The 115,343-nt window shown below is 35.8% G+C and carries 118 protein-coding genes, 1 pseudogene and 2 riboswitches (1 of these 121 only partly in view); of the genes and pseudogenes, 87 read left to right on the top strand and 32 right to left on the bottom strand.

The genetic code is table 11. From position 1 onward, the window contains the following. From TX86_RS21170 to TX86_RS21080, 19 genes are all read left to right on the top strand, one after another. Positions 1-739 carry the 3' portion of a transporter substrate-binding domain-containing protein gene (locus TX86_RS21170; RefSeq protein ID WP_042351962.1) on the top strand. The gene continues 125 nt to the left of window position 1, outside the view, so only the last 739 of its 864 coding nucleotides appear in the window; its start codon lies beyond the left edge, outside the window; the stop codon is at positions 737-739. Positions 740-802: 63 nt separating this feature from the next. Then, the gene (locus tag TX86_RS21165; RefSeq protein WP_042351960.1) at positions 803-1,519 is read left to right on the top strand and encodes an amino acid ABC transporter permease; all 717 of its coding nucleotides are present in this window, start codon (positions 803-805) and stop codon (positions 1,517-1,519) included. A 52-nt stretch (positions 1,520-1,571) separates the two neighbouring features. Continuing rightward, a complete protein-coding gene (locus TX86_RS21160) occupies positions 1,572-2,306 on the top strand; it encodes an amino acid ABC transporter ATP-binding protein (protein WP_042351958.1) in 735 nt (244 codons plus the stop codon). Positions 2,307-2,501: 195 nt separating this feature from the next. Then, entirely contained in the window at positions 2,502-2,927 is a 426-nt protein-coding gene (locus TX86_RS21155) for a MarR family winged helix-turn-helix transcriptional regulator (protein ID WP_081707792.1), read from the top strand. Positions 2,928-3,011: 84 nt separating this feature from the next. Continuing rightward, the gene (locus TX86_RS21150; protein ID WP_042351954.1) at positions 3,012-3,950 is read left to right on the top strand and encodes a ring-cleaving dioxygenase; all 939 of its coding nucleotides are present in this window, start codon (positions 3,012-3,014) and stop codon (positions 3,948-3,950) included. 20 nt (positions 3,951-3,970) lie between these two features. Next, positions 3,971-4,579, top strand: a complete 609-nt coding sequence (locus TX86_RS21145) for a flavin reductase family protein (protein ID WP_042351952.1) — start codon at positions 3,971-3,973, stop codon at positions 4,577-4,579. Positions 4,580-4,597: 18 nt separating this feature from the next. After that, positions 4,598-5,203: an alpha/beta hydrolase gene (locus TX86_RS21140; protein WP_042351949.1), complete on the top strand. Its 606-nt coding sequence runs from the start codon at positions 4,598-4,600 to the stop codon at positions 5,201-5,203. Between the two features lie 68 nt (positions 5,204-5,271). Beyond that, positions 5,272-5,937: an NAD(P)H:quinone oxidoreductase gene (gene wrbA, locus TX86_RS21135; protein ID WP_042351948.1), complete on the top strand. Its 666-nt coding sequence runs from the start codon at positions 5,272-5,274 to the stop codon at positions 5,935-5,937. Positions 5,938-6,210: 273 nt separating this feature from the next. Continuing rightward, on the top strand, positions 6,211-6,504 hold the full coding sequence (locus TX86_RS21130; RefSeq protein ID WP_042351947.1) for a nucleotide pyrophosphohydrolase: 294 nt from the start codon (positions 6,211-6,213) through the stop codon (positions 6,502-6,504). 147 nt (positions 6,505-6,651) lie between these two features. Further along, on the top strand, positions 6,652-7,380 hold the full coding sequence (pssA, locus tag TX86_RS21125) for a CDP-diacylglycerol--serine O-phosphatidyltransferase (RefSeq protein WP_042351945.1): 729 nt from the start codon (positions 6,652-6,654) through the stop codon (positions 7,378-7,380). Positions 7,381-7,486: 106 nt separating this feature from the next. After that, a complete protein-coding gene (locus TX86_RS21120) occupies positions 7,487-7,738 on the top strand; it encodes a hypothetical protein (RefSeq protein WP_042351944.1) in 252 nt (83 codons plus the stop codon). A gap of 146 nt (positions 7,739-7,884) precedes the next feature. Beyond that, a complete protein-coding gene (locus tag TX86_RS21115) occupies positions 7,885-8,253 on the top strand; it encodes an HIRAN domain-containing protein (RefSeq protein ID WP_042351942.1) in 369 nt (122 codons plus the stop codon). Next, positions 8,217-8,438, top strand: a complete 222-nt coding sequence (locus TX86_RS21110; RefSeq protein WP_042351939.1) for a YdbC family protein — start codon at positions 8,217-8,219, stop codon at positions 8,436-8,438. Before TX86_RS21115 ends, TX86_RS21110 begins: the two co-directional genes overlap by 37 nt. A 1,316-nt stretch (positions 8,439-9,754) precedes the next feature. Beyond that, positions 9,755-9,829, top strand: a complete 75-nt coding sequence (locus TX86_RS27090) for an SEC-C metal-binding domain-containing protein (protein WP_369126216.1) — start codon at positions 9,755-9,757, stop codon at positions 9,827-9,829. Positions 9,830-10,225: 396 nt separating this feature from the next. Next, complete coding sequence (locus tag TX86_RS21100) at positions 10,226-10,816, top strand: TetR/AcrR family transcriptional regulator (RefSeq protein ID WP_042351937.1); 591 nt, start codon at positions 10,226-10,228, stop codon at positions 10,814-10,816. A gap of 76 nt (positions 10,817-10,892) precedes the next feature. Then, entirely contained in the window at positions 10,893-11,228 is a 336-nt protein-coding gene (locus TX86_RS21095) for a DMT family transporter (RefSeq protein ID WP_042351935.1), read from the top strand. Continuing rightward, entirely contained in the window at positions 11,228-11,542 is a 315-nt protein-coding gene (locus TX86_RS21090) for a DMT family transporter (protein WP_042351934.1), read from the top strand. The genes TX86_RS21095 and TX86_RS21090 overlap by 1 nt, the downstream gene beginning before the upstream one ends. A gap of 223 nt (positions 11,543-11,765) precedes the next feature. After that, the gene (locus TX86_RS21085; protein ID WP_052343814.1) at positions 11,766-12,578 is read left to right on the top strand and encodes a 5'-methylthioadenosine/adenosylhomocysteine nucleosidase; all 813 of its coding nucleotides are present in this window, start codon (positions 11,766-11,768) and stop codon (positions 12,576-12,578) included. Between the two features lie 154 nt (positions 12,579-12,732). Beyond that, the gene (locus TX86_RS21080; protein ID WP_042351932.1) at positions 12,733-13,344 is read left to right on the top strand and encodes a histidine phosphatase family protein; all 612 of its coding nucleotides are present in this window, start codon (positions 12,733-12,735) and stop codon (positions 13,342-13,344) included. A gap of 259 nt (positions 13,345-13,603) precedes the next feature. Here the strand turns inward: TX86_RS21080 and TX86_RS21075 are convergent, their stop codons facing one another. The 7 genes from TX86_RS21075 to TX86_RS21045 all read right to left on the bottom strand — a co-directional run bounded on the left by TX86_RS21075 (position 13,604) and on the right by TX86_RS21045 (position 19,225). Beyond that, complete coding sequence (locus tag TX86_RS21075) at positions 13,604-14,218, bottom strand: ABC transporter ATP-binding protein (protein ID WP_042351931.1); 615 nt, start codon at positions 14,216-14,218, stop codon at positions 13,604-13,606. Between the two features lie 2 nt (positions 14,219-14,220). Further along, entirely contained in the window at positions 14,221-14,988 is a 768-nt protein-coding gene (locus TX86_RS21070) for an ATP-binding cassette domain-containing protein (protein ID WP_052343812.1), read from the bottom strand. A gap of 11 nt (positions 14,989-14,999) precedes the next feature. Beyond that, complete coding sequence (locus tag TX86_RS21065) at positions 15,000-15,824, bottom strand: ABC transporter permease (protein ID WP_042351930.1); 825 nt, start codon at positions 15,822-15,824, stop codon at positions 15,000-15,002. Then, a complete protein-coding gene (locus TX86_RS21060; RefSeq protein WP_230203700.1) occupies positions 15,808-16,797 on the bottom strand; it encodes an ABC transporter permease in 990 nt (329 codons plus the stop codon). Before TX86_RS21060 ends, TX86_RS21065 begins: the two co-directional genes overlap by 17 nt. Further along, positions 16,797-18,368, bottom strand: coding sequence for an ABC transporter substrate-binding protein (locus TX86_RS21055; protein ID WP_042351926.1), 1,572 nt, complete (start codon positions 18,366-18,368; stop codon positions 16,797-16,799). Before TX86_RS21055 ends, TX86_RS21060 begins: the two co-directional genes overlap by 1 nt. 247 nt (positions 18,369-18,615) lie before the next feature. Next, on the bottom strand, positions 18,616-18,807 hold the full coding sequence (locus TX86_RS21050; protein ID WP_042351925.1) for a CooT family nickel-binding protein: 192 nt from the start codon (positions 18,805-18,807) through the stop codon (positions 18,616-18,618). Beyond that, a complete protein-coding gene (locus TX86_RS21045; protein WP_042351923.1) occupies positions 18,800-19,225 on the bottom strand; it encodes a DUF3842 family protein in 426 nt (141 codons plus the stop codon). The genes TX86_RS21050 and TX86_RS21045 overlap by 8 nt, the downstream gene beginning before the upstream one ends. A 309-nt stretch (positions 19,226-19,534) precedes the next feature. On the opposite strand from TX86_RS21045, the gene TX86_RS21040 reads away from it, so the two are divergent. From TX86_RS21040 to TX86_RS20980, 13 genes are all read left to right on the top strand, one after another. Next, positions 19,535-20,608, top strand: a complete 1,074-nt coding sequence (locus tag TX86_RS21040) for a hydrogenase small subunit (protein ID WP_042352068.1) — start codon at positions 19,535-19,537, stop codon at positions 20,606-20,608. Further along, the gene (locus tag TX86_RS21035) at positions 20,605-22,326 is read left to right on the top strand and encodes a nickel-dependent hydrogenase large subunit (protein WP_042351922.1); all 1,722 of its coding nucleotides are present in this window, start codon (positions 20,605-20,607) and stop codon (positions 22,324-22,326) included. Before TX86_RS21040 ends, TX86_RS21035 begins: the two co-directional genes overlap by 4 nt. Before the next feature lie 12 nt (positions 22,327-22,338). Further along, a complete protein-coding gene (gene cybH / locus TX86_RS21030; protein WP_042351921.1) occupies positions 22,339-23,103 on the top strand; it encodes a Ni/Fe-hydrogenase, b-type cytochrome subunit in 765 nt (254 codons plus the stop codon). Beyond that, the gene (locus TX86_RS21025) at positions 23,093-23,584 is read left to right on the top strand and encodes a HyaD/HybD family hydrogenase maturation endopeptidase (protein WP_042351920.1); all 492 of its coding nucleotides are present in this window, start codon (positions 23,093-23,095) and stop codon (positions 23,582-23,584) included. The genes cybH and TX86_RS21025 overlap by 11 nt, the downstream gene beginning before the upstream one ends. Continuing rightward, entirely contained in the window at positions 23,581-24,015 is a 435-nt protein-coding gene (locus tag TX86_RS21020; RefSeq protein WP_042351919.1) for a hypothetical protein, read from the top strand. The genes TX86_RS21025 and TX86_RS21020 overlap by 4 nt, the downstream gene beginning before the upstream one ends. 18 nt (positions 24,016-24,033) lie before the next feature. After that, positions 24,034-24,393, top strand: coding sequence for a hydrogenase maturation nickel metallochaperone HypA/HybF (locus TX86_RS21015; RefSeq protein ID WP_042351917.1), 360 nt, complete (start codon positions 24,034-24,036; stop codon positions 24,391-24,393). Beyond that, the gene (gene hypB / locus TX86_RS21010; protein ID WP_042351916.1) at positions 24,390-25,049 is read left to right on the top strand and encodes a hydrogenase nickel incorporation protein HypB; all 660 of its coding nucleotides are present in this window, start codon (positions 24,390-24,392) and stop codon (positions 25,047-25,049) included. The genes TX86_RS21015 and hypB overlap by 4 nt, the downstream gene beginning before the upstream one ends. After that, positions 25,034-27,322, top strand: coding sequence for a carbamoyltransferase HypF (gene hypF, locus TX86_RS21005; protein WP_042351915.1), 2,289 nt, complete (start codon positions 25,034-25,036; stop codon positions 27,320-27,322). The genes hypB and hypF overlap by 16 nt, the downstream gene beginning before the upstream one ends. Continuing rightward, positions 27,313-27,549 carry a HypC/HybG/HupF family hydrogenase formation chaperone gene (locus TX86_RS21000; protein ID WP_042351913.1) on the top strand — a complete coding sequence of 79 codons (237 nt, stop codon included), beginning with the start codon at positions 27,313-27,315 and terminating at the stop codon, positions 27,547-27,549. The genes hypF and TX86_RS21000 overlap by 10 nt, the downstream gene beginning before the upstream one ends. Then, positions 27,521-28,633, top strand: coding sequence for a hydrogenase formation protein HypD (gene hypD, locus TX86_RS20995; protein ID WP_042351911.1), 1,113 nt, complete (start codon positions 27,521-27,523; stop codon positions 28,631-28,633). Before TX86_RS21000 ends, hypD begins: the two co-directional genes overlap by 29 nt. Continuing rightward, positions 28,633-29,628 (top strand): hydrogenase expression/formation protein HypE, encoded by a 996-nt coding sequence (gene hypE / locus TX86_RS20990; RefSeq protein ID WP_042351909.1) that lies wholly within the window; start codon positions 28,633-28,635, stop codon positions 29,626-29,628. The genes hypD and hypE overlap by 1 nt, the downstream gene beginning before the upstream one ends. A 262-nt stretch (positions 29,629-29,890) precedes the next feature. Beyond that, positions 29,891-30,922 carry a DUF2804 domain-containing protein gene (locus tag TX86_RS20985; protein WP_042351907.1) on the top strand — a complete coding sequence of 344 codons (1,032 nt, stop codon included), beginning with the start codon at positions 29,891-29,893 and terminating at the stop codon, positions 30,920-30,922. Positions 30,923-31,214: 292 nt separating this feature from the next. Then, positions 31,215-31,628, top strand: coding sequence for a YbaN family protein (locus tag TX86_RS20980; protein ID WP_052343810.1), 414 nt, complete (start codon positions 31,215-31,217; stop codon positions 31,626-31,628). An 82-nt stretch (positions 31,629-31,710) separates the two neighbouring features. Here TX86_RS20980 and TX86_RS20975 read toward each other — a convergent pair whose 3' ends face one another. Next, on the bottom strand, positions 31,711-32,721 hold the full coding sequence (locus tag TX86_RS20975) for an LLM class flavin-dependent oxidoreductase (protein WP_042351906.1): 1,011 nt from the start codon (positions 32,719-32,721) through the stop codon (positions 31,711-31,713). A gap of 160 nt (positions 32,722-32,881) precedes the next feature. Further along, entirely contained in the window at positions 32,882-34,264 is a 1,383-nt protein-coding gene (gene gdhA / locus TX86_RS20970) for an NADP-specific glutamate dehydrogenase (protein WP_042351904.1), read from the bottom strand. A 625-nt stretch (positions 34,265-34,889) separates the two neighbouring features. Between gdhA and TX86_RS20965 the strand changes: the two genes are divergently transcribed. From TX86_RS20965 to thiE, 9 genes are all read left to right on the top strand, one after another. Further along, on the top strand, positions 34,890-35,252 hold the full coding sequence (locus tag TX86_RS20965; RefSeq protein WP_042351902.1) for a YccF domain-containing protein: 363 nt from the start codon (positions 34,890-34,892) through the stop codon (positions 35,250-35,252). Positions 35,253-35,574: 322 nt separating this feature from the next. Further along, the gene (locus TX86_RS20960) at positions 35,575-35,919 is read left to right on the top strand and encodes a PadR family transcriptional regulator (RefSeq protein ID WP_042351900.1); all 345 of its coding nucleotides are present in this window, start codon (positions 35,575-35,577) and stop codon (positions 35,917-35,919) included. Then, the gene (locus TX86_RS20955) at positions 35,912-36,463 is read left to right on the top strand and encodes a DUF2812 domain-containing protein (RefSeq protein WP_052343809.1); all 552 of its coding nucleotides are present in this window, start codon (positions 35,912-35,914) and stop codon (positions 36,461-36,463) included. Before TX86_RS20960 ends, TX86_RS20955 begins: the two co-directional genes overlap by 8 nt. 194 nt (positions 36,464-36,657) lie before the next feature. Further along, on the top strand, positions 36,658-37,425 hold the full coding sequence (locus TX86_RS20950) for a glutamine amidotransferase (RefSeq protein WP_042351899.1): 768 nt from the start codon (positions 36,658-36,660) through the stop codon (positions 37,423-37,425). 20 nt (positions 37,426-37,445) lie between these two features. After that, positions 37,446-37,898 carry a GNAT family N-acetyltransferase gene (locus TX86_RS20945; RefSeq protein ID WP_268258267.1) on the top strand — a complete coding sequence of 151 codons (453 nt, stop codon included), beginning with the start codon at positions 37,446-37,448 and terminating at the stop codon, positions 37,896-37,898. A gap of 88 nt (positions 37,899-37,986) precedes the next feature. After that, a riboswitch (TPP riboswitch) is annotated at positions 37,987-38,091 on the top strand. A gap of 125 nt (positions 38,092-38,216) precedes the next feature. Next, positions 38,217-39,035 carry a bifunctional hydroxymethylpyrimidine kinase/phosphomethylpyrimidine kinase gene (thiD, locus tag TX86_RS20940; protein ID WP_042351897.1) on the top strand — a complete coding sequence of 273 codons (819 nt, stop codon included), beginning with the start codon at positions 38,217-38,219 and terminating at the stop codon, positions 39,033-39,035. Next, the gene (thiM, locus tag TX86_RS20935; RefSeq protein WP_042351895.1) at positions 39,022-39,822 is read left to right on the top strand and encodes a hydroxyethylthiazole kinase; all 801 of its coding nucleotides are present in this window, start codon (positions 39,022-39,024) and stop codon (positions 39,820-39,822) included. The genes thiD and thiM overlap by 14 nt, the downstream gene beginning before the upstream one ends. Beyond that, a complete protein-coding gene (gene tenA, locus TX86_RS20930; protein ID WP_042351894.1) occupies positions 39,819-40,490 on the top strand; it encodes a thiaminase II in 672 nt (223 codons plus the stop codon). Before thiM ends, tenA begins: the two co-directional genes overlap by 4 nt. Before the next feature lie 12 nt (positions 40,491-40,502). After that, positions 40,503-41,123, top strand: a complete 621-nt coding sequence (gene thiE, locus TX86_RS20925) for a thiamine phosphate synthase (RefSeq protein WP_042351892.1) — start codon at positions 40,503-40,505, stop codon at positions 41,121-41,123. A gap of 68 nt (positions 41,124-41,191) precedes the next feature. On the opposite strand, the gene TX86_RS20920 is transcribed toward thiE, so the two are convergent. Continuing rightward, positions 41,192-42,214 (bottom strand): FecCD family ABC transporter permease, encoded by a 1,023-nt coding sequence (locus TX86_RS20920; RefSeq protein WP_042351890.1) that lies wholly within the window; start codon positions 42,212-42,214, stop codon positions 41,192-41,194. Positions 42,215-42,216: 2 nt separating this feature from the next. After that, a complete protein-coding gene (locus tag TX86_RS20915) occupies positions 42,217-43,263 on the bottom strand; it encodes a FecCD family ABC transporter permease (protein ID WP_042351889.1) in 1,047 nt (348 codons plus the stop codon). A gap of 135 nt (positions 43,264-43,398) precedes the next feature. Here TX86_RS20915 and TX86_RS20910 point away from each other — a divergent pair, with 135 nt between their 5' ends. The 8 genes from TX86_RS20910 (at position 43,399) to TX86_RS20875 (ending at position 53,259) form a co-directional block, all read left to right on the top strand. After that, positions 43,399-44,406, top strand: a complete 1,008-nt coding sequence (locus TX86_RS20910; protein WP_042351887.1) for an ABC transporter substrate-binding protein — start codon at positions 43,399-43,401, stop codon at positions 44,404-44,406. 132 nt (positions 44,407-44,538) lie between these two features. After that, the gene (locus tag TX86_RS20905) at positions 44,539-45,213 is read left to right on the top strand and encodes a response regulator transcription factor (protein WP_081707794.1); all 675 of its coding nucleotides are present in this window, start codon (positions 44,539-44,541) and stop codon (positions 45,211-45,213) included. Positions 45,214-45,248: 35 nt separating this feature from the next. Continuing rightward, positions 45,249-46,226: a sensor histidine kinase gene (locus TX86_RS20900; protein WP_230203699.1), complete on the top strand. Its 978-nt coding sequence runs from the start codon at positions 45,249-45,251 to the stop codon at positions 46,224-46,226. Between the two features lie 130 nt (positions 46,227-46,356). Further along, positions 46,357-47,124 (top strand): ABC transporter ATP-binding protein, encoded by a 768-nt coding sequence (locus tag TX86_RS20895; RefSeq protein ID WP_042351884.1) that lies wholly within the window; start codon positions 46,357-46,359, stop codon positions 47,122-47,124. Continuing rightward, a complete protein-coding gene (locus tag TX86_RS20890; RefSeq protein ID WP_042351883.1) occupies positions 47,114-49,123 on the top strand; it encodes an ABC transporter permease in 2,010 nt (669 codons plus the stop codon). Before TX86_RS20895 ends, TX86_RS20890 begins: the two co-directional genes overlap by 11 nt. 156 nt (positions 49,124-49,279) lie before the next feature. Next, complete coding sequence (locus tag TX86_RS20885; protein ID WP_042351881.1) at positions 49,280-50,278, top strand: YeiH family protein; 999 nt, start codon at positions 49,280-49,282, stop codon at positions 50,276-50,278. 214 nt (positions 50,279-50,492) lie between these two features. Further along, positions 50,493-51,260 carry an ABC transporter ATP-binding protein gene (locus tag TX86_RS20880; RefSeq protein ID WP_042351879.1) on the top strand — a complete coding sequence of 256 codons (768 nt, stop codon included), beginning with the start codon at positions 50,493-50,495 and terminating at the stop codon, positions 51,258-51,260. After that, positions 51,250-53,259: an FtsX-like permease family protein gene (locus TX86_RS20875; RefSeq protein ID WP_042351877.1), complete on the top strand. Its 2,010-nt coding sequence runs from the start codon at positions 51,250-51,252 to the stop codon at positions 53,257-53,259. Before TX86_RS20880 ends, TX86_RS20875 begins: the two co-directional genes overlap by 11 nt. 173 nt (positions 53,260-53,432) lie before the next feature. On the opposite strand, the gene TX86_RS20870 is transcribed toward TX86_RS20875, so the two are convergent. Beyond that, entirely contained in the window at positions 53,433-54,635 is a 1,203-nt protein-coding gene (locus TX86_RS20870) for an FtsW/RodA/SpoVE family cell cycle protein (RefSeq protein ID WP_042351876.1), read from the bottom strand. 326 nt (positions 54,636-54,961) lie between these two features. Here TX86_RS20870 and TX86_RS20865 point away from each other — a divergent pair, with 326 nt between their 5' ends. The 3 genes from TX86_RS20865 to TX86_RS20855 are packed head-to-tail and all read left to right on the top strand — an operon-like array spanning position 54,962 to position 57,502. Next, entirely contained in the window at positions 54,962-55,747 is a 786-nt protein-coding gene (locus tag TX86_RS20865) for an ABC transporter ATP-binding protein (RefSeq protein ID WP_230203698.1), read from the top strand. Positions 55,748-55,773: 26 nt separating this feature from the next. Further along, positions 55,774-56,733 carry an ABC transporter substrate-binding protein gene (locus TX86_RS20860; RefSeq protein WP_042351873.1) on the top strand — a complete coding sequence of 320 codons (960 nt, stop codon included), beginning with the start codon at positions 55,774-55,776 and terminating at the stop codon, positions 56,731-56,733. A 4-nt stretch (positions 56,734-56,737) separates the two neighbouring features. Next, the gene (locus tag TX86_RS20855; protein WP_042352062.1) at positions 56,738-57,502 is read left to right on the top strand and encodes an ABC transporter permease; all 765 of its coding nucleotides are present in this window, start codon (positions 56,738-56,740) and stop codon (positions 57,500-57,502) included. A 39-nt stretch (positions 57,503-57,541) separates the two neighbouring features. Here TX86_RS20855 and TX86_RS20850 read toward each other — a convergent pair whose 3' ends face one another. Next, positions 57,542-57,973 (bottom strand): winged helix-turn-helix transcriptional regulator, encoded by a 432-nt coding sequence (locus TX86_RS20850; protein ID WP_042351872.1) that lies wholly within the window; start codon positions 57,971-57,973, stop codon positions 57,542-57,544. Positions 57,974-58,142: 169 nt separating this feature from the next. Between TX86_RS20850 and TX86_RS20845 the strand changes: the two genes are divergently transcribed. The 5 genes from TX86_RS20845 to TX86_RS20830 all read left to right on the top strand — a co-directional run bounded on the left by TX86_RS20845 (position 58,143) and on the right by TX86_RS20830 (position 60,969). Next, entirely contained in the window at positions 58,143-58,676 is a 534-nt protein-coding gene (locus TX86_RS20845) for a DUF4242 domain-containing protein (protein ID WP_042351871.1), read from the top strand. A gap of 62 nt (positions 58,677-58,738) precedes the next feature. Beyond that, positions 58,739-59,785: an acyl-CoA dehydrogenase family protein gene (locus tag TX86_RS20840; RefSeq protein ID WP_042351870.1), complete on the top strand. Its 1,047-nt coding sequence runs from the start codon at positions 58,739-58,741 to the stop codon at positions 59,783-59,785. 142 nt (positions 59,786-59,927) lie between these two features. After that, positions 59,928-60,101 carry a hypothetical protein gene (locus tag TX86_RS26830; protein ID WP_154663188.1) on the top strand — a complete coding sequence of 58 codons (174 nt, stop codon included), beginning with the start codon at positions 59,928-59,930 and terminating at the stop codon, positions 60,099-60,101. Between the two features lie 217 nt (positions 60,102-60,318). Then, complete coding sequence (locus tag TX86_RS20835; RefSeq protein WP_042351869.1) at positions 60,319-60,711, top strand: SET domain-containing protein; 393 nt, start codon at positions 60,319-60,321, stop codon at positions 60,709-60,711. Between the two features lie 27 nt (positions 60,712-60,738). Beyond that, complete coding sequence (locus tag TX86_RS20830) at positions 60,739-60,969, top strand: helix-turn-helix domain-containing protein (RefSeq protein WP_042351867.1); 231 nt, start codon at positions 60,739-60,741, stop codon at positions 60,967-60,969. Positions 60,970-61,023: 54 nt separating this feature from the next. Here the strand turns inward: TX86_RS20830 and TX86_RS20825 are convergent, their stop codons facing one another. After that, the gene (locus TX86_RS20825) at positions 61,024-61,635 is read right to left on the bottom strand and encodes a LysE/ArgO family amino acid transporter (RefSeq protein ID WP_042351866.1); all 612 of its coding nucleotides are present in this window, start codon (positions 61,633-61,635) and stop codon (positions 61,024-61,026) included. Positions 61,636-61,768: 133 nt separating this feature from the next. On the opposite strand from TX86_RS20825, the pseudogene TX86_RS20820 reads away from it, so the two are divergent. Beyond that, a pseudogene (locus TX86_RS20820) lies at positions 61,769-63,217 on the top strand (aminotransferase-like domain-containing protein). 34 nt (positions 63,218-63,251) lie between these two features. On the opposite strand, the gene TX86_RS20815 reads toward TX86_RS20820, so the two are convergent. From TX86_RS20815 to TX86_RS20800, 5 genes are all read right to left on the bottom strand, one after another. Beyond that, positions 63,252-64,427, bottom strand: a complete 1,176-nt coding sequence (locus tag TX86_RS20815) for a M20 metallopeptidase family protein (protein ID WP_042351865.1) — start codon at positions 64,425-64,427, stop codon at positions 63,252-63,254. Positions 64,428-64,439: 12 nt separating this feature from the next. Continuing rightward, entirely contained in the window at positions 64,440-65,615 is a 1,176-nt protein-coding gene (locus TX86_RS20810) for a M20 family metallopeptidase (protein WP_042351864.1), read from the bottom strand. A 128-nt stretch (positions 65,616-65,743) separates the two neighbouring features. Further along, positions 65,744-66,514, bottom strand: coding sequence for a nuclease-related domain-containing protein (locus TX86_RS20805; RefSeq protein ID WP_195892937.1), 771 nt, complete (start codon positions 66,512-66,514; stop codon positions 65,744-65,746). A 15-nt stretch (positions 66,515-66,529) separates the two neighbouring features. Then, positions 66,530-66,712, bottom strand: coding sequence for a hypothetical protein (locus tag TX86_RS25940; protein ID WP_052343803.1), 183 nt, complete (start codon positions 66,710-66,712; stop codon positions 66,530-66,532). A 449-nt stretch (positions 66,713-67,161) separates the two neighbouring features. Beyond that, on the bottom strand, positions 67,162-68,490 hold the full coding sequence (locus TX86_RS20800; protein WP_042351863.1) for an FAD-binding oxidoreductase: 1,329 nt from the start codon (positions 68,488-68,490) through the stop codon (positions 67,162-67,164). Between the two features lie 147 nt (positions 68,491-68,637). Between TX86_RS20800 and TX86_RS20795 the strand changes: the two genes are divergently transcribed. After that, positions 68,638-69,201, top strand: coding sequence for a nitroreductase family protein (locus TX86_RS20795; RefSeq protein ID WP_042351861.1), 564 nt, complete (start codon positions 68,638-68,640; stop codon positions 69,199-69,201). 107 nt (positions 69,202-69,308) lie between these two features. Here the strand turns inward: TX86_RS20795 and TX86_RS20790 are convergent, their stop codons facing one another. Beyond that, positions 69,309-70,046, bottom strand: a complete 738-nt coding sequence (locus TX86_RS20790) for a L,D-transpeptidase family protein (protein ID WP_052343801.1) — start codon at positions 70,044-70,046, stop codon at positions 69,309-69,311. 487 nt (positions 70,047-70,533) lie between these two features. On the opposite strand from TX86_RS20790, the gene TX86_RS20785 reads away from it, so the two are divergent. From TX86_RS20785 to TX86_RS20765, 5 genes are all read left to right on the top strand, one after another. Next, the gene (locus TX86_RS20785; RefSeq protein WP_042351859.1) at positions 70,534-71,355 is read left to right on the top strand and encodes a basic amino acid ABC transporter substrate-binding protein; all 822 of its coding nucleotides are present in this window, start codon (positions 70,534-70,536) and stop codon (positions 71,353-71,355) included. A 93-nt stretch (positions 71,356-71,448) separates the two neighbouring features. Continuing rightward, a complete protein-coding gene (locus tag TX86_RS20780) occupies positions 71,449-72,105 on the top strand; it encodes an amino acid ABC transporter permease (protein WP_042351857.1) in 657 nt (218 codons plus the stop codon). After that, positions 72,102-72,824, top strand: coding sequence for an amino acid ABC transporter ATP-binding protein (locus tag TX86_RS20775; RefSeq protein ID WP_042351855.1), 723 nt, complete (start codon positions 72,102-72,104; stop codon positions 72,822-72,824). Before TX86_RS20780 ends, TX86_RS20775 begins: the two co-directional genes overlap by 4 nt. Before the next feature lie 284 nt (positions 72,825-73,108). Next, a complete protein-coding gene (gene yunB, locus TX86_RS20770; RefSeq protein WP_042351853.1) occupies positions 73,109-73,870 on the top strand; it encodes a sporulation protein YunB in 762 nt (253 codons plus the stop codon). A gap of 133 nt (positions 73,871-74,003) precedes the next feature. Next, positions 74,004-75,368 (top strand): aspartate kinase, encoded by a 1,365-nt coding sequence (locus TX86_RS20765; protein ID WP_042351852.1) that lies wholly within the window; start codon positions 74,004-74,006, stop codon positions 75,366-75,368. Between the two features lie 39 nt (positions 75,369-75,407). Here the strand turns inward: TX86_RS20765 and TX86_RS20760 are convergent, their stop codons facing one another. Both TX86_RS20760 and cls read right to left on the bottom strand, forming a co-directional pair. Then, a complete protein-coding gene (locus TX86_RS20760; RefSeq protein WP_042351851.1) occupies positions 75,408-75,644 on the bottom strand; it encodes a hypothetical protein in 237 nt (78 codons plus the stop codon). Between the two features lie 200 nt (positions 75,645-75,844). Further along, complete coding sequence (gene cls / locus TX86_RS20755; protein WP_042351848.1) at positions 75,845-77,296, bottom strand: cardiolipin synthase; 1,452 nt, start codon at positions 77,294-77,296, stop codon at positions 75,845-75,847. A gap of 208 nt (positions 77,297-77,504) precedes the next feature. On the opposite strand from cls, the gene TX86_RS20750 reads away from it, so the two are divergent. The 3 genes from TX86_RS20750 (at position 77,505) to TX86_RS20740 (ending at position 81,969) form a co-directional block, all read left to right on the top strand. Next, positions 77,505-79,247 (top strand): ABC transporter ATP-binding protein, encoded by a 1,743-nt coding sequence (locus TX86_RS20750; protein WP_230203697.1) that lies wholly within the window; start codon positions 77,505-77,507, stop codon positions 79,245-79,247. Further along, positions 79,225-81,051, top strand: coding sequence for an ABC transporter ATP-binding protein (locus TX86_RS20745; protein WP_042351845.1), 1,827 nt, complete (start codon positions 79,225-79,227; stop codon positions 81,049-81,051). Before TX86_RS20750 ends, TX86_RS20745 begins: the two co-directional genes overlap by 23 nt. A gap of 591 nt (positions 81,052-81,642) precedes the next feature. Beyond that, positions 81,643-81,969 carry a hypothetical protein gene (locus tag TX86_RS20740; RefSeq protein ID WP_154663187.1) on the top strand — a complete coding sequence of 109 codons (327 nt, stop codon included), beginning with the start codon at positions 81,643-81,645 and terminating at the stop codon, positions 81,967-81,969. A gap of 114 nt (positions 81,970-82,083) precedes the next feature. Here TX86_RS20740 and brnQ read toward each other — a convergent pair whose 3' ends face one another. Further along, positions 82,084-83,403 (bottom strand): branched-chain amino acid transport system II carrier protein, encoded by a 1,320-nt coding sequence (gene brnQ / locus TX86_RS20735; protein WP_042351842.1) that lies wholly within the window; start codon positions 83,401-83,403, stop codon positions 82,084-82,086. Positions 83,404-83,673: 270 nt separating this feature from the next. Between brnQ and putP the strand changes: the two genes are divergently transcribed. The 4 genes from putP (at position 83,674) to TX86_RS20715 (ending at position 90,020) form a co-directional block, all read left to right on the top strand. Next, entirely contained in the window at positions 83,674-85,137 is a 1,464-nt protein-coding gene (putP, locus tag TX86_RS20730) for a sodium/proline symporter PutP (RefSeq protein WP_042351840.1), read from the top strand. Positions 85,138-85,350: 213 nt separating this feature from the next. Continuing rightward, positions 85,351-86,547, top strand: coding sequence for a DEAD/DEAH box helicase (locus TX86_RS20725; protein WP_042351839.1), 1,197 nt, complete (start codon positions 85,351-85,353; stop codon positions 86,545-86,547). A 127-nt stretch (positions 86,548-86,674) separates the two neighbouring features. Further along, positions 86,675-87,859: a methionine gamma-lyase gene (gene megL, locus TX86_RS20720; protein WP_042351838.1), complete on the top strand. Its 1,185-nt coding sequence runs from the start codon at positions 86,675-86,677 to the stop codon at positions 87,857-87,859. Positions 87,860-88,277: 418 nt separating this feature from the next. Further along, complete coding sequence (locus TX86_RS20715; RefSeq protein ID WP_042351835.1) at positions 88,278-90,020, top strand: methyl-accepting chemotaxis protein; 1,743 nt, start codon at positions 88,278-88,280, stop codon at positions 90,018-90,020. A 245-nt stretch (positions 90,021-90,265) separates the two neighbouring features. Here the strand turns inward: TX86_RS20715 and TX86_RS20710 are convergent, their stop codons facing one another. Together TX86_RS20710 and TX86_RS20705 are read right to left on the bottom strand one after the other, a co-directional pair. After that, positions 90,266-90,538 carry an acylphosphatase gene (locus TX86_RS20710; protein WP_042351834.1) on the bottom strand — a complete coding sequence of 91 codons (273 nt, stop codon included), beginning with the start codon at positions 90,536-90,538 and terminating at the stop codon, positions 90,266-90,268. Positions 90,539-90,621: 83 nt separating this feature from the next. Further along, positions 90,622-90,900, bottom strand: a complete 279-nt coding sequence (locus TX86_RS20705) for an acylphosphatase (RefSeq protein WP_195892936.1) — start codon at positions 90,898-90,900, stop codon at positions 90,622-90,624. A gap of 154 nt (positions 90,901-91,054) precedes the next feature. On the opposite strand from TX86_RS20705, the gene fabG reads away from it, so the two are divergent. Then, positions 91,055-91,795 (top strand): 3-oxoacyl-ACP reductase FabG, encoded by a 741-nt coding sequence (fabG, locus tag TX86_RS20700; RefSeq protein ID WP_042351831.1) that lies wholly within the window; start codon positions 91,055-91,057, stop codon positions 91,793-91,795. 107 nt (positions 91,796-91,902) lie between these two features. On the opposite strand, the gene TX86_RS20695 is transcribed toward fabG, so the two are convergent. Next, positions 91,903-92,451 carry a thioredoxin family protein gene (locus TX86_RS20695; RefSeq protein ID WP_042351830.1) on the bottom strand — a complete coding sequence of 183 codons (549 nt, stop codon included), beginning with the start codon at positions 92,449-92,451 and terminating at the stop codon, positions 91,903-91,905. A 288-nt stretch (positions 92,452-92,739) separates the two neighbouring features. After that, positions 92,740-92,849: riboswitch (TPP riboswitch) on the top strand. Between the two features lie 120 nt (positions 92,850-92,969). On the opposite strand from TX86_RS20695, the gene TX86_RS20690 reads away from it, so the two are divergent. The 7 genes from TX86_RS20690 (at position 92,970) to TX86_RS20660 (ending at position 99,392) form a co-directional block, all read left to right on the top strand. Next, the gene (locus tag TX86_RS20690; RefSeq protein WP_042351828.1) at positions 92,970-93,962 is read left to right on the top strand and encodes an ABC transporter substrate-binding protein; all 993 of its coding nucleotides are present in this window, start codon (positions 92,970-92,972) and stop codon (positions 93,960-93,962) included. 12 nt (positions 93,963-93,974) lie between these two features. Continuing rightward, positions 93,975-94,256 carry a thiamine-binding protein gene (locus tag TX86_RS20685; protein WP_042351827.1) on the top strand — a complete coding sequence of 94 codons (282 nt, stop codon included), beginning with the start codon at positions 93,975-93,977 and terminating at the stop codon, positions 94,254-94,256. Beyond that, positions 94,256-95,041 (top strand): ABC transporter permease, encoded by a 786-nt coding sequence (locus tag TX86_RS20680; protein WP_042351825.1) that lies wholly within the window; start codon positions 94,256-94,258, stop codon positions 95,039-95,041. Before TX86_RS20685 ends, TX86_RS20680 begins: the two co-directional genes overlap by 1 nt. After that, positions 95,022-95,756: an ATP-binding cassette domain-containing protein gene (locus TX86_RS20675; protein ID WP_042351824.1), complete on the top strand. Its 735-nt coding sequence runs from the start codon at positions 95,022-95,024 to the stop codon at positions 95,754-95,756. Before TX86_RS20680 ends, TX86_RS20675 begins: the two co-directional genes overlap by 20 nt. Positions 95,757-95,758: 2 nt before the next feature. Next, a complete protein-coding gene (locus TX86_RS20670; protein WP_042351822.1) occupies positions 95,759-96,523 on the top strand; it encodes a TatD family hydrolase in 765 nt (254 codons plus the stop codon). A gap of 132 nt (positions 96,524-96,655) precedes the next feature. Continuing rightward, on the top strand, positions 96,656-97,528 hold the full coding sequence (locus TX86_RS20665) for a DMT family transporter (RefSeq protein WP_042351820.1): 873 nt from the start codon (positions 96,656-96,658) through the stop codon (positions 97,526-97,528). A gap of 214 nt (positions 97,529-97,742) precedes the next feature. After that, positions 97,743-99,392: a CoA-disulfide reductase gene (locus tag TX86_RS20660; protein ID WP_042351819.1), complete on the top strand. Its 1,650-nt coding sequence runs from the start codon at positions 97,743-97,745 to the stop codon at positions 99,390-99,392. An 81-nt stretch (positions 99,393-99,473) separates the two neighbouring features. On the opposite strand, the gene pflA is transcribed toward TX86_RS20660, so the two are convergent. Both pflA and pflB read right to left on the bottom strand, forming a co-directional pair. After that, entirely contained in the window at positions 99,474-100,226 is a 753-nt protein-coding gene (gene pflA, locus TX86_RS20655) for a pyruvate formate-lyase-activating protein (protein WP_042351816.1), read from the bottom strand. A 421-nt stretch (positions 100,227-100,647) separates the two neighbouring features. Beyond that, positions 100,648-102,873, bottom strand: coding sequence for a formate C-acetyltransferase (gene pflB / locus TX86_RS20650; protein WP_042351814.1), 2,226 nt, complete (start codon positions 102,871-102,873; stop codon positions 100,648-100,650). Between the two features lie 555 nt (positions 102,874-103,428). Between pflB and TX86_RS20645 the strand changes: the two genes are divergently transcribed. The 3 genes from TX86_RS20645 (at position 103,429) to motB (ending at position 106,111) form a co-directional block, all read left to right on the top strand. Then, positions 103,429-104,379, top strand: a complete 951-nt coding sequence (locus TX86_RS20645; protein ID WP_042351813.1) for an L-lactate dehydrogenase — start codon at positions 103,429-103,431, stop codon at positions 104,377-104,379. A gap of 180 nt (positions 104,380-104,559) precedes the next feature. Then, positions 104,560-105,351: a flagellar motor stator protein MotA gene (gene motA / locus TX86_RS20640; RefSeq protein WP_042351811.1), complete on the top strand. Its 792-nt coding sequence runs from the start codon at positions 104,560-104,562 to the stop codon at positions 105,349-105,351. Then, positions 105,344-106,111 carry a flagellar motor protein MotB gene (gene motB / locus TX86_RS20635; protein WP_042351810.1) on the top strand — a complete coding sequence of 256 codons (768 nt, stop codon included), beginning with the start codon at positions 105,344-105,346 and terminating at the stop codon, positions 106,109-106,111. The genes motA and motB overlap by 8 nt, the downstream gene beginning before the upstream one ends. A 503-nt stretch (positions 106,112-106,614) precedes the next feature. On the opposite strand, the gene TX86_RS20630 is transcribed toward motB, so the two are convergent. Both TX86_RS20630 and TX86_RS20625 read right to left on the bottom strand, forming a co-directional pair. After that, positions 106,615-107,016: a thiol-disulfide oxidoreductase DCC family protein gene (locus TX86_RS20630; RefSeq protein ID WP_042351809.1), complete on the bottom strand. Its 402-nt coding sequence runs from the start codon at positions 107,014-107,016 to the stop codon at positions 106,615-106,617. Positions 107,017-107,208: 192 nt separating this feature from the next. Then, complete coding sequence (locus TX86_RS20625; RefSeq protein ID WP_042351806.1) at positions 107,209-107,430, bottom strand: DUF1128 domain-containing protein; 222 nt, start codon at positions 107,428-107,430, stop codon at positions 107,209-107,211. Positions 107,431-107,589: 159 nt separating this feature from the next. On the opposite strand from TX86_RS20625, the gene TX86_RS20620 reads away from it, so the two are divergent. From TX86_RS20620 to TX86_RS20610, 3 genes are read left to right on the top strand one after another with little or no spacing between them, the layout of a single operon-like run. Continuing rightward, a complete protein-coding gene (locus TX86_RS20620) occupies positions 107,590-108,060 on the top strand; it encodes a low molecular weight protein-tyrosine-phosphatase (RefSeq protein WP_042351805.1) in 471 nt (156 codons plus the stop codon). A gap of 21 nt (positions 108,061-108,081) precedes the next feature. After that, positions 108,082-108,444, top strand: coding sequence for a hypothetical protein (locus TX86_RS20615; RefSeq protein ID WP_042351804.1), 363 nt, complete (start codon positions 108,082-108,084; stop codon positions 108,442-108,444). A 25-nt stretch (positions 108,445-108,469) separates the two neighbouring features. Next, the gene (locus TX86_RS20610) at positions 108,470-109,300 is read left to right on the top strand and encodes a YihY/virulence factor BrkB family protein (protein WP_042351802.1); all 831 of its coding nucleotides are present in this window, start codon (positions 108,470-108,472) and stop codon (positions 109,298-109,300) included. Between the two features lie 249 nt (positions 109,301-109,549). Here the strand turns inward: TX86_RS20610 and TX86_RS20605 are convergent, their stop codons facing one another. Together TX86_RS20605 and TX86_RS20595 are read right to left on the bottom strand one after the other, a co-directional pair. After that, the gene (locus TX86_RS20605) at positions 109,550-111,484 is read right to left on the bottom strand and encodes a heavy metal translocating P-type ATPase (protein ID WP_042351800.1); all 1,935 of its coding nucleotides are present in this window, start codon (positions 111,482-111,484) and stop codon (positions 109,550-109,552) included. A gap of 185 nt (positions 111,485-111,669) precedes the next feature. Continuing rightward, complete coding sequence (locus tag TX86_RS20595; protein ID WP_042351797.1) at positions 111,670-112,845, bottom strand: MFS transporter; 1,176 nt, start codon at positions 112,843-112,845, stop codon at positions 111,670-111,672. A 166-nt stretch (positions 112,846-113,011) separates the two neighbouring features. Between TX86_RS20595 and cax the strand changes: the two genes are divergently transcribed. Further along, complete coding sequence (gene cax / locus TX86_RS20590) at positions 113,012-114,073, top strand: calcium/proton exchanger (RefSeq protein WP_042351795.1); 1,062 nt, start codon at positions 113,012-113,014, stop codon at positions 114,071-114,073. 445 nt (positions 114,074-114,518) lie between these two features. After that, positions 114,519-115,331, top strand: a complete 813-nt coding sequence (locus tag TX86_RS20585; RefSeq protein ID WP_042351794.1) for a YfkD famly protein — start codon at positions 114,519-114,521, stop codon at positions 115,329-115,331. Positions 115,332-115,343: the final 12 nt, after the last annotated feature.

The raw sequence follows: 115,343 nt of genomic DNA, 5'->3' as shown, positions 1-115,343 counted from the left end.
GACTTTCAAAGTAGGTTTAGAAGCTGGATATGCTCCATTTAACTGGTCTCAAAATGATGATTCAAATGGTGCTGTGAAAATTGACGGCAGTGGAGAGTATGCAGGTGGCTATGATGTAGAGATTGCTAAAAAAATTGCAGATGGCTTAGGTAAAGAGTTAGTTATTGTTAAAACAGAATGGGATGGATTAATACCAGCTTTACAATCAAATAAGATTGATGCAGTTATTGCAGGTATGTCACCAACAGATAAGAGAAAAAAATCCATTTATTTTTCAGATAATTATTACAAGTCTGACTTAGTTATGGTTGTAAAAAATGGTGGAAAATATGTAAATGCAAAATCTATTCAAGATTTTAAAGGTGCAAAAATCACAGCTCAATTAAATACATTCCATTATTCCGTTATTGATCAAATTAAAGATGTAGAGAAGAAGCCAGCTATGGATAACTTCCCTGCTATGCGTGTAGCACTAGAATCAGGAATCATTGATGGCTATGTTTCAGAACGCCCAGAAGGTGTAAGTGCACAAGCTGCGAACAAGAAATTTAAAATGGTAGAGTTTGATAAAAAGTCCAAATTCAAAACAAGCGATGATGATACTGCAATTGCTGTAGGTGTTAAGAAAGATAGCGACTTGACGAAAAAAATCAATGAAATTCTAGCAGGTATTTCAGAAGATGAGCGTATGAGCATTATGGATTCTGCAATTGAAAATCAACCAGCAGCGAAGAATTAAGTATATTAAACCGAGTGTATTCTGTTTACATTCGGTTTTATTGTACATTATAGGGGGATAAACGTGACTTTTGAGTGGTTAGAACAGATAGTTTTAGAAAACTGGCCGATGTTCATTAGAGGGGCTGGTGTAACGCTATTAATTGCAACAATTGGTACGATTTTTGGAGCAGTTATTGGTTTATTGGCAGGGATAGTACGAACTGTTCCAATGCCAGAAAGAGGAGCTAAAAGATTTGGCTTGAAATTCATCAATGTAATCCTTTCAATCTACATTGAGTTCTTCCGCGGTACACCAATGATTGTACAGGCAATGGTGATTTATTATGGTCCAGCTCTTTTATTTGATATACAAATGAATCCTTTAATAGCGGGTATGGCTGTTGTATCTATTAATACGGGTGCATATATGGCGGAAATTGTCCGTGGTGGAATCCTTTCAGTCGACAAAGGGCAGTTTGAAGCAGCTCAGGCGATAGGAATGAGCCATATTCAAACAATGATGAATGTCGTTTTACCACAAGTTATTCGTAATATATTACCGGCAACTGGTAATCAGTATTTGATTAATATTAAAGATACTTCTGTCTTAAATGTAATATCTGTAACTGAATTATTCTTTGTGTCTAAATCTATTGCGGGTAATAATTTCAGATACTTCGAAACATTCTTTGTTGCATCGATGATTTATTTCGTTTTGACATTTACCATAACATTAATATTACGTTATATCGAAAAGAAATTAGATGGTCCGGAAAATTATAAAATGAACAGTAATTAATTAGATGAATAGTAGGTAAACTGAGGATTTATATGGGCGGGTGAAAAAAAGGTTGGAAAAGGTTATTGAAATTCAACATGTAAGCAAACATTTTGGCACACATGAAGTGTTGAAGGATATTAATTTTTCGGTAAATAAAGGAGAAGTTGTTTGTATTATCGGTTCTTCAGGTTCTGGAAAATCAACTCTTCTTCGCTGTGTGAACTTGCTAGAGAAGCCAAGTGGTGGCAAAATTATTTATCATAATGAAAATATACTAGATGAAAAGCATAATATTCTGGAGTATCGTACAAAGCTAGGTATGGTGTTTCAGCAATTTAATTTATTCAATAATCATGATGTATTAAAAAACTGTGTGGTTGGACAAATTAAAGTATTGAAGCGTTCAAAAGAAGAAGCTGAGAAAACGGCGATGAAGTATTTGAAGATAGTTGGAATGGACAAATATATTCATGCAAAACCGAGTCAATTATCTGGGGGACAAAAGCAACGAGTAGCTATTGCGAGAGCGCTTTCTATGGAGCCGGATGTATTACTATTTGATGAGCCAACGTCAGCACTTGACCCTGAAATGGTTGGGGAAGTGTTAAAGGTTATGAAAGAGCTCGCTCAAACAGGGCTTACAATGCTGATTGTAACGCATGAAATGGATTTTGCTCGTGAAGTATCGGATCGTGTGGTCTTTATGGACAAAGGAGTTATTGCAGAAGAAGGAAGTCCAGAGCAAATTTTTAATAATCCAAAGCAAGAGCGTACAAAAGAGTTTTTAAAGCGTACTTTAAAATAATTTAAGCGGGAGGCACTCCAAAAATTGTTGCAAATCACTTTTTGGAGTGCCTTTTCAACTGTAATAATAAAAAAAGTGTTAGTGAAACTGTTTGACATTTCATTTTAGTTCAGTTATTATTATCTCATATTCGAGATAAATTAATTTTAAATAAACATGTTCGAGATAATAAATGAAGTAAAGGGTGTATTAACGATGGAAACGAATTTATCCTTAAAGGCATTAGTCGTATTAATGCGCGCTTCACAATCTGTGCAAGATAAAGTGAAACAAGATATGGGGAAGTATGGGGTGAATCCAACTGAGTTTGCAGTGCTGGAACTTCTCTTTCATAAAGGCGATCAACCAATTCAACATATCGGTAAGAAAATTTTATTAGCTAGCAGTAGCATTACGTATGTGGTTGATAAGTTGGAATCGAAAGGTTTTGTTGAACGAAAAGCATGTCCAACTGACCGACGTGTAACATATGCCGCTATCACTGAAAATGGTAAAGAGTTTATTCAAGAAGCTTTTCCAAAGCATGAAGCAACGATTGAAGATATCTTTGCAAACTTAACAAATGAAGAATTAGAGACTACGATTGAATTACTTAAAAAAATTGGCCTTCCGAAGAGCTAATTTTTTTATAACAATATATCTCGAATTAGAGATATACGAAATGAAAATACGATAAAGTGGAATTACATTTAAGGGGAGATAAACATGGGTAAACAAACTATGGGTATTCATCATATAACAGCAATTGTTGGCCATCCTCAGGAAAACGTAGATTTCTACGCAGGGGTTTTAGGATTACGTTTAGTAAAAAAGACGGTTAACTTTGACGATCCAGGGACATATCATCTGTATTTTGGAAATGAAGGTGGGGCGCCTGGAACAATAATTACGTTCTTTCCATGGGCTAATGCTCATCAAGGTAAGCTTGGGAGTGGTCAAGTAGGTGTAACTTCATATGTTGTACCAGTTGGGGCTATGTCATTCTGGGAAGAAAGACTAACAAAGTTCAATATCGAGTTTGCCAAAATGGAGCGTTTTGGTGAGCAATACTTAACTTTTGTAGATCCACATGGACTGTTACTAGAAATCGTGGAAAGAGAAGATGGAGATAAGAATACATGGAGATTTGGTGACGTATCTCCAAATGTGGCTATTAAAGGGTTTGGTGGTGCCACTCTATTATCTTCAAAACCAGAAAGTACAGCTAAGTTGCTAGAGAATGTTATGGGGCTTGAAAAGGTTGGGCAAGAAGGCGATTTTCTTCGACTGCGCTCGATTGGAGACATTGGCAATGTGATTGATATTAAATTATCTGTCGTAGAAAGAGGGCAAATGGGAGTAGGTACAGTTCATCATATTGCGTGGCGTGCAAAAGATGATGCTGATCAATTAGATTGGAAGCAACATGTGAGTCAGCATGGTTATGGCGTTACACCTGTACGAGATCGAAGCTATTTCAATGCCATCTATTTTAGAGAGCATGGTGAAATACTGTTTGAAATAGCAACTGACCCTCCAGGATTTGCGCATGATGAATCACACGAGACAATGGGGCAAAATTTAATGCTACCACCTCAGTATGAAGTTCATCGTGGTCAACTGGAAGATGTTCTAATACCTTTACAAGTAAGAGATATTGACTAAGTTGATAAGGAGCGAGTCATATGATTTCGATTGATCCGAATGATTTAAGCGAAAGAGAAAACTATAAGTTTTTAATAGGAAGTATCATTCCAAGACCGATTGCTTTTGTCACAACTGTTGCTAGCGATGGAACGCTAAATGCAGCTCCGTTTAGCTTTTTCAATATTGTTTCATCTAATCCGCCTCTAATTTCGATTTCTGTTCAAAGGAAAAATGGAAAGCGAAAAGATACTGCTAGAAATATCGTAGAAACAAAAGAATTTGTTGTTCATGTGGTGGATGAGGCAATTGTACATCAAGTAAATGAAACGGCAGCAATGCTTCCTGCTAATGAAAGTGAAATAGCATTAACGAATTTAACTGTTATACCTAGTACGAAGGTTGCAACTCCCGGGATAAAAGAAGCAAAGGTTCGACTGGAATGTGTTTTAGAAAGAGTAATTGAATTAGGTGGAGATCATCATAATGGCTGCGATTTACTGATTGGTAAAGTGGTTCATTATCATATAGCTGAAGGTCTTTATAATCAAGGTCGAATTGAACATGAGGGATTAGGAGCGGTGAGCCGTTTAGCTGGTAGTAATTATGCAAAAATAGGTGAGGTCTTTTCCATTGAAAGACCTGAATAACAATAGGGGGAACTAGTTGTGAAGCATATTTTTAAACGTGGTAAAAGTAACGAGAAACCAACTTTACTTTTACTTCATGGAACAGGTGGAAACGAGCATGATTTGCTAGCATTAGCTGATTTAGTAGATGGGGATGCTTCAGTATTAAGTGTACGAGGAGAAGTGTTGGAAAATGGAATGCCACGTTTCTTCCGTCGCTTGGCAGAAGGGATTTTTGATGAGGAAGATTTAATTTATCGCACGCAACAATTGAATGCATTTCTTGATGAAGCAGCGAAGGAATATGATTTTGATCGTTCTAATATTATCGCCATTGGTTATTCAAATGGAGCTAATATTGCAGCAAGTCTTATGTTTCATTATGGTGATGCATTAAAGGGAGCAATCTTACATCATCCAATGGTTCCTAGACGTGGTATCGAGTTACCTAACTTAGACGGTGCATCTGTCTTTATTGCAGCTGGTAAGAATGATCCAATTTGTCCTGCTGCAGAGTCAGAGGAATTATTCACAACATTGGAGAAAGCAGGAGCCGATGTAACGATTCATTGGGAATATTATGGGCATTCGTTAACACGTTCAGAGGTAGAAGAAGCAACTACTTGGTATAGTAAGAAGTTTTAAAAAGAAAAAATGTCACTAGTCTTTAGAGAAAGGTGATTTAGTCAATATAAATCAAAGGGTGAAACAACATGGGGTTATTCGATAAATTATTCAAAAAAACAAGTGATGAGGAGATTGAAAAGATGGAAAGTGTAAAATTAGCGGTAGTTTATTATAGTTCAGGCGGTACGAACTACAAGATGGCGAAAATGGCTGAAGAAGGAGCAAAAGCAATTGGGGCAGAAGTAAAAGTACTAAAGGTGCCAGAAACAGCTCCACAAGCAGCAATTGATTCTAATCCAGCTTGGAAAGCACATATTGCAGCAACTGCAGATGTTCCAGAGGTAACTTTAGCTGATTTAGAATGGGCAGATGCCATTATTTTCTCTGTGCCAACACGTTTTGGTAACATGCCAGGTCAAATGAAGAACTTCATTGATACAACTGGTGGTCTTTGGTTCCACGGAAAATTAGCAAACAAAGTAGTAAGTGCAATGAGTTCAGCACAAAATGCTCACGGTGGTCAAGAAGCGACTATTCTATCTCTATACACTTCAATGTATCATTGGGGTGCAATCGTAGCAGCGCCTGGTTATACAGATCCAGTTATATTTGGTTCTGGAGGTAACCCTTACGGAACAAGTGTAACAGTAGATCAAAATGGTGAAATGGTAGAGGATATTGAAGCGTCAGTACAGCATCAAGCGAAACGTACAGTAACAATTGCTGAAGCCATTAAAAAAGCAAATCAATAAGACACAAAAAAAGCCTTGGACTACAAGGCTTTTTTGTGTCTTATTTTATTAACCAACGAAGTAATTAAAGGAAATGTCTTTTTTTTACTAAAAATCAGGAACCTGATGTATTCTTGTTCGTAATAATAGTAAGTTGTCCTTTATTAATTCGTTTCTATATATAAATCAATGAAGCCTTTCGTCATACTATGCAGATGCATGTTTTTAATAACTTTTGAAAAAAACAATCTAAAATAGGTACAATAGATGTATTCGATTAAAGGAGACCTTTTTATGAAAAACATTCAAGATAAAATTTTAGCCTTCCGTGATGAAAGAGGATGGAAACCATATCATGATGAGAAAGATTTAGCGATTTCCATTTCATTAGAAGCAAATGAGCTATTGGAGAATTTTCAGTGGAAAAGCAGTGAAGAAGCTATTGCAGCTACTAAGCAAAATATAAAAGAAGAAATGGCGGATGTGTTAATATATTTAGTTCAGTTAGCGGATAAATTGGAGATTGATCTGGAGAAAGAAGTGGAAGCTAAGTTAATTAAAAATGCAGTAAAGTATCCTGTACGATAATTCGATCTTATGGACTACATTGATTTTTCTATGATGAATAGTGTAGTCTTTGTATAGAAGTTAGCTGCAATCATGAATGAAAACATGATAAGGGGACTGAGAAGTGGATATAATATATCAATATAATCTTTATGAAAGAAGAAATTTATGAAAAGACATATACCTAATTTATTTACTTTTGGAAATTTATTTTGTGGTTTTTTATCGCTACATTTTACGGTTAATGGTGAAATAGCGAATGCGACAATCCTTATTTTTATCGCGATTATGCTTGATGCGGTTGATGGTAGAATTGCACGTATTCTTGGAGTTTCAAACGATTTAGGGAAGCAGCTAGATTCTTTAGCTGATGTTGTTTCCTTCGGTGTTGCACCGGCCTATATGGTTGCACTTACATATTTTGATGATTGGGGAGTTTGGGGTGTTGCTCTTACTGCGCTATTCCCGTTATGCGGTGCGTTTCGTTTAGCAAGGTTTAATCTTACGAAAACAGAGGAATCGATGGAATATTTCACTGGAATACCAATTACAATGGCTGGTGGGGTAGTTACTTTCTTCATACTATTAAACCATTATATTAATCCAGTCGTGTTTATGATTCTGTTTTATGTATTAGCCTACTTGATGGTTAGTAAAATTAAAATACCAAGCTTAAAAGATGTAAAGCTTCCCAAGAATGGAATTATAACTAGTATTTTTATGATTTATATGTTCATCCTTTTATGGAGAGCCGATTTTAAACATGTACCGATTCTTTTTTATGTATCTTTAGCTGTTTATTTAGCATTTATTATTTTGCGCTTTATCAAGGAAAAAGAGCCAAATCCAAATAAACGAAAAAAGAAAAAACGAAAACGTCCAGCTAAAAAGAAGTAATATATTGAATTAACTAGAAGAATAATTGAAAAAACATGAAGAGTAGCTATAGAGGCTACTCTTTTCTTGTATATAAAAGTATTGTAAGAATTAGGGAGGGGTTATTTTGTTATACGATGTAGCTAAATTATTATTTGAGCAAGTGAAGGATGCTTTTGAACAGAATGAAGATGTAACACCTTATATTTATTTTGAGAATGATACTTTTCATTTATCGCTGGAAGATGATTACTTAATGGGCGGTAAAGCCATTATTTTTTATCCGCACGATTTAATGGATGTTGTTAATCAAATAAATCGTCAAAAAGCTATTACTATGATTCAAGACAAAATAGAGCGTTATTATCAGTTGAACTAAAAACAAGCGTGTTCATTTACTTGAACACGCTTGTTTTTAGTTCTAATCAGAATGCGAGTAAAAGGATAATCATTTTTTGTATAGGCTTTGCGTTATAATTTATATAGAAGGAAAATTAAAAACGATATAATGGGGAGAGAATCGATATGGATGAGAAATTTATTTCAATTGTCGGTCTTAATCATTACTTTGGGGTAGAAATATTTAATGTCGGTCAAATTCTTAAGCTTAAGAAAGATTACAACAATAAATACGATGGTGAAGCAATTCAAGTAGAAATTGAAAATATAGGTGGTAAAGTCGGTTATGTCGCTAATAGTTATAAAACCGTAGCTAAAGGGACACGTAGTGCTGGTGGGATTTATGATGATTTTGGGGAATACTGTTATTGTCAAGTGGCGTTTATAGTTGATCAGACAGTGATTGCGAAAGTCCTACCAATACAAACCGAAACGAAAATAAGTATGGAGGTTTTGGCATGGCAGATATTAAATATGAAATCAAGCAACAGATAGGAACATTATCACAATCACCAAAAGGGTGGAATAAGGAATTAAATCTAATTAGTTGGAATGGCAAATCTGCAAAATATGATTTGCGAGATTGGGCACCTAACCACGAGAAGATGGGTAAAGGTGTAACATTAACAACTGAAGACTTGAAGGCTTTACGTGAATTGCTCAATGGTATGGAATTGTAGATGTAATATGGTATTTTATGTTACAAAAATATACAAAAAAGAGTAGTATGAGATGAGATCTTTGCTACTCTTTTCTGTATATTTCAAATGAAATGAAATAAGTTGCTAAAAGTGTTAAAATATACTTTATGTGATTAGATTGTCTAGATTCTAACTATGTCAATGTGGTAAAAAGGAATGAATGAAGTATTGATTCTTTTTTTATTCATCGATAAAATGGTTGATGCTAGAAGAAATTGTTATCGGAATATAAGAGTTACTAGCGAATAGTAGTTGTTCGCTTTTTATATTAGGAGGAAAAGAAAGTAATGAATGTTGAAGTAGTGGACGAATATAAGTTAGAGACATTATTGAATGCGTTAAACATGGAGCAGTTAAAAAATATTCGTCGTAATTTAGAATTGAAGAATATGAGTTCCTTACGTAAGAAAGAGCTTGTAGTGGCATTAAATGAGCATATACCTCAGTCTGTAGCTACTAAAGCAGAATTGATGGATGTGGATCAGTACGCAGCTATTCTACGCCTTATGTCGAAAAGCGGTATTGTTGAAATGGAACAGTTAGATATGGAAGATGTGTTTTATTTAAGTAGTGTGGGCTATATTCACCCAGCAGTACAAGAAGACCAACAAATTCTTGTTATGCCTCAAGAAGTAATGGCTCAATTCTTTAAGCTAGAGCCAGTTCAATTAAAGGAATTGGTGAATAAAAACCAAAAAATCACGAATCTGTTGTTTGGCATGATTCGATATTACGGAATGGTAGACTTGGCTACTGCGCAAGCAATGGTTGAGAAGCATTTAGGTGAAGAGCTTGATGCGAAATGGTTCGTTGAATATGTTAATCACTTAGTACAGTATTATAATTCATTCAAAATCAGTGGCGATTATTTAGTTGATGATTTAATTGAGGATGAAGAAGGCTTACAAAAATTACAATCTGAGAAAACTGAACTTAATTACTACCCAATTCCAGAAGAATTAATGTATACCATGAATCGACATGAGCTTTATACACGAACACAACAAGTTCAAGAATTAATACAATACATTAATAGTAAGTATGATGTAACTGCAGATACGATGGATGAAATAATTGGTGAATGCATGTTTATGGTTCAATCTGGTGAGCCTTTAGCAGAGGTTGTAGGATTGTTCGGTAAATATTTACCATTCGAAAACGTAGAAGATTTACAACGTTTCATTCCATTTGTTGTTAATGTTATGAATCATACAAGATTATGGTCATTAAAAGGGTATACACCTAATGAATTATCACCTAAACCAACGGCAGTAGTAGCAGATCATAAACCAACGATGAAGAAAGTTGGAAGAAATGAACCTTGTCCATGTGGTAGTGGGAAAAAATATAAAAAGTGCTGTGGGAAATAGGAAAAGCGCAAGCGCCCGTTTTGCGAAATCTACTAGTCGCGGGGTGCTGGAGCTAGACACAGTACAAATTTATATATATTCTTATCTTTTAAGAAAAACCGTCACCAGTTCTTTTTAATTAACGAATATACTTCTTCGAATAACTACTAATTAAAAAGAAGGCACACGGCAGATATAAGACGAGCCGTTCTTGAAAACCCGTTTTTGGTTTTCAAAATGGATGGGCTTATGACAGAGTGTGCCAGGTGTAAGGTTTGACAAAGAATAAACGTTGTTAACAGCAAAAATGGGTGACGTTTGTCGCTCGTTTTTTTTGACAAAAGAGAAAAAAACAGATAGAATAAAAGAATAATGACCGCGGGTCATTTTTGCGAATGTAAGGTGGGTTATTAGTAAATGGCGAAAAAAGGTGATAAGTACGAACGAATTCTACAAGCTGCTCATAAAGTCATTTCAGAAAAAGGATTTGATAAAACAGCAGTCTCGGATATTGTAAGTGAGGCTCAAGTAGCAAAGGGAACATTTTATCTTTATTTTGATTCTAAAGCGGCACTTGTACCAGCCCTTACCGAGTCTTTATTACAAAAAACAATGGTAGAAATTCAAAATCAATATGACAACTTAGAAAATAAAACATTTGAGAAACTTATTAAAACAATTATTGATGTACAGTTTAAGTATACGAATATGTATAAAAACATCATTCTATTATCATATTCTAGATTTGCCTATGAGAAGTTTTTTAGTAAATGGGAATTGATTTATGGCCCATATTATAATTGGCTAGATGCACAGCTTAGACAAGGGCAGATAGAAGGTTATATTTTGGAACAGATTGACCCACGTCACGCTTCTCAAATTATTATTAATTTAATTGATCAGGCAGCAGAACGATATTACTTTCAAGATCAAAAGCAGGATTCAATTGACTATTATAAAAATGAAGTAGCACAATTTATTTATAGAGCGATTGGGTTGAAGAGGTAGATAAGACTGTTTTATCTACTTTTTATTATTAGACATCAAGACTGACGGTCAGTCATCAAACATGGAGAGTGAAAATATGGGTTGGGTATTAGTGTTGATTGCAGGAGCGCTAGAGGTAATTTGGGCATCTAGCTTAAAGGTTGTGTCAACGCCAATGGAATGGATTATCTTAATTTCCATAATTGCAATTAGCTTCGTGCTATTAATTATTTCATATAAACGAATTCCAGTAGCAGTTGCATACAGTGTTTTCGTTGGAATAGGTACAATCGGAACATACATTATTAGTGTGTTATCTGGACAAGAATTTTCTTTAATTCAAGGTGTAGCCGTATTAGGGCTATTAGCTGGTATTATTGGATTAAAAATGTCAACGGATGATAAACCGAAGAATGAAAGGAGTCATTCATAATGGCATGGTTATTTTTAATACTAGCAGGACTAGAAGAAGTTGTCGCTACATTTGCGATGAAATATATTGATGGATGGAAGCGTAAAACACCAATTGCTGTTGTTGTGATTGGGTTTGTATTTTCCATTTCCATGCTAACATATTCAATGAAAGAAATTCCCCCAGGTGTTGCATATGCAGTCTGGGCAGGAGTAGGAGCAATTGGAATTACTGCTTTAGGCGTTATTTGGTTTAAAGAAAAACTAAATAGAGGGCAGATTATATCTTTAGCTATATTAATTTTAAGTGTTATAACCTTGAAAATAACTACGTGAAAAAAGTGCAGAGCTTTATGGCTCTGTGCTTTTTTGTTGTTAGGAAATAAATAGTGTTTTGCAGAATAATTGAAGGGGGGTACTGAAAAAAAGAATTAAAAACGAACGTTATAGGTGTTTTTATTCTTAAATATTCGTTTTTAGTGTTGACAGACCACGAATTATATTAATATAATAAGTTCTGTTGAAAGAACCTATTACACGAACGAAGGAGATTTACTACATGAAGAAGATTTTAGTCATCATGATGGCTTTATTTGCAATTTTAACAGGATGTTCATCTAATGAGAAAGCAAAAGAAGAAGCACCAGAAAAGAAAGAACAAGTACAACCAATTGGTATTATTGGGGCTATGGATTCTGAAGTGAAGACATTAAAGTCGAAGCTTGAAAATGTTAAAGTAACGAAGAAAGCTGGATTAGAGTTCCATGCTGGTGAATTAAACGGTAAATCAGTGGTTATTGTTCAATCAGGTGTTGGTAAAGTAAATGCGGCACTATGTACACAAATTTTAATTGACGATTTTAATGTAAGTACATTAATTAACAGCGGAGTAGCTGGTGGATTATATAGCGAATTAAAAGTTGGCGATGTAGTTGTTTCAAATCGTGCTGTAGAGCATGACATGGATATTACAGCGTTCGGTCACAAAAAAGGATACATCTCAGACATGTCTGAGAATGGTGAACCAACTTATTTCGAAACAGACAAAGAGTTAGCTGAAAAAACTCAAAAAGTTGCAAATGAAGTTTTAAAAGATAACAAAGCATATATCGGAACAATTGCTTCTGGTGATATCTTTGTAAGTAATGCTGATCTTAAAGCAGAGTTGATTAAAGATCACGATGCATATGCTGCTGAGATGGAAGGCGCAGCTATCGCACACGTTGCAAGCGTAAATAACGTACCAGTTATAATCATTCGTTCAATCTCTGATTTAGCGAACGGTGAAGCGGATGTAACATACGAAGAGTTCGAAATTAAGGCTGCAGAAAACTCAGCTGAAATTGTTATGAACTTAGTAAAACAACTGTAAATCACTTCATATTTGAGAATAATATTGATATGAAACTATAGAAGAGACTGCTCGTTTATATGAGTGGTCTCTTTTGTTATGTATACACATAACATGATACGATGACAGTAAGGCAAGTTACTTTAAGTTTGAACGTTATTAAGGGGGAAATGGTTTGTTAAGATTATATGTAACAAGGCACGGGGAGACTGTTTGGAATACGCAGAGAAGATTACAAGGGTGGAAAGATTCACCGTTGACGGAAAAGGGTATTCATCATGCTAAGCTGTTAGGAAATAGGTTACAAGATGTCGAATTTCAAGCGGTTTATTCAAGTCCAAGCAACCGTACGGTTACAACGACTGAATGTATTCTTGAAAATAGAACACAATCAATTATGACGGACGATTCCTTAAGAGAAATACATATGGGGCATTGGGAAGGGCAAACAGAAGACGAATTAGATGAGCACGATGTTGCTATGTATCAATCTTTCTTCTATGCGCCGCATCGCTTTGAAGCAACTACTGGTGAAAGCTTTACTGATGTAGAGAATCGAGTTGTGCAAATACTGAATCGTATCACATCTGAAAATGATGAGGGTAATATATTAGTCGTTACGCATACAGTTATTATTAAAATATTATTGAAATATGTAAAGAATATTCCACTTGAGAATCTGTGGGAGCCACCATATATACACGATACTAGTTTAACAGTTTTAGAGATAGATAATGGTCAAATGAACTTTGTGATGGAAGGCGATATTTCGCATCGTGAGCAGTGAAATAGTAAGGTATGCAGGTTGTCTATTACTATAAACATGTCATTCAACAATAATCTCATTTAGATTAACTAGATATAATGCTAGAAAAGCTCAACCTCATAAGATGGGCTTTTTCTTTTGACTGAAACGCAGTTTTAATTGGAACCCCAAAAATGAATTTACTTTTTAATAAATAATTCTATTATAAATAACCTGTAACGCCAATCGCTTAATGATGGTCGTTACAGGTTATTTATAATGTTTAGAAGTGGGGACTTGTCTATAGTTCACTTACTCGAATAATACGATCACAAACCTTTGTAGCTAATGCTTCATTATGAGTAATGGCCAATATACCTAGATTTCGTTCTTCTTTTATTTGAAGTAGTAATTGCCAAATTTGTGCTTGGGTTATAGCATCAAGCATAGCGGATATTTCATCAGCTATTAGGTACTGAGTTTTTACATTTAATGCACGAGCGATACAGAAACGCTGGAGCTCTCCACCGGATAGTTCAATTGGATAACGATTTAGCCATTCTTGTTTAATACCGACTAAATCAAGTGTTGCTTGATTTAGCTTTGGGTCCATTCCAGTTTCCTTTAATGCCTCACCCATTTTCATTCTTTCATCAAATGCTAACTGTGGATGTTGACCAATCAATTGTACATTACAAAAGCCCTTCATTTTAATTGGCTCACTATTTACAGTAATGATTCCTTTTGAAGGAACTTCATAACCTGCTAATAAACGACCAATCGTTGTTTTACCTGCTCCGCTTGGACCTAATAAGCCAACACATTCACCAGCTGCAATTTCAATATTTATTTCTTCTACTATTTTCTTTTTATGATAGGAGAATGATAAATTAGTTCCTTTTAGTTTCTTCGTCATGACTATTTCATGTCCTTTATGTCACAGATAAATTCATTTTCAGGAAGTGCTCTCCAAAGTTGTTCGGTAAAGGAGTCTTTCCATTTTCCATTCTTTAATGCTTCTATACTTAGTGTTTCGATTGTTTTTCCCTCATACATAATTGTGACTGTATCAACATACTGAGAGGCAAGATAAAGGTCGTGAGTGATTAATAAGACTGCTTTTCCTTCATCAGCGAGTTCTCTTAAATGCTTCATTGTTTCATGCGCTAGCTCGTCGTTTAATCCAGCAGTTGGCTCATCTGCAATTAGTAAATCAGCATCCGTACTAGCAGCGCATGAAATCAAGACTCGACGTGCCATGCCTCCAGACAGTTCGTGAGGATACAAGTTCTCCACTTCTTTGCTTAAACCATAGCGAGGAAATAATGAGCATGCCTTTTTCCCAGCAAACTTCCCGACTTTCATTAAAGGGTTTAAACAAGAGACGGATTGAGGGATTAAAGCAATTTTATTTCCTCGTAATTGTTGTATGAGTTTAGGAGTCATTTCTTGTCCTTTAAAATTCATGGTACCATTCACACAGGCGTTAGAAGGGAGGATACCAAGTAGTGCATGTGCTAATAAGCTTTTACCCGATCCAGAAGCACCAGCAACAGCTACCATTTCACCAGCATGAATGTTTACTGATAAGTTATGGATGGCTTGCGTGCTTTGCTTATACAATCCTTTTGAATAAGAGGTAAATGCCATATTTAGTTGATTTACTTCAAGAATCTTTTCTTTCATCACTTACACTCCTATTCTCTTGATTTACGTGGATTCAAAAGTGCGCTTAGTTGCTCACCTAATGCATCGAATAAAAGAATGATACAGACGAGCATAAGGCCAGGGAAGAACGCTAACCACCATGCTCCACTTGTTATGTACTTCAATGATTCAGATAAAATAATTCCGATAGCAGGTTGCTCAGGTGATAAGCCAAAGCCTAAAAACGTAATAGATGCCTCATGTAAAATGGCATGAGGAAAAATAAGCAATGTTCCAACCACAAATTGAGGGAATAAATGCGGAATCATATGCTTTTTGGCTATTCTCCATTTACTCATACCTAACTTGTTTGCTTGTTGAACGAAAGGAGCATTTCGTACGGAAAGTACCTCTGCTCGAATAATTCGTGTTAAAGCTGCCCAGTGTGTTAAAGCGACACCAACTACTACGCCAACCACTCCTTTTCCTAAAGCAATAGAAATAAGAATAAGTAATACGATGTGAGGTACAGCCAATAATAAGTCGATTAACCAACTAATTACAACATCAGCCTTTCTCGACAGCGCCGCTGTAATACCAAGGGCAAGAGCTATTAGGGCGCTAATGATGGCTGCAGATAAACCGACAACTAAACTAACCGTTAGTCCTTTCCAAGTACGAAAGAACATATCTCTTCCCATAAAGTCTGTTCCGAAAATATGACTCAATGAAGGGCTTTGATTTTTAATTGAAAAGTTAGCATCATATGCACTTTCAGGAATGAAAGAACCACCAAGCATAATAAATAAAAGCACGGTAGAAGAGGCGAAAATGAGTATTAAAGTTTTTTTACGTCTATTAAATGTTTGAAGCATTTCGTCGTCTCCTCACCCTTATTCTTGGATCGGCAGTATGAATAATGATATCGCCTATAGCATTACCGATAAAGACAAAAACAGCACTAAAGAGGGTTATACCTAATAGAAGCGGTACATCTCCATTTGTTCCAGCTGCAACGGCAGCATTACCTAAGCCTGGGTAAGAAAATACTTGTTCTACAAGTACTGATCCACCAAACAGTTCGGAGAATGAAGCGAATTGCAACATCGTTGCTGGCAAAATAATATTTCGAAAGCATTGATGAAGAACAATTTTATATTCTTTTTCCCCACGTGCACGAGCGAATTGGGCATAATCACTTTCCAGTGCATCAATTAATTTAGAGCGTGTATGTAAAGCAATGCTTGGCATGCTAACAACTGATAAGCAAATTGCTGGTAGCACCATATGTTTAATACGCTCCATGATAGTGACATCTGATTCGAGAACACCTATGGGACTTGCTAATCCAATTGGGAACCAGGCTAAATAAACAGCGAAAATCATTACTAATAAAATACCTAAATAAAACGAAGGGACGGCTGTCAATGTATAGCAAATGCCTTTTAAAGCTCGATCAAGCCATTTATTTTGATTGGCTCCCATTACTAAACCAATGACTAATCCTAAAACTCCGCTAATCACCCAAGCGGTTAGCATAAGCAGAATGGATTTAGTAAATTTGTCTCCAATTACGTCTTTTACTTCTTGCTGATATGTCATAGATACGCCTAAATCGCCGTGTAAAACATTATTTGCCCAAGTAAAGAAACGTTCCACAGGTGGGTCATTAAGCCCCCAATATTCTGCGATATTTTCTTTTTGTTCAGGGGAGATAGCAACCCCTGCTCCAACATATGATTGAACAGGATCAATAGGTGAAGCCATTAAAAGTGAAAAAGCGAGGATTACAACTGCAATTAGCAGTGTAATCCCACGCACACAATAAGTTACAATATGCTTGAACATTATTTTTTCCAGTTCCATTCTTCAAGGTTACTCATAATATCTAATGCATGAGAATGTGGATGAATAGGTTGTTTACCTAAACTTAATCCATCTTTCACAAAATATAAATGATCAACATTTACTAACCATGCCCAAGGAAGGTCGTGAATAATTGGTTGCTGCGCTTTTTTCCAATCCTCCATATTACCACTTATAAGTGCTTGGTCTAAAGCTTGATCCACCTCAGCGTTTTTGTATGAGTTTGTATTATAGTAATCAAAGCCAATATTAGAAGAGTGATATAGGTAATACACTTCCATTGGGTTACGATTTCCCCATCCAAACAGAACTGCATCACTATACATTTTCTTTTCGATATCATCCCATGATCCACCAGAAACGGTCACATCGATACCAATTTCCTTTAACTGTTGTTTCACAGCCATAGCAATCGTTTGTCTTGTTGAATCACCAGCTGTATAGATGAGATTAAAGTGTGCTTTCACTTTTCCTTTTTCAAGAATTTTATCTCCATCGCTATCTTTCCAGCCTGCATCAGCTAACACTGTTTTTGCTTTCTCTACATCTCGTTTAATCTCTGTATCTGCATTCCACCAAGGCAGGTGATCGCTGTTACTAAATGCTGTTTTACCGAAGCCATCTAACGCATCATCTACAATAGCTTGACGATCAAGAGCTAAATTAATAGCTTGGCGAATAGCTAAATCACTTGTGACATTATTTCCTGCTTTTTGTCCGTTTACTTCTGACCCTTCAGGAATTGTTACGAAGGAAATACCTCGGTTATCGACAGTTTGATAAGATTCAATTTTCATACCTGGAACTTTTTCGTTCGCAAATGCGAATGAAGTTTGAGCTACATCTACTTGTCCTGCCTTGGCAGCGGCAAATGCTTGATCCTCACTCATAAATAAAGCTGTTACTTTTTTGAAATGTCCTTTATCTCCATAATAATCATCATTACGTTCAAAAATTGCTTGTTGACCTTGTTTCCATTCTACTAACTTATAAGGACCTGAGCCGATTGGTGTAGTGCTATAAGTGTCACTATAAGCATGCTTTGGAACAATTCCGATAGATGCAGCTGTATAAACGAATGTTGATTGTGGCTTTTCTAATATAAATTGAACCGTATTATCATCAAGTGCTTTTACTTGTTTCATGTGGACTAAGTCGACAGTTGATCCACTTTTTTTCGCTGTTTCATATGTGAAAACAACATCTTCTGCTTTGACGGGTTTTCCATCAGTGAACGTGGCATCTTGACGAAGTTTAAATTCCCACGTTAATTTATCTTCACTTTGTTTATATTCAGTAGCTAGATCATAGATAATGTTTGAATTTGCATCAGTAGCTAATAATGTACTTTGAATAAGGGGAGAACCGTATGCTGCGTATCCTTTAGTTGGATCGAAGCCTCCATCTGGTTCACTAGTTAATGCTAAGACTAGTTCGTCTTTTTTTGTTGCTTCATTTGCCTTTTCTTCCTTTTTATTGTCATCTTTACTACAAGCTACTACGCTTAGACACAATGTAATAATTGCTAGAATTGTAAACCATTTTTTCATCATATTCCTCCATAATTGTATTAAATTAGTTCGTTGTTATTTTTTACTATTTCTTTCAAAATATTTTCTAATCCCAAAAAAAAGAAGACAAATACACGTTGCTTCTGCAACTTATATTTGCCTTCTTGGCTAGATATATTAAGAACCGTATGTAAAAGATTAAGGTTAGAAAGTTTCAATTCTTCGTGAATTGATGTTCAAATTGATTATAGGTATTAATGTCAATGCTGTCTACTTTTTTTTGTTTTTCTTATTTCGCTTCAAGGATAATACGGTGATCAACTAATCTCATTTCTTTAACAGTTGCTTGAATGGTTTTTCGTTCACCAAAAATATTTTCAAGATAAATGCCATTTTCTTTAGGGATAAACTTATCCACTGACTTCATAATTAATCTTTCTTCGCCTTCTTCGTTTAGCATATATACATTTTGTTCACACATGACATTCACCTCTTACATATTTTTCAATTGTTACTACTAAATCGTCCACTGATTGAGGGAGTGACTTAGATTGAATTCCTATAATATCAACATTCCATTTACATAGTGGAATGACAACCTTTCGTGCTGGACTATCAGAAATAGCTTCAGCCATTTTCGGAGTCCATTCTCCAAGCATTGTGTTAGGAGTAAGTATACCGATTGGTCCTAGAATAAGGTTTACGCGTGGAGCGTTCCAGATGATTGCATGTTCACCCGTTGCTCCTTCATTAGCACCTGCTTTTAACATGCTCGAAGTTGCCATTGTGTTTGTTCCGAGGGCAACGATGTTGATGTCATTTCCGAAAGCTTGGCTGATCTTTTCTACAATGACACGTCCAATTCCACCGCCTTGTCCATCTATCACTGCAATTCTCATAGTCTCCCACTTTCTTGTATAAAAAGTATCTATTTTACTTACTATCATAAATCGCTAGCAAAATAAAGTGTGAAAAAAATTTCACAATTCACGTAATGTCCAAAAATACAACAACAGTCAGACTGAATATTCTTGCTAAAAAGCAGAATACGCAGTATATCAGCAAACGTTTTTATTTTATTTAAATACTATGAATATATAGTTAAGGCGTTTTTGTGTCATTCTTCACAAATTGGGCGGGTTTTGTCCCGGAGGATGTTACAATTGGGTGAAAAAGTATTTGTTGTCAGAGCTGAAGGGGGCAGGAAAATGAAGAGACAAACGATTTATGATACAGCGCTATCACAAGGTGTAACAAGAAGAGATTTCTTGAAAATGTGCTCTGTGTTAGCAGCTACAATTGGCCTGAATTACAATGAAGCAGATAAGGTAGTTGCTGCTATGGAAACGAAGACACGAGTGCCAGTTATTTGGCTCCAATTCCAAGATTGTACAGGCTGCTCTGAATCATTTATCCGATCAACACATCCAAAGACGGAAAGTGTTTTATTCGATATGATTTCACTTGAATACTCAGAAGTACTATCAGCAGCATCAGGATATCAAGTTGAAGATGCAATGGAGAAAGTACTTAAGGATTACGAGGGAGAATATATCCTAGCTGTTGAAGGTAGTATACCAAAGAATAATGATTTCTTATCTGTAGCAGGGCATGCAGCGAAAGAAACATTTATCAAAGCAGCTAAAGGTGCTAAAGCGATTATTGCTTACGGAAGTTGTTCTTCATGGGGAGGAATTCCTGCAGCATATCCAAACCCAACTGGTGCAAAACCAGTTACTTATTATGTGAAAGACACTCCTACTATTCTTGTGCCAGGATGTCCACCAATTGCGGAAGTTATGACAGGTGTTATTGCTCACATTATTACTTTTGGGGAAATACCAGAGCTTGATCATTCAGGACGTCCAAAAGCATTCTATCGTCATCGTATTCACGATAAATGTAATCGTCGTGCATACTTCGATGCAGGTTTATTTGTTGAAAACTTCGACGATGAAGGTGCAAAACAAGGATATTGCTTATATAAAGTTGGATGTAAAGGACCAACAACATACAATTCATGTGCAGAAATGCGTTGGAATGGTGGCGTAAGTTATCCAATTCAATCTGGTAATCCTTGTATTGGTTGTTCAGAAAATAATTTCTGGGATAACGGACCATTTTACGAGCGACGTGCAGAAATACCAAGTACTCAAACAACGATTAATCCAGATGTAGTTGGACTAGCAGCATTAGGAGCTACAGCGGTTGGTGTAGCGGCTCATGCAACAGCAACAGTAGTGAAAAAGAAGATGGATGACAAACGAGGTGAAGACCAATGACAGAACGTATAGTAGTAGATCCAATCACGAGAATTGAAGGTCACTTACGTGTGGAAATAGATATAGATGAAAAAGGAATTATTAAAGATTCATTTAGTTCAGGAACAGCTGTCCGTGGACTTGAATTGATAGTAAAAGATCGTGATCCACGTGATGTTTGGGCATTTATTCAACGTATTTGTGGAGTATGTACTTCAACACATGCACTTGCTTCTATTCGATCAGTAGAAGATGCTTTAGGCATTAAGATTCCTAGGAACGCTCACTTAATCCGTAACATTATGAATGAGACCGTTTTCATTCATGACCATGTTGTGCATTTCTATCATTTACATGCTCTTGATTGGGTAGATGTAGTAAGTGCTTTAAAAGCAGATGTAAATGAAACGTCTAAGCTAGCACAATCTATTTCAACATGGCCAAAATCTTCACCAGGATATTTCAAAGATGTACAAAACAAGGTGAAGAAAGTTGTTGATAGTGGACAGTTAGGTATTTTCGCTAATGGTTATTGGGGACATAAAGCGTATAAGTTACCACCAGAAGTGAACCTTTTAGCTGTAGCTCACTATTTAGAAGCACTTGATTGGCAAAAAGAAATTGTTAAAATCCAAACAATTCTAGGTGGAAAGAACCCACATCCACATTACGTGGTTGGTGGTATGGCTACGCCGATTGATATTAATAGTGATAACGGAATTCATGCTGAGCGATTAATGCATATTTCACAAGTCATTGATGAAGCTCGTGAATTCGTTAACCAAGTGTATATTCCAGATTTACTTGCGATTGGTTCTTTCTATAAAGATTGGACATATGGTGGTGGAATTAATAACTATTTATCTTATGGTGATTTCTCTACAGGAGATCATTATGATATCGATAAATATAGATTCCCACGAGGAGTTATCCTAAACGGTAACTTGAATGAAATCCATGATGTTGATTTGAAAAACCCTGAACATATTCAGGAATTCGTTGACCATTCATGGTATGAATACGAAGGAAAGAACGAAAAGGATGGCTTGCATCCATGGGATGGACAAACCAACCTGAAATATACAGGACCAAAAGCGCCATTTAAGACGTTGAATAAAGAAGAGAAGTATTCATGGATTAAATCGCCACGTTGGAAAGGTCAACCTATGGAAACAGGTCCATTAGCGCGCTTAATGATTGGTTACGCTGCAGGTAAAGAAGATGTGAAAAATGTTGTAGACAGCACATTGAAGAAACTTGATATGCCAATTGAGTCGCTTCAATCAGCTCTTGGTCGTACAATTGCTCGTGGTCTTGAATCAACATTAATCGCTGATTGGATTCGCGATGATATGGATGAGCTATTGAAAAATATTAAGAACGGTAACCAAGTTACATTTGACCGTACGAAATGGGATCCAAGCACATGGCCTAAGAGTGCAAAAGGTGTAGGCTGGATTGAAGCCCCACGTGGAGCATTAGGTCACTGGATTAATATTGAGGATGGTAAAACTAAGAACTATCAAGCAGTAGTTCCAACTACTTGGAATGCAACACCTCGTGACTTAGAAAATAATCTTGGAGCATACGAGAAATCATTAATTGGTACACCATTATTAGATAAAACACAGCCACTTGAATTATTACGTGTTATTCATTCGTTTGATCCGTGTTTAGCTTGTGCCGTGCATTTAACAGACTTAGAGACGAAATCACAAACGAAAATTACGATTGGTTAGGGGGAAAGACATATGTCAAATCCGAATCCAGCGCCAAATCAAAATAGTGAGTTAGTGTATAAGAAGCACCGACCTGCTAAAGTCGTTCCGGTGAAGAAAGATTCAGTAAAAGTTTATGTATGGGAATTACCAGTTAGGGTATTCCATTGGATCAATGCTGCGGCGATTGTTTTATTAATGCTGACAGGTATTTATATTGGTAATCCATTCTTCGGAGCTTCTGTTCCAGAAGAAGCACATTTCTCATTTTTAATGGGGTGGGCGAGATATATTCACTTCTTCTCTGCCTTTGTGTTTACAGCAAATTTATTATTCCGTTGGTATTGGGTGTTCACAGGAAATCGCTATGCAACATCTAATCCATTTCGAAAGATTTTCTGGAAAGAGGTTATTGAAACAACGAAGTTTTATTTATTCATGAAGAATAAAAAACCTCATTACGTGGGTCATAATCCATTAGCACAATTAAGTTATTGGATCATGATTGGCGGTGGTTCTATTGTTATGATTCTTACTGGTTTTTATATGTATTTTGAACCGCAGCCAGAATCTATTTGGGGCATGATGTTTGCTTGGGTTCCATATATTTTGGGTGATAGCTTTACGATTCGTTCTTGGCATCATCTTGTAGCTTGGGCATTTATGCTCTTTATGGTAGCGCATATCTATTTATCATTCCGTGAAGACTATTTACAACGAAATGGTACAATGTCATCCATTTTCACAGGATATAAAACAGAACCTAAAAAAGCGGTCGGTGAAGAAGATGATAAATGATTTAGAATCAACAGCAAGGATTCGCATACTAGGCATAGGAAATACTCTTTATCAAGATGAAGGCGTGGGCATGATGTCCTTACCTTATCTTGAAGAGATTTTCAAGGACGATAGTGATGTAGAAGTTATGGATGGATCAACAGACGGGATGCGTTTACTAGGCCCTGTTGAAGAATCGGAATATCTTATCATTCTAGATGCGATTAATGCAGGTAAAGAAGGAGGAACAATCATCACCTTACAAGGTGATGAGATTCCTGCCTATTATGGAATTAAAATGTCTATTCATCAATTAGGCTTCCAAGAGGTATTATTAGCGGCAAAGATTCGTGATAAGTATCCGAAGCATATCGTTATGATGGGTATGCAACCAACTTCTTTAGAACTTGGAATTGGATTATCACCTGCTAATGAAGAGCAACTTCCAAAACTAATAGAACTTGTCAAAAATCAAGTGAGTGAATGGAAGAAAACGTTATGAATCGTTTGAACTTCTTAAAGGAAATGCGAGCAAGCTTGTTTGAGACGGTAAAAGAAATCTATGAGCCATTTGTGGAAGACGATTTAAAAAAAATTGACCATTCAGCTGACCAATTATTAGGTATTTGCTGGTTGAATTTGACACCTAATTCTCAAAGTGTGAAGCATTTGGAGCAGAAATACGTTGCAGGTAAACCTATTTTATGTGTAAAAGATGGTGAAACAATTCGTGCATTTAGTGGGATTTGTCCTACATGCACGAATTTGTTATCTGTATCGACTTTTGCTTCTACTTGTAAATGCATGCATTGTGATAAGGATTTTTCCGTACAATTCCGAGATGAAGCGACAAACGTAACTCTTACGGAGTACCCTGTAAAACAACAAGATGATGGATATTATGTTGGGATGAAAAAATCCACTCTGAAATAAGCAAATAGGATGATTAAAATGCATGAAATGGCTTTAATGGGAGATATTTTGAATATTATTCAAGAAGATGCCGTGACGAGGCAGATTAATCAGCTTGAGAAAATTGAGTTAACTGTTGGTGAACTCAGTAACGCAATGCCAGATGCATTGCGCATGGCATTTGCTATTTACAAAGAGCAAAATCCACAGTTGTTCGCTGAAGATGCGGCTCTTTTTATCCATATGGAAGAGGCGAAGGCAGAATGTATTTTTTGCAATTGTCATTATAAACCTACTCAGCGAATATCTATTTGTCCTTCGTGCAATATGCCTTCGGGAAAGCTGATATCTGGCGAAACGTTTCAAGTTTTATCATATGAGGGGAGTCAGAAGAAATGAAAGTTACTTTGAACACGAATGTTCTAACGAATAATAATGTGGCAGCACAATATAATAGAGATTTATTTACGAACTCTAAAACGCTTGTTATCAATATGATGAGTTCACCAGGTGCTGGGAAAACGACATTATTAGAAGAAACGGTAAAAGCATTATCGAAGAAATATCGGATTGGTGTAATTGAGGGCGATTTATCAACTGAAATAGATGCTGACCGTATTAGAGCTCTTGGAGCACAAGCTGTTCAAATTAATACACACGGTGGCTGTCATCTTGACGCACGTATGGTTGCAGCAACTTTACAAGAATTCAATTTAGATGAAATTGATATTTTATTTATTGAAAACGTAGGTAATCTTGTTTGTCCTTCTGGCTATGATTTAGGTCAACAGCATAAGATAGCTGTGTTAAGTGTACCGGAAGGAAACGATAAGATTCCAAAATATCCTCAAATGTTTATGCGAACTGAGCTCGTTTTACTAAATAAAGTGGATTTACTGCCTTATTTGGATTTTGATGTACCAACTGCTATTGAAGATTTAACAGCAATTAATCCAGAATCTAAGCTTATTCCTGTTTCAGCACGTACGAAAGAAGGATTAGATAATTGGATTACTTGGGTTGAAGAGGCATACGCATCATGTGCCAAGCAATAAACATGATTGTGCGAGGAAGAGTGCAAGGGGTGGGCTTCCGCCCCTTTGTCTTCCAATTAGCCGAGAGACTTCATTTACATGGAACAATCCAAAACAATATGAACGGCGTAGAAATTCATCTCGAAGGGCCACAAGCAGTGCTTGAACAGTTTGTCGTTTTATTAGAGAAGGAAGCTCCAAGATTATCAAGAATCGAGGAAGTAATTGTTGAAGAAGCAGAGCCGAGAGGTTTTGATCAATTTTCTATTATTGAAAGTGAAAGAACGGGTGCTTCTCAATTAATTATTCCGATGGATGTTGCGGTATGCGAGGATTGTCTTGAAGAAATGAATAACCCAAATGATCGTCGCTATGCATATCCTTTTATTAATTGTACGCAATGCGGTCCTAGATATACGATTATTAAAGAGTTGCCATACGACCGTATTTATACGTCCATGGCTTCTTTTGCGTTTTGCGAGGATTGTGAGAAAGAGTATAACGATCCTTATAATCGACGTCATCATGCACAGCCGATTGCTTGTCCAGTTTGTGGTCCAAGGGTGAGTTTAGTAGATTGTCAAAATCAAGCTATTGCTACGGAAGATGTGTTTACAACAGTGAATGATTTATTGTTGCAGGGAAAAATCATTGCCGTTAAAGGTTTAGGTGGCTATCACTTATGCTGTGATGCACGTAATGAAGTAGCGGTGGCATCTCTTAGGGAGCGAAAAAAACGACCGAACAGACCTTTAGCAGTGATGAGCCAGTCCATTGAAGAAATGAAAAGTTTTGCAAAAATATCTGAACAAGAGGAATCATTACTAAAAAGTCCAGAAGCGCCGATTGTTGTGCTACAAAAAAATAGTAAGTATAACTTAGCGGACAGCGTGGCTTCTAAGATGAGTACGATAGGAGTTATGTTGCCTTATACGCCATTGCATCACTTACTGTTACAACATGATGAATTACAAACGCTTGTCATGACGAGTGCTAATACATCTGGTTTGCCGATGAACTATCGTGATGACGAGGCACTGCAAAACCTAGCGCATATTGCAGACTATTTTCTAGTCCATAATCGTGAAATTCTTCATCCAGTTGATGATTCTGTTGTACAAATAGTAGAAAATCAAAAGGACTTCTTTAGGAGATCGAGAGGATATGCGCCCGACCCACTTACGACGAAGAAAAACGTTGATGGCATCATTGCGTTAGGTGGACAACAGAAGGCAACCTTTGCCATTGGACGAGGGCATCAAGTGTTTGTTGGTCCGTATATTGGTGAATTGGATACAATCGAAACAATTGAGCATTATCAGAATGAATTAACTCACCTTATGAAATGGGTAGCACCATCTTTGCGAACAGCCGTAATTGATTATCATCCTGGATATCAAGCGCGGCAAATAGTAAAAGAATATGACTTTCAAGAAGTCATAGAAGTGCAACATCATCATGCTCATATGGCTGCATGCATGGCCGATAATAATATAGAGGATCAAACCTTTGCTATCATTCTTGATGGAACTGGATTCGGGCTAGATGGTCACATATGGGGATTTGAAATTCTTCATGGTGATGCACGGGATTTCACTCGTCTTGCCCATTTAACATATACACCACTTCCAGGAGCTGAGAAATGTATTCGAGAGCCGTGGAGAAATGCTGTTAGTATGCTTATGCATTTATTGGGAGAAGAGGGAAAACAATATTGTGAAGCGTTATTCCCTTGCAATAGAGCGGCTTTTCCGGTTTTACAAGCTATGATGGAAAAAAATATGAATACAGTTTATGCCGGAACATGTGGTAGATTATTTGATGCAGTGAGTGCAATTACAGGTGTGTGCATGAATGCTTCTTATGATGGTGAAGCTGCTATTCTATTATCGGAATTAGCGGATTGCTCATTGGAATTAAAACCATATAGTTTTGAAATACATGAACAAGATGAACTACTTTTTGATTTTACACAGATGTTGAAAGAAATTGTTGAAGATGTGCTGAGCCAAAGAGATGTGCGTGAGATTAGTACAGCCTTTCATGAAACAATCGTTTGTGCCATTGTACAAGCGATGAGTAGGTTACAAAGTACTTCGGATTTACAGAAACGTGTTGTGCTGTCAGGTGGTAGTTTTCATAATCGTTATTTAATAGAGAGATTAACCAAGACTTTATCGGAGCTTGGATTTGAAGTATATAGTCATCGTGATATTCCTTGTAATGATGGAGGGTTATCATACGGCCAATTAATGGTTGCTTCAGCCAAAAGGGGGAAAGAGAAATGTGTGTAGGCGTACCAGCGAAAGTAATAGAGAAACATGAATATAGTGCTTTAGTTGATGTAATGGGGTCTCAAACAACAGTTGGGATTATTTTCGTACCAGAAGTGAATGTTGGAGAATACGTCATCGTCCATGCTGGACAAGCGATGAGTATAATTGACGAACAGTATGCGAAGGAAAGCGTAGAAGAATGGAGGAAGTTAGTCGATGCTAGAAATTCTGAATCAGTCCTCTAAGAGAGAAATTACAATTCCTTTATTACAAGCAGTAACGGAAAAAGCTGAAGAGTTCAAGCGTCGTTTTGGGCGTAAACCATCGTTCATGGAAGTGTGTGGTTCTCATACAATGGCACTTGCTAAATCAGGTGTGAAGCAAGCATTGAAAGATCACGTAACTTTAATATCTGGACCAGGATGCCCCGTTTGTGTAACTGATCAACGTTCCATTGATGCGATGATTGCTCTATCAGAAGGAGAGAATCGTATCATTTGCACATTTGGGGATATGATGCGCGTTCCTGGCTCTACACAATCACTGATGGAAATGAAAACAGATGGCAAAGATATACGAGTTGTTTATTCGCCTGTTGATGCTATCGCTATCGCAGAAGAAAATCCTGATAAAGAAGTAATCTTTTTAGGAATTGGCTTCGAAACGACTATTCCAATTCTTTCAATCCTAGTTGCTGAAGCAGAGAAAAAAAATCTTAGTAACTTCTCCATTTGGATGACGACAAAGTTAGTTGAACCTATTTTGCGTTATTTATTAGCCTTAGGTGAAGTAGAGTTAGATGGCTTCTTATTGCCAGGTCATGTAGCCATTGTTCTTGGTGAAGACGGATTTGCCTTTCTACCACAAGAATTTGCGATTTCAGGTGTTATTTCAGGATTTGAACCAGCAGAATTATTAAGTGGTATTTATAAATTAATCTCTCTTGCATTAGAGGAAGAAGCCACTGTTATAAATGACCATGCTTCTATCGTCTCTAAAGCTGGCAACACAGTTGCTCAAGGCTTAATGAGTACGTACTTTGAAGAAAGTGATGAAGCTTGGCGAGGTATTGGAACGATTCCTAAGAGTGGATTGGATTTAAAACCAGCATACGCACGTTTTAATGCAAAAGAGAAGTTTCATATCGAAACGAAGGAACCACGTAAGACAAAATGTCGTTGTGGCGAAATTATTCGAGGGCTTATTACGCCTGAAGATTGCCCGCTATTCGGTAAGGCATGTACGCCAAGAAAGCCAATCGGACCGTGCATGGTTTCAACTGAAGGAAGCTGTTCAGCTTCTTACCAATATATGAGGGGGAGCCATTAATGGAACGAGTAATCACATTAGCGCATGGTGATGGTGGAGAACTAAGCTATGAACTTGTACAAGAAGTGTTTGTGAAGGCATTTGGTAATCAAAAAGAAGCGATGTTTGATTCAGCATTACTACAAATTGGGAGCGGGAAAATAGCTGTTTCAACGGATTCTTTTGTAGTAAAGCCGATTTTCTTTCCAGGCGGTTCAATTGGCAAGTTGGCTATCGCAGGAACAGTGAATGATTTAGCTGTTAGTGGCGCAAAACCTCTATATTTAACATGTGGATTTGTGTTAGAAGAAGGTTTTCCAATTAAAGATTTAAAGCAAATTGTAACCGACATGGCAGCGGAAGCAAACAAAGCTGGTATTACAATTGTAGCGGGAGATACAAAGGTTGTTGAACGCGGTAGCTGTGATGGCGTGTACATTAATACAACTGGAATTGGATTAGTAACAGAAGAATTACAGCCGACTTTTGAAGCAGGAGATGCAGTAATTGTTTCAGGTTCAATTGGTGATCATGGTATTGCCATTCTTGCTGCTAGAGGTGAGTTAGGTATTTCAACTCCAGTAAATAGTGATTGTGCATCATTGAATACGATGATTGCTGGCGTAACGAGTGAAACGAATCAGGTTCGTATCATGCGAGACCCTACACGTGGGGGGCTAGCAACAACACTTGTGGAAATTGCTGAAGATTTTTCATTAACGATTGTTTTAGATGAAGAAGCAATCCTTGTGAAAGATGAAGTACATGGTGCTTGCGATTTGTTAGGATTTGACCCACTTTATTTAGCGAACGAAGGTAAAGTAATTATCATTGTGCCAGCTCAAGAGAAAGAATGTGTACTTGAAGTGCTACATTCATTCACAGAGGGTAAAGATGCTGTATGCGTTGGTCATATTGCTAACACAGATAAAGGCCAATTATTATTGCAAACACCACTGGGAGTAAAACGACCGTTACACCGACTAAGCGGCGTGATGTTACCACGAATATGTTGATATAGTAAAAAAACAGTGCAATGTGATTATTATACGTTGCACTGTTTTTTTACTGGCGAATACATTATAATTATAAATTGTCATATTTTTAACAATAGTCTATATTTAATAGTATAGAGGTTTCGTTGAAAGTAGTATCCGTTCTTGTTCATGGATGTAAAATAAATATTATTGTGTTTCTACAAATAAGTAGAGGCACTTTTTTTCTATATAAAATATGAGAACAAGAAGAGATGTGAAAATGATGTAGTGGGGGGGTTCTATGCAAAGAGAAATTATTACACCTGATGAGCTATTGAATGATCATGGTGAGTTAATTGAAAGAGGTTACGCTAGAGAATTATTATTACAATATGATAGGAAAACAATCAAGGCAAACTCATTTCGAATAAAAGAATGGGATTATTACTTAATTTCAAACGATGAATTCGGTGTTGCTCTTACAGTAGCGGATAATTCCTATATGGGTTTGATAAGTGTTTCTTTATTGGATTTTACAAATAGATGGTATAAGACAACAAGTAGTATTAAACTGTTTACTTTTGGTAAATTGGGGCTCCCAAGTTCTTCGAAAGTTGGTGATATTATTTATCATGATAAGCGGATAAACATGGAGTTTTTAAATAATGGTTCTGAAAGAATTTTGAAATGTCATATGAAGAATTTTAATGAAGGTAAAGATTTCTCATGTGATTTTCAATTATTCGATGAACCAAATGATTCTATGGTAATCGCTACACCATTTTCTGAAGACCGAAAAGCATTTTATTATAATCAAAAAATAAATTGTATGAAAGCAAAAGGTTTTGCGACATATGATGGTAAAGAATATCATTTTGATCCTATAACTTCAACAGCAACTTTGGACTGGGGAAGAGGAGTGTGGACTTATAAGAATACATGGTATTGGGGATCTGCTTCAGGATATGTAGATGGTGTAAGCTTCGGTTTTAACATAGGATATGGTTTTGGAGATACATCAGCAGCCACTGAAAATATGCTCTTTTATGATGGAAAAGCGCATAAGCTGAAAGATGTTCATTTTCATATACCAATGCACGGAGAGACTTATGAATATATGCAACCTTGGACTTTTACTTCTAGTGATCATCGATTTGAAATGACATTTGTTCCTATACTTGATCGCGAAGATTTTACGTCTATAGGTTTCATTGCGAGTGAACAACATCAAGTGTTTGGTAAGTTCACTGGAAAAGCGATACTTGATGATGGACAAGAAATAGAACTGGTTGATTTTTTAGGATTTGCCGAAAGAGTTTTTAACAAATGGTAATCAATTGCGTAAGTTATTTCTCTGGAAATATTTTTGAGAAATAACTTTTTCAGTTGGTAAAAACTATAAGGTTATTAGGATAGACAAATTTAATAATATATTTATATAATGTTATTGTGGGTTGAAACAACCTAATTGTCATATTTATGTGAATCTGTTGGATTAAACTGTTAACATGCTCAATTATTCGCTAATGTTATAACGATTTGAGTGTGTTTTTTTATTGTAATTTAACTTAATTGGGCTTTGTACCATTTCTATATTCATATTTAAAATTGAAGGAGCTGATTATTTGAAGAAGAAAATACTTCTTATATGTGGTTGGATTAGTTTTCTATTAGGAATGATTGGCGTAGTCGTACCACTTCTGCCAACTACACCATTTATATTATTAGCTGCAACATTATTTGCAAAAAGTTCCAAGAAAAATGAAGAATGGATTAAAAGTCGTAAAGTATATCAAAAATACGTGGTACCTTATAAAGAACGTGGAGGACTAACGCTACGTAGTAAATGTGAAATTTTATTATCTTCCTATATTATTTTATTAATCAGTGGATTAGTATTCCCATATATTCATGTTCGAATTATTTTATGCTCAATTGCATTTTGTCAATTAATTGCAATGATTCGTATACCTACTATGGAAAAAGATGCGAGTAAGCGGATGGAAAGAGCGGAAAACCTTTTACCATATGAAGAGTAAATGTATAAAAAAAGCAGACGATTTCATTAAAATCGGTTCTGCTTTTTTTATTGTAAATGATTGATGTATCGTACCGAAGAGTTTATTTTTTTAGTATTTTTGAAACGATTTCGTACGACCGTAAACGAGCACTATGATCATAAATAGAGCTATTTATAATGATTTCATCTGCTTGTGTCTCATTTAGCAATTCTGTTAGTCGTTTTTTTACTGTCACTGGGCTACCAATGATTGAGGCTGATACACGTGCTTGAAGTGCTTCTTTCTCTAAATCATTAGTAATAGAGTCCAAATGATCAATCGGAGGTTCAAGTGGACCAGGTGCATTGCGAATTAATTTTAGAAATTGTTGCTGCATTGATGTAGCTAGTTTTTTCGCTTCTTCATCAGTTTCAGCCGCGATAATGTTAACCCCAATCATGGCATATGGTTTGTCGAGTACGTCAGAAGGCTGGAAACTTCTACGGTAAAGCTGTAAAGCAGGCATCGTATTTTCCGGTGCAAAGTGGTTAGCAAAGGAGAAAGGTAATCCAAGCTGACCAGCCAATTGTGCACTGTAACCACTTGAACCTAATAACCAAATAGGAATGGATAAGCCTTCACCTGGAAATGCTTTTACGACATTTCTTCCTTCACTTAGCGCAGGGTTGAAGTAAGAGCGGAGTTCATGTAAATTCTCGGGGAAATCATGAGCCCCATTACGACTATCTCTTCTTAATGCATATGTAGTTGCATGGTCAGTTCCTGGCGCACGCCCAATGCCTAAATCGATGCGGTTGGGATAAAGGGATTCGAGTGTACCAAATTGTTCGGCTATAACAAGAGGAGCATGATTAGGTAGCATAATACCACCTGAACCAACTCTAATAGATTTTGTTCCTGCTGCTATATGCCCAATAATTAGCGAGGTAGCAGAGCTAGCGATACCGGGGTTATTATGATGTTCAGCTAACCAGTAGCGTGTATATCCCCACTTTTCAACATGTTGCGCAAGGTCAATTGTATTTTGAAACGCATCTTGTGCAGTTCCACCAGCAATAATTGGTGCTAAATCTAATACAGAATAACGGATATTTTTCAGCGATAAAGTCATATGTTTTTCACTTCTTTCTATATGATAAATAAATGGAAGAGGTTCTTGTTCAATATAGTATCAATTTACGGGAGAAAGACATAATAATTGGTTTTGAGCGAAATGAAAAACCCAGAAATCAGCCTAGAGAGGGCGATTTCTGGGTTTGTAGTGATTATAATTAAACGATACCTTGAGCCATCATGGCATCTGCTACTTTGATAAAGCCAGCAATGTTAGCACCTACAACTAGGTTTCCTGGTTGACCATATTCTTCAGCAGCTGTAATGCTGTTTGTGTAGATGTTTTTCATAATATCATGAAGCTTTGCATCTACTTCTTCAAATGACCAAGGCATTCTGCTGCTGTTTTGAGCCATTTCTAATGCAGAAACTGCTACACCACCTGCATTTGTCGCTTTAGCTGGTCCGAAAAGAACGTTGTTTCCTAAGAATACATCGATTGCTTCAAGTGTAGATGGCATATTAGCACCTTCACCAATTGCTTTTACACCGTTTGCTACTAATAATTTTGCTGCATCTTCGTTAATTTCATTTTGTGTCGCACATGGTAGAGCGATATCGCAATTGATTGACCAGATGCCTTCGCAACCTTCTACATAAGTAGCTTCAGGATGAGCTAATACATATTCTTGGATTCTTTTTCTTTCTACTTCTTTTAATTGTTTTACTGTATCTAAATTAATTCCATTTGGATCATAAATATAGCCGTTTGAATCGCTACAAGCAACTACTTTAGCACCTAATTGATGTGCTTTTTCGATAGCGTAAATAGAAACATTACCAGAACCTGATACTACAACAGTACTTCCGTTGAAGCTTAAACCTTTATCTTTTAACATTTCTTCAACAAAGTAAACTGTTCCGTATCCAGTAGCTTCTGTTCTTGTTAAGCTTCCGCCGTAACCAAGTCCTTTACCAGTTAATACGCCTGCTTCATAAGCACCACGAATGCGTTTATATTGTCCGAATAAATATCCGATTTCTCTTGCACCAACACCGATGTCTCCAGCAGGTACGTCAACGTCAGGGCCGATATGTTTGCATAACTCAGTCATAAAGCTTTGCGTAAATCGCATAACTTCCATATCTGATTTACCTTTTGGATCAAAGTCAGATCCGCCTTTACCACCACCGATAGGTTGGCCTGTTAGGGAATTTTTGAAAATTTGTTCGAAACCTAAAAATTTGATGATACTTGCATTAACGGAGGGATGGAAGCGTAGGCCACCTTTGTAAGGTCCAATATTACTGTTGAATTGAACACGGTAACCGCGGTTTACTTGTACTTTGCCTTGGTCATCTACCCAAGGAACACGGAACATAATAACTCTTTCTGGTTCAGAAATTCTTTCTAAAACGCTGTACTTCATATATTCTGGATGTTTAGCGAATACTGGTACCAGTGAATCGAATATTTCTTTAACTGCTTGATGAAATTCACTTTCGTTTGGGTTACGCTTTTTTACTGCTTCATAAACTTCATTAACATAATCCTTTGCGATTTGCATAGATTCTTGTTGAATTTCTTGTAAAATAGCCATATTAATTTACTCCCCTTTAAAAGATGTTTATCTAAAATTTTATTACAACAATGTAAGTGTAAATTACGCATCTCTCTACTTGAAAAATAGAAAAAGTAAGTCACAATAACAAGTTAGAACTTTCAGTAAATTGATTATATGAGTCTAGATGTAATGAATATAATTTGCATAAATTTTCTGAAATGTATTTTTAATTATACATCATATGTGAACGGATGAATATCCTTTTTGCGAAAAAAATGTTCGTAAAAGAAGAATTTTAGATGAAAAATACATCAATTTATCGAATTTTGATATGAATTTCATGCTTTTTTGAGATAAATCATGAAGTTTGTATAACATGTATCACACAAAAATAGTAAAAAGAGGAAGCATAAACATAAATTTTTATGAATTAAAGTTATTCATATGGAGAATAGAAAAATGAAAATAAAGAAGAATTTTGAGTTAAAAAGTATAAGCCATGTAAAATGTGAAATGTATTCTCTATCATTTCTTTTTATTCGATTAAACACGTTTGAAACGGGTAAAGAATTATATATGGTTATTTATTTGGATATATTTACCTTGTAACTTTAGCTTCGAAATAAACGTAAAAGCATTAAGAAAAGTGAAGGTGAATAAAATGAGTTGTTTAGGGAATATTTTATGGTTTATATTTGGTGGTTTTTTTAATGCTCTTGGTTGGCTATTAATTGGAGGGCTATGGTGTATTACTATAGTAGGAATTCCAGTTGGATTACAGTGTTTTAAAATGGCGAAGCTACAATTAGCTCCATTTGGGAAAGACATTGTAACCGTAAATAATGGATTTGGTAGTTTATTGTTGAATATACTATGGATTGTTTTTGGAGGTTTAGCATTAGCTATAGCCAATTTAGTAAGTGCTTTGCTGTTGGCCATTACTATAATAGGAATTCCATTTGCATTGCAATCATTGAAAATGGCGCAATTATCATTAATGCCGTTTGGTAAAGAAGTAAGATGAGGGGCTGTCCAAAAAAGTGATTTTTAATCACTTTTTGGGCGCCCTTTTACGCTTTTTTTACCATTCGAAATTGTTTTCAATTAAATCTCATTTTTGCTCAGTAGACTGAAAAGGTTGATTTTTGGCGCTTTTGGTCAAGATGAAACTCTACAGACTTTTTAATAAATCAAAGAATTCCTATATCTGCACAAACTAACCAATATTATTATTCCGAATTATTGGACATCTTAATTTCTTTCTTTAGGACTTGTTGACAAATGTTATATCATTTAATAATATATCATTATAAGATATATCATTAAATGATATAAAGGAGTAGAAGATGGCTAGAGGAAAAGCATTAGATGATGAAATATTAACTGATTCAACGTACTATATTTTGCTGACAATGGTAAACCCTATACATGGTTATGGGATTATGCAAGAAATCGAGCAGATGTCGCAGGGAACAATGACAATCGGTCCTGCTAGTTTGTATACAATTTTGAAGAAATTACAAACGGCACAATTAATTGATCTAGTCCCAAGTGATGATCGTCGCAAAGTATACATGTTAACTCCTAAGGGGAAAGAAATACTGAAAAAAGACATCGAGAGAAGAATGATTATGGTTGAGTATGGCAAAAAAGTATTACGCTCTTTGAATGGAGGAAACGAAAATGAGTAAGCCGGTGAAGTATATTTCTAATGGGGGATTAGCTTTTGATGAAAATAAAGCTATGGAAAAATTAGCTAAATATGCAAAAGAAGGCTGGATCCTTGAAAAGTTAACGTTGTTAAGAGGTTATAAGCTAGTGAAGGCTGAACCAAGGGATTTAGTGTACTGCATGGATTATAAGACATTCGAGGATAATGATCAAGAAGTGTATTTTGATATGTTTAAAGCATCGGGTTGGCAGCATATGTGTTCATATGAAGATATGCACTTTTTTTCAGCACCTCCAGGTACAGTTTCAATTTATACGGATGCTGCTAGTCATAAAGAGAAATATGAAAGAATGAAGAACCAGTTTTCAAAGATGGCATTTTGGTCGTTAGTATTATTACTCGTTTCTTCGATTCTAATGTCATTGCCAATAGAGATAGTGGATGCTAATTGGATTGCTTGGCCACTTAATATTGTTCTTTTCGGGTCAGCTATAGTATTTTGTCCATCTATCGCTATGGCAATTGCGTATACATGGCGTCAAAAAAGGGTGCAGGCAGAGTAGATAAAAAATGAAGCTACATTTGCTAATGTAGCTTCATTTTTTAGTTGCTTTTTACTACTTTTTGCAGTTAAATAATACATAAAAATAATAGATATATATGTTTTTTTACTTGTTATTTTTTCAGAATATTATAAAATTTATAATTATAAATGCATTAGGCAACTAAATTACTATTTGGAAGGTGATGATGTGGAGTGAAGAAATTACTTGTTGTTAAAACGGGTACATCGTTTTCATCAATCATAGAGCAATATGGTGATTTTGAAGATATGATTATCCGTGCATGCGGTATTTCTGTAGATGATGTCGTTGTTGCAAATGTTTATGATGATCAAACATCATTGCCAAGTACCGATCAGATTGCGGCCATTATCATTACTGGTTCACATACAATGGTGACAGAGCGTGAAGAATGGAGCACTCGATTAATGCAATGGCTTCGTGATATAAGGCATCAACAAATTCCTACATTGGGTATTTGTTATGGTCATCAATTAATAGCTGAAGCGTTTGGCGGAAAAGTCGATACTCATCCACAAGGAATAGAAATTGGTACAAAGAAAATCCAATTAACAGAAGAGGGAAGTCAAGATAGATTATTGGCTATTTTACACGATACTTTCTATGGCCATGTTGCTCATAGGCAAACAGTAGTGGAGCTTCCTGTGGATGCACGAATTCTTGCGTACAATCAATTTGAACCATATCATGCCTATGCAATTGATAATCATATTTGGGGTGTACAATTTCATCCAGAGTTTTCTGGAGATATTATGCATGCTTATATTAATGAACAGCAAGAAAGGCTTATAGATGAAGGATATTCGATTGAAAAATTACATCAGTCTGTTTGTGACCATCCTTTTGGTCGTTTTCTGTTAGATCATTTTATTAACTTAACAGGGCTACAAGTGACGAATCCATCTATTGGTTGGACGATATTTAGTAATATTGAAGAATAAAAAATTAATTATATGAAAATATTAACAGAAGAGGTACTAACATGAGTGAAAAGAAAATTGTATTTATTGATAAAAAAGAAGATATTGAAAAAGTATATCCATTATTTAGCCAGCTTTATTCACATTTAACAGAGGAAAACTATTATAGTTTATATGAAGATATGATAAAGCGTGGCTATCGTATGCTACAGCTTGAAGTAGATGGGCAGGTTGTTGCTGTATCTGGGATTATTAAACTAACAAATTTCTGTAATGGACATTATATGTATGTGTATGATTTAGTTACGCTCGATACAGAACGTTCAAAAGGACATGGGGAATACTTATTAAGTTATATTCATGAATATGCGAAAGAACAGGGCTGTGCTTATGTGGAATTAGAATCGGCTTTACATCGAACAGCTGCTCACCGCTTCTATGAAGAAAAGATGGACTACGATAAGTTCTGTTATTCATTTAGATATACAATATAGACTATACTAAAATATTTTATCTGAAAAATTAGATATAATATCCTTGACATTCTTTACTAAAGAAACTACTGTTTAACATAAGAATCGAATATGTAGCTAGGGGTGCCTTTTGGCTGAGAGATGATCGAATAATCATTAACCCTCATTACCTGATCTGGATCATACCAGCGTAGGAAAGCGTATACTCTTTATCTTTATCAAGTTTATGAGGATGAAAAGCTATTTTCCTATATGTGGAGAATAGCTTTTTTTGCGTAGAAAAGTAATTCCCATACAGTTCGTTTCTTACAATAGGTCACAATTCAAGGAGATGATTGATTGAGAAACTATGGCATAGCAACATTAACGATTGCTGGTTCTGATTCATCGGGTGGAGCAGGAATTCAAGCGGATTTGAAAACATTTGCTGCTATAGGTACGTATGGGATGAGTGTAATTACAGCAATAACAGCTCAAAACACACAGGGAGTATTTCTAGTAGAAGACTTGAGCACGGAAATGGTTAGAAGACAAATCCAAGTGGTTCTAGATGATATTCCCCCGCAAGCAATTAAGGTCGGCATGGTATCTAGTGCTGATATTATTCAAGCTATTACAGAAACGCTAGCACAATATGAAGTACCGTATTTAGTTGTAGATCCGGTAATGATTTCAAAGAGTGGTTGTGCACTCTTAGCGAATGAAGCGAAAGATGCGCTTATTACGAAGCTCATGCCGAGAGCATTCCTTGTCACTCCAAATATTCCGGAAGCTGAAGAGATTACAGGAATGAAAATTACTTGTATAGAAGATATGAAAAAAGCTGGACAAATGATTCGTTCATTAGGACCTCAATATGTACTCATAAAAGGCGGACATTTAATCGGTGATGCGAGCGATATATTGATAGGAGAGCATGGTATTGAAATCTATCATAATGAACGCTTAAACAAAATGAATACACATGGCACAGGATGTACGCTTTCATCCGCTATAACTTCTTATTTAGCTTTAGGTTGTAGTGTTGAAGAAGCGGTAGCTAGGGGTAAGCAATACATTACCGATGCCATTCGTTATAGCTTTGCAATTGGTTCGGGAATTGGTCCTGTTCATCATTTTTATCAATTTGAAGGAGAAAAAATAAATGGAAATTCGTAAAATAAGCAACTTAGTTAGTGAAGTCATTAATCAAAATCCTTTAGTTCTGCATTATACAAATGAGGTAACAATTAATGATTGTGCTAATGCAACACTTGCAATAGGCGCTAGTCCAATTATGGGCGATGCTATTGAAGAAGTGGAAGATTTAATTACGATTAGCAACGCCGTTGTCCTTAATATTGGTAAGATGCATTCTTCACAAATTCCTTTATATTTAGAGGCTGGTAGAATTGCCAATGCTCTGCAGAAACCAATTGTTTTAGATCCAGTAGGTGTATTTGCTAGCAAGCAAAGAACAAATTTTGTGGAAGAATTACTGAGTAAAGTAAAATTTGATGTGATTAAAGGAAATAGTGCTGAAATATTGTTTATGGCTGGGCTTGAAACAAGAGGAAAAGGTGTAGATGCATCGGATGATTTAGAAATAGATATCAATAAATTACGGAATTTTTCTAAATCAATTCAAACAACCATCGCTGCTACTGGTAAAACGGATTTTATTACTGATGGTGAAAGAACGATTCTAATACACAATGGCTCTACTAAATTAAAGTCTGTGACAGGAACAGGCTGTATGACTGCAAGTTTAGTAGGAAGTTATTTAGGTGTAACGAATGATCCGTTTAAAGCGGCTGCTATGGGTGTCCTTACTATGTCATTAAGTGGTGAGTTAGCTAATCACAATGATCCTGCTATTGGAACATTTAAAGTGCAATTGTTTGATGAGATGAATTGCCTAGATGCCAATGCAATAGAAAACTATGTAAAGGTGGAAACGTTATGAATTTAACCGATGTTTTATTGCAACAATCTAAACAAATTTGGAATGAATACCTTCAACACCCATTTATTACAGAGATGGGAAACGGTACATTAAATCATAAGAAATTCGAGCATTATTTAATACAAGATTATTTGTATTTGAAGGAGTACACGAAAGTATTTTGTATGGGAGTAGTTAAATCGAACACGATTGAGGATATGCAATTCTTTCATCAAGCGGCAGGCGGTACATTTAAATATGAGACAGCCGTTCATATTGAATATTTAAGGAACTTTGGTTTTTCAATAGAGGATTTAGAACAACAAGAATTGGAGCTAACAACGGAAAGTTATACGAGCTATATGCATGGTATCAGTCTAAAAGGTGATGTGAAGGAAATCGTGGCAGCAGTACTTCCATGTGTATGGAGCTATAACTATATTGGTAAGCATTTATTAGAGAACTACGAGATTGATGATAATCATTTCTATAAACGCTGGATTGATTCGTATGGTAGAGAAGAATTTACGCAATTAAGCGATACTTGGCTTACTTATTCTAATCGTTTGTTTGCTGATAGTTCACTAGAAGAGCAAGAGAGATTAATTGATATTTTCAAGAAAGCAAGTCTTTATGAATTAAAGTTCTGGGATATGGCATATGAAGAAGTGAAAGAAGCTGTGAAATAAGGGGAGATTAATTTGTTTCAAAAAAATAAAGAATTATATTTAGTGACTGATTCAAAAATTTTAGAAGGAAGAATTTTTCTTTCCTGTATCGAAGCGGCGTTACGAGGCGGTGTGAAAATCGTTCAATTGCGCGAAAAACATTGCTCTGGACGTGAGTTTTTAGAGAAGGCAATTGCTTTAAGAGAATTAACTCGTAAATATGATGCACACTTTATTGTAAACGATCGAGTGGATATTGCTCAATTGGCGGATGCGGACGGAGTGCATATTGGTCAAAGCGATATCACAGTTGCGGGTGTTCATCAATTAATGGGGAAGGATAAAATTATTGGAGTTTCAGTCAATGACGTAGAGAAGGCATTGCAAGCACAGCGTGAAGGAGCAGACTATATTGGAGTAGGGGCAATGTTTCCAACAACGACAAAGGATAATGCACGTACCATTGATATGCAAATGCTTCAATCAATTAAGGAAGCTATCGATATCCCTCTTGTAGCGATTGGTGGAATAAAATTGCATAATATAGATCAAATCAATTTAGAGCATGTAAATGGAATTGCTGTTGTTTCTGCAATATTAGGTGTAGAAGATATTTATGGTGAAACGAAGAAGTGGATTCAAAGGTTAGGTTAATAGAGAATAGAAAAGCACTTGGAATGCAATGTCCAAGTGCTTTTTTAATTCGACTGAGTTGAGTTCTATTACACATTTTTCATTAGCAAGTAGATAAAATACGGTGCTCCCAGAATGGAAACGACTAAACCAACCGGTAATTCCATAGGTGCCATAATGACTCTTCCTAATGTATCTGCTGATAATAGAAGCAATGCTCCGATTGCAGCAGATAAAGGTAGAATTTTCGCGTGTTTTGCTCCAATTAGGCGTCTTGCGATATGCGGTGCAATTAATCCAAGAAATGTAATTCCTCCACCTACAGCAACAGATGCACCAGCTAAAGCAACGGATATGAATAGTAAAAGTCTGCGTTCTTTTTCGATATGGACACCGACGCCCTTTGCTATGGAATCACCTAAAAGTAAAACATCTAAATATCTAGATTTATAAATGGCTAAAGGGATGAAAATAAGTAGCCAAGGCAAAATAGCTAAAACAAATGTCCAATTCGTTCCCCAAATGGTTCCAGATAACCATGTGATTGCTTTTAGAAAATTTGCAGGTTCCATTTTCATTTGGAAAACAATTAGCCCAGCTCCAAATGCTGCATTAAGACCAATACCTACCAACAATAAGCGGACAGGTGTGACTTGCCCATTTTTCCAAGAAAGAAGGTAAATGAGAGCGGCAGCCGTAAACGCACCTACTAAAGCTGTAAACGGCATAATAAAGATGGATAACCATCCTGTTAGAAAGGTAGAACCTTGAAAAATAAACATATAAATGACTACGGCTAACCCTGCCCCTGAATTAATTCCCAAAATACCAGGGTCAGCTAGAGGATTTCTTGATATTCCTTGTAAAAGTGCTCCAGATACGGAAATACCCATACCAACAAGTAAAGCCATCACGATTCGAGGCAAGCGGAAATCAAATATTGTAATCTCGTTTTGAGGAGTGCCATGACCAGTCAGTGTAGCTATTACATCCGTAAAGGGAATTTCCATATAGCCAGCATTTATGCTGATAAAAATCATTACAATACATAATAAAATAGTACTACTAAGTAGTATTTGAAATTTATATGGATGATTATTAAATGTTTTCATCGTTATATACCACTTCCTTCCTTACGAGCTAAATAGAGAAAGAAAGGAACACCAATAAGAGCTGTAACTGCACCAACGGGTGTTTCAAACGGTGCATTTATCATGCGACTTACAATATCAGCAAATACTAAAAGAAGCGCCCCTAAAATGGCAGAGCAGGGGATAATCCACCGATAATCAACACCTACGATAAATCTCGTAATATGCGGTATAACAAGACCAATAAATCCAATCATTCCTCCAATTGAAACAGCAGCCCCCGTTAATAGTAAAACGATTACTGTTCCAAGGAATTGAATAACACGTGTATTTTGACCTAATCCTTTTGCGATTTCTTCACCCATACTTAAAACAGATATTGAACGAGAGAGCATAATAGCTGCAATAAGTCCAATAATAATAGCTGGGATGATGATCGCTAAATGTTTCATTTGGACGCCAGCCACGCCACCTGCATACCAATAACTAATATCTTTTGAAATATTGAATTTAATTCCAATAGCTGTTGAAAGAGAACTAAGCAAGGAGGTAATAGCAGCTCCTGCTAAGGCTAGTTTGACTGGTGTGATGCCACCTCTTGAAAAGGATGTAATTGCTAGAACTAGAAAAGCCCCTACACCTGCTCCAACGAAAGAGAATCCCATTAACCCTAAATAAGATACAGAGGGAAAAAAGGCAAAAGCGATAGCAATGAAAAACGAAGCACCAGCCGTTACACCCATGATTGAAGGTTCTCCTAGTGGATTTCGTGTCATTCCTTGCAGGATTGCTCCTGATACAGCAAGTGCTGCTCCAACAAATGCTGCTGCGATTGCTCTTGGTAAACGTAGTTCTCTTACGATAACATGAGATGAAACGTTATCGTCATATGAGAATAAAGCCTCCCATACGGAGGAATAACTTAAATTAGATGCTCCGAAATGAATCGAGACAATGATTGCTAGTAATAATAGAATAGGTCCAATAATAAGAGTGGCTATTCCTAAGAAATGATTACTATGAAGATGATATTTTTTATTTGATGAAGCTGAATAGTTATTTTGATTCATAAAAACGACTTCTTTCTTGTGTTTTAGAAAAAAAGATTGACTAATGATTCTGATTATCATTAAAATATACTAAGAATGATATTGAGAATCATTATCAAACCTATTATATAGTAGCATAACTTTAGGAGGATTTAAATGATTAATGTGTTAAGTAAAAAGAAATTCTTGCAACTAATGGGTGCTGGATTGTTAGCAATCTCATTAGCGGCATGTAGTGATAATAATGAAGATAAAGCAGAGAAGAAGAGTGGAGAAAATACAGAACAACAATCTACTTCGGATCAAAAAGCAGAAGCAGGTAAAGAGCGTACACTGACAGATGCGATGGGGCATGAAGTAGTAATTCCTGCTAATCCGAAGCGAGTAATCGCAACATATTTAGAAGATAATTTAGTTGCTTTAGGGATTAAGCCAGTTGCTCAATGGAGTGTAAACGACGGAGCGAGTATTCAAGGTTACTTACAAAATGAATTAAAGGGAATACCAACTATTCCTCATGATCTTCCATTTGAAGCTGTGCAAAAGTTTTCTCCAGATTTAATTATCATGGATTCTGCAAGTATGGTTGAAGGTGGCAAGTATGAACAATATAAAAAGATTGCACCAACCTATGTCATTGGTAAGGAAGTAAATAATGACTGGCGTGATGAATTAACACGTACTGGTGAAGTGTTCGGTAAAGAAGCGGAAGCGAAAAAAGTATTAGAAGATTATGATGCAAAAGCGAAGGATGCAAAAGAAAAAATTAAGGATGCTGCAGGCAATCCTTCTGTTGCGGCCGTTTGGTTAGTAAACGACGAATTCTTTGTTGTAAGTGATAATCTCTCTGCTGGTGCGGTTATGTACGGAGATTTAGGATTGAAGGAACCTGCAGTTGTGAAAGAAATTTCAGCGAGTGCTACAGGAAATTGGAGTGCCATCTCTTTAGAGAAATTAGTGGAATTAGATGCTGATTACTTATTCGTAATTAATAGTGATACAGCAAAAGACAAAACTCAATTAAGCAACGCATTGTGGAAGAACATCCCTGCTGTGAAGGCTGGTAATGTATTTGAGTATTCAGCAGATGAAAGCTGGTTATACACAGGTGCGATTGCAAACGGACAAATTGTTGATAATATTTTAAAAGCTGTAGTGAAATAATATAAAAGGGGATGTTCAAATATTGGACATCCCCTTTTATTTTTGTGGAAATATGGAATTCCAAAGCATACTAATTCAAAAGTAGCTATAATGAAATATGTTACTACAACACATTTTTTAGGAGTGGCTAGAATGGATAAGATGAAAATCTTAATTGTAGAAGATACAGAAACGCTACGAAATGAGTTAAAAGAATTTTTATCGAATTATGGTTATGCTGTCGAAGCACCAGATGACTTTCAAAATATTATGCAATATGTGAATCAGGAGGATGTCCATCTTATTTTATTAGATATTAACTTGCCAGTGTTTGATGGTTATTATATTTGTAGAGAAATTCGTAAAACATCTCAAGTTCCGATTATTATTGTAACAAGCCGAGATAATGAAGTGGATGAATTAATGAGTATGAATCTTGGCGCGGATGATTTTGTAACGAAGCCATACAATACACAGATTCTATTAGCTCGTATTGAATCGGTATTAAAGCGTACATATGCAAAACAAGAATCTGCTGTTTTAAACTATGGAGCTTTGAAATTACATTTATCAAGCGGTTCTATATCTCATCAAAATCAGCAGGAAGAGCTAACGAAAAATGAATTGAAAATACTACATTGTTTGATGAAGAATAAAGGTAAGATTGTATCTAGAGAAGAATTAATGGAATATTTATGGTCATCGGATTTGTTTATTGATGATAATACGTTATCTGTAAATATAACGAGATTACGCAAAAAGATTGAAGGCATAGGGATGGAAAATCCAATCGAAACAAGACGTGGTCTTGGGTATATTATGTCATGAAGCTAAGAGACTACCTGAAGGAAAGAGCTATTTTTTTGATCGGCAATGGAGTTTTATTTATCTTCATAGCTATTTTTTTATGGCTAATTAAAGTACAAAGCGTTGTTATTATCATTGTTTTCATTGCTTGGTTTGGTCCGTTACTCGTTTCATATGCATTAGAATTTATCAGGCGCAAAAAGTTTTATGATACATTACAAAGCAATTTAGAAACATTGGATCAAAAGTATTTGTTATCTGAGGTTATTGAAGAACCAGATTTTCTTGAAGGACAAATCGTGTACGACATACTAAAAACAACAGATAAACAGATGCATGAGCACGTGAATAGGTATAAAAATAAGCAAACTGAATACCGCGAGTATATTGAGGCTTGGGTGCATGAAATTAAAACACCTATTGCAACGAGTAAGCTTATGCTTGAAAATCAAAAAAATGAAGCTACAAAGGGAATCGTCGAAGAACTTAATAAAATTGAAGATTATGTGGAGCAAGCTCTTTATTATGCACGCAGCAATAGTGCCGGCAAAGATTATATTGTGAAAGAATTCGATTTGAAGGCTTGTGTTTCAAAAGTCATTAAACGTAATGCAAAATCTTTTATACACAAGAAAATTCAACTTCAATTAGCTGAATTGGACGAGGTTGTGTTTAGTGATGAGAAATGGGTTGAGTTCATCGTAAATCAAATCCTTGTTAATGCTATTAATTATAGTAATAAATCAGAAAGTAAAATCCAAATATCAACGGTTAAACAGGAAAACAATCTTATACTTAAAATCTTTGATAATGGTATCGGTATCGATGAAAAAGATATCGGGCGTGTATTTGAGAAAGGTTTTACAGGTGAGAATGGTCGGCTTTACAGAAAGTCGACAGGCATGGGGTTATATATTTGTAAAACATTAGCGGATAAATTACATCTAGGTTTAACTCTTACATCGACAAAGGATGTAGGTACAGAGGTACATATTATCTTTCCAAAAAGCAAAATACTATTATTAGAGTCCTAAATAAAAAAGGGCTCTTTTTTTGTTCAGCTTCTCTTACAAAAATGTAAGATTATCGAAATGTAGAGCAATATGTATTTTTCTTGTTAAGAGATACACTAGAACCAACAAGAAAAAGGAGATTGATAAAAACATGGCTAACGTACTTAAAGTGGACGGTATTGAAAAGTATTTTGGTAATAAAGGAAATGTAGCGAAAGCTATTGATCATATAAGCTTTGAAGTAGAAAAGGGCGAGTTCGTTGGAATCATGGGTCCATCTGGAAGTGGTAAAACAACACTATTGAACTGCATTTCGACAATAGATACCGTGACGACTGGTAACATCCAAATTAACGGACAAGATATTACGAAGCTAAAAGCAGGTAAGTTAGAGAAGTTTCGCCGTGATGAATTAGGTTTTATCTTTCAAGATTTTAACCTTTTAGATACGTTAACTGCGTTTGAAAACATTGCGATTGCGCTAACGATTCAAGGGCGCAAACCATCGGAAATTACAAAACTTGTAGAAGATATTGCTGCTAAATTAGAAATTACATCTGTATTAGACAAGTTCCCTTATCAAATGTCGGGTGGACAAAAGCAAAGGGTTGCGTCAGCACGTGCAATTGTAACGAATCCCACACTTATCCTAGCGGATGAACCGACTGGAGCACTTGATTCAAAATCAGCTCGTCTTCTGCTAGATTCATTTGAAAAACTGAATGAAGAATTACAAGCAACAATACTCATGGTTACGCATGACGCGTTCACAGCGAGCTATGCGAAACGGATTCTGTTTATTAAAGACGGTAAGATTTTCAATGAGCTAATTCGTGGAAATGATACAAGAAAAGAATTTTTCAATCGTATTATTGAAGTTGTAACGCTACTAGGAGGGGATACAAATAATGTTCTTTAAACTGTCAGCACGAAATGTCAAAAGAAGTTTTAAAGATTATTTTATTTACTTCTTAACGTTAACTTTTGCAGTTTGTATTTTTTACAGTTTTAATTCGCTGTCTGATCAAAAGGCAATGATGAATGTATCAGCAAGTGTTTCAGAGAATATAAAGATGTTAACACAAATTATTTCGATGCTTTCGGTGTTTGTATCCATTGTGTTAGGCTTTTTAATTATATTTGCGAATAACTTTTTAATTAAAAGACGTAAAAAAGAACTTGGGTTGTATATGTCATTGGGGATGAGTAAGTATACTATCTCTCGCATTCTTGTCGTTGAGACATTCTTTGTAGGGATGATTTCGTTAGTGGCAGGTCTAGCTGTTGGGATTCTTCTTTCTCAAGGCTTATCTGTATTAACAGCTAAAATGTTTGAGATTGATTTAACGAAGTTTGAATTTGTATTTTCTAGTGCTGCTATTTTAAAGACAGTTCTATATTTTGGAATTATCTTTTTGTTTGTTATGATTTTTAATAGTGTTATTATTTCAAAATATAAATTGATTGATTTGTTAACAGCAGCAAGAAAAAATGAAAGTTTAAAAATCCGTAAAACGTCAACTTCCGTTTTTCTTTTTATCGTATCTATCATCATTTTAGGAATCTCATATGGAGTGATGTTAAAGTATGGCTTATTTGAAAGTATGACTTTAACATGGTTCTGCGTGGGCTTAGGTACACTTGGAACGTTCTTATTCTTCATGTCGTTATCAGGTTTTATGTTAAACATGCTTCAGCGTAATAAAAATATCTATTTTAAAGATGTAAATATGTTTGTATTACGTCAAATTAATAGCAAAGTAAATACAACATTTGTTTCAATGACAGTTATATCTATCATGTTATTTTTTACAATTGGTGTTTTATCTACTGGTTTTAGTTTGAAAAATGTTATGCAGAAAGATTTAGATGCTGCGACACCATATGATGTCTCTATTTATAGCTATCTTGATGATGAAAAACCTATAACAGTTCCAGATGCATTAAAGCAAATGAATATAGATGTGAATCAATATGGTGATGTATTTAGTTTCAATTTTTATAAGACAAATACTGGTATGAACTCTTTGTTGAAACCTTATGCTGATAGTAAAACAAAATCAATGTTTTCCGGCAATTACGATGCATCCATTGAAGCGATTAAAAAATCAGATTACGAGCGCTTAGTTAAAATGCAAGGAAAAGAACCATTAACAATGGGGAAAAACGAAGTAATCTTATTATCAAATGTATCTGCTATGAAAGACACATTGAATCGTTTTATTAAAGATCAGAACAAAATTACGTTAGATGGTCAAGAATATAAGATTTCACAGAAAGAAATACAGTCTTTCTCAACGAAAACAGATTATGCAGCGATGGAAACCTTGTTAGTAGTAGTACCTGATGAAACAGTGAAAAACTGGAAACCAAGTATTTCAAATCTAAATATTAACTATACACAAGGTAATCAAGAAAAATTTGATGATGAATTTTATAAAATGTTCAACTCTTTCATGACAACAGGAGGGAATACAGAGAAATACGGTTTCTTCTTACATGGATTAACGAGAACACTAGCATATGATATGAGTGTTGGGCAATCTACGATATTTGTGTTTATCGGAATCTATCTTGGTATTGTTTTCTTAATTTCAAGTGCTGCCATTCTTGCCTTGCAACAGCTTTCTGAAGCAAGTGATAATAGAGAGCGCTATACGATGTTGAAGAAAATTGGTGTTACGAAGAAAGGGATTAACAAGGCAATCTTCCGACAAATCTTTATTTATTTCATGATGCCGTTATCCTTAGCGATTGTGCATTCTATCTTCGGCATTCAAGTAGTAAATAAAGCAATTGTCTTCTTCGGGAATTCAAGTGTATTGCTGCCTTCCCTTATTACAGGATTAATTATAGTGGTTGTGTATGGCGGTTATTTTTTAGCCACTTATACAGGGTATAAAAATATTGTGAAATAGCATGAAAAGACAAGAGCCGTATGGTTCTTGTCTTTTTTGTCATTCTGAAAAATGCACTATAAGTATTTACTTATAATACGTATTATTATAATTTATTTTCCTTATAGAGAAACATTTAGTAAGTTAAAAATATAAAAACATTTAGGTGGTAAAAATATGAAAAAAATGAAGAGTATTCTACCAGGATTGATTTTGTGCGTAGCAATTGCTATTCTTGGCAAAGTGATTGGACATTTTTTTCCTAGCTTAGGTAGTGGGTTGTTTGCCATTTTGATTGGTATCGTCATTGGTAATCTGCCAATTGGTTCGAATGAAAGCTTGAGACCCGGTATTAAGTTTTCAGAAAGCAATTTATTGTATTATTCGATTATTTTACTAGGAGCAACTTTAACTTTTCATTCGATCTTTGAAATTGGCATTACAGGGCTTTCTTACATCCTTATTCAAATGGTATGTACGATAGCTTTTGTTATATGGCTAGGAGAGAAGCTAAAGTTTGAACAGGATTTTGGTTTATTAATGGCAAGTGGTAATGCGGTATGTGGTTCATCTGCTATTGCAGCTACAGCGCCAGCTTTGAAAGCGAAAGTTTCTGATATGGCAGTATCGGTTACGATTGTTAATTTATTAGGTACGGTTATGATGATTGTTCTTCCTGCCATTACAAGCATCCTCTTTCATAATGAGGTACTACAATCATCCGCTCTTATTGGAGGAACGTTGCAATCAGTTGGGCAAGTAGTTGCCAGTGGAAGTATTGTCGGTGAGGCTGTTAAAGATCAGGCTGCCGTTTTTAAGATTAGTAGAATTATCTTTTTAGCAGCTGTGGTATTCATATTGCAACAAGTGAAAAATGGTAAGCAAGTGGAACAACCTGTAAAAGAAAAATTCAATATGAAGTCCATTGTCCCATGGTATGTAGCGGGGTTTTTATTACTATGTTTAATCAACAGTATTTTTCTATTCCCAACGGCTGTTACACATCCAATTAAAGAGTTCGGTAATTATTTAGAAATTATTGCACTTGCTGGTATTGGGATGAGTGTAAAGGTGAGAGATTTAACGCAACATGGTTGGAAATTATCTGCATATGCAGGTGGAATTGGTATATTCCAAATAGCTATAGCATTATTGCTTATTTTTATTTTGTTGTAAAGATATAACTGTTCATAGTCAAAGTCATTGACTGTGAGCAGTTTTTTTATTGTCGCTAATAATTAGGCTCTCTGTACCTATGCTTGAATTGGCCACCTTACAGCGTGTTCAATCTTTCTTACAACTTTGTAAGGCATTTGAAATCTCAATCGATATTTGATTTTTACTAATAGATTTACAATTTAAGTATCAAATACAAAGGAGATTGAACGATATGAGTACGGTATTGACAGTTGATCATATAGAGAAACAGTTCGGGAATAAAGGTAATGTTTCTAAAGCGATAAATGATATTAGTTTTACAGTAGAAGAGGGGGAATTCGTTGGTATTATGGGACCCTCTGGAAGCGGGAAAACAACATTATTGAATTGTATTTCGACAATAGATCGTGTTTCTTCAGGGATGATTTCAATTAAAGGGCAGGACGTGACAAAGCTGAAAGCTGGGAAGCTTGAGAAGTTTCGCCGTGATGAATTAGGTTTTATCTTTCAAGATTTCAATTTACTAGATACTTTAACTGCATTTGAGAATATTGCCATTGCGTTAACCATTCAAGGTAGAAAAACAAGTGAGATTGATATCCTTGTAAAAGAAATGGCTGCGAAATTGGAGATTACAGAAGTGCTAAATAAATTTCCTTATCAAATGTCAGGGGGACAAAAGCAGAGGGTAGCTTCTGTAAGGGCGATTGTTACGAATCCTACGCTAGTATTAGCAGATGAGCCAACGGGAGCTCTAGATTCGAAGTCGTCTACTCTTTTATTAGATTCATTTGAAAAGCTGAATCAAGAACTACAAACAACAATCTTAATGGTTACACACGATGCTTTTACCGCAAGCTATGCGCACCGTATTTTATTTATTAAAGATGGTGAAATCTTTAAGGAGCTATTCCGTGGTAATAAGACACGAAAAGAATTCTTTAATCAAATTATTGAAGTGGTAACCATGTTAGGTGGTGACTCTAACAATGTATTTTAAACTAGCCTTTCGTAATGTAAAAAGAAGTATTAGTGACTTTCTCATTTACTTTTTAACCTTAACATTCGCAGTTTGTATTTTTTATAGCTTTAATTCGATTTCAGCTCAGCAAGCGATGTTCGATGTGTCTGAAGCGAAGTCTAACACTATTGATGGGTTAATACAATTGCTTTCATACGTATCCGTATTTGTGTCAGTTGTTCTAGGCTTTCTTATTATTTATGCAAATAATTTCTTAATTAAACGAAGAAAAAAAGAACTAGGTCTTTATATGACACTCGGTATGAGCAAATATAAGATTTCTCGTATTCTCGTAACAGAAACGTTATTTGTTGGATTGTTATCGCTCGCTGTCGGTCTTGGTCTTGGTATCATTGCTTCACAAGGCTTATCGATTTTAACAGCGAAAATGTTCGAAGTAGATGTGAAGAAATATGAGTTTGTTATTTCGACAGAAGCGATTGGAAAAACAGCGCTTTACTTCGGAATTATCTACTTATTAGTTATGTTGTTTAATACATTTACGATTACACGTTATAAATTGATTGATTTATTAACAGCTTCTCGTAAAAATGAAAGCTTGAAAATTCGCAAAACATGGGTATCTGTTTTATTATTCATTGTTTCGATTGTACTGCTAGGCTTTGCTTATCGAATCGTTCTTGAAAATGGACTGTTCGCTCAAGATAACTCATTATTAATTAGCATTATCTTAGGTGTAGCAGGAACATTTTTATTCTTCATGTCGTTGTCTGGCTTTGCGTTAAACATCTTAAAACGCAATAAAAAAATCTATTATAGCAATATCAATATGTTCGTATTGCGCCAAATTAATAGTAAGGTAAATACAACGTTCTTATCAATGTCTGTTATTTGTATCATGCTGTTCTTTACGATTGGTGTATTATCGACAGGCTTTAGTATTAAAAATTCTATGGAATCAGGACTAGAAGCTGCGAACCCATTTGATGCATCTGTGTATACATTTGCAGCATCAGAAGACCAATCAGCAGTAGATGTGAATAAAGTCTTAAAGGAATATAAGATTGATACAACGAAATACGATCAAGCATATAGCGTTAACTTATACAATACAAAAGTAGAACAAAATGCTTTATTGAAAAAGCATCAAGATGAATCGGCAGAAAAGCTGACGAAAAATGCTCCTTCTATGCCATTAGCAGCTATTAAGCAATCGGACTATAAAAAACTAGCTAATATGCAAGGAGAAAAAACAGTTAATATACCGAAAGATTCTGTATGGATTTTCTATAATATGGAGAATTTCCGTAAAACGAATGAAAACTTAATTGAGAACCAAAAAACACTTAACATTCAAGGTAAAGATTATAAAATCATTAATAGCAAAGCGGAGAAATTTTCTTATACAAATACGTTTAATCCAAGTGATGCCATTGTAGTTGTCTTACCAGATGAGGCGGTAAAAGGCATGAGCGTGTATGAATCAATTTGGAATGTAAACTATAAGCAAAATGTAGTTGCCAAAGATAAAGAGATTATGGATAAGATGGGTTCTTTAAGCTATGGACCAGAGGCACAGAAACGAGGTTATCCAATTTACGCACTTACGAAATCATATTCGTATGATGCGGCTGTCGGTAACTCAACTATTTTCGTATTCTTAGGTATTTATTTAGGCGCTATTTTCCTTATTGCAAGTACGGCTGTATTGGCGTTACAGCAATTATCGGAGGCGAGCGATAATATTACACGCTATTCTATGCTTAAGAAAATCGGTGTACCTATGAAGGTTTCAAATCGAGCCATCTTCAAGCAAATTGGAATTTACTTCTTAATGCCGTTAACGTTAGCGATTGTTCATTCGTTCTTTGGAATTAAGGTAGTAAATGAAGCAGTTATGCTATTTGGTGAAACAAGTGTTTTCATACCATCGTTAATTACAGGTGCATTTCTTATTCTTGTATACGGAGGTTACTTCTTTGCAACGTATGTTGGATATAAGAATATTGTAAAGTAAGAATGAGAAGGTATCCGAATTTGGATGCCTTCTTTGTTAATTTAAAGGGGACTTAATAGTGTGGGCAAATTCAAACTAGTGGTACATATTTGTTGAGAAAAAAGTGTAGGAGGTTGTCCCAACTGTGATTAAAAGTCACTGTTGAGACAACCTCCTATTAAATGTGTTTTCTATTAAACTAACTGATTGGAAGCATGTATTTTCGTAGATTTAACGGTTTTGTTTTGATTTTTTCTACTAGTGTAATTGTAGTTCGCTATCACGTTTTGAAGTATACCCATCGACAGTAGAAGAAGTAGTAGAGAAGAACCACCATAGCTAATGAACGGTAAGGTAATCCCGGTTATTGGGAGAAAGCCAACAACGCCACCCGCGTTAATGATGGTTTGTATACCAATCATTGATGAAATTCCTAATATCAGTAATGAACCAAATGGGTCTTTACAACGTCCTGCTAAGAGTAGCCCTCTTAAAACAATGAACCCTAATCCTCCAAGAGTAAACAATACACCTACTAGACCAAGTTCTTCCGAAATAATCGCTAAAATAAAATCTGTGTGAGGTTCGGGAAGATAACCATATTTTTGAATACTACTTCCTAATCCGTTTCCTGCAATACCACCTGATCCAATGGCAATGTAGGAATTGACTAGTTGATACCCAGAGTCGTTCTCATCAATAAAAGGATTTGAAAGACTACTAAAACGAGAAACTCTCTCCTCTGAAAATACTTTCGAAAAGTTCCCGGTGATTGTAATAAATAGAAAAAGAACACTAACACATATAGCAGTTAATAGTATTAGTTTAAATAATGTTTTCAATGACATTCCTGAGGATACAAATAACGTGAGGGCTATCAAAAATATAATACCAGCTGTACCGTAATCAGGCTGTATAACAATAAGAAAACAAATCATAACTAATAATATAATAGGCGGTAAAATAGCTTTACCAATTTTATTAATCTTATTTTGCCTTTTGCTGAATATAGCAGATAAGTAGATGATAATCACAAGTTTTGCGAATTCACTAGGTTGAATAGCACGAGAACCTAGCATTAACCAACTTTGGGCATTACCTGATGTATGCCCTAAGAAGAAAGTAAGTAATAGAAACAGTGTTATTCCGATGGTTGTAATAATTAAAAAAAGATCCGTGCGATACGCTTTATATGGAAATATCATTGCTATTACCATAGCTAATAAGCCAATTATCATCGATGTTTTTTGCTTTTGAAAAAAGAAGTCTGAGTCAAAATGATAAATTGAAGGAGCTACTATCGAACTTGCACTATATACCATTACCAATCCAAACAGGCATAACAATAGTACAGTAATCAATATTGGAACATCATAGTTTCGTATGAGTTTTTTCATCGCACTTATACCTCTAATCGTAAGAAAGTTACCTTTTCCAACATCAATAATTTTCGAAATTTAACATAATATAACTTTTATTATACATAAGGCTTTTTAAATCAAGCAATTCTTAATTTATTACAATATCTGCAATAAGAATCGCCTTCTTATAAGTTTTTCCTTACCGAATAAAAAATGTGCTAAATAGTTCCAATATTAAGTTGAAAAAATTAACAAAGTGTAATAAAATAACTTACAACTTTATTCTTACTATTTTTATAGGAATTAGAAGGTTTTGTTTCAAATGATAATAAATGACTTCTCTTAGAGGGGATGGGAATGAGTTGGGTAGAGCAGATTTCATTACTGTAGAAGATGTTAGCAAAAGCTTCTTTAATCAAGATCAGTCGGAACATGTATTGAGTAATGTTTCTTTACAAATACAAAAGGGAGAGATTGTTTCAGTTCTTGGAGAAAGTGGTTGTGGAAAGAGTACATTATTAAATGTTATTGGTGGTTTCGAGCAGGTGGATCATGGAATAGTTACAATGGATGGTCAACCGGTAAAGGGGCCGAGCAGAAGAGGGATTATGTTATTTCAAAACTATGGATTACTCCCGTGGCGATCTGTATTAAAGAATGTTGAGCTCGGGTTAGAGGATGGAGTAACGAATGGTAAACAACGAAGAGAGCGAGCGCTTCATTATTTGGAACTGGTAGGTTTGCTGGATAAAGTGAACTTGTTTCCACATGAATTGTCTGGTGGTATGCAGCAAAGGGTAGCTATTGCGCGAGCCCTTGCAATTCAACCAGAGTTGATTTTAATGGATGAACCGTTCGCTGCCTTAGATACATTTAATCGTTATTATCTACAAGATGAATTATTAACGATTCAAAGCAAGGAAAAGACAACGATTGTTCTCGTTACTCACGACATTGACGAAGCTATTTATTTGTCAAACAGGGTGTTTATCATGAGTGCTAAACCCGGTCGAGTGAAAAAGGAAATCGCTATTCGAACACCACGTCCGCGCGATCGAAGTCATGGTGATTTTCAACATTTTCGAAAAATGATTTTCGAAGAATTTGAGTTTAGTAGATCAAAAACAGCAATTGAGTACAACATTTAATATAGGGCTATTTAGGAGATGATGGGATGAAGAAATATATTGGAATCACATGGTTGCTTGTGTTCATACTTTTATTATCTGCTTGCGGTGCCAGTGAAGGGACATCGAAGACTGCATCAACTGAGAAAAGAGTAATCAAGATTGGGTATTTACCGATAACGCATGCTGTACCGCTTTATGTGGAAAAAGAGCAAAAAAAGAAATTTGAAAATTCGGAACTTGAGTTAGTGAAATTCGGTTCTTGGCCAGAGCTGATGGATGCTTTAAATACAGGAAGAATTGATGGCGCATCTGTATTGATTACGCTAGCGATGAAAGCAAAAGCACAAGGAATTGATTTGAAAGCAGTCGCCTTAGGGCATCGTGATGGTAACGTACTTGTTTCAGCAAATGATATTAAAGAGGTAAAAGATTTAAAAGGTAAAAATTTTGCGATTCCGCATAAGTTTTCAACACATAATATATTGCTTTATCAAATGTTAAAGCAAGCGGGTCTGAAATATGAAGATGTGAATGTCATCGAGCTTCCACCTGCGGAAATGCCAGCTGCTCTTTCTGAAGGACGTATTTCTGGATATGTCGTAGCGGAACCGTTTGGTGCCATTTCAGTGGCAATTGGTAAGGGGAAAGTATTATATCAATCAGATGAATTATGGAAAGATTCTTTAGATTGTGCACTAGTACTTCGTGGTGATTTTATTAAGAACGAAGAGAAAGTAGCACAAGAATTTGTGAGTGAGTATGTAAAAGCAGGCGAGTTAGCAGAAAAGAAAGATGCTCATACACATGAAGTATCCTCTAAATATATGAAAGTAGACAAAAAGGTAATGGATTTATCATTGCAGTGGATTTCATATGATGATTTGCGAATAAATGAAGACGCATATAAAGAGTTAACAAATAATGTGACAGAAATGAAGTTATTCGAAAATCCTCCAACTTATAAAGAATTTGTGGATGTAACCTTAATTGATAAAGCGAAGTGATGATATGAACAGTTTGAAGAAAACATCAAATATAATAATAGGTTTTGTGCTATTAATTGCCTTTTGGCAACTGCTCATTATTATTGGAGACCATAATGAAGCTCTATTTCCTTCACCGTTAAAAGTGGGGGAGTCGATTGTAACACTTATTAAAGATGGAACGATTTTTATTCATTTGCAAGTGAGCTTATTCCGTTTTGCAGTCGGTTATTTACTAGCAGTTATAGTGGCAATCTTTTTAGGTTTAATTTTAGGACGTATGAAAAGAGTATGGGGTGTTATTGATCCAATTGTGCAAGTATTAAGACCGGTTTCACCGATTGCTTGGTCTCCGTTTATTGTTTTATGGTTTGGTATCGGAGATATTCCAGCTATCGTGATTATTTTTATTGCGGCATTCTTCCCTGTTTTACTTTCAACAGTTTCTGCTGTTCGGAAGGTAGATAAGACGTATTTGAAAGTGGCTCAAAATTTCGAATTGAAACAATCGGAATTAATGAGAAAAATTATCTTTCCAGCAGCCTTTCCGTTCATAGCTAATGGTCTTCATATTGCGTTAGGTTCAGCCTGGATCTTTCTTGTAGCTGGAGAAATGGTCGGAGCTCAATCAGGACTAGGGTATTTAATCGTGGATGCTCGAAATTCAATGAATTTAGATATCGTACTTGCAGGTATTATTTTTATTGGTGTGTCAGGTCTACTGCTAGATAAAGCGGTCGGGCTTTTTGAAAGATGGGTAGAGAAACAATGGGGAAGAGCGGGAGTATAAAGAAAAACCGAGAAGCTTGTCCTTCTCGGCTCTTAATGGTTATTCTTCTTCTAGCCTAACGACTTCAAGATCGTCTACGCTTTGGTTGCAATGTGGGCAGTAATACGCAATTTCTACTTCATGCTGACACTCCGTATGTACGAGTTTTTTGTAGCATTTTTTTAAATTATTTTTACCCCAAATGACCATGACGTTAAAGATATCTTGTAGGCTTTCACCGCTTTCAGTAAGAACGTATTTATATCGAGGAGGATGATCAGAGTATAGGCTGGATGTGATTAGTTCAGCCTCCTCTAGAAATTTTAAGCGATCAGATAACAGGTTTGACGAGATACCTGCTAGGTTTTTCTTAATTTCATTAAAGGTGCAATTGCCGATAGATATTTCATGCACAATGAGTAAGGTCCAACGATCACCGATGATGTTCATTGTTTGTGCAATGTTGCACGGTAAATTATATCTGTCTTTCATGTTTTAATAACCTCCAAGTGTCATCTGAAAATAATCATAACATTTTTTTGTTTAGTAGGTTGATTTTTTGAACTTAGTGTAATATATTGTTAATAGTTAGAATATTACACTAATCTTATCGGAATTAAAAGAATTCTACCATACAAAGGGGAATTTAGGAGGAATTACAATGGGATTATATTTAGTTGAGTCAGTTTTAAACAGTAATGTGAAGGATCAAGCTTCTTTTGAAAAAAAAGCAGATGCGCTACAAGCAGATTTAAGTCAGAAGCAAGCGACGTTAATTGAAATTCAAGTTTCTAAGGATTTCTCAAGAGCTTTCTTTATCGTGGAAAGTGATGAGCGCAACACAATTAATGAAAGCTTCCGTAGCTTAGAAGTGCCAATCAGCTTAATTAAATCTGTTCGCTTAGTTGGTCAAGAATTAGAAGATGTGAAGCAGAAAGCGGATGTGGTGAATTACTTAGTAGAATGGAATTTACCTGAGAACTTAACAATGGATGCCTATTTAGATAGAAAGAAAACAAACTCTGTACATTATGCAGAAGTTCCAGAAGTATCATTCTCAAGAACGTATGTGTGTGAAGACATGACAAAATGCTTATGCTTCTATGATGCACCAAACGAATCGACAGTGAAGAAAGCACGTGAAGCTGTTAAAGCACCAATTGATACGATTACTGAAATTCTACCAAAGAACTAATTCGGTCAAAAAAACCTCCATTCTTGGGGGTTTTCATTTACAAAGACGGGGGCGTAAGTAAGATGGTTAAACTACAGGGGTTAGAGGATTTATTGCAAAGTCAACTGAAACAGCATGTCAAAAAAATTGACGAGGAAGCATATTATCCACGAGAATTTCTTTTGCAATTAGGCAAATCGGGTTATTTTCAATCGGAAGGATTGGATTATAGCGAGGTACTTCTTCGGGAAGCACGTGTGGTGGAGGAAACAGCAAAAGTATGTATGACAACAGCGTTTAATATTTGGTGTCATCTTGCATCATTAACGTATATTCGTGCAACGGATAATATGTATTTGAAGAATAATCTATTACCGTTACTAGAAAGTGGAGAGCTACTAGGTGCAACAGGTTTATCCAATCCAATGAAGTATTATGCAGGACTTGAAAAGCTACATTTACAAGCTCGTCGAGTGGACGGTGGCTATACTATTTCAGGGACACTTCCAGCAGTTTCTAACTTAGGTAGAGATCATTGGTTTGGTATCATTGCTTCTATTGATAATAATCAAAGAATCATGGCTTACGTCCAAGGAAATGTAGAGCGTTTAGTTTTTAAAGAAAAGCTAGGATATTTAGGGTTAAATGGAAGTGCCACATATGCTTGCCAATTCGATGATGTATTTATTCCAGATGATTGGGTTATTGCTGAACAAGCGGATTCATTTGTAGAAAAAATCCGACCAGCCTTTGTTCTTTACCAAATTCCACTTGGGTTTGGAGTAACAGGAGCATCCATTCAATCGATTGATAAAGTATGTAGTAGACAGGCAGGATGCAATAAATATCTAGCTGTTCAATCCGATGAATTATCGGAGGAGTTACAACAGTTGAGGTCACAATTAGAACATTATATTACTCAAACTGATTTGCGGGAACAATGGAAAGGGTTATTAAATGTAAGATTGCAAACAGTACATTTAACTTCAAAAGCTACGCATGCTTGCATGCTTCATCAAGGTAGTGCTGGTTACTTGAAGTGTAGCCCACCGTCAAGACGGTTGAGAGAATCATATTTCTTTGTTAATTTAACACCAACGGTAAGGCATTTGGGGAAAATGCTTAGTTGATAAGTATTGTTTAAAGCAAAAGGCCAAGGGGAAAATTGGTCTTTTGCTTTTTGAATTGCTAATATTTTCAATGTCATAATGCATACCAAACTGGCTATACTTGTTATGCAAGATGAATATTATAGTTAGGGTTGAAAGATAGATGATTAAAGCAGGCATTGTATTATTAGTTTTAGGAATTATTACAACCATTGTAGCGTCGAGTATGAGTAATCCTGATCCTATCATGAATTATGTTCAAGCGGGTGGCTTCCTTCTTGGGGTAATAGGAATATTCTTAATGGAAACAAATCGAAGAAAGAAGTTCAAGAAGTAAGAGGGGTTGTCCTGAAAGTGGTTTTAAGTCAATTTCAGGGCGCCTCTTTATGCTTTTTTTAGCCATTTGATGATGGGAATCATAAGTGAAGAAGCAATCTGGATTGCTTTTCGAAGAGTTTGATTTTGAGAAATTTGCAACAATCAGTTGCGTTCATTGCCAACTCCTGTCAAACTAAGAAAAGAATAAACTTCGATGAAATGCGTAGGTGACGATTTTGATAGAAATTAAAAGATCCCCTCTCGGTGATGGAGAGTTCAATAGAGGAGTATTTGCGAAGCAAGATATTAAGAAAGGTACTTTAATTCATGAAGCGCCAGTAATATCTTTCCCAAATGCTGAACATGAACATATTGAGAAAACATTGCTTGCTGATTATGTATTTGAGTACGGTATTAATCATACAGCGATTCTCTTAGGCTATGGAATGTTATTTAATCATTCTTATGAGCCGAATGCAGAATATGAAATTAACTTTGATAACCATACATTTGATTTCTATGCTTATACAGATATTAAGGCTGGCGAAGAAGTATTAATCAATTATAATGGCGATGTTGATATTGATGATCCTCTATGGTTTAACGAAGGTAAGGAAGATAAAGAGTAACAGTGCAATATAAGGAAGTGAAAAAGGATGTATTTAACTGTTGAAGAAACAGCGGAATATTTATCTGTATCAATCCCTTATGTAGAAAATTTAATTCTTCAAGGGAAAATCAGAGCCTTACATGACGGAGAACAGTATTTAATTTACAAAGAGCAGTTTAAAACTCATTTAGAACAGTTGGAGAAATACCGCATTCTTGTAGAGGAACTACAGAATGAACCTATACCTGAAGATATAGATATTAAAGATGAAGATTGAGGAGATGTCCTCAATCTTCTTTTTTTATCGGCTTGTGAAATTGAAAAAGTTACATTAGAACAAAGAACGTGCTAAATAGATAGCTGTTCCCCACATGACAATAGCAGAAATTTTATTGAATAGAAGGAGGATTCGACCATTATGATCTAATTGTCCAATGATTCTACCTGTAATACCTAAGCTAAAGAACCAAATCCAAGATACTAAAATACAGGATAAGGCAAAAGCTACTTTGTCAAAAGAGCTATATTGTAATGAACTAGTTCCAATAACTCCGATTGTATCAATGATTGCATGTGGATTTAATAGTGAAACCGAAGCAGCGAAAATGATTTGCTTCTTAGCTGATAAGGCGTTATTGTTATTAGAATCATCAATGGATGGTTTACTTCTCCAAGTCATGAATCCCATATAGAGCAGGAAACCAATCCCGATTAATAATAAGCTATTCTTAATCCAATAAGAATCAGCAACAATTACGCTGACACCAAGTATTGCAATCGAAATTAAGACAGTATCACAAATAGAGGCAGTGAATATAACGGGTAATGCTTTCCTAATATATGGATGAGAAACCCCTTGATTGAAAACGAAAACGTTTTGTACTCCAAGTGGCAAGATTAATCCAAATGCTAAAATGAATCCGTGAATAATTGCTTCAAACATTTTGAAAGTTTTCCCTCCTCTTTAAGCTTTCCTCAATTGTAAAGGAATGAAGTTGAATAATCTCCAACCAATGAATTGAATGTATACCCAACCAATCGTTATAATAGTTGGAAAAAAGGGTGGAGTATAGCACATGACTAAAGCATATTGGATTCCTACTAAAGGGTTGTCCATTCCACTTCATCAACAAATCTATGAATATATGAAGCAAAATATTATAAACGGTGAGTGGGTAGTAGGGACAAAAATCCCTCCACAACGTGAACTGGCAAAATTATATAATGTAAATCGAAGTACAATCGTTTATGCATTAGATGAATTAACAGCGGACGGATTAATTCAATCGAAGGTAGGAAAGGGTACATATGTAATCAATAATACATGGAATTTGCTTGCATCTGTTCCATCGCCTGATTGGAATAGTTATGTTCGGGCGGGTACGCATCAACCTAATTTGCAAACTATTCAAGAAATTAATCGGATGGAATTTGAGCCAAACTTCATAAGGCTAGGTACAGGAGAACTAGCACCGGAATTGCTCCCTATTCATCGAATGAATGCAGTCTTTCAAGAGAGTGGAGCGCATCAACTTTCACTAGGATATCCAGAATCGAAAGGTAGTTTGTTTCTGCGAGAATGCTTGAGTGATTATTTGAAAACAAAAGGAATAGTAGCATCACCTTCTTCAATACTAATTGTTTCGGGAGGATTACAAGCTCTACAATTAATTTCGCTCGGGCTATTACAACGAGGTTCTACTATTCTTCATGAAACACCATCGTACTTAAATTCTGTACATATATTTTAATCTGCTGGTATGCAATTGCAGGGTGTTTCAATGGATGAGGAAGGAATTCAAGTACTTGATATCGGAAAGTTAAAGCGAAAACATAATGCTTCTTTGCTTTATAGCATACCATCGTTTCATAATCCAACCGGGATAGTCACATCTCAGGAAAGAAGACAAGTATTATTGGATACTTGTATGCAAGAAAGGCTGCCGATAATCGAAGATGATGCATATGGAGATTTATGGTTGGAAGAAGCAGCCCCTAAGCCGTTAAAAGCAATAGATCATCAAGGCTTAGTTTTGTATATGGGCAGTATGTCAAAAACATTAGGGCCAGGTTTAAGAATTGGATGGATTGTTGCTCCACAAGCGGTGATTGACAGACTAGCAGATATTAAAATGCAGACGGATTATGGATCTAGTACTCTATCACAGTTTGCAGTTGCGGAATGGTTAGCGACTGGATTATATGAGGAGCATTTGAAGACTATTCGATTAGAGCTTAAGCTTAGACGTGATTATATGTTGGCTATATTGAATAAATACTTCCGAGATATTGCTTGTTGGAGTATTCCGAGGGGAGGATTTTATATTTGGTTGTCTCTAAATAAGAAGGTTTCTACAAAACAATTATTTATGAGAGCTGTCAAAGAAGGTATTTTGTTAAATCCAGGGTATGTTTATGATCGAAAGGATCAAACACATATACGGCTATCTTATTCGTATGCACAATTTGATGAAATGAAAGATGGCTTAATGAGGTTGGCGTCGTTATTAAAGGCTCATACTTAATATAAAAAACCACTGAAGTTGAGCATATCAACATTCAGTGGTTATTCAAATAAGTGAGTGCCGTAGCAAGAAGTACCTTCGCCCCGATTACCATGCTTCTCTCGTCAATGTCGAATTTGGGATGATGACTTGGCACGATGAGACCATGTTCTTCATTACCTGAACCGGTGAAAAAGAATGTACCAGGCACCTCTTGTAAATAATATGCAAAGTCTTCACCTGCCATGACAGGTTGCATCAATTTTACATTTTCTTTTCCAACAATCGGTATTGCATTTTCTATCAGTAGCTTTGTTTCTGTATCATGATTTATAAGAGGCGGGTAGCCTTTTTTAAATTGAAATTTGTAAGCAGCATTGGCTCCCTCACAAGTAGCTGCGATGATTTTTTCCATATGAGTAATGATGCTATCAAGAACAGCGTTATCATATACGCGTACGGAGCCAGAAATACTTGCTGAATGAGGTATGACATCATATCCTTGTCCAGCGTGAAATGTTGTAACAGATAATACGGCAGGCTGTAAAGGGTCAATTCTGCGGCTAACGATTTGTTGCAATTGACCCACAATCGATGTCCCAATCGTAATAGGATCAATCGTCTCATGTGGATTAGAGCCATGCCCACCGCTTCCGATGATTTCTAAATCAAAGACGCCTCCACCAGCCATCATTGCTCCACTGCGACAATAAATTTCACCTGTTGAAACGCCAGACCACATATGCGTACCGAAAATAGCATCTACACCGTCTAAGCAGCCTGCTTCAATCATTGGTTTAGCTCCACCAGGGGATACTTCTTCACCAAATTGATGAATGAGAACGACATTACCTTTTAGTTCGTGTTTCACTTCTGATAGTACCTTTGCAATTGCGAGTAAAATCGTCGTATGTGCATCATGTCCACATGCATGCATTACACCTGGTACGGTCGATTTATAAGGAACACCTTTCTCATCTTGAATAGGAAGAGCATCGAAGTCAGCTCGAAGCGCGACTGTTTTCCCAGGTTTACCACCTCGAATATAGCCAACGACACCATTGCCACCGAAGTTTGTTTTCACTTCAATTCCTAAATTGTTAAGATAATCAGAGATTTTTTGGGGCGTATGTACTTCCTGAAAAGAGAGCTCAGGGTGTTGATGAAAATGTCGTCTGAGCTCAACCATTTCAGGATATAGTTCTTCAAGTCTATACAGTATTTTTTTCATTAACGAATCACCTTACTTGTTATTTAGAAAGTCAACAGCAGTTGATGCTAGTATTTTAGCTGCAATTAACATGCTTCTTTCATCAATATCAAATTTTGCATGATGATGTGGATAGATAATATCAGTATCTTTGTTTCCAGCACCAGTAAAGAAATAAGTGCCAGGTACTTTCTGTACATAATAAGAAAAATCTTCAGCTGCCATGCTAGGATCAATTTGTTTTACGTTATCTTCACCAATGATATCAATTGCCTTTTTCTTTAATAACTCTGTTTCTGCTTCATGGTTGATAACAGCAGGGTAGCCCTTTTCATAATTGAAAGTATAAGTAGCTCCTGCATGTTCACAATTATAGGCAATGATATTTTGCATATGCTTAATGATTTCATCTTGTACTGCTGCGTCGAATGTACGAACTGTTCCAGATATTCGAGCTGTCGTCGGAATAACATTAAATGCTTTGCCAGCGTTGAATGTGGCAACGGTAAGAACGGCAGGTTTTAATGGGTCGATGCGCCTGCTAACAATTTGTTGTAGTTGTTGAACAATTGATGTACCGAGAGCAATTGGATCAACCGTAGCATGAGGTACTGCTCCGTGGCCACCTCTCCCAATGATTTCAATATCAAATCCATCAGCACCAGCCATGAAAGCGCCACTTCGATAACCGATTTCACCTACAGGAATTGGCGACCACAAATGTGTGCCAAAGATGGCGTCTACACCATCTAAGCAGCCAGCTTCAATCATTGGTTTGGCTCCACCTGGTACAATTTCTTCTGCAAACTGATGGATAAGGACCACATTACCTGCTAATTCGTCTTTGATTTCTGATAAAACTTTTGCCACACTTAGCAAAATAGTGGTATGTCCGTCGTGCCCACAAGCATGCATTACACCAGGTACAGTAGATTTATAAGGAACGTCTTTCTCATCTTGAATAGGTAGAGCGTCAAAGTCAGCACGTAATGCGACTGTTTTGCCTGGCTTACCTCCGCGTATATAGCCGACAACTCCACGACCGCCAACACCTGTATGTACTTCCACTCCTAGATTGGTTAAATATTCTGCGATTTTCTTTGGAGTATGTACCTCATGAAAGGATAATTCAGGATGCTGATGAAAATAGCGTCTCAGTTCAACCATTTCTGGATACAGCTGCTCAAGCCTTTCGTTTAAATATGACATTATACATCCCCCTTAATATTAGTTAATAATTACCTTTACTTTAATTTACTTTATAAATGTATTCAAGGGTAATATCATTATTATTATATGAATTCCGATAAGAATATAAGGAATTTGATTGGAGGCATTCATTTTGGGGAATAATAAGTTCCTTTGTTTGTTCCTAATTGAATGAGATTTGCAGATTTTAATAATCGTTTAGCTGTATTTCTAGAAGAAACTTGCAGGAAGTCCCGTAATTGAATGTTGGTTATGGATGAATTTATAAGGGAGAAATAGTCTAATAGCGCATATTGGAATGCCATTTTATCATTTAAATAGCATTTTGGACAAAACCAAGTGTAGCGTTGTTGTTCCATAGGAATGAAAGAACATTTGGGGCAATTAACACCTTTTATTAAATCTTCGTAAGTTAGTTGAAACTTGTTTAGAACATTTTCATCATTTTCTCGATGCATATTTTTAAGATTTTTTGCTAGTTTTTTAATGTCTCTAATAGTAATGAGTGCTTGAGTATATAGTTTGGAAAGTTCTTTTATTTTAGAAGTGAGTTTATCGGGGCGGATTAATGGAAAAGTGCCTGTGGTAAGATTAGGTGTTTTTTTGATAATGGATTGAGGATTACTGAGAATGACGGTTGTTAATATGGGGATAGGATGTATTAAAGACTGTTTTGATAGCCAGTATTGCAATTGTTGCCTTTGTCGATGGACTTGTAAAATAGGATCCTTAAAAACAGATTCTTTATTTTCATGATGTCTTATTAATTGTTGAAATTCAGGATCATACGTAATGGTCCCTACAATATTTTTTACTTCAATTATTAAGAAATAAGTTTGAGTTAGAATGAGTAAGTCCATTTGAAAGTAATAGTTATTTTGCTGTGAGGGTAGCCGCAAATTGTGTAATATAAATCATTCATCAGATGGAAGAAAACTTAGATAATAATCTAAAGATTTTTCACCACGATATCCAGCAATTATTTTTCCTAATTCATTTTCAATTATTTTTTTCTTAGGATGTTTATCTGGAAGTCTTCTCAGTAGTGCCTCATATTTGGTCGCTAGCAAAGGATAAGTTCGTTCTTTTAAAATCATACATTCACCTCGTTTTTTATGATATATTTTTAAATTCGATTAAAAAAGAGATTATCCTTCAGGAGAGTTAATTTTTTGAAAAAAAACGGGAGAAGAATGTCGGAAAAATTAAATTAAGATTAATATATGGAGTGAAGAACGAAATATATGAGCGGAGAACGAAATATATGAGCGGAGAACGAAATATATGAGCGGAGAACGAAAAATATGAGTGGAGAACGAAAAATATGAGTGGAGAACGAAAAATATGAGTGGAGAACGAAAAATATGAGTGGAGCACGAAATATATGAGCAGAGAACAAAATATATGAGCTGAGAACAAAATATATGAGCGGAGAACAAAATATATGAGTAGAGAACAAAATATATGAGCGGAGAACGAAATATATGAGCGGAGAACAAATTATCCGAGCGGGTACCCAAATAAAAGTAAGGCCAAGCACAACCTATCATAGCGTTGTGCTTGGCATAATGCTTTGTGGAAAGCGGAATATATTGTCTGGATCGTATTTAGCTTTAATTTCTTGTAATCTTTTATAATTATCGCCATAGTAGGTGGTCTGCCAGTTCTGAATAAATAAATCTGGCCAGTTCACATAATCACCGTTTGTATATCTACCTAGGGACTTTCGTACAGATTCAACCCAGCGGATGTTTTGACGTCGTTCATGATGGCAAGACCATGTTGCATTATATTCTTGTGCAATGATTGAATCGCGATAGAAGAATGCTGTATCTTCTGGTTCAATACAACCTGCTTTGCCGCAGAGAGATTGCTGCCAAATTGCACAATTTTCACTTGGTGCTTTTTCTAATAATCGTTTCATAAGAGATAAGGCTTCTTGAGGAAACGGTTCTTGTACAAATGAACCGGATCTTTTGAATGGAGCAGGCTCGTTTTCTGCAGGGTCATCAAAGAAACGAGTGGCATTAATGAAAGAAGTGTTTTTGATTTTAATACTACAAGGTTTGCAGGCTTTTACAAGAGGTTGAATGAGTTTCAACAGCTCCTCTTTTGAGCCGACCAATTGACCCTGCGCAATAATAGTTCGATTCGCTTTCATTTCAATAGAAGAAGTTAGACGACAATCTGTGTAGGGGGCCCAATTTTGCCAAGTATCATAAGCACATTCGAAGTCTTCCCAAGCCCATTCAATAGAAAAAATAGACACATTATGAATACTATGCGTTTGAAACGTTAAATTCGTCACGATGCCAAAGTTTCCACCACCGCCGCCTTGTAAGGCCCAAAATAAATCACGATGATTGTGCTTGTTTGTTGTTACTACTTTACCAGATGCAAGAACAACTTCTGCTTCGAGTAAGTTATCGCAAGTAAGTCCGAACACTCTAGTTAAATAGCCAATCCCTCCACCAAGCGTAAGCCCTACCAACCCAACGTTTGCTACTGTTCCAGCTGGGATTGTTTGACCATGTTTCCATAGTTTTTTATATACATCCCCTAATTCAGCACCAGCTTCAATTGATGCGATACTTTCCATTGTATCAACATGTATTCGATTCATCTCACTTATATCGATTACGAGCCCGTCATTTAGGAGTGAAAAGTTTTCATAACTATGTCGACCGCTTCTGATTCGAAAAGGTATACAATTTTCTTTTGCCCATAATAAGGCGTTTACAACATCAGTGGTACATTGGCAAAAGACAATGATTTTTGGATAAAAAGGGATGTTAGTATTAATATTCGTTCTTGCCTCATTGTAATCAGGATCTTTTGGTGTCACAATTCTCCCAGTTAGTTTCAATGTGAAAATCCCTCCAATAAACTATTGATTGATACATCTTATGATAATTACCTAATCAAAGACCGGGTTTTTAAGAAGTTTTAATATTTGCTATATATGAAGAAAAATCGATATAATTTAAAATGATAATCATTATCAGTTGAGCGGAGGGGTAGAATGAATTTAGAGGATGTAATTAAAGGGAGAAGATCAATTAAACGATTTGAAGAACGAGAAGTATCGCCTGAGTTAATTCAAGAGTTATTGGATATAGCAGTGTGGGCACCTAATCATCGTATGACTGAGCCGTGGCGTTTTATTATGTTTTATGGAGAAGGTAAAGAAAGGCTTGCTGCAACGGTTCGCCAAATGAAGGAGAACAAAGAACCAGATCCATCAAAGAAGAAGAGTGAAGGCGAAAAAATCTATAATAAGCTGATGGCCAATCCGATGTTCCTTATGGTTGTGATGGAAGAAGACCCTAATCTTGTAACGAGAGAGGAAGATTTTGCAGCCACTAGTTGTGTTATTCAAAACTTTAGTTTACTAGCATGGGAGAAAGGTATTGGTATGACATGGCATTCGTATGGTTGGCTACAAGATGCAATGGTTCGAGAAGCATTAGGAATTAAACCAGGTGAAAGAGCGATTGCTAATATGCACATTGGGTATCCAGCGATGTTACCAAAAGAACGTGAAAGAAAGACCATGAAGGAATTATTAACTATAGTAAATCAGTAAATAAGAAAGCCCTAAGTCACAGTACTTAGGGCTTATGTGTGTTCCTTTATCTTAAAAGGAAGAGGGTTCCAGCACATACGGAGCTAAACAGTGCACTTGCGCTGTTCTTATAACCCCATCGCCTGCGCTGTTGTTGCGCCTACCATGCCGTTTGGTGATAGTTTCTTACTTATTTGGAATTGCTTAACGGCACGTTCTGTTCCTGCACCGAAGGTTCCGTCAACTCCGTTAGGGTTAAAACCAAGTTGTAGAAGGCGTTTTTGAACAATGCGCACGGCTTCATTACGATCACCTTTCTTCATGAAAGGTAAAGCGACATTTACATTACCACTTGCTTTATATCCATTAGCTGTTGCGATGGCATTGAAGCCTTTAGTTGAATTTGTGATGATAACGGGTGTGTTGACTGCAACATGATCAAACAACCATTGGATTTGTTCATTATACATGCGTACACAACCAGCGCTTACGTAATTCCCAATGGATGCAGGATTATTATTTCCGTGAATGGCATAGGTTGTTCCCCATGTACCTCTTGCATTAATACCTAACCAACGGTTGCCTAGCGGGTTTTTTGCACTACCTCCAGGTATATTTCCAGCATAATATGGTCTGTTTTTGATTTTATTTACAATGTTAAATTTACCTTCTGGTGTCATAGATGCTTGTCGACCCGTTCCAACAAGGAATAATTTTGTTATCCTCCCATTTTCATAGTAGGCTAATTGATTGTTCTTTTTATTAATAATAATCAGTTGTTGACCTGCTGCTTCCGTTGTTGGAATGAATGAAGCAAACATACAGAACACAAGTACAGCAAGTAAAATCCTAATCTTCTTTCGCAAACAAATTCCCTCCTAAAAATAATCACCTTAATATAAGTATGAATGTAGCTATAAAAGTTGTTAATGTTAAGTTCAGAATATTAACAACTATAAGATTAAATAAGTATATTATGAAAGTATTATAGATTTAATAGGCTTCTTTTCCTAATTTATTCCGCTCCTAATGGTTTATAAATGAATACTCTCTGAATATAATACATTGGATAAATAGGGAAGAAATAACAAGTGAAAAATATTTCTACCTTTTTAGCTTGTATGAATTAGATTGATGAGATGCTTTCTATTATTTTAGCAATCTAATAATCTATACTTTTGTACGTTAAACGAATATTGCGATAAAGTATTATAACTTTTTAAAAATTTAATCAAAAAATAAATATTCATATAGTTGCATAAAAATAAGTGTATGTTATAATATATTGATATATCAGAAGGTTATAAAACATACGTACATTTAATAGACAACAATATGAAGGAGTTTTTCATCATGAAAAAAATGACGGTTGGTTTTATGCTGTTATGCGCCTTTTTACTAGCCTTAACAGGTTGTGGAACGAAAGATAACAGTAAAGATTCAGGAGATAAGGCAGAGAAGAAAACATTACGTGTCGTAACAGATGCAGCTTATGCACCAATGGAATTCTTAGATAAAGATGAAGTAAAAGGTTTCGATGTTGACTTTGCAAAAGCTGTTGCAGAAGCAGCTGGATATGATGTGAAGGTAGATCATGTTGGATGGGATCCAATGTTTGTAGAGTTAGATAATAAGCGTGCTGATATGGCGGTAGCGGCTATTACTATTGATAAAGATCGTAAGAAAACATATGATTTCACACATCCATACTATCTATCTACTTTAAAGATTTTAGTTCCAAAGGGAAGCTCAATTAAAAGCGCAGCTGACTTGAAAGGTAAAAAAGTAGCTGTACAAGGTGGAACTACAGGTAATATTGCTGCTGAAAAATTACTAGGTAAAAATAGTGAAAATATTAAAAAATTCGAAAGTAACAATCTAGCAATCATGGAATTAACTAAAGGTGGAGCAGATGCAGTAGTTGCTGATAGTGCTATTGTGGATGAATATGCGAAGAACAATCCAAAGGATAAATTGACAGTTATTGAAGATAACGCAGCTTTTGGAGCTGAATTCTACGGAATCATGCTTGCAAAAGGAAATGAGGATTTACAAAAAGAACTGAATAAAGCGATTAATACAATCTTTGAAAATGGTAAATATAAAGAAATTTATCAAAAATGGTTTGGTATTGATCCAGATATAGAATTATTGAAAAAACAACAAGAGAAATAAGAACATAAGCTAAAAATTGCGTAACAGACTTTCAATAGTTACGCAATTTTTGCCATTTATTTTAGTAAATGAACGAACTCAGGAGGATATTGTATGGATTTTCGCTTCGATATAATAGTGGAGTATGCGCCTTTTCTATTAAAAGGAACACTATATACAATTGGTTTATCATTTGTTGGGATTCTATTTGGGATGATCCTAGGTTTGCTAATTGGTTTAGGGAAAATGATGCGCAACAAATGGCTATCGTGGCCATTTAAATTATATATTACGGTGTTTAGAGGAACACCATTACTAGTACAAGTATTAATTATTCACTTTGGTGTTGTACCTATGTTCATGGGGGATACAAATGCAGTTCTTGCTACGGCAGTTGCGTTATCTCTTAACTCAGGTGCTTATATTGCTGAAATCTTCCGTGCTGGTATTCAATCGATTGAAAAAGGCCAAATGGAAGCAGCTCGCTCTCTGGGGATGACACACATCCAAGCGATGAAGCATGTTATTTTACCTCAAGCGACGAAACGTATTATTCCACCGCTTGGAAATGAATTTATCGTCCTTATTAAAGAATCATCTATAGCATGTATTATTGCGGCTCCAGAGCTTATGTATTGGGGAAGAGCGATGGGGTCACAGTACTTTAAAGTTTGGGAACCATACTTAACTGCGGCTGTTATTTATTTGATTATAACTGTTTCTTTAAGTTATGTATTAAATCGTATTGAAAGAAGGCTGGAAACAAGATGATAAAAGTCGAACAGCTGAAAAAATCATTTGGAAAACATGAAGTATTAAAAGATATAAATGTAATGATACAACCAAAAGAAGTTGTCGTGGTAATCGGTCCTTCTGGTTCTGGTAAATCAACGTTTTTGCGTTGTATTAATCTGCTAGAAGAAATTACTGGAGGACATATCTATATAGAAGGCTTAGATATCGCCAATCCAAAGACGGATATTAACCGTTTGCGTATGGACGTAGGTATGGTATTCCAACAATTTAACCTGTTTCCACATAAAACAGTACTTGAAAACATCACGCTTGCTCCAACTAAAGTAAAAGGAGTTCCTTTGGAACAAGCAAAGCAAAAAGGATTAGAGCTATTACGTAAAGTAGGACTTGAAGATAAGGCAAATGCGTATCCAGACTCATTATCTGGTGGACAGAAACAACGTGTAGCTATTGCTAGAGCATTAGCTATGGAGCCAAAAGTGATGCTCTTTGATGAGCCAACCTCAGCACTTGATCCAGAAATGGTTGGTGAAGTGCTTGAAGTAATGAAGCAGCTTGCCAAAGAAGGTATGACAATGGTTGTCGTAACGCATGAAATGGGATTTGCGCGTGAGGTTGGAGATCGCGTGATTTTCATGGACGAAGGATATGTAATTGAAGAGAATAAACCAGTTGAAATCTTTGAACACCCACAGCATGAAAGAACGAAATCTTTCTTGAGTAAGGTTTTATAAGACGATTCATAAGCCGGCAGAAGTGATTTTGTCGGCTTTTTTAGAAGATAAGAAAGTATATAATTTTGAATGGTGTCTAGCTCCAGCGCCCAGCGACTAGTAGATTTCGCCCATCTCCCTACGATAAGTCAACACGAAAAAGGCTACTGCCTCTTCGTATTTCCTTTATCTCAGTCGAAGTGCTCCAATCTATACGTCGCAAAGCGGGCGCTTACGCTTTTCTTAGAAATTTTCATTTTTTCTAGTGAACAGGCATATGAATGTTCCAAAGGGGCTGGTTCCTTATGAAAAGATGGAGATATCGAACAGGAATGAAAGTGCGACGTAAGCCTTTAAGTATGCCTAAGGTATTGTGGTATTCTTTTCTCATTTTTTTAGGCTTTAATTTTATGTCGCTCTGGTTAGTTGATAAGGCAATTACACCAATCATTAAAGATGTAGCAAAGACAGAAGTGAAGCGTATTGCAACGGAAGCGATTGATGAAGCAGTTTATAAGAATATAAGGAATCAAGTGGATCTTGATGAATTAATAATAGAAAAGAAGCGGGATGGGCTTCCATCGACATATAGTTTTAATCCGAAGGTCTACTATGATGTGTTAACACTCACAACGAAGGATATTGAGAAACGATTAGGAATTAAGCATATGGATGATAAATCTAGTCGTAATATTAATGATGTACAAGATGCTCAGATTCAAAATATTGTGTATAAGATTCCTCTAGGCGTAGCAACGGGGAATTCGTTATTAGCAAACTTTGGTCCAGAAATCCCTGTCGAGTTATCGTTAGTTCGAGATGTAGAGTCTAAATTTCGAACAGTAATGACAGATGGAGGAATTAACAACACTTTGTTAGAGTTGTTTGTTGATTTTGAACTAGATATCCAAATTGTAATTCCTTACTTTTCGGATGAAGAACCAATAAAGTTCCAAGCGAAAATTGGTGATATATTTATTCCTGGTGAAGTGCCAGAATATTATAGTAATGGTGGGAGTTTACCACCGCCTGTTAAGGTTGAAACCAAGAAGAAGGAAGTTAAATAGCTATATTTTTATGAAACTCGTAAAAAAATCGTCTATTTATGTGATTAAGATAGAAAAGTGTTGCAAGTTTTATTCCGAAAGTTCATAATAATATAAAATTATCTGAGTATTTTAACGTTTAGGAGAGGTCAGAATGAAAGTTGTAAAATTTGGAGGATCTTCATTAGCGTCAGGAGAGCAATTGCAAAAAGTATATAGCATTGTTATGAGTGATCCTGAAAGAAAGATTGTCGTCGTTTCAGCACCAGGAAAAAGGTCGTCAGACGATATTAAGGTAACAGATTTATTAATAGAGTGTGTGGAGCAATACTTAAGTAATAGCAAAGAAAATGCACCGGTTGCAACTTTATTGGAAAGATATTCAAGCATTGCACAAGAATTGAATTTACCGAAGGATGTAATGGAAGCAATTGAAGCAGATATTTATAAAGTACTTGAAGGCGACCAAAGCAAACCTGAGAAATATATGGATGCTGTGAAAGCAAGTGGGGAAGATAATAGTGCGAAGCTTATTGCAGCTTTCTTCCGTAGCATGGGTACAGATGCGGTTTATGTAAACCCGAAAGATGCAGGTCTTTATGTAAGTGATGAGCCAGGTAATGCTCAAGTATTACCACAATCCTATGAGAATTTGTATAAGCTAAGAGAGTATGAGGGAATTGTTGTATTCCCAGGTTTCTTTGGATTTACACTTGATGGGGAAATTGCTACATTCTCTCGTAGCGGTTCTGATATTACAGGGTCAATTCTGGCTAATGGTACGAAAGCGAAAGTATATGAGAACTTCACAGATGTTGATGCAGTGTATTCTGTAAATCCTACAATTGTAGAAAACCCTAAGGAAATTAAAGAGCTTACTTATCGTGAAATGCGAGAACTTTCTTACGCAGGTTTCTCAGTGTTCCATGATGAAGCGTTAATTCCTGCATTCCGAGCAGGTATTCCTGTAAACGTAAAGAATACAAACAATCCTTCTGCTCCAGGAACATTAATTGTGAATGAACGCCATAATACAAATGGGCCTGTTATCGGTATTGCATCTGATAAAGGTTTCTGTAGTATTTATGTAAGTAAATATTTAATGAACAGAGAGTTAGGATTTGGTCGTAAGTTAATGCAAATCTTAGAAGACTATGGTGTGTCTTATGAACATTCACCATCAGGTATTGATGATATGACGGTTGTTCTTAAAGAAGATCAGTTAGATCCAGAAAAAGAAGCGAAAATCGTTGCAAGAATTTATGATGAATTACATGCCGATAAAGTTGAGATAGATCATGGTTTGGCACTGCTTATGGTCGTAGGTGAAGGTATGCGTCATAATGTTGGTACAACAGCGAAGGCTTCACAAGCACTTGCTGATGCTGGTGTTAATATTGAAATGATTAACCAAGGTTCTTCTGAAGTAAGTATGATGTTCGGAATTAAAGCTGTTAATGAGAAGAAAGCTGTTAAAGCATTGTATGATGCCTTTTTTGTAGGTGTGCCTGCTTTATAATAAACAAAAAAAACACTCCTGTTATGGGAGTGTTTTTCATTATTCGCAACAACAATCATCTAATTGTTGAAGTAGTAGTTTATATATCATATAGCCAATTAAAGAAACGAGTAGAAATATAATGTGAAATGTTATGTATTGAATCAATGGATGCTGAACCCTACATGATAACGTGTCTTCAATAATTACAATGATCATGAATGAAGTCATCATAATAGAGAACTTTCGTAGCTTATTTTTTGTTTCGGTTGGATTACTTTCAGTTGCGATTGTCATAAATGCACCCCTTATTTAAGATAACACAAAAGATGGAAAATACATTGTATTTTTGTATGGATATAGAAGATTTAAAGCATAAGAAGTTTGATCAAGTGAAATTCACCTTCCAATGTAGCTAATCTTATAAGTAAAGAAGCTTATTCAAAACATTTGAATAAGCTTCTTTTGGGTTGTTTAAGCGAAAGAGTGTGGCCTTCTTATAAAATTGGTGAAAGTAATCTTGAAATAGATTCTTTAAAACGGATGAAATAGGAGCGTTTACTATACTCCATTAATGTTAATCGATGACAGAACTTGATATCATCTGTAAAAGCTTGAGCAAGTTGCTTAGACACTTTGCAATTATAAATAAAGGCGTTTACTTCAAAATTTAGACGGAAGCTGCGTACATCGATATTAGCTGTACCAACTGACGATACTTCTTCATCAATGATAATCATTTTAGCGTGAATAAAGCCATTTTCATAAATATATACTTTAGCCCCTGTTTTTAATAATTCTCCTATGTTGGACAGGGTAGCCCAATAAACGAACATATGGTCAGGTTTGTTCGGTATCATGATTTTAACATCTTTTCCTGTTAAACACGCCGTTCGAAGGGCATCGAGTAAGCTAGCGTCTGGTATGAAGTAAGGTGTTTGAATTAGAATGGATTTCTTAGCTGACATAATCAATTTAATATAGCCAAGTTTAATTTGTTCCCATTCTGAATCAGGCCCACTAGTGACGATTTGAACTCCTACATCCCCATCAACCTTTCTAGGTGGGAATAGTGAAGGGTTATACGCAATATCATGTCGATGAGATGCTTGATTCCAGTCAAGGATAAAGCGTATCTGCATGGCATATACAGCACTTCCAGTAAGACGTAAATGCGTATCACGCCAATATCCAAACTTTGGATTGTGTCCTAAATATTCATCACCTACATTAAATCCACCTACGTACCCAACGTTACCATCTATAATGACAAGCTTTCGGTGATTTCGATAATTCATGCGGAGGTTAATAAGGTGAAACTTAGACGGGAAGAAGACTTCTACTTCTCCTCCTGCTTCTCTTAGTTCGGCGAAGGCTTTCTTTTTTAAACCACGTGAACCTAATTCGTCGTATAGAACACGTACTTTTACGCCTTCTTTTGCTTTTTTGGTAAGTTCTGCGATTACTTCTTTTCCTAAGTTATCATTTTTGATGATGTAATATTGCATATGGATGAAACGCTCTGCTTCTCGAATGTCTTGAATTAGATTTTTGAACTTTTCTTTGCCGTCCGTAAAAATGGTTACATCATTATTTTCAGATAATAGGGCACCATTATTCGTTAAATGCATATAAATTAAATCAAAATGCTGCTTTACGGAGATATTACGAAAGGAATATGTATTTTCTTTCAATTCGATTGCTTGTTCTGTAATCATCTCTTTTAATCCGATTTTCTTTTGATCATCCCATTGAAATAGTTTCTCACGCCTTAAATTTTGACCGAAAGTTAAATATAGGACAAACCCTAGTAGAGGTATGAAGAATAAGACAAGTAGCCAACCCCAAGTGGAGGAAATATCTCTTCGCTCTCGAAAAATTACGAAAATCGCTAGGAAAATGTTTAATCCTAAACAAACATTAATCGTTATACTCAGTATATGATTCATATGTATAGGTCCTCTTTCATGTAATTAAATCGTTATTCAATTATTATAATACGCAAATTCTTTAGAGTGTAGCAAATCAATTGTTCTTGAAGATAGTGTGAGATGGAAGTTAAAAAATTCGGAAAAAAAACCAAAAAAGGGTAAGATATATATACTTATCGGTTGTGGAAAACGGATGCACAGCTTTTCTTCAAAGGGGGGCGATGGTTTGAAAGTGATTGGGCAGTTTCTAAAACCGTATAAATTAGCTGCGGTTATTGCCATTATTTTTATGTTAGCCGAATTGGCAGTGGAATTATTCCAACCATTACTAATGGCTCAAATAATTAATGAAGGGGTAATGAAAGAGAATTTACATATTGTTATTGTCTGGGGAAGCGTAATGATTTTGTTTTCAATCCTAGCTTTTATAGCAGGGATTGCTAATACATTTTATGCGTCTCATGTAAGCCAAAGCTTCTCTTATGATATGAGGAAGACGTTGTTCAAACGTGTTCAATCATTATCATATTCTCAATTCACAATCTTTCCAAAAGGTTCATTGATGACGCGGCTAACGAACGATGTACAACAATTGCAAGTAACTGTATTTATGGTGTTACGCATAATGCTAAGAGCTCCTTTACTTATAATTGGTGGATTGGTAATGGCTTTTATTGTACATCCTTCGTTAGCAATGTTTCTTGGCGTGGTTGTTCCGCTTTTATTTGTATTTGTTGTTAACCTTTTCAACAAAGGCGGGAAGATGTTTAAAACTGTTCAGCAAAGATTAGATCAAGTGAATAATGTGATGAGTGAGAATTTAGCAGGGATGAAATTAATTCGTGCTTTTCGCAGAAGCGATTATGAGATTAATCGTTTTGAAGAAGTGAATAAGCAATTAAAGGAACGAACAGCTTCTGTTCTCCGCTTCATGGAAGTAACTATGCCGGCACTTTTATTATTAATGAATATGACAGTAATTTGTATTCTGTGGTTTGGAAATAAAGAAATTATGGTTGGAACAGCTAATGTTGGTGAGGTTGTTGCAATCGTAAATTATTCGACACGTATTACTTCTGCTTTATCCATGTTTTCCTTCCTCATAGTTATTTTTTCACGGTCGAAAGCATCTGCTTCAAGAATTGAGGAAGTTTTAGAAACACCGGCTGATATGAGTGATACGGCAAATGATGAACAGATAAAACAAATAAATGGGGAAGTTACATTTGAAAATGTAGGTTTCTATTATCAAGATGAAACAAGATGGGCACTGAAAAATGTTTCTTTTTCTGTTAAGCCGGGTCAAACGTTAGCAATCTTAGGTGCCACAGGCTCAGGGAAAACAACTGTCATGCATTTAATCCCACGATTGTATGATACATGTGAAGGTAAGGTATTGATTGATGGTGTAAACGTAAAGGATTATAACCAAGATTTCTTACGAAAACAAATCGGCATTGTGCCACAAGAAGCTTTACTTTTTACGGGTACAATTAGAGAAAATATATTGTGGGGTAAGCATGATGCGACTGATTCGGAAATACAAGCAGCTTGTGAACATGCTCAAATCGCTGAAACGATTAAGGAATTGCCGGAACAATTAGATACATTAATTGGTCAAAGAGGTGTGAATCTATCAGGAGGACAGCGCCAACGATTAACGATAGCTCGTGCATTAATTCGTAAGCCTAGTGTTTTGTTGTTAGACGATAGCACAAGTGCATTAGATTCGAAGACGGAACAAAAACTCTTAAAGGCGTTAGCTTCTTATAACGGGACAAAAATAATGGTGACACAAAAAATTAGTACGGCTCTTCATGCGGATCGTATCATGCTTTTACTGAATGGAGAGAAGGTAGCTGAAGGAACACATGAAGAACTACAGCGACACTCTTCTCTATATCGAGACATTATCACGTCTCAGCTTGAAGGAAGGAGAGAGAGCAATGTTATGGAAACAACTAAGTGAGCCATTTCATTATGAAAAAATCCTCCAATCAAGTGATTTTGAAAAGAAAATAACTAAAAAGAAGGCAAGAGCAAATGATACAAAGACAACTTTAGGAATCATTTGGCGTATGCTGACATTACAAAAAGGATTATTCTTTTTTGTGTTGTTTTTAGTAGTGATTAGCTCAGCGTTAGCATTAGCTGGTCCAGTATTAATAGGAAGGGTTATTGATGATTATATAGTTGCAAGGAAGCTGAATGGCTTGTCTACTATATTGTTCATGTTAATAGCGGTATACATTGTTTATTCACTATCATCTTGGTTACAAAATATTATCATGATTGGCATTGCTCAGCGAACTGTATTAAGTTTACGTACAAAGTTATTTAGTCATCTACACAAATTGCCAATTGCATTCTTCGATAAGCGCCAACAAGGAGAATTAATGAGTCGAGTAACTAATGATATTGAAAATGTTAGCTCTACTTTAAATAGCTCGGTTATTCAAGTGTTTTCAAGTACACTTACACTGATTGGAACACTCTCGGTCATGCTGTATCTTAGTCCGTTACTAGCTTTAATCACGATGATTATCATTCCAGTTATGTTTCTTGGGATGCGATGGATTACAAGTAGAACCGGTAAGCTATTTCAAAAGCAGCAGCAAAGCTTAGGAGAGTTAAATGGTGTAATTGAAGAAAGCATTTCTGGGCAGACGATTATTAAAGCTTTTTCTGCTGAAAGTAAGGTTAATGAACAATTTTTAGATAAAGTAGAGAAGCTTAAATTAACGGGATTTTGGTCGCAAACGTATTCGGGGATGATTCCCAAACTCATGAATGTGTTGAATAATGCTAGTTTTGCAATCATTGCTGGTGTAGGGGGTATATTTGCTCTTAAAGGGTGGATTACTATTGGCGTTATTGTCATATTTGTGGAGTTTGCTCGTCAGTTTACACGTCCGTTGAATGATTTAGCCAACCAATTTAATACGTTATTATCAGCGATTGCTGGAGCAGAGCGGGTATTTGAAATATTAAATACAGAAGAAGAAGGTATTGATGAACGAAACAAAGATGTTTTGCGGGATGTGAAAGGAGAAGTAAGCTTTCAGAATGTATCTTTCTCATATGAGGAAGAGGGTTCTACTCTTCGACATATTACGTTTACTGCAAAACCAGGCGACACAGTAGCACTTGTTGGACCAACAGGAGCAGGTAAAACGACGATTATTAATTTATTATCTCGTTTTTATAATTATAATGAAGGTGTTATTACAATTGATGGTGTTGATGTTACCTCTGTCACTCGAGCAAGTGTGAGAAAGCAAATGGCATTCGTATTGCAGGAATCTTTTTTATTTCAAGGAACTATTGAAGAGAATATTCGCTATGGTAGATTAGAGGCCAGTGAAGATGAAATAATCGAAGCAGCTAAGTTAGCTAATGCTCATTCGTTTATTGAACGTTTGCCGAATGGTTATCAAACGATGTTAAATAACGGAGGGAGTGGCTTAAGCCAAGGGCAAAGACAATTACTTGCCATAGCACGAGCTATTCTTGCTAATCCTATTATTTTGATTTTAGATGAAGCTACAAGTAGCATTGATACAATTACAGAATTGCATATTCAACAAGCATTGAAGCGACTTATGAAAGGGAGAACGAGTTTTGTAATTGCGCATCGTTTAAATACAATTAGAGAAGCAGATCAAATTATCGTCCTACAAAATGGAAGCATTATTGAAAGAGGTTTGCATCGAGAGTTAGTCCAGCAAGCGGGTTTTTATCATGATCTTGTGGAAGCAAGTTTACAAAATTAAATTGAATAGAGGGTATCCCCTATAGTAGGATACCCTCTTTTTATGTTGCAGAGCTTTTTTCGCTCAGATATAATTCTTTCTTTATCTTTGAAGTTGGGTTTCGGCAGTGGTATGTTCTTACCTAAACGATGTAAGCCCTACCTCTCATACATCCCTACGGCTCCGAAGCCGATCCGGTGTGAATAGGTTCTTTAGAACAACTACTGTACTAAATGTTGACCGATTCAAATGTTGATGCCTCCTGAGACAACCATATTTTTTATTTTTGAATGTTTTACCGCTCAATTTACTTCTTACTTAAGAGAAACTTCATAGATATAACAAGAAACAGAAGTAGTGAATCCACAATTCGCTACTGCAAGAATACTATGCAAAGCTCTCCATTATATTATCCTGTATAGGAAGTTTTAAACATGGAATATTTAATTCAGAAAATTTATGTTTCACTGAATTCATATAATGTTTACATTATTAAAGGAAATTATGCATGGAACATGTTAAGATGAACTTAACAAGGGAATTTCCAGAATAATTAATATGTTGAATTTCTTTGAAGAAATTATTAAAAAGCAAATTGGGTGGGTGATAGTTGTGAATATCCTTACAATTATTGAATTGGATAATTCAGAAGTGGAAAAAATTCTAGATGCTTCAATTGTTTTTCAAGAAGAAACAGTTTATGAAAATGTTATTTCGACTTGTGTCGAAGGCTTCAAGTGCAACAGAACAAATGAAATACTAGATTCGGATCATGCAATGGAAAAAGTATTTGTTATGTTAAAAGCAAATCACTATATTCCATCAGAAATCCAAGATTTTTCTTATGAACTTTCATCATGTGAAAGAATTAAAAGCAACACCCCAGAAAAAGACGAGTTACCTAAAATGGTATCTATCTCTTTCTCGCAATGCGTATAATTATAACATAATCTAAATCAGATAGCTAGTGATTTAGTTTTAGGATAATAGTATAGCATAAAAAATAAAAAGGTTCACTGTAATACGAAATGTACAGTGAACCTTTTTATTTTCTTATGCTTCAGTCGGTTTATGTGTAAACTTGTGGATGATTAATCCTATAATAATTCCTACAATACCAGGCAGAATCCAGCCAATGCCAAGTTCATAGAAAGGCATTATTTGTAGTAGGTTTGTTATTTTTTTATCTAATAAAGTGTTGTTTAACGTATCTAGAATACTGAAAATAGCTGTTAATGAAATACCTAATACATATACTACTCTACTGCTATTAATCAGGTCATCCATGAATACTAAAAGAATGAGTACAACGGCAATTGGATAAATCATGCCAAGTACAGGGACTGAGAATGACAAAATTGCGTTTAAGCCCATATTAGCAATGAGGCCACTTAGAACAGTGAGGACGATAGCCCATTGTTTATAACTGAGTCGAGGTATCAAGTTTGTGAAATACTCACTACAAGAGATAACAAGTCCGATTGATACGCACAAACAGGCAATAGTAAAGATTGCACCTAGTAGGATAATACCTCCATTACCAAATAATTGTTCCATAACTTGTGTTAGAACTGAAGCCCCATTATCGGTTTCGCCAAAAGCAGCGCCACTAGAAGCTCCTAGAAAGCCAAGGATACTATAGATGATAGCTAGAAGCGCACCTGCACCAAGCCCTGCAACCATCATAGAGAAGGAAATACTACGTTTGTTTGTAATACCTTGTGTACGAATAGTATTGGCTATCACTATACCAAATGCAAGGGATGCTAATAAGTCCATTGTTAAGTAACCATCTAAGAAGCCTTTGAAAAATGGGCCTTCACTATAAGCTTCAGTAGGTGATGTTGTTCCTCCTAAAGGAGTCACAATACTCTTTATTAAAATAATTAATATAAGAACAAGTAAAGTAGGTGTTAATAATTTTCCAAAGCGATCCACAAGTTTACTTGGTGAAAGACTCAGCCATAAAACAATGCAGAAGAAGACGATAGAATAAATGATAAGTGCTATCCCTAACATGCCTTCATCGCTTGACATATATGGTTTGACACCCATTTCAAATGCCACGGTTGCACATCGTGGAATAGCCATTAATGGCCCAATAGAAATATAAATAATAACAGGAAATAGAATAGAGAATAACGGAGAAACTCGGCCGCCGATAACATCTAATCCTCCCAGTTTGGCAACCGCTATAACCCCTAAAATCGGTAAGCCTACTGCTGATATGATGAATCCAGCCATTGAAATCCATGTTTCTGTACCTGATGCTCTTCCTAGGAAAGCAGGGAAAATTAAATTACCTGCACCGAAAAACATCGAGAATAGCATAAAGCTAATAAAAACTAATTGTTTGTTAGACAGTCGTTGCATGTGATACGTTCCTTTCTGAGTTGTTTGCTGTAGATGAGTATAACAATTTAAATATTATATTTCTATATTTTTCTGAAAAATATATGGTGTTCATATGTATAGGTTTGGATAATTATGAGTTATATACTAATATGGCTCTAGTGCTATTTTATTAGTATACCGATTCATTTTTCTTAACAAATTTTTAAATTCTTGTTATCCTGTAGATAAACTATTTTCAGAAAATAATGAAAAAATATGAAAATAATTCTACTTATGGGGGGATACAATTTGGAGTACGGTGTTATTATTTCCATCGTAATCTATATGGCGGGGATGCTTTTATTAGGTTACATGGCCTATAAAAGGACGTCGAACTTAACAGATTATATGTTAGGAGGACGAGATTTAGGTCCGGTCGTAACGGCGTTAAGTGCAGGAGCTTCAGATATGAGTGGTTGGTTACTTATGGGGTTACCAGGCTCTATGTATGTAGCGGGTTTAAGCGCTGGTTGGATAGTAGTAGGTTTAACATTGGGAGCATATATGAACTGGTTATATGTTGCGCCAAGACTACGCACTTATACAGAGATTGCAAATAATTCAATTACTATTCCAGATTATTTGGAAAACCGCTTCAAAGATTCATCTAGAATTTTACGTCTTACATCAGCACTTGTTATTTTAATATTTTTCACATTCTATACGTCTTCTGGGATGGTAGCTGGAGGAGAATTGTTTAAAACAGCATTTGGTATGGATTATCGAACAGGTATTATTGTTACAGCAACGGTTGTTATACTTTATACCTTATTCGGTGGCTTCTTAGCCGTAAGTTGGACAGATACAGTACAAGGATTAATTATGTTCCTTGCCTTAATTACGGTACCGACTGTTACTATTGCAAACATCGGAAATCCGAACATGACATTTGATACAATTCGTGCGATTGATCCTCATTTATTAAAAGCCTTCGAAGGAACGACAGCTATCGGTATTATTTCTTTACTAGCATGGGGACTTGGATACTTCGGACAACCTCATATTATCGTTCGTTTTATGGCTATCTCTTCTGTAAAAGAAATGAAGAAGGCTAGACGAGTGGGGATGAGCTGGATGCTTTTTTCTGTGGTTGGAGCTATGTTTACTGGGCTTGTTGGTATTGCTTATTTTAAGTTAACCAACCAAACATTAAGTAATCCAGAGACGGTGTTCATCGTATTGTCAGAGCAGTTGTTTCCATCCATTATTACTGGCTTCTTGCTAGCTGCGATATTAGCGGCGGTAATGAGTACTATTTCATCTCAATTACTTGTGACATCAAGTGCTTTAACGGAGGATTTCTTCAAGGCGTTTATTAAGCGTAATGCTTCTGATAAAGAACTCGTACTTGTTGGACGCATAGCTGTTCTAATAGTATCACTTATTGGATTAGTGCTGGCGTTAAATCCAAATGAAACTATTTTAAACTTGGTAGGGTATGCCTGGGCAGGATTTGGTGCGGCATTCGGACCTGTTATATTATTGAGCTTATATTGGAAGCGTATGACGAAGTGGAGTGCGTTAGCAGGAATGGTGGCAGGGACTGTTACCGTAATTGTATGGGAAAATATCGAAGCGTTTTCAGCGGTGTATGAAATCATTCCAGGGTTTATCGCTGGGGTTATTGTGATTGTAATTGTAAGCTTATTATCTCCTAAGCCATCGTTACAAATTGAAAAAGAATTTAATGAAGCTGTTCAACAAACAAAGTAAGATGAAAGTTGATTTGTATAAGGCGTGTTACTGTCTTATATGAATCAGCTTTTTTTGTGGAAAAGCTGGATTTCTGAAGCAATATAGCATATGCTAGTCGGAGCTATAGTAGTCTATTTGAGAATAGTTGATAATCAAACGAAAAAAGTTAAAAATAAAAAGTAATTCATTGACGAAAATACACCAGATGAAATGGTATGAAGGAGAATAACTATGAAAACAGCTTCATTTATTCAAGAAATGCCTTCCTTCCTACAAGAAGCATGGAAGAAAGAAGGATTTCAAGCACCAACTAACATTCAAGAACAAGCTTTTCCGTATATAATGGATGGACAAGATGTCATTGCTGAATCACCAACAGGAACAGGTAAAACACTAGCGTATTTACTGCCGTTATTAACGAAGTTGGATATAAAATCGATTCATTTGCAAACAGTAATTCTAGCATCTTCTAGAGAGCTTGTAATGCAAATCCATCAAGAAATCATTAACTGGACAGCAGGTACTGATATTCGCTGTGCTTCATTTATTGGTGGAGCTAACAGTAAACGTCAGCTTGAGAAACTAAAGAAGAAGCCACAAATTGTAGTAGGAACACCAGGGAAAATTCAAGAGCTTATTCAGCAAAAGAAAATGAAAATGCACGAAGTGAAAACCATCGTATTGGATGAAGGTGATACACTACTTGTACCAGAGCATTTTGATACGGTTACAGCTATTATTAAAAGTACGATGAAAGATCGTCAGCTTCTTTTATTTTCAGCCACAGTGAATAATGAAGTGGCAGCTCGTTTAGCAGATTATATAAAAGAGCCAGCTTCTATTTCAATTAAGAAGGATGCTACACTTTCAAGTAATGTTGAGCATATTTACTTCATATGTGAGAAGCGTGAAAAGCTTTATGTACTTGAGAAGATTGCTCGTCTACAAGATGTAAAGGCACTTGTTTTCATGAAGGACATTGTTGACATGGAATTCATCGCGACGAAGATGAAATACAATAAGATGAACATTGCTGCATTGAGTGCTGATGGTAATAAAAGCGAACGTGAACAAGCTATTAAAGGGTTCCGAAAAGGTATTTATCCAATGATGCTTTCTACTGATGTAGCAGCAAGAGGATTAGATATTAAAGGACTTACTACGGTTGTTCATTTTGATTTACCAAGAACATTAGAGCAATATACACATCGCTCTGGAAGAACAGGAAGAGCTGGAAATGATGGTACGGTTATTAGCATCATAACAGCTTCAGAAGAAAAAGAATTGAAGCAATTAGCGAAGAAGCTAAACATACAAGTGAGCAAGAAAGAATTCTTCAAAGGTGGTATTGTAGACGCAAGAAAAACAGAGCGACCTACAGCGCCTCGTTCTACTAAGCGTCCGTCACCTAAACGTAAAAAGAAATAATGGGCTAAACCGACTCTTATCATTTTATAAATGATAAGAGTCGGTTTTTTTGTAAAGTGAATAGCTTACATTTTCTGTGCGTTTACCATACAATGATAATGGAAATGTAATGTAAAGGAGAAAAAATATGGGAGAAAAATTCAATAATATTGAAACAGCGGTTATTCATTTTGGGTATGATTCAAAGAAACATAATGGAAGTCTTTCTGTACCTATATACCAAACATCTACATTTACTTTTGAAAGTGCTGAACAAGGGGAAAAACGTTTTGGAGGAGAAGAGGATGGCTATATTTATTCTCGAATAGGCAATCCTACGGTTGATATATTAACGGAAAAAATGGCGTTTTTAGAAGGTGGAGAAGCAGCACTTGCTTTCGGTTCGGGAATGGCAGCTGTTTCAGCTGTATTACTTTCACTTACAAAAGCGGGAGATCACATTGTATGCTCACAAGGTCTATATGGGTGTACCTTTGGCTTGCTGAATTTAATGCAAGATAAATATAATATTACACATTCATTTAGCTGGCTATCTTCAGTGGAGGATTTGGAGCAGGTGATTAAGCCTGAAACAACGGTTATATACATTGAAACACCCATTAATCCTACCATGAAAATGATTGATTTAAGCATGGTTGCAAAGTTTGCGAAAGAACATGGTGTTACAGTAGTGGTAGATAATACGTTCTCCACACCTTATTTACAAAAACCGATTGAATTAGGCTGCGATGTGGTAGTTCATAGTGCAACGAAATATATTGGTGGTCACGGCGATGTGATTGCAGGTGTTGCAGTTGGAACGAAAGCATTTATGAATACTGTAGAATCCACTACTCAAAAAGATATTGGAGGCATTATGTCTCCATTTGATGCATGGCTATTGCTTCGTGGTTTGAAAACACTACCTGTACGAATGGATCGTCATTGTGAGAATGCGGAAAAGGTTTTTTCTCATTTGAAAGCTCATCCAAAGGTTAAGGCAATATACTATCCAGGAGATCAAGAACATCCTGATTATGCGATTACCCATAAACAAATGAAGAAAAGCGGCGGAGTTATTTCGTTTGAAATTAACGGTAGTAAACAAGAGGCACAAGACTTCTTGAACGCTCTTACCTTATTAAAAATAGCAGTAAGTCTAGGAGATACAGAAACATTAATTCAGCATCCTGCCTCTATGACGCATTCGGGAATTCCTGAAAAAGAGCGTCTAGAAATGGGAATTACCGATCAGCTAATACGATTATCAGTTGGATTAGAAGCATGGGAGGATATTTGGAAGGATATAGAGCAAGCATTGAATGCTATTTAATAAAGAAGACCTAGAATTTCGTTCTTGGTCGTTGTGTAAAGATGAAAAATTATAAACTCCCGCTTCTAATAGCGGGCTTTTTTAATTGTCTAGCGCAAGCGCCCAGCTCTAGTGTGCTTCGCTATCCTTCCTGCGATAAGTCAACATCGAATCGCCTAGAGCGCTTCTTCGTGTTTCCTTTATCTCGGTTTGGAGAGCTCCAGCACATACGGAGCTGAGTAGGGAGCTTACGCTTTTCTTATTCACAGATGTTTCACACTGAATTGTCAAAAAAGGTATAACATTTGAAAGTTTTAAACTACAATTAATGTGTGAGATTATATACATACTTATTAAGGCATGCGTAACAGGGATTTTGGGAGGCTAGAATTTTCACGACTGTAGAGGGGAAATCTATAGGAGTGGAGTGTAGAATATCATGTTTCATTTTATACGAAAAAGTTTAAAAAGAGGCTTATTAGCACTGATTATAGCAGTTATCATCATTATGTTAATTGGTACGATCAGTCTTTTATACAAAAATACGGCTTCCTCTATCAGGGGAACTTTTCAAGAAAACGGAGAATTGGATGCCACACGTATTGCTGCTGAAATTGATGCTAAACAATATGAAAAGTTTTTAAGTAATCCTAGTGGAGAAGAATATCAAGCACTTGTAGACCAATTAAATAATGTTCGAAAAAATAATGGATTTTTTTATGTATACACATTATCAGATGATAACCATGATCTCAAAATAATGGTTGACGGTAGAGATGAGCCAAGTCCAGTAGGTTCAAATGTGACCGGTACAACCTATAAAGATACAGAATCCGCCTTTAAGGGCCAAACAAGTAGTAGCGGACTAACAAAAGATAAAGAATTTGGAGATTACATTTCATCTTTCGCACCAATCAAAAATAATAATGGTGAGGTTATTGGTGTAGTTGGAATTGATGTTGATGCACATTTCTTGAAGGACGTTGAAAAACAAGTCCTAAAGAAAGAATTACCGTCGTTAATCATTATAGTGCTAGTTCTATCCGTTATTATATTAGCGATTATTTTCGTGTTATTAACCAAGGAATTCAAACCATTTGAACATCTTATTACGGCTACTCAATATATAACGAATGGAGAGCTATCAAAAGCAAGTGAAGTATTGAAGCCGAATCAAATGAAAGCTACTAATGAAATTGGTAAGCTCTATGAATCAACTAAGAATATGACAGAAACGATTGAATCACTAATCGGGAAAATGAGAGCTATTGCTGTTAATCTTCATGCACAAAGTACTCATCTAAATAAATCAACAAGTGAGGTAAGTATCGGAGCAGAGCAAGTGACAACCACAATGAGTGAAATGGCTTCTGCTGCTGAATCAGAAGCTAGACTAGCTACTGATTTAAATGAATTAATGATGGAATTTACGAATTTATATCAACAGACAACTTTACAGGGGAATGCTATTGTAGATTCTACTCACGAGTTATTGAAGGAATCGAATACAGGTACGAGTTTGATGAATGAATCAAAAGAACATATGGAAGAAATCTATCAGATTATTACTAATGCAGTAGAGGAAGTTAAAATATTAAATGAGGAGAATAAGAAGGTATCATCGCTTGTAACAATTATTAGTAGCATTGCCGACCAAACTAACTTACTGTCTCTAAATGCCTCTATTGAAGCAGCTAGAGCGGGTGAGCATGGTAAAGGTTTTGCCGTTGTAGCTGGTGAAGTAGGAAAGCTATCAAAAGAGGTTTCTTGTTCCGTTAAAGACATTGATACTATTGTATCTACGGTTACAGATAACTCCCTTAAAATGGTTGAAATATTAAAAGGTGGATTAGAAAAAGTATCAAGCGGAAGAACAAATTTAAACCAAACAGGTGAAACATTTAACAATATTTCTTCATCACTATCTCTTATGAATGAGTTAGCGAATGATATGCACTCACAATTGTCATTGGTATCTGAAAAGGAATCAGCTATTAATCAGTCTATTATGGAGCTTGCTTCTATCTCAGAAGAAAATGCAGCAAGTATTGAGGAAGTATCCGCTTCTGGACAAGAAATTAATTCTTCCATACAATCATTGGACCAACTTGTTAATGAGTTAAATAAAACATCCAATGATTTAAATAAAATCAACAGCCAATTTAAAGTAGAAGAGTCTTAATTGATATAGCAAGAATGGAGCATATATAAGCGGTATTTCTTAATAAAAAAGAGATACCGCTTTGTTATTTTTCGAACCTAAATCATTGAGAAAATCATTCAAATTTGCACTTATCAAAATTAGGAACAATATTGAAAATCAAAAGAGGGTTTTCAAGAACAGCTTGTTTATTTCTGCCGCACGGCTCTTTTGGATTGGGAGTAGTAGCATAAGCATCAATCAAAAATGACCGGTGACAGTTTTTCTTAGTAAATTTGTTTAAACTTATCATAACCATGAATTGTTTCAAGTTCTCGAATGGTCACATTGTCAACCCTTGCAAAACGAGGACCTTTGCGAATGTTATTGATAAAACCTTTTAGATTATGAATTTCACCTTCAGCTTCAATTTCTACATCTCCATTTTCCTTATTTCGAACCCAGCCTTTAATATGATGATTTTCGGCTATTAGAGTGGTGAAATAGCGAAAACCAACACCTTGAACATGGCCTTCTACATTGATGGAAATACGTATCATATGAGTACGCTCCTTACAGACGGATAAAAGTGTCACTTTAATATAGTGTACACCAATATAATGAGACTATGTTGGTGTGTTTTTTATTCCGTTTTTACTTGAAATAATTCATAACCTGTTGAGGTAGATGTTTCACTGACAGTAATGGATTGTACTTTAGCAAAAAGAGGACCTTTGGATACAGATTTTATAAATGCATCAAGATGATCTTGAGCACCTTCAGCTTCAATTTGGACACCACCATCTGGTGTATTACTAACCCACCCTTTAATATGTAGCTTATTTGCTAATTTTGCAGTGGATTTTCGGAAGCCTACTTTTTGCACTCGACCAGTTACATGAATCGTTATAACTTTGTTCAATTTCTTTGCTCCTTTTATTTTTTTGTTTATTTTGGAACTTTTTAGGCTATTTTAACATATGTAAATATTATATATGTGTAAATTACACTGTTGCTTCTGAAAATATGGTAGAATATGGTTTGTGGTTATTTCATAAAAAGCAAGGGGCGAAGGTATGAAATTACAAAATAAAGTAGCGATTATCACTGGTGGAGCAAATGGAATTGGATGGGAAGCAGTAAATGTATTTCTTAAGGCTGGTGCGAAGGTTGCAATTGCTGATTATTCAATTGATGGTGTGAAAGAAAAAATAACTGAACTCGGAGAATATGCAAATCATGTTGCAGCATTCCATGTGAATGTAGCGAATCGAGACAGCGTTAATGAAATGGTTCAAGCAGTGGATGAGCATTTTGGCAAAATTGATATTCTAATTAATAATGCAGGTATAACTAAAGATGCAATGTTAACGAAGATGAGCATTGAAGATTTTCAAAGTGTTATTGATGTTAACTTAACTGGATTATTTCACTGTACACAAGCAGTTGTCCCACATTTGATTCAAAACCAATCAGGTCGCATTATTAATACATCCTCTGTTTCAGGTGTGTATGGTAATGTAGGTCAAACAAATTACGCAGCTGCTAAATCTGGCATTATTGGTATGACAAAAACTTGGGCGAAAGAACTCGGACGAAAAGGAATTACAGTTAATGCCGTTGTACCAGGGTTCATTGCGACTTCAATGGTAGAAACTATTCCTGAAAAAGTCATTGATAAGTTGAAAAGCACAATTCCACTACAGCGATTAGGTAAGCCAGCTGATATAGCAAATGCCTATTTATACTTGGCTTCAGATGAAGCAAACTATGTAAATGGTACGGTCTTACATGTAGATGGCGGAATTATGATGTAGATAAATGCTAAAAGGGATGATAAATGTTCATCCCTTTTTCTTGTTAATGTTATGGTGAGTAAATGCTGAGTTGTGGTTAGTAAAATGAGAGAGAGTCGGGCTCTAATTTATTTTACAAATGTGTGTAGCATATCTTCTTCAACTTGAGACCAAAGAGTGGAATCAGTAGTGTAAAGCTTACCAATCATCGCATAAAATTCTTTAATAACCGTTTCAAAAGCAGGGTCTTCTTGTGGAGGAAGCTCTTTTCGTTTTTCATCTACCATCGTTTGAACTTTTACTGCACGAGGTCCCCATTTAGCGAATTCTTCACCGTTTTCATCGATAAGGACGATGATTGGAATGGAGCGAGCTGTTCCATTTGTTAAATATTGATCCATTAATTCAAGATTTTCATCACGAATGAAATAAGCTGCTTTGATATTCGCTTCTTTAGCAATAGCCATGAAAATAGGTAAATTCATCATAGCATCTCCACACCAATCTGCTGTTAAAACAAGTGCCCGTAAGTTATGTGGCTGCAAAGATTTCGCTTTGTCTGCATCCTTTAAGATATATTGACTTGCGACTTTCTCCATATTATCTCGATTCACAGTCATAGCATTTAAGTACTCTTCCTCGGTTAAACCTTTGTTAAACCAATTGTTTAGCGTCATAATTGTTCATCCTCCTTAGAATTTAGAAAAAGTATGTAGTTCACGTTATGTCTAGCGCAAGCAGCCCAGCTCCTAGTGAACTTACGGTCTTCCTCCCTACGATAAGTCAACAGCGAATCGCCTATTGGCTCTTCGTGTTTCCTTTATCTAAAGGAAGAGGGCGAAAGAATATACGGAGCTAAACTGACGCTTCCGCTTTTCTTAATCGTAGCATGTGTGAAATATTCGGAATAGTTTTTTGCATTTCCTCGATATTTTGTTATAATAACAACGACAAGTTCATAGTGAAATATCATGTGGAGGGGCTGGTGTTGCCAGCTGAGATAGCGTCCGTAAGATGCTGACTCTTTGAACCTGATCTGGCTCATACCAGCGGAGGGAACATATTATTTACGTTTATTGTATGCGACCGTCCGAAGATATTTTTTCGGGCGTTTTTTATTTACTAAATAATATTTGCAAGATTTTTCATGATCATATTCATACTATGAATAGTACATACGAGAGGAAGAAAGCTTGTGAAGAAGGTACTTATTTTTTTAGTAGTAGCTCTTTTATTAGTAGGGTGTAGTGGTAACAATAGTAATGAAGGTGACAAGAATAAGAAAGAAGACTTGAAGAAAGTATCAGTTGTGTTAGATTGGACACCGAATACGAACCATACAGGTCTTTATGTAGCGAAGGAAAAGGGCTATTTTAAAGAGCAAGGCTTAGATGTGGAAATCATTATGCCAGGTGAAGCAGGAGCGGATCAGCTTGTAGCTTCAGGAAAGGCGGATTTTGGTATTGGTTATCAAGAAGGGTTAACACAAGCTCGTGCACAAGGTGTGCCACTTGTATCGCTTGCAGCTATTATTCAGCATAATACATCTGGATTTGCTGCACCAGCGAATAAGAATATAAAATCTCCGAAAGACTTCGAAGGAAAAAAATACGGTGGCTATGGTTCGCCTGTAGAAGAAGCAATTATGAAGGCTATTATGGAAAAAGAGAATGCGGATGTAAAGAAAGTTGATATTATCAATATGGGTGAAGCGGATTATTTTACAGCTGTGAAGAGAGATATTGATTTTGCTTGGATTTATTATGCTTGGACGGGAATTGAAGCGGAGTTAAGAGGCGAAAAATTAGATATGCTTTATGTAAAGGATTACTCTAAAGAGCTAGATTACTATACTCCAATTTTAACGACGAGTGAAAAAATGATTGCGAAAGACCCAGAAACCGTAAAAGCATTTGTTAAAGCCGTTTCAAAAGGTTATGAGTTCGCAATTGATTCTCCAAGTGAAGCAGCGGATATATTGATTAAAGAAGTACCAGATTTAAATCCAGAGCTTGTGAAGAAGAGCCAAGAATGGCTAGCACCAAGATATCAAGATGATGCGAAACGTTGGGGTGAACAAAAGCTAGAGGTTTGGAAGAACTATAGTGACTGGATGGCAGAGAACAAGCTGTTAGAAGGAAAGTTTGATCCGAAGGCAGCATTTACAAATGATTATTTACCGGAGTAGGGGGGAAATAAAATGGCTAATTCATTAATCAGCATTCAAATTATTCCTAAAGGAGAGAATGTCATTCCTTTAGTAGATGAAGCAATTAAAATCATTGATGAATCAGGTGTGAAATACGAGGTACATCCGTTAGAAACAACAATGGAAGGTGAATTATCACATCTATTTACCATTATAGAAAAAATGAATCATAGAATGATTGAGCTTGGTTCACCAAATGTTATATCTCAAGTGAAAATTTTATTTCAGCCGAGTGGCATTACGATGGATACACTAACGGAGAAATATAAGTAATGAGTAAGCAATTTATATGGAAGAAGGGCGCGCCCTTCTTTCTTTTATTATTTTTATTAGTCGTTTGGGAAGTAATAACAAGGGTTATGAAGGTGGAATCATGGCTTTTACCATCTCCTTCAGCCATTCTTAAAGAGGGCATTGCTGATTTCGATAGAGTCTTTGAACAGTTAGGTTCGACGGTTCAACTTGCGGTTATCGGCCTAATTATTGGGAGCTTAATTGGAATCCTTATAGCAGCGATGCTACATCTATTTCCGAAAGTGAAAGATGCGGTATATCCTTTGCTCATTCTTTCGCAAAATGTACCGATTATCGTATTAGCACCATTGTTAGTTATTTGGTTTGGCTTTGGAATCTTACCAAAAATTATTGTCATTACATTAGTTTGCTTTTTCCCTGTTGCTGTTGCAGCATTGGATGGTTTTCGCCAAACACCGTATGAATTAAAGCATTATTTTCATATGATGGGAGCGGGTAAGAAGGAATTGTTTTGGAAGTTAGAGCTGCCTCATGCGTTACCGTTTTTATTTTCAGGTCTGAAAATATCAGCAACGTATAGTGTGATGGGAGCAGTTATTTCCGAATGGTTAGGTGCTAAGGAAGGGATAGGCGTGTATATGACACTCGCTTCTTCATCATTTCGTACAGATCGTGTATTTGTCGCCATCTTTATTATTATGGCATTAAGTTTATTATTCTTTAGCTGTATTACACTTCTTGAAAGATACTTCGTGTCGTGGAAAAGAAAGGAGAATAACAATTATGATACTCGAAATGAATGATATTTCCTTTTCTTTTACGAGCGAGCAATCCATTATTGAGCATTTACATCTGAGTGTAAAAGAAGGGGAGTTCGTTAGCATTTTAGGGCCTTCTGGAAGTGGGAAAAGCACAATCTTTCATTTAATTGGTGGATTATATCAACCGAATAAAGGAGAAATTCTTTTAAAAGGAAAGAATATCAACGGCTGTAAAGGGCATATCAGTTACATGCCACAACAACCTGCATTGCTTCCGTGGCGTACTGTACTTGATAATGTTGTACTAGGTGCCGAATTATCTGGGAAAGTTGATAAAGAGAAGGCGAAGGAACAAATCAAAAAAGTTGGTTTAGAAGCATATGAACATGCATTACCACATGAATTATCAGGTGGGATGAAACAACGTGTTGCGTTTCTACGTTGTATTTCTAGTCCGCAATCAATAATGTGCTTAGATGAACCATTTTCAGCATTAGATGAACTTACGAGACTATCTATGCAAAAGTGGCTGTTGAAAGTATGGGAAGAAGACAAACGCTCTGTTTTATTTATTACACATAGTATAGAAGAAGCATTATTACTCTCTGATAAAATCTACGTATTATCTTCAAAGCCAGCCACTGTGATCAAAGAGATTACAGTACCATTTAGTCGCCCTCGAAGTGAAGACTTACTCGTTAGTAATGAGTTACTTCAGATGAAGAAAGAGCTTTATCACCTATTGAAGGAGAGTTGAAAATGAAGATTATTGATAGCCATATCCATCTAGATACGTATTGCGCTGAAGAGCAGAAACAGATTCTTGCTAACGAAGATTTTTCATATCTCATTACGGTTTCGATGCATTTACAATCAGCTATCACTAACTTACAGTTAGCGAAGAAAGATCAACGAGTTCAAGCAGCATTTGGCTTTCATCCTGAACAGCCACTTCCATCTGAGAAAGAAATACAACAGCTATTAACATGGATGGATGAGCATCAAGATGAAATGGTGGCAGTTGGTGAGGTAGGTTTACCATACTATTTACGACAAGAACAAGCAGCTGTTGATTTAGAAGCATATATTGCATTGCTAGAACGCTTTATACTATTCGCAAAAGAAACAAATAAACCAATTATTCTTCATGCGGTATATGAAGATGCACCGATTGTTTGTGATTTATTAGAGAACCATAATGTGACTAAAGCACATTTTCATTGGTTTAAAGGTAGTAAGGAAACAGTGAAAAGAATGATTTCGAACGGATACTATATATCGATTACGCCAGATATTTGCTATGAGGAAGAGATTCAGCAACTTGTTCAAAGCTATCCATTAGAACTAATGATGGTAGAAACAGATGGACCGTGGCCATTTGAAGAACGATTTGAAGGTCAAATGACATCTCCTAGCATGATACATGAATCCATTAAGAAAATCGCTCATATTAAACAGGTAGAAATAGAAAATGTTTATGAAATACTTTATCAAAATACGATTAAATTTTATGAATTAGTATGATATGGTTAAAAAGCGTACAGTACATTATTTTGTATTTGTACGTTTTTTATGCACTTTATGAGCAATGTAATAAGTATTTTTATAAAATTAGTATATTGAAAATTCTAACAATGTGACTAGGAGAGATTTAGAATGAATAAAGGAGCCGTTATTAAGCTATCAACTTCTATGGTTATCTTCGGCACAATCGGCTTTTTTTCTAATTTAACAGGCTTACCTGTTTTAGAATTAGTGTTTCTACGATGTGTTTGTGCGACTCTTTTTTTAATCGGTTATTGGCTTATTAGTGGAAAGTATAAACAAGAGATTTGGGATCGAAAAGAACTGATTTATATTATATTAAGTGGTATATTTCTCGTGTTAAATTGGTTATTGTTGTTTTATGCATTTAGACAAACATCTATAACAATAGCAATCTCCATCTATAATTTAGCTCCCTTAATAGCGTTATTTATTAATATATTCCTGTTTAAAGAAAGAGTAGAGAGAAGAATTATAATTGCTACTATTGTCGCTTTTCTCGGAACAATATTAATTACGTTTCAGTTTGATCAGTCTTCTGCGGGAAATGAAGTAATGGGAGGATTGCTAGCGCTTGCTGCAGCAGTATTCTACGGAGCAATTATTTCATTAGGGAGAAAAATACAAAAATCCAGCTCTTATATGACGACGTTTATTCAAACATTCATAGGTATAGTTATGTTAATGCCTTTTGTTAGTTTTGTATCATATACTCATTTAACGAACGAAGGTTTGTTGTTTAGTATAGTAACGGGGATTGTACATACTGGTATAGTCTATTTATTGTTTTATGATAGTATCCGCTATTTGAGTGCTGGAATCGCCTCTGTATTGATTTTTCTAGATCCGTTAGTAGCCATTGTACTAGATATTTTTATTACAGGCTTTATTCCAGGGCCACTGCAAATAATCGGCGTAATCATTATTTTTGCATCTCTCGGTTATACAGTGAAATATAGCCAGACGAATAAAGAACAACAATAATTTGTTGTTCTCTATTCAGTCGTGCTGATTTTTTGTTGCGCTTGATGAATACGCCTTAATAGTATAATCATAAAACTATTTTACTAATTTTCATAAACATAGCTGAATATTTAGGCTATTTCGTAGTACGATATTTATAATAGGTTTTTAGTTTACAATGTACCCTATGGGGTATATAATGACTTTAACGACATAACAAGCGAGGAGTATGAACATGACTAAGAAAATCGTAATTGTAGGAGGCGTAGCTGGAGGTGCAACAGCTGCTGCAAGACTGCGTCGTTTAGACGAAAAAGCAGAAATCGTTTTATTTGAAAGAGGCGAGCATATTTCATTCGCAAATTGCGGATTGCCATATTACATCGGAGAAGTTATTTCAAAACGCCAAGCATTGCTTGTTCAGACGGTAGAAGGAATGTCTAAGAAGTTTGTATTAGATATTCGAAATTTATCAGAAGTGACTAATATTAATCGTGATCGTAAAACAGTTTCTGTTACAAATCTAGCAAATGGAGAATCCTATGAAGAATCATATGATGCTCTTATTCTATCACCAGGAGCTAGGGCAATTGTTCCTCCAATTGAAGGAATAGTTGAAGCAAATAATATTTTTACATTAAGAAATATTCCAGATACGGATGATATAAAAGCTGCAGTTGATTCTCATCAACCAAAGAAAGCTGTTGTTATTGGTGGAGGCTTCATTGGACTTGAAATGGCAGAGAACTTAGCACATCGCGGTATTGAAGTGACAGTTGTTGAAATGGCTAATCAAGTAATGGCTCCTTTAGACTATGAAATGGCAAGTATTGTTCATAAGCATTTAAAAGCAAAGGGAGTTCAATTAATCTTAGAAGATGGTGTAAAGGCATTTGCTGACAAAGGCAAAAAGATTATTCTAACAAGCGGTAAAGAATTAGAAAGTGATGTTACGATTCTATCAATTGGTGTGAGACCAGAAAATGAATTAGCTAAGAGTGCTGGTTTAGAATTAGGAGAACGAGGTGGCATTGTTGTAAATGAATACTTACAAACAAATGATGAAAGTATTTATGCAATCGGTGATGCAATCCAAGTGAAAGATTATTTACTAAAACACGATACGATGGTTCCACTTGCTTGGCCAGCGAATCGTCAAGGTAGAATCGTTGCGGATAATATATATGGAAAGAAAACACCATATAAAGGTACATTAGGAACAGCTATTGCAAAAGTATTTGATTTAACAGTAGCGGTTGCGGGACATAATGAAAAAACATTAAAACGTTTAGGTGTTGATTATGAGGCAGTACATATTCATCCCGCTTCACATGCAGGATATTATCCAGGTGCAAGCCCAATTTCACTAAAGCTAACGTTTAGTAAAGAAGATGGAACAATTTATGGTGTTCAAGGCGTCGGTAAAGACGGGGTAGATAAGCGCATTGATGTTGTAGCAACGGCTATTAAAGGCGGACTTACAGTCCATGATCTTCCTGAATTAGAGCTTGCATATGCTCCACCATACTCATCAGCGAAAGATCCAGTTAACATGCTAGGATATGTAGCTTCACATGTAGTTGATGGTGATGTAAAAGTTGTTCATTATAATCAAATTGACGAGCTTGTAAATAACGGAGCTCTATTAGTAGATGTACGTGACCCACATGAAAGAGATAATGGATTTATTCCAAACTCAATTAATATTCCTTTAGGACAATTAAGAGACCGAATGGACGAACTACCAAAAGATCAGACGATTTATGTATCATGTCAAGTTGGATTAAGAGGATATTTAGCTTGTAAAATTCTAGATCAAAATGGCTTTGATGTAGTTAATGTGAGTGGTGGATATAAAACATATGCTGCCGTTTACGGCGATTAATAAGAAAAGAAGCAACGCTGTTGGCGCTGCTTCTTTTTTCGTGGAATTTTGCAATATTTCCCGGACAATATATTCTATTGTTTAGCAAGTACCGACACGTTTTTTCAAATGACGAGTTAGTCTGTCGTATGCATTTTCCACGCGATCTTCTGTTGGTGGCTCTGTATCTTCTAGAGGATATTTTAAATTAAGTGCTTCCCATTTATATACGCCAAGTTTATGGTAAGGTAACACTTCAACTTTTTCTACATTGTTTAAAGTGCCAATAAATTCACCAAGCTTATCAAGATATTCATCGAAATCTGAAACGCCAGGTACTAATACGTGACGGATCCAAACTGGAATGTTTTTATCTGATAAATATTGTGCGAATTTAAGAATATGATCATTGTATTTCCCAGTTAGTCGTTTATGTTGTTCACGATCGATGTGCTTTAAATCGACTAAAATAAGATCTGTATATTGTAGTAATTCATCTAATTGACTTAGATATTCAGGTCTTTCAGAGAAGTTTCCACCTGACGAGTCAATTGTTGTGTGAATTCCTTTCGCTTTACAAGCTTTGAAAAGCTCAGTTACGAATGGCATTTGGAATAATGGCTCTCCACCACTAACTGTAATACCGCCGCCCGAAGACTCCATAAATGGACGATAGCTTTCAAGGTCTTGCACGATTTCATCAACTGTCATTGTTTTACCTGTACCAAACTCCCAAGTATCAGCATTATGACAATATTGGCAGCGAAGCATACAACCTTGTGTAAATACGATATATCTAATTCCCGGTCCATCAACTGTACCGCATGTTTCAACGGAATGAATATTTCCTTGCATTTTAAAATTCCCCTCCTAGCTCCAATCAACTGGATATGAAGGGAGCTCTACTAAAATAAAAGACCAAAATGAATAACATCTGTTAAAGAGATTGTCATTCGAATTTGGTCTTTGTATTGCTACAGCGCCTAAAGCTAGTTTTCGTTTCGAAATGACTTTTATACAGTTTAAAATAATAAGCTGTATAAGACGCTTTATCTATTTTCTAAAAGCTCAATTCCGAAAGCTCATCTGTTAAACATGTTAACAGGTAGAGCTTTCAATAATTGAGTCTTTCTATATTGTCTAGCTCCAAGTGGACTTCACACTCTTCTCTACGATAAGTCAACATCGAATCACTGCGTTCTTCGTGTTTCCTATATCTCGTATCAGAGTGCTCCAGTCCATACGCCGCCAAACGACCACTTTCCGCTTTTCTATATTACATACTTCCGTGGAAAGTACGGTTAATTACATCGATTTGTTGCTCACGAGTTAATTTAATAAAGTTAACTGCGTAACCAGATACACGAATTGTTAATTGTGGATACTCTTCTGGATGTTCCATAGCGTCTAATAAAGTATCACGGTTAAATACGTTGATATTTAAGTGGTGACCTTCTTTAGAAGCATATCCATCAAGAATTGCAGCTAAGTTAGCTTCTTGGCTAGCTTCGTCTTTACCAAGTGCTTTAGGAACCATAGAGAATGTGTTTGAGATTCCATCTAATGCATCATGGTATGGAAGTTTTGCAACAGATGCTAATGAAGCTAGAGCACCTTTTGTATCTCTTCCGTGCATTGGGTTTGCACCAGGAGCGAATGGCTCACCAGCACGACGTCCGTCAGGAGTGTTACCTGTTTTCTTACCATATACTACGTTAGAAGTAATAGTTAAGATTGACATTGTTGTTAATGAATCACGGTAAGTTGCGTGCTTGCGAAGCTTAGTCATAAATGTGTGAACTAAATCAACAGCCATTTGGTCTACGCGATCATCGTTGTTACCGTATTTAGGGTAGTCACCAGTTGTTTCGAAGTCAACAGCTACACCGTTTTCGTCACGGATAACTTTAACTTGACCGTATTTAATAGCACTTAAAGAGTCAGCTACAACACTTAGTCCAGCGATACCAGTTGCCATTGTACGAAGAATCTTTGTATCATGTAATGCCATTTCGATTCTTTCATAGCTATATTTATCGTGCATGTAGTGGATGCAGTTTAATGTGTTGATGTAAAGACCTGCTAACCATTCCATCATTGTATCGAAACGAGCCATAACTTCATCATATTCTAAGATATCAGAAGTGATTGGAGCGAATCTTGGAGCAACTTGTACTTTAAGTTTTTCGTCGATTCCACCGTTGATTGCATATAATAAAGTTTTTGCTAAGTTAGCACGAGCTCCGAAGAATTGCATTTGTTTACCTACACGCATTGCAGATACACAGCAAGCAATTGCATAGTCATCGCCGTACTCTAAACGCATGATGTCATCGTTTTCGTACTGAATTGCACTTGTTTCGATAGACATTTTTGCACAGAAAGTTTTAAATCCTTGTGGAAGCTTAGTAGACCAAAGAACTGTTAAGTTTGGCTCTGGAGCTGGTCCAAGGTTTGATAATGTGTGTAAGAAACGGAATGAGTTCTTAGTTACTAAAGGTGTTCCGTCTAGAGATACACCACCGATTGATTCAGTTACCCAAGTTGGATCTCCACTGAATAATTCATTGTAATCAGGTGTACGAGCGAATTTAACAAGACGTAACTTCATTACGAAGTGGTCAACTAATTCTTGTGCTTCGATTTCAGTTAATGAACCGTTTTGTAAATCTCTTTCGATATAGATATCTAAGAAAGTAGATGTACGACCTAAACTCATTGCAGCACCGTTTTGCTCTTTAATAGCAGCTAGGTAACCGAAGTATAACCATTGGAATGCTTCACGAGCGTTAGAAGCTGGAGCAGAGATATCGAATCCGTGAGCAGCAGCCATTTGCTTTAATTCGTTTAATGAACGAATTTGCTCAGAAAGCTCTTCACGAAGACGGATAACATCTTCACTCATTACAGCGCCTGTGTTTTTAAGATCTGCTTTCTTTTCGTTGATTAAGAAGTCAACACCGTATAAAGCTACACGACGGTAGTCACCGATAATACGTCCACGACCATAAGCATCTGGTAGACCAGTGATGATACCAGCTTTACGAGCTAATTTCATTTCGTCAGTGTAAGCATCGAATACACCTTGGTTGTGTGTTTTACGGTATTTAGTGAAGATTTCTTTTACTTCTTCATCTACATGGAAGCCGTAAGATTCAGCAGCTTGCTCAGCCATACGAATTCCACCGAATGGTTGTAGTGAACGTTTGAATGGAGCGTCAGTTTGGAAACCTACAACTGTTTCTAAATCTTTGTTTAAGTATCCAGGACCGTGAGAAGTAATAGTAGAAACTACTTTAGAATCTAAATCTAAAACTCCGCCTGCTTCACGTTCTTGTTTATTTAAATCCATAACTTGAGCCCAAAGCTTTGTAGTAGCTTCTGTTGGACCTGATAAGAATGAATCATCTTTATCGTAAACTGTAATGTTATTAATAATGAAGTCACGAACGTTAATTTCTTTGTTCCATGTACCTCTTTGAAAGCCTTTCCATTGTTCCATGTTGTTTTCCGCCTCTCATTTGTTTGGGTATAAAACAGAATGTCTTTTTTGTATATAACAGATTATACATGGTGAATGAAATATGATAAATAGTTCACAATAAAAAAGAATGAACAATTTGTGAACGAATGAGCGTTATTAGGGTGTAATATGGAATTAATTAGGTTAAAAATGCTATATAATAAGCTTTATACAGTGTTAATGTGAATATTTTAACCAGTAATAAGTGAAATATTTATTATTTTTATTAGAGAAATATTTAGATTTTTTACACTAAAATACAAACCTGTATCATATATAAAAATTAAACTGTACTATAAAACAAATTTTTTTTATGTTGTGTTTTAAAGCAAAAGTCTGATAATAAATGAACATAAAAAGTAAAGAAGTTGATTGTTCACAATTTGTCCATATCCTTAAATAGATATTGTTCATTATAATTTAGCACGTAAAAGAACCTTGTTCGATATTTCACATTAAGATAAATGAAAGCGATATATAAATAGAAGATGCTCGGATTTTTTACAAAAAGTTTTCGCTTAGGAGATGACAGATTTGAAACTTACAACGAGAAAAGTAGCAATAGTAGGAACTGGCTTCGTGGGAGCTAGTGCAGGTTATTCATTAGTAAACCAAAATATTTGTGATGAATTGATGCTAATTGACATTAATAAAGAAAGAGCACTTGGAGAAGCAATGGATTTGCAGCATTGTGTTGATTTTACGACTTCACGCACTAAAGTAAGTGTAGGGTCATATGAAGAATGTAAGGATATGGATATTGTGATTGTTACGGCCGGAGGACCTCCAAAGCCAGGACAAACTCGTTTAGACACATTAGAACTAAGTGCTAAAATTGTAAAATCGGTTGTAGATGGCGTAATGAAAAGTGGATTTAATGGGATTTTCTTAGTTGCATCTAATCCAGTTGATATCATTACGTATCTTGTATGGAAAGAATCAGGTCTTCCTCGTAATCAAGTACTTGGAACAGGAACTTCATTAGATTCTTCTCGTCTAAAATCCATTCTTTCACAACATATAAAAGTAGATCCAAGAAGTATTCATGGTTATACATTAGGTGAGCACGGAGATTCACAATTTGCGGCTTGGTCACACTTAACAATTGGTGGAAAACCTTTCATGCAAATTTTAGAAGAACATAAAGAAACATTAGGTGAAATCGACCTTGATGAAATTATCGATCAAGTTCGTAAAGCAGGATTTGAAATTTTAAACCGTAAAGGAACAACATATTATGGAATTGGATGTGCCTTAGCATCGATTACTCGTTCCATCTTTAATGATGACCACAAAATCATTGCTGTTTCGACAATTCTAGATGGCGAATATGGCTTTGAAAATATTTGTACGGGTGTTCCAACTATTATTACACGTGAAGGTGCAAAAGAAGTTGTAGAATTGAATTTAACAGAAGATGAAATGGACAAATTCAAAAATTCTAACAACGTTTTAAGGGAATACATGGCGACAATCGGCTATTAAATAATATGAAGTTAAGATAACTATATTCAATCGACAAAAACAAGCTGCTAAATAATTAGTAGCTTGTTTTTTTTCCAGTGATGAACATTTTAATAGAGAAAAATTATCAAAAACTCTCATTTTTTTTAAGATTCGTCCGATATGATATATAGAATCATAAAGAAAAGTCGGGTGAGTTATATGGATAAAACGTCCGTAATAGGAATTATTCTTGGGATTACTGCGGTTTTCGTTGGGATGTTATTGAAGGGGGTTAAGGTAGCAGCCTTAATTAATCCGGCGGCATTCTTAATCATCATCGTAGGGACAGCAGCAGCTGTAACAATTGCATTTCCAACAAATGAAATTAAACGAGTACCTAAGTTGTTTAAAATTCTTTTCAAAGAAACTCAATTAATACAACCAGAAGCATTAATTAAAACATTTTCAGAATGGGCAATTATTGCTAGAAAAGAAGGTTTACTTGCCCTAGAGGGAATCTCTGAACAAGTAGAGGATCCTTTTTTGCGTAACGGATTAAATTTAGCAGTTGAAGGTCAAAGTGCGGATTACATAAGAGATATTTTGTCAGAAGAGATTGAAGCAATGGAGGAGCGTCATCAGTCTGGAGCGGCAATCTTTTCACAAGCAGGTACATATGCACCTACACTAGGGGTACTAGGAGCGGTTGTTGGACTAATAGCAGCTCTTGGAAATATGGATAACACAGATGCACTAGGTGTTTCAATTTCAGCAGCATTCGTTGCTACATTATTAGGTATATTCACTGGTTATGTATTATGGCATCCATTTGCTAATAAGCTAAAGCGTAAATCTATGCAAGAAGTTCGTATTAAGAATATGATGATCGAAGGTATTCTATCAATAATTGAAGGAGAAGCTCCTAGAACAATTGAGCAAAAGTTAACTTCATATTTGCCAGCTGCAGACAGAAAAAAATGGCTAGAAGGCGATGTGAAGCAAGATGGCTAGAAAGAAAAAAAAGAAGCATCATGATGAGCATATGGATGAATCTTGGTTAATACCATATGCAGATTTAATGACATTATTATTAGCGTTATTCATTGTTTTATTTGCAATGAGTTCTGTTGATGCTGTTAAATTTCAACAATTGTCGAAAGCCTTTAATGATATTTTTACGAGCGGCACTGGTGTTATGGATTTTTCAAGTCCCATGGAGACAAATGGTAGAAGTGATTCTCAAAATGAAACTATGATACAAAGCAAAGGGGAAGTTAGGAAGGCACTTGGTGAGAAAGACTATAAAGAGCTTTCAGCTATGCAAGAACGAGTAAATGAATATATTGAAAAAAGTGATATAAAAGATAAACTCGGAACCTCATTAACTGGGGAAGGGTTAATGATTTCAATAAGAGATAATGTTTTATTTGGATCTGGTAGTGCTGATGTGCTTCCTCGTGATAGACAAGTTGCCAAGGAAATAGCAGCTTTACTAGTGATGGATCCACCACGAAGTATAGTAATCAGTGGGCATACCGATAATGTTCCAATCTCTAATTCACAATTTAATTCGAATTGGGATTTAAGTGTAATGCGTGCTGTAAACTTTATGAAAGTGGTACTTGAGAATCCTGCTTTAAGTCCAGAATGGTTTAGTGCGAAAGGCTATGGAGAATTTAAACCAATAGCATCCAATAAAACAGCTGAAGGAAAATCAAAGAATAGACGCGTAGAGATATTAATTACTCCACGAACACAATTAAATAAATAAAAAAGAAGTGGCTGTCCCAAAAGTGATTACAAATCACTTTTGGGACGCCTTTTTACGCTTTTAAGATGCTTCGTATTTGTTTGCATCTAATCTTTAATTTAATTTAAGTTACTTGAAATGGTTGATTTATGGCGCTTTTGGCTGAGGTGAACCCTGAAGTATTACTTGTGAAAATTAGACAAAAAAATTTCCATAACAAAGGTATTGTCATGGATTAGAAATGGGGAATTATTAGGTAAATTTTAATGGCTAAATACCATCATAAGGGGGTTTTACATTTGATTCGTCCATATTGGAATCCGGTTTGCAAAGAAATGGCTTCACCAAGTTCCACCACTACTCATGTTTATGTTAGGGAGTAATTTCTTACTAAACATGTTAGTGTTTTTGGATAGTTTAATTATATTCTATATGTAACAAAAAATACATAAATTTTTAACAGAAAATTCAAAATATTTAAACTTTTGGTTAAGTAACCAATGCGACAGCATATTTTTTAGATATTAAGACAAAAATCGTTTCTTTATATCGGGTGTAGGAAGCATACAAGAAGTCGATTTACCCCACCATTGATAGCGTTTTTTTGCAATAACTCTATAACAATAGTTACGTAATGGTGTAGGAATGATTTTAGCTACATATAGTAATTTCCAAAGCCCCTTTAAGTGTTGACATATATGTATCGGTGCATCTGATTCTATATAAGCAATGCCTTTATTTATAAAGACAACACTATTAAGCGTCATAGGTAATTGATATAGCTCTAGTAGAGATTGACCTACTTCGCTTTGTAAGGAAGCAAATCGAAAATATTGCTTATGATCTCGCTTTAAAATAAAGTGTACGCTGTGATTACATAAATTACATTGACCATCGAAAAGAATAATGCCACGGTTGTCATTCATACAAATTCACTCTTTTCTTTATTTTCACTGTATGTAAGTTAGTATGAAAATGTTTTGAATAAATTATATCATATTTTATTCCTATTAAACGGATGCTAAATATACGAAAAAACATCACCGCTCTTTTGAGATTGTTGTTTTACCTTTGAAAAAAAGAACTATCAACAGGTGATAGTTCTTTTAAGAGCAACTTTATTTTTTTAAGCTTCCTAGCTCTGAAGCAATTGCTTCCATTTCACTAATGCTAAATGATTTTTTGCCCATAACCATTGTATATAAATCATTTAATTCTTCGTACATGTCGTGATTGAAGTGAGAAGAGTTGATTGCTCCTACGTTCATCATGCGTAGTTTTTCTTTGATTCTTTCTACCATATATTCTACATTTTCAGGCGTGTTCTGTGATAAATCCATTTCTTTACTTCCTTTCCCCCTATTGTTCTATCTTCAAAAAGTATAACCTGAATAAGGGGGAACATAAAGAATTACTAAAAGAAACTTAAAAAAATAGAAAATATAAGTATAAATATACTATTATGTAAGATAGATTAAACAATGAGGGAAGTGAATATTTTGGTTAATGTATTGTTCGTTTGTTTAGGGAATATTTGTCGTTCTCCAATGGCAGAGGCAATGTTTCGAGATTTAGTAAAACGAGAAGGCTTAGATGACAAAATAACGATTGATTCTGCTGGAACGGGGGATTGGCATATTGGGCATCAACCTCATCAGGGGACGCGTGATTTATTAGATCGTAAAGGAATTAGTTATGAAGGTATGAAGGCGCGTCAAATGGTTACGAAAGATTATGATACATATCAATATATTATAGCTATGGATGCTAGTAATATTGAAAATATGAAGCATTGGCAAGAGGGACATACAGGTGCATTTGTAGGGAGACTGTTGGATCTTGTACCAGCTGTTCATAATAAAGATGTACCGGATCCGTATTTCACAGGCAATTTTGAAGAGGTATACGATCTGGTTAACCAAGGATGCCAAGCGTTATTACAGAAAATAAAAATGGAAAAAGGTTTATAAATAGAAAGGGTGGGGAACATTTTGGGTACATGTAATAGAAATTGTTCGAATAAAAATAAATTACTACAAGGTATATTATTAGGAGCGTTAGCTGGCGCAGCTATTAGTATGTTAGATCGTCATACTCGAGAAACTACAATTGAGTGTGCAAAAAAAGGCTACCGTCAAACTCGTGAAATTATTGAAAATCCAGATATCGTAATTGGACAAGTAAAAGAAACATCGAATAAAATTCGTTCTACAATTGAGAGCATTACAGAAGATGTAGCGGTGATTACAAATCAAGTAGAAGCAATTAAGGATATTACACCGCAATTAGCATCTGTGGTTAAAGAAACAAAAGAAGTTTTTACGGAAGAAAGTAAAGAAGATGAACACGTTTAAGTGATAAATGATTTGGGGTGATGCCATGGTTAAGAAAAACGCGTTAACTATAACAAGATTTATAGCTAAGATTATAAAGAGAATGCAGGACCATGATGTATCTGGAATGGCAGCTCAACTTGCGTTTTTCTTTTTACTATCACTCTTTCCATTATTATTATTCCTTGTAACACTTCTACCCTATTTACCAATTACCGCTCAGGATATTCTAGATTTTCTTGGTACTTACGTTCCTGAAAGCTCCATGAAAATTATAGAAAGTCAAGTTGATAATATTATGCGAGGAAGCGGTAAATTACTCTCTTTTGGGATTATAGCAACTCTTTGGTCTGCTTCTAATGGTATGAATGCAATCCATAAAGCTTTTAATAGAGCGTATAATGTCGAAGATACACGCACATATTTACTTTCGAGAGCTATTTCTATTGTCTTAACAATAGCTATGGTGTTTGTGTTTATTGTTGGATTATTGTTACCTGTTTTCGGAAAGCAAATAGGCTTGTTTCTATTTGCTCATCTTGATGTTAATCAAAACGTTCAACTCATTTGGGATATTCTTCGTTGGAGCATGAGTATACTTATTTTATTTTGTGTATTTAGTATATTATATTTGATGGTTCCATTTAAAAAGCTACATCGAAGAGTTGCACCTGGAGCTTTGTTTACTACTCTTGGATGGTCAGTTGTTTCGTGGGGATTTTCTTACTATGTTAATAATTTTGCTAATTATACGACTACGTATGGTAGTATCGGAGGTATTATCGTTTTAATGCTTTGGTTCTACTTATCGGCTCATATCATTATAATTGGCGGCGAGTTAAACGCAATGGCGAGTGAGAAAAAAATATCCCAGTAATTCTCTTTCATATAATGGATGGTAACAAGCCATGATAAGTTTGAACATGTTCATTACATGATAGGAAGGGAAGTTAATTATATGGCGAAGCATACGAAAAAAGATGGCGGTACGAAGCAAAAAGGAAAGAATAAACCCAAAAACAAAACATCTAGTTCTGCAAACGGTCAGAACGGATATCATTAACTAAAATAAGAGCTAAAGCGGTCTTCCACTTTAGCTCTTATTTGTTTAAAGCTTTAAATAACACTAATTACGTAATAAACGTAAACCGTTCAAAATAACAAGAATGGTACTACCCTCATGTCCAATAACTCCTAAAGGAAGATCTAGTACTTGTAGGAAGTTAGCGGCAATCAGACACATGATGACCCCAATGGAAAAAATCACGTTTTGTTTAATAATAATGTTCATTTTTTTCGATAATGCAATAGCTTCGGCAATACGTGGTAAATCATTTTTCATAAGAACAATGTCAGCTGTTTCTAATGCTACATCTGTTCCTTCACCCATGGCTATGCCAATTGTTGCGGTAGCTAGGGCTGGAGCATCGTTAATTCCATCACCGACCATGGCGACCGTATTGTATCTTGTTTTCAGAGACTTAATTTCATTCACTTTTGTTTCAGGTAAGCATTCAGCATGATGTTCATCAATGTGAATTTCAGAGGCAATAGCGGCTGCTGTTTTTTCACCATCACCAGTTAGCATAACGGTGTGTACACCGTAACCTTTTAGTTCATTAATCGCTTTAAGAGTTTCTTGGCGCACAACATCTTTCAATGCAATCACACCAGCAATGCCTTTTTCATCCTTAGCGAATGTGACAGTATTTCCTTCAAGAGCCAGTTTTTCAGCTACACCGTCCATGAAAGCATAGGCTGCTTCTTTATTTACAAAGTCTGCTTTACCAACTTGCCATTGCTGACCGTCGATCATTCCTTGTACACCCCAGCCACTCACATCTTCCGTACTTGTAGGTTTAATATATGGTTCCTTCGTGAATGTATTGCTATAGAGTACAATGGCTTGTGCTAAAGGATGATTTGAATATTTCTCGATAGAAGCAACAATGTGCAAGAATTGTTCTTTCGTATAGTCTTCACGTACGTATATAGCTGTTACTTCTGGTTTACCCTTCGTTAGTGTACCTGTTTTATCTAGCGCAATAGCGTCAAGGTGACCAAGGTTTTCTAAATGTACGCCACCTTTAAATAAAATACCATGTCGAGCACCGTTTGAAATTGCAGCTAGTGTTGCAGGCATAATGGACGCAACAAGTGCACATGGTGACGCAACAACTAATAATATCATTGCTCTATAAAATGATTCTGTCCAAGACCACCCTAGTGCAAAGTGTGGTAAAAACATCATAACAAGGACTACAATTAAGACGACTTTTACATAGGTTCCTTCAAATTTTTCAATAAATAATTGAGAGGGAGATTTTTCGCTTTGAGCCGATTGAACAAGCTTAATGATTTTTTGAAAAAGTGTTTGGTCACTTGGTTTTGTCATTTCAATAGTAATTGTGCCACGTAAATTTACGGTTCCTGCATACACTTCATCATGTATTTTCTTATTAACAGGGATGGATTCACCAGTAATAGCTGCTTGGTCGATATGTGTATCACCATCTATTATGGTTCCGTCTGTTGGAATACGTTCCCCAGCTTTGACAAGAAGATGGTCCCCAACTCGTAATTCAGAAATATGCACTTTTACTTCTGTGCCATCAGGGGTAATCTTTAATGCATCCTCGGGTTGTAGATCCATTAGTGCGGAAATTTCTTTACGACTTTTGTTCATTGTATAGGTTTCTAATGCACCGCTTACTGCAAAAATAAAGATAAGCATAGCACCTTCTGTCCAATAACCGATTATGGCAGAGCCGATAGCTGCTAGAATCATTAACATCTCAACATTCAGTTCTTTTTCTTCGATTGTATCGAGTATACCTTCTTTTGCCTTTGCGTAACCTCCAATAAGAAAGGAAGCTAAATAGCTTATGGTTGCCGCTGTTTCATAATCAGCTTTGGAAAGAAGCCATCCAGTGAAAATTAAAATCCCACAAATAATAGCGGCTATTAATTCAATGTGAGGAAGCATTTTTTTGCTTAATGAGCTTTGTTCTTTATTTGGCTTACTAGCATTTTGGTTCATCACTTTGGCTTCAGCATTCATTTTTTTCTCCTCCTTTAAATTTCCAAATGAGAAAGATAGTCAACATCATTACCCTTAAAAAACACGAAAGCTGCCACCAATTTGGTGACAGCAAAACTTTCTCATGGTTCATTAATATTCTTTTTCCATTTATTACTATTATGTTACCATACATTATATGCAAAAGAAAACAAATATGACTTATATTATAAGGCGAAGTCATGCGAATGTTTCTTCTTTGGCTTGAAGCTTAATAAAGCGAAGAACACAATGAACAGTACAAAACTTAATAGATAGAACAATGAACCTCCATCAAAATGTTCGATTACGAGTCCACCGATGAATGGACCAACCATGCTGCCGAAGCTAAAGAACATACCACATAGTAAATTTCCAGCAGGGAGCAGGTCTTTTGGTAATAGGTCTGCCATATAGGTAATACCAAGAGAAAATAATGACCCTACAATCATACCGCCTAGAATGAAGCAAATAAATAAGCCAATAGCTGAATCTTGGATGATTGCTGCAGTAGTGAAAATGATGCCGCCTAATGGAATAACAATTTTGAGCACTTTTCTTCGACCGTATGTATCGCTAATCATTCCTAATGGTATTTGGAAAATGATTGCACCAATGGAGAAGGCAGGCAGAATAATTGAAACTGCATCAATATTGATATCATTTCGAAGTGCATATACTGGAAAGCTACCGTTCAGTGAAGCTTCTAAAATTCCAAAGCCTAGAGGTGGAAGCAAGGCAATCCAAGCATATCGCAAAACATCTTTAAAGCGTGAAAATGTACTGAAAATAGATTCCGTTTCGGTACTCTGTTCAGGACGTTCATTTTTAAGTAATAAAACTGTTAACCAAGCGATTACAGTAACAGCTGATGAAATAATAAATGGTAGTGCTTCATTTACTTGAACTAATCGTGCCATTAATGGTCCGAAAGCAAATCCTAGACTGAAGAATAATCCATAAATTGAAATATTTCGCCCACGCTTATGAAGCGGTGAAGCATCGGTAATCCATGTTTGTGTAGAGAAGTGAAGCATGTGATCTCCAATACCGATAATAAGTCTTAAAAAGAACCAGAACCAAAAGGATTTCCACATAGGAAATAAAGCAAATGCAATCGCCACTGCTCCGACACCGACTATAATAAGTGGTTTATATCCGAAGCGCCGTAATGGTGCTTCCATTAAAGGTGCCACAAATAAAACACCAATATACAAGCCGGTCGCGTGAAGACCATTCATTGAGGAACTTACTCCATCACTTTCGAAAATAATGGCAATCAAAGGCATTAAAATACCTTGGGAAAATCCTGAAATTCCAACGATGCTAACAAGTATCCAAAAGCGTAAGGTGTCTTTATTCATGATGTATATATCCTTTTCCGTGTAATTGTCTTATCTCTATCGTACTTTCAATGGTTGTTTTGTGCAAGAATATGATTGTGACTAGCAAGATAAGGGTAAAATATGAAAAATAAATAATGAAAGTTAACTGAAATAATAAAGGAGACTGGGAAAGAGAGGGAATAGCATGGGGAATAAAATCTTTTTTATTCTTTTATTAGTTGGGTTACCGTTATCTCTAGCTGGAAGTTTAATGCATTGGCCAAGTGTAATCATGTTTGGAGTGTATTGTGTTACCATTATTGCTCTAGCAAGCTTTATGGGAAGGGCGACAGAAAGTTTAGCTGTTGTGATGGGACCGCGGATTGGTGGATTATTAAATGCCACGTTTGGAAATGCAGTGGAATTAATTATTTCAATTTTTGCATTGCAAGCTGGTTTAACAGAAGTAGTATTAGCGTCATTAACGGGTTCTGTACTAGGTAACTTATTGCTTGTAGCAGGATTTTCATTCTTCATTGGAGGATTGAAGTTCAAGAGGCAAAAGTTTAATGTATTTGATGCTCGACATAATGCGGGATTATTAATTTTTGCGGTTATTGTGGCATTTGTTATTCCAGAAGTGTTCTCTCAAACAATGACTGAAGCAAAGACAATGTCTTTAAGTGTAGGGATAGCAGTGATTATGATTGTATTATACTTATTGGCTCTATTCTTTAAGTTAGTTACACATCGTGGGGTGTATCAGCATAAGGAAGGGGGAGGTGTTGTAGAGGAAGAAGAAATGCCAGAATGGTCAAAAAAGAAAGCAATTATCATATTGTTACTATCGACTATAGCTGTAGCCTATGTATCGGAAAATCTTGTACATACGTTTGAAACTGTTGCTGCATCATTTGGTTGGTCTCAATTATTTATTGGTATTATCATTGTAGCCATTGTAGGGAATGCAGCTGAACATGCTTCAGCGATCATTTTTGCTTATAAAAATAAAATGGATATTGCTGTTGAAATTGCAGTAGGGTCCACTCTTCAAGTTGCTATGTTTGTTGCACCAATTCTAGTATTGATTTCGTTATTATTTCCGACATCCATGCCGTTAGTATTTACTATGCCTGAACTAATTTCAATGGTAACGTCTGTGTTCTTAATCATTGTGATTTCTAATGATGGGGAAACGAACTGGTTTGAAGGGGCAACACTATTAGCAGCTTATGTTATTATGGGGATTGGATTTTTCTTGTTATAAATCAAAATAAGGACTCTGCATAAATTCTGTATTTGCAGAGTCCTTATTAAAATTCTTCTATTAAATTTACATGCATATTAAAATCCAACAAACTATTACTGTTACCAATCGTTTTGGCTACTTCATTTCAAACAAGCTTACATGACGACTTTGTTATAATATTTGTAGGAAGGTTCACCGCTTTCTATTATTATTTTGTGTAGAAAAATAATGCCGCTGTTACAATCGATACACATACCTCCTTAATTCGTTGGTATTATCGTTATCGAATTTGTTCCCTCCTTCTACTGAAGATTAACCTTATTATACTCCTTGTGATTTATAAAGTAAATAATCAAAAAATTACAAAAATATTACATTTATACGCTTGCTGTATATAATCTTGAGCGCCGACAAAAAATAACGACACATTGAAATTTACCTCTGAAAAAAGGGAGTCGGCATCATGAAGAAATGGCTTATAACAATTAGCACAGCGATACTAATTTGTGCATATCCACTTGCAGCTAATGGAATATCAATTACACAACGGAGTAGCCAAGTCGCTGCTTTAAAGGTTCCTGCTAATGTCATTCATATTACGAAAGAGAATACGTATCCAAACCCAAGTCAAGATTTACCATATTTGCAGCCGAGTGAACTTACGAAGCAACTAATAGCTTCTTCTAATGTAAAAATTGAAAATCCTGAGTTAATTCGCATACTAAATGAAACAACCATTGCGAAAGCACCATTTGCATTAGGCTATCGTGCCACAATTTACTTAGGTCATTGGGCTTTGCAATATGAATCAGCTGAAACATCACCAAACTGGGAGTTTCAAAAAATCAATACTAATTACTACGATAATCGTGGCGGAAATCTTCCGTATCGTATGCACTATGTACAAGAGTTGCAGAAGATGATTCACGGAGGTTTAACAGCAAAAGTTCCTGCTGCAAAAGATGTACAGAAGATGATGATTTTAAAAGCAGCTGATAAAACAAACCTGCCATTATCATTTGAAACCATTATTGGTGGGGGAACGAAAAGTGAGAGAGTATACAATATTCCTCCGAATCGTTTAGGATACTTATATGCTTATGCAAGTGCTGTAAACGAAAAGGGAAAAGTGACATATGGTGAAGTGTATTTAGTGTTAAAAGGAAATAAAAGATCACTTGTTATTAAAAATGTAACATCTCAAGGGATTGGAGCTTGGATTCCTGTTCAAGACCATATTTCATTTGGTTTTATTGCAACCGATCGACCACGATAAACAGTAAAAAAC

The organism is Bacillus massiliigorillae (genome assembly GCF_000380245.2).
GTDB classification, from domain to species: domain Bacteria; phylum Bacillota; class Bacilli; order Bacillales; family DSM-1321; genus Bacillus_AD; species Bacillus_AD massiliigorillae.
Note: the sequence above shows the minus strand (reverse complement) of the source record. Positions and strands in the feature narration are given on the sequence as shown.

Excerpts from the sequence above, each read along its gene's own strand:
- TX86_RS21155 (WP_081707792.1), top strand. The coding sequence starts at position 2,502 with ATGGAAACGAATTTATCCTTAAAGGCATTAGTCGTATTAATGCGCGCT.
- TX86_RS21150 (WP_042351954.1), top strand. The coding sequence starts at position 3,012 with ATGGGTAAACAAACTATGGGTATTCATCATATAACAGCAATTGTTGGC.
- TX86_RS21145 (WP_042351952.1), top strand. The coding sequence starts at position 3,971 with ATGATTTCGATTGATCCGAATGATTTAAGCGAAAGAGAAAACTATAAG.
- wrbA (WP_042351948.1), top strand. The coding sequence starts at position 5,272 with ATGGGGTTATTCGATAAATTATTCAAAAAAACAAGTGATGAGGAGATT.
- TX86_RS21130 (WP_042351947.1), top strand. The coding sequence starts at position 6,211 with ATGAAAAACATTCAAGATAAAATTTTAGCCTTCCGTGATGAAAGAGGA.
- pssA (WP_042351945.1), top strand. The coding sequence starts at position 6,652 with ATGAAAAGACATATACCTAATTTATTTACTTTTGGAAATTTATTTTGT.
- TX86_RS21115 (WP_042351942.1), top strand. The coding sequence starts at position 7,885 with ATGGATGAGAAATTTATTTCAATTGTCGGTCTTAATCATTACTTTGGG.
- TX86_RS21110 (WP_042351939.1), top strand. The coding sequence starts at position 8,217 with ATGGCAGATATTAAATATGAAATCAAGCAACAGATAGGAACATTATCA.
- TX86_RS21100 (WP_042351937.1), top strand. The coding sequence starts at position 10,226 with ATGGCGAAAAAAGGTGATAAGTACGAACGAATTCTACAAGCTGCTCAT.
- TX86_RS21095 (WP_042351935.1), top strand. The coding sequence starts at position 10,893 with ATGGGTTGGGTATTAGTGTTGATTGCAGGAGCGCTAGAGGTAATTTGG.
- TX86_RS21090 (WP_042351934.1), top strand. The coding sequence starts at position 11,228 with ATGGCATGGTTATTTTTAATACTAGCAGGACTAGAAGAAGTTGTCGCT.
- TX86_RS21085 (WP_052343814.1), top strand. The coding sequence starts at position 11,766 with ATGAAGAAGATTTTAGTCATCATGATGGCTTTATTTGCAATTTTAACA.
- TX86_RS21075 (WP_042351931.1), bottom strand. The coding sequence starts at position 14,218 with ATGACGAAGAAACTAAAAGGAACTAATTTATCATTCTCCTATCATAAA.
- TX86_RS21070 (WP_052343812.1), bottom strand. The coding sequence starts at position 14,988 with ATGAAAGAAAAGATTCTTGAAGTAAATCAACTAAATATGGCATTTACC.
- TX86_RS21065 (WP_042351930.1), bottom strand. The coding sequence starts at position 15,824 with ATGCTTCAAACATTTAATAGACGTAAAAAAACTTTAATACTCATTTTC.
- TX86_RS21060 (WP_230203700.1), bottom strand. The coding sequence starts at position 16,797 with ATGTTCAAGCATATTGTAACTTATTGTGTGCGTGGGATTACACTGCTA.
- TX86_RS21055 (WP_042351926.1), bottom strand. The coding sequence starts at position 18,368 with ATGATGAAAAAATGGTTTACAATTCTAGCAATTATTACATTGTGTCTA.
- TX86_RS21050 (WP_042351925.1), bottom strand. The coding sequence starts at position 18,807 with ATGTGTGAACAAAATGTATATATGCTAAACGAAGAAGGCGAAGAAAGA.
- TX86_RS21045 (WP_042351923.1), bottom strand. The coding sequence starts at position 19,225 with ATGAGAATTGCAGTGATAGATGGACAAGGCGGTGGAATTGGACGTGTC.
- TX86_RS21040 (WP_042352068.1), top strand. The coding sequence starts at position 19,535 with ATGAAGAGACAAACGATTTATGATACAGCGCTATCACAAGGTGTAACA.
- TX86_RS21035 (WP_042351922.1), top strand. The coding sequence starts at position 20,605 with ATGACAGAACGTATAGTAGTAGATCCAATCACGAGAATTGAAGGTCAC.
- cybH (WP_042351921.1), top strand. The coding sequence starts at position 22,339 with ATGTCAAATCCGAATCCAGCGCCAAATCAAAATAGTGAGTTAGTGTAT.
- TX86_RS21025 (WP_042351920.1), top strand. The coding sequence starts at position 23,093 with ATGATAAATGATTTAGAATCAACAGCAAGGATTCGCATACTAGGCATA.
- TX86_RS21020 (WP_042351919.1), top strand. The coding sequence starts at position 23,581 with ATGAATCGTTTGAACTTCTTAAAGGAAATGCGAGCAAGCTTGTTTGAG.
- TX86_RS21015 (WP_042351917.1), top strand. The coding sequence starts at position 24,034 with ATGCATGAAATGGCTTTAATGGGAGATATTTTGAATATTATTCAAGAA.
- hypB (WP_042351916.1), top strand. The coding sequence starts at position 24,390 with ATGAAAGTTACTTTGAACACGAATGTTCTAACGAATAATAATGTGGCA.
- hypF (WP_042351915.1), top strand. The coding sequence starts at position 25,034 with ATGTGCCAAGCAATAAACATGATTGTGCGAGGAAGAGTGCAAGGGGTG.
- TX86_RS21000 (WP_042351913.1), top strand. The coding sequence starts at position 27,313 with ATGTGTGTAGGCGTACCAGCGAAAGTAATAGAGAAACATGAATATAGT.
- hypD (WP_042351911.1), top strand. The coding sequence starts at position 27,521 with ATGCTAGAAATTCTGAATCAGTCCTCTAAGAGAGAAATTACAATTCCT.
- hypE (WP_042351909.1), top strand. The coding sequence starts at position 28,633 with ATGGAACGAGTAATCACATTAGCGCATGGTGATGGTGGAGAACTAAGC.
- TX86_RS20985 (WP_042351907.1), top strand. The coding sequence starts at position 29,891 with ATGCAAAGAGAAATTATTACACCTGATGAGCTATTGAATGATCATGGT.
- TX86_RS20975 (WP_042351906.1), bottom strand. The coding sequence starts at position 32,721 with ATGACTTTATCGCTGAAAAATATCCGTTATTCTGTATTAGATTTAGCA.
- gdhA (WP_042351904.1), bottom strand. The coding sequence starts at position 34,264 with ATGGCTATTTTACAAGAAATTCAACAAGAATCTATGCAAATCGCAAAG.
- TX86_RS20965 (WP_042351902.1), top strand. The coding sequence starts at position 34,890 with ATGAGTTGTTTAGGGAATATTTTATGGTTTATATTTGGTGGTTTTTTT.
- TX86_RS20960 (WP_042351900.1), top strand. The coding sequence starts at position 35,575 with ATGGCTAGAGGAAAAGCATTAGATGATGAAATATTAACTGATTCAACG.
- TX86_RS20955 (WP_052343809.1), top strand. The coding sequence starts at position 35,912 with ATGAGTAAGCCGGTGAAGTATATTTCTAATGGGGGATTAGCTTTTGAT.
- thiM (WP_042351895.1), top strand. The coding sequence starts at position 39,022 with ATGGAAATTCGTAAAATAAGCAACTTAGTTAGTGAAGTCATTAATCAA.
- tenA (WP_042351894.1), top strand. The coding sequence starts at position 39,819 with ATGAATTTAACCGATGTTTTATTGCAACAATCTAAACAAATTTGGAAT.
- TX86_RS20920 (WP_042351890.1), bottom strand. The coding sequence starts at position 42,214 with ATGAAAACATTTAATAATCATCCATATAAATTTCAAATACTACTTAGT.
- TX86_RS20915 (WP_042351889.1), bottom strand. The coding sequence starts at position 43,263 with ATGAATCAAAATAACTATTCAGCTTCATCAAATAAAAAATATCATCTT.
- TX86_RS20910 (WP_042351887.1), top strand. The coding sequence starts at position 43,399 with ATGATTAATGTGTTAAGTAAAAAGAAATTCTTGCAACTAATGGGTGCT.
- TX86_RS20905 (WP_081707794.1), top strand. The coding sequence starts at position 44,539 with ATGGATAAGATGAAAATCTTAATTGTAGAAGATACAGAAACGCTACGA.
- TX86_RS20895 (WP_042351884.1), top strand. The coding sequence starts at position 46,357 with ATGGCTAACGTACTTAAAGTGGACGGTATTGAAAAGTATTTTGGTAAT.
- TX86_RS20890 (WP_042351883.1), top strand. The coding sequence starts at position 47,114 with ATGTTCTTTAAACTGTCAGCACGAAATGTCAAAAGAAGTTTTAAAGAT.
- TX86_RS20885 (WP_042351881.1), top strand. The coding sequence starts at position 49,280 with ATGAAAAAAATGAAGAGTATTCTACCAGGATTGATTTTGTGCGTAGCA.
- TX86_RS20880 (WP_042351879.1), top strand. The coding sequence starts at position 50,493 with ATGAGTACGGTATTGACAGTTGATCATATAGAGAAACAGTTCGGGAAT.
- TX86_RS20875 (WP_042351877.1), top strand. The coding sequence starts at position 51,250 with ATGTATTTTAAACTAGCCTTTCGTAATGTAAAAAGAAGTATTAGTGAC.
- TX86_RS20870 (WP_042351876.1), bottom strand. The coding sequence starts at position 54,635 with ATGAAAAAACTCATACGAAACTATGATGTTCCAATATTGATTACTGTA.
- TX86_RS20860 (WP_042351873.1), top strand. The coding sequence starts at position 55,774 with ATGAAGAAATATATTGGAATCACATGGTTGCTTGTGTTCATACTTTTA.
- TX86_RS20855 (WP_042352062.1), top strand. The coding sequence starts at position 56,738 with ATGAACAGTTTGAAGAAAACATCAAATATAATAATAGGTTTTGTGCTA.
- TX86_RS20850 (WP_042351872.1), bottom strand. The coding sequence starts at position 57,973 with ATGAAAGACAGATATAATTTACCGTGCAACATTGCACAAACAATGAAC.
- TX86_RS20845 (WP_042351871.1), top strand. The coding sequence starts at position 58,143 with ATGGGATTATATTTAGTTGAGTCAGTTTTAAACAGTAATGTGAAGGAT.
- TX86_RS20840 (WP_042351870.1), top strand. The coding sequence starts at position 58,739 with ATGGTTAAACTACAGGGGTTAGAGGATTTATTGCAAAGTCAACTGAAA.
- TX86_RS26830 (WP_154663188.1), top strand. The coding sequence starts at position 59,928 with ATGATTAAAGCAGGCATTGTATTATTAGTTTTAGGAATTATTACAACC.
- TX86_RS20830 (WP_042351867.1), top strand. The coding sequence starts at position 60,739 with ATGTATTTAACTGTTGAAGAAACAGCGGAATATTTATCTGTATCAATC.
- TX86_RS20825 (WP_042351866.1), bottom strand. The coding sequence starts at position 61,635 with ATGTTTGAAGCAATTATTCACGGATTCATTTTAGCATTTGGATTAATC.
- TX86_RS20815 (WP_042351865.1), bottom strand. The coding sequence starts at position 64,427 with ATGAAAAAAATACTGTATAGACTTGAAGAACTATATCCTGAAATGGTT.
- TX86_RS20810 (WP_042351864.1), bottom strand. The coding sequence starts at position 65,615 with ATGTCATATTTAAACGAAAGGCTTGAGCAGCTGTATCCAGAAATGGTT.
- TX86_RS25940 (WP_052343803.1), bottom strand. The coding sequence starts at position 66,712 with ATGATTTTAAAAGAACGAACTTATCCTTTGCTAGCGACCAAATATGAG.
- TX86_RS20795 (WP_042351861.1), top strand. The coding sequence starts at position 68,638 with ATGAATTTAGAGGATGTAATTAAAGGGAGAAGATCAATTAAACGATTT.
- TX86_RS20785 (WP_042351859.1), top strand. The coding sequence starts at position 70,534 with ATGAAAAAAATGACGGTTGGTTTTATGCTGTTATGCGCCTTTTTACTA.
- TX86_RS20780 (WP_042351857.1), top strand. The coding sequence starts at position 71,449 with ATGGATTTTCGCTTCGATATAATAGTGGAGTATGCGCCTTTTCTATTA.
- TX86_RS20775 (WP_042351855.1), top strand. The coding sequence starts at position 72,102 with ATGATAAAAGTCGAACAGCTGAAAAAATCATTTGGAAAACATGAAGTA.
- yunB (WP_042351853.1), top strand. The coding sequence starts at position 73,109 with ATGAAAAGATGGAGATATCGAACAGGAATGAAAGTGCGACGTAAGCCT.
- TX86_RS20765 (WP_042351852.1), top strand. The coding sequence starts at position 74,004 with ATGAAAGTTGTAAAATTTGGAGGATCTTCATTAGCGTCAGGAGAGCAA.
- TX86_RS20760 (WP_042351851.1), bottom strand. The coding sequence starts at position 75,644 with ATGACAATCGCAACTGAAAGTAATCCAACCGAAACAAAAAATAAGCTA.
- cls (WP_042351848.1), bottom strand. The coding sequence starts at position 77,296 with ATGAATCATATACTGAGTATAACGATTAATGTTTGTTTAGGATTAAAC.
- TX86_RS20745 (WP_042351845.1), top strand. The coding sequence starts at position 79,225 with ATGTTATGGAAACAACTAAGTGAGCCATTTCATTATGAAAAAATCCTC.
- brnQ (WP_042351842.1), bottom strand. The coding sequence starts at position 83,403 with ATGCAACGACTGTCTAACAAACAATTAGTTTTTATTAGCTTTATGCTA.
- TX86_RS20725 (WP_042351839.1), top strand. The coding sequence starts at position 85,351 with ATGAAAACAGCTTCATTTATTCAAGAAATGCCTTCCTTCCTACAAGAA.
- megL (WP_042351838.1), top strand. The coding sequence starts at position 86,675 with ATGGGAGAAAAATTCAATAATATTGAAACAGCGGTTATTCATTTTGGG.
- TX86_RS20715 (WP_042351835.1), top strand. The coding sequence starts at position 88,278 with ATGTTTCATTTTATACGAAAAAGTTTAAAAAGAGGCTTATTAGCACTG.
- TX86_RS20710 (WP_042351834.1), bottom strand. The coding sequence starts at position 90,538 with ATGATACGTATTTCCATCAATGTAGAAGGCCATGTTCAAGGTGTTGGT.
- fabG (WP_042351831.1), top strand. The coding sequence starts at position 91,055 with ATGAAATTACAAAATAAAGTAGCGATTATCACTGGTGGAGCAAATGGA.
- TX86_RS20695 (WP_042351830.1), bottom strand. The coding sequence starts at position 92,451 with ATGACGCTAAACAATTGGTTTAACAAAGGTTTAACCGAGGAAGAGTAC.
- TX86_RS20685 (WP_042351827.1), top strand. The coding sequence starts at position 93,975 with ATGGCTAATTCATTAATCAGCATTCAAATTATTCCTAAAGGAGAGAAT.
- TX86_RS20680 (WP_042351825.1), top strand. The coding sequence starts at position 94,256 with ATGAGTAAGCAATTTATATGGAAGAAGGGCGCGCCCTTCTTTCTTTTA.
- TX86_RS20675 (WP_042351824.1), top strand. The coding sequence starts at position 95,022 with ATGATACTCGAAATGAATGATATTTCCTTTTCTTTTACGAGCGAGCAA.
- TX86_RS20670 (WP_042351822.1), top strand. The coding sequence starts at position 95,759 with ATGAAGATTATTGATAGCCATATCCATCTAGATACGTATTGCGCTGAA.
- TX86_RS20665 (WP_042351820.1), top strand. The coding sequence starts at position 96,656 with ATGAATAAAGGAGCCGTTATTAAGCTATCAACTTCTATGGTTATCTTC.
- TX86_RS20660 (WP_042351819.1), top strand. The coding sequence starts at position 97,743 with ATGACTAAGAAAATCGTAATTGTAGGAGGCGTAGCTGGAGGTGCAACA.
- pflA (WP_042351816.1), bottom strand. The coding sequence starts at position 100,226 with ATGCAAGGAAATATTCATTCCGTTGAAACATGCGGTACAGTTGATGGA.
- pflB (WP_042351814.1), bottom strand. The coding sequence starts at position 102,873 with ATGGAACAATGGAAAGGCTTTCAAAGAGGTACATGGAACAAAGAAATT.
- motA (WP_042351811.1), top strand. The coding sequence starts at position 104,560 with ATGGATAAAACGTCCGTAATAGGAATTATTCTTGGGATTACTGCGGTT.
- motB (WP_042351810.1), top strand. The coding sequence starts at position 105,344 with ATGGCTAGAAAGAAAAAAAAGAAGCATCATGATGAGCATATGGATGAA.
- TX86_RS20630 (WP_042351809.1), bottom strand. The coding sequence starts at position 107,016 with ATGAATGACAACCGTGGCATTATTCTTTTCGATGGTCAATGTAATTTA.
- TX86_RS20625 (WP_042351806.1), bottom strand. The coding sequence starts at position 107,430 with ATGGATTTATCACAGAACACGCCTGAAAATGTAGAATATATGGTAGAA.
- TX86_RS20610 (WP_042351802.1), top strand. The coding sequence starts at position 108,470 with ATGGTTAAGAAAAACGCGTTAACTATAACAAGATTTATAGCTAAGATT.
- TX86_RS20605 (WP_042351800.1), bottom strand. The coding sequence starts at position 111,484 with ATGAATGCTGAAGCCAAAGTGATGAACCAAAATGCTAGTAAGCCAAAT.
- TX86_RS20595 (WP_042351797.1), bottom strand. The coding sequence starts at position 112,845 with ATGAATAAAGACACCTTACGCTTTTGGATACTTGTTAGCATCGTTGGA.
- cax (WP_042351795.1), top strand. The coding sequence starts at position 113,012 with ATGGGGAATAAAATCTTTTTTATTCTTTTATTAGTTGGGTTACCGTTA.
- TX86_RS20585 (WP_042351794.1), top strand. The coding sequence starts at position 114,519 with ATGAAGAAATGGCTTATAACAATTAGCACAGCGATACTAATTTGTGCA.